At 58.0% G+C, this 115343-nt stretch carries 105 protein-coding genes and 1 tRNA gene (1 of these 106 cut by a window edge); 59 read left to right on the top strand and 47 right to left on the bottom strand.

Annotation, left to right across the window (positions count from 1 at the left end; genetic code table 11):
* Positions 1–76, top strand: the 3' portion of a protein-coding gene (locus C7436_RS13995; protein WP_022993338.1) for a LutC/YkgG family protein. Its footprint begins 596 nt before the window's first position; 76 of the gene's 672 nt are visible here — the last part of the coding sequence; its start codon lies off the left edge, out of view; its stop codon occupies positions 74–76.
* On the opposite strand, the gene C7436_RS14000 is transcribed toward C7436_RS13995, so the two are convergent.
* The 6 genes from C7436_RS14000 to C7436_RS14025 form a co-directional block, all read right to left on the bottom strand.
* Positions 77–1474, bottom strand: coding sequence for an NAD(P)(+) transhydrogenase (Re/Si-specific) subunit beta (locus C7436_RS14000; protein WP_023010720.1), 1398 nt, complete (start codon positions 1472–1474; stop codon positions 77–79).
* A 2-nt stretch (positions 1475–1476) separates the two neighbouring features.
* Positions 1477–1764 (bottom strand): NAD(P) transhydrogenase subunit alpha part 2, encoded by a 288-nt coding sequence (locus C7436_RS14005; RefSeq protein ID WP_011783921.1) that lies wholly within the window; start codon positions 1762–1764, stop codon positions 1477–1479.
* Positions 1764–2921 carry a Re/Si-specific NAD(P)(+) transhydrogenase subunit alpha gene (locus C7436_RS14010; RefSeq protein WP_121208198.1) on the bottom strand — a complete coding sequence of 386 codons (1158 nt, stop codon included), beginning with the start codon at positions 2919–2921 and terminating at the stop codon, positions 1764–1766. The genes C7436_RS14005 and C7436_RS14010 overlap by 1 nt, the downstream gene beginning before the upstream one ends.
* A complete protein-coding gene (gene mqo / locus C7436_RS14015) occupies positions 2918–4435 on the bottom strand; it encodes a malate dehydrogenase (quinone) (RefSeq protein ID WP_121208199.1) in 1518 nt (505 codons plus the stop codon). Before mqo ends, C7436_RS14010 begins: the two co-directional genes overlap by 4 nt.
* A gap of 106 nt (positions 4436–4541) precedes the next feature.
* On the bottom strand, positions 4542–5279 hold the full coding sequence (gene nfsA / locus C7436_RS14020; RefSeq protein WP_121208200.1) for an oxygen-insensitive NADPH nitroreductase: 738 nt from the start codon (positions 5277–5279) through the stop codon (positions 4542–4544).
* A 163-nt stretch (positions 5280–5442) separates the two neighbouring features.
* Positions 5443–6492 (bottom strand): cytochrome-c peroxidase, encoded by a 1050-nt coding sequence (locus C7436_RS14025; RefSeq protein WP_121208201.1) that lies wholly within the window; start codon positions 6490–6492, stop codon positions 5443–5445.
* 252 nt (positions 6493–6744) lie between these two features.
* On the opposite strand from C7436_RS14025, the gene C7436_RS14030 reads away from it, so the two are divergent.
* On the top strand, positions 6745–7290 hold the full coding sequence (locus C7436_RS14030; protein WP_121208202.1) for a rhodanese-like domain-containing protein: 546 nt from the start codon (positions 6745–6747) through the stop codon (positions 7288–7290).
* A gap of 45 nt (positions 7291–7335) precedes the next feature.
* Here the strand turns inward: C7436_RS14030 and C7436_RS14035 are convergent, their stop codons facing one another.
* Both C7436_RS14035 and C7436_RS14040 read right to left on the bottom strand, forming a co-directional pair.
* Positions 7336–8301, bottom strand: coding sequence for an SLAC1 anion channel family protein (locus C7436_RS14035; protein WP_121208203.1), 966 nt, complete (start codon positions 8299–8301; stop codon positions 7336–7338).
* An 84-nt stretch (positions 8302–8385) separates the two neighbouring features.
* Positions 8386–8847, bottom strand: coding sequence for a DsrE family protein (locus tag C7436_RS14040; protein WP_011783928.1), 462 nt, complete (start codon positions 8845–8847; stop codon positions 8386–8388).
* Positions 8848–9044: 197 nt separating this feature from the next.
* On the opposite strand from C7436_RS14040, the gene C7436_RS14045 reads away from it, so the two are divergent.
* From C7436_RS14045 to C7436_RS14070, 6 genes are all read left to right on the top strand, one after another.
* Positions 9045–10664 carry a tetrathionate reductase family octaheme c-type cytochrome gene (locus C7436_RS14045; protein WP_121208204.1) on the top strand — a complete coding sequence of 540 codons (1620 nt, stop codon included), beginning with the start codon at positions 9045–9047 and terminating at the stop codon, positions 10662–10664.
* Positions 10661–11260, top strand: a complete 600-nt coding sequence (locus C7436_RS14050) for a cytochrome b/b6 domain-containing protein (RefSeq protein WP_121208205.1) — start codon at positions 10661–10663, stop codon at positions 11258–11260. Before C7436_RS14045 ends, C7436_RS14050 begins: the two co-directional genes overlap by 4 nt.
* A gap of 235 nt (positions 11261–11495) precedes the next feature.
* Positions 11496–12761 (top strand): NAD(P)/FAD-dependent oxidoreductase, encoded by a 1266-nt coding sequence (locus C7436_RS14055; RefSeq protein ID WP_121208206.1) that lies wholly within the window; start codon positions 11496–11498, stop codon positions 12759–12761.
* A gap of 222 nt (positions 12762–12983) precedes the next feature.
* On the top strand, positions 12984–13850 hold the full coding sequence (locus C7436_RS14060) for an MBL fold metallo-hydrolase (RefSeq protein ID WP_023008767.1): 867 nt from the start codon (positions 12984–12986) through the stop codon (positions 13848–13850).
* Positions 13851–13864: 14 nt separating this feature from the next.
* Positions 13865–14317, top strand: a complete 453-nt coding sequence (locus C7436_RS14065; protein ID WP_121208207.1) for a protein tyrosine phosphatase family protein — start codon at positions 13865–13867, stop codon at positions 14315–14317.
* Positions 14314–14940 (top strand): peroxiredoxin, encoded by a 627-nt coding sequence (locus tag C7436_RS14070; protein WP_011783934.1) that lies wholly within the window; start codon positions 14314–14316, stop codon positions 14938–14940. The genes C7436_RS14065 and C7436_RS14070 overlap by 4 nt, the downstream gene beginning before the upstream one ends.
* 39 nt (positions 14941–14979) lie before the next feature.
* On the opposite strand, the gene C7436_RS14075 is transcribed toward C7436_RS14070, so the two are convergent.
* A complete protein-coding gene (locus C7436_RS14075; RefSeq protein ID WP_121208208.1) occupies positions 14980–15975 on the bottom strand; it encodes a lipid A deacylase LpxR family protein in 996 nt (331 codons plus the stop codon).
* A 103-nt stretch (positions 15976–16078) separates the two neighbouring features.
* On the opposite strand from C7436_RS14075, the gene C7436_RS14080 reads away from it, so the two are divergent.
* Positions 16079–16837, top strand: coding sequence for a fructosamine kinase family protein (locus tag C7436_RS14080; protein WP_121208209.1), 759 nt, complete (start codon positions 16079–16081; stop codon positions 16835–16837).
* 28 nt (positions 16838–16865) lie between these two features.
* On the opposite strand, the gene ovoA is transcribed toward C7436_RS14080, so the two are convergent.
* Both ovoA and C7436_RS14090 read right to left on the bottom strand, forming a co-directional pair.
* Positions 16866–19016, bottom strand: coding sequence for a 5-histidylcysteine sulfoxide synthase (ovoA, locus tag C7436_RS14085; RefSeq protein WP_121208210.1), 2151 nt, complete (start codon positions 19014–19016; stop codon positions 16866–16868).
* A gap of 105 nt (positions 19017–19121) precedes the next feature.
* Entirely contained in the window at positions 19122–19850 is a 729-nt protein-coding gene (locus C7436_RS14090) for a TrmH family RNA methyltransferase (protein WP_022993322.1), read from the bottom strand.
* Positions 19851–20030: 180 nt separating this feature from the next.
* Here C7436_RS14090 and rlmE point away from each other — a divergent pair, with 180 nt between their 5' ends.
* The 4 genes from rlmE to C7436_RS14110 all read left to right on the top strand — a co-directional run bounded on the left by rlmE (position 20031) and on the right by C7436_RS14110 (position 26062).
* Positions 20031–20654, top strand: coding sequence for a 23S rRNA (uridine(2552)-2'-O)-methyltransferase RlmE (gene rlmE, locus C7436_RS14095; RefSeq protein ID WP_121208211.1), 624 nt, complete (start codon positions 20031–20033; stop codon positions 20652–20654).
* 332 nt (positions 20655–20986) lie between these two features.
* Positions 20987–22570, top strand: a complete 1584-nt coding sequence (locus C7436_RS14100) for a methyl-accepting chemotaxis protein (protein WP_121208212.1) — start codon at positions 20987–20989, stop codon at positions 22568–22570.
* A 423-nt stretch (positions 22571–22993) separates the two neighbouring features.
* Entirely contained in the window at positions 22994–24394 is a 1401-nt protein-coding gene (locus C7436_RS14105) for a hypothetical protein (RefSeq protein ID WP_206855717.1), read from the top strand.
* Positions 24395–24436: 42 nt separating this feature from the next.
* Positions 24437–26062 (top strand): AMP-binding protein, encoded by a 1626-nt coding sequence (locus C7436_RS14110; protein WP_121208213.1) that lies wholly within the window; start codon positions 24437–24439, stop codon positions 26060–26062.
* Positions 26063–26197: 135 nt separating this feature from the next.
* On the opposite strand, the gene C7436_RS14115 is transcribed toward C7436_RS14110, so the two are convergent.
* The 4 genes from C7436_RS14115 to C7436_RS14130 form a co-directional block, all read right to left on the bottom strand.
* Positions 26198–27619 carry an NAD-dependent succinate-semialdehyde dehydrogenase gene (locus tag C7436_RS14115; RefSeq protein WP_121208214.1) on the bottom strand — a complete coding sequence of 474 codons (1422 nt, stop codon included), beginning with the start codon at positions 27617–27619 and terminating at the stop codon, positions 26198–26200.
* 24 nt (positions 27620–27643) lie between these two features.
* On the bottom strand, positions 27644–29353 hold the full coding sequence (locus tag C7436_RS14120) for an acyl-CoA dehydrogenase (protein ID WP_228198147.1): 1710 nt from the start codon (positions 29351–29353) through the stop codon (positions 27644–27646).
* A gap of 80 nt (positions 29354–29433) precedes the next feature.
* Entirely contained in the window at positions 29434–30183 is a 750-nt protein-coding gene (phbB, locus tag C7436_RS14125; RefSeq protein WP_121208216.1) for an acetoacetyl-CoA reductase, read from the bottom strand.
* Positions 30184–30210: 27 nt separating this feature from the next.
* Positions 30211–31578, bottom strand: coding sequence for a malonyl-CoA decarboxylase (locus tag C7436_RS14130; protein WP_121208217.1), 1368 nt, complete (start codon positions 31576–31578; stop codon positions 30211–30213).
* A 151-nt stretch (positions 31579–31729) separates the two neighbouring features.
* Between C7436_RS14130 and C7436_RS14135 the strand changes: the two genes are divergently transcribed.
* The 5 genes from C7436_RS14135 (at position 31730) to C7436_RS14155 (ending at position 37382) form a co-directional block, all read left to right on the top strand.
* Positions 31730–32161, top strand: coding sequence for a MaoC family dehydratase (locus tag C7436_RS14135; RefSeq protein WP_121208218.1), 432 nt, complete (start codon positions 31730–31732; stop codon positions 32159–32161).
* A 13-nt stretch (positions 32162–32174) separates the two neighbouring features.
* A complete protein-coding gene (locus tag C7436_RS14140; RefSeq protein ID WP_121208219.1) occupies positions 32175–32720 on the top strand; it encodes a hydrolase in 546 nt (181 codons plus the stop codon).
* Positions 32721–32816: 96 nt separating this feature from the next.
* Entirely contained in the window at positions 32817–34340 is a 1524-nt protein-coding gene (locus C7436_RS14145; protein WP_121208220.1) for a PAS domain-containing sensor histidine kinase, read from the top strand.
* A 7-nt stretch (positions 34341–34347) separates the two neighbouring features.
* Positions 34348–34986, top strand: a complete 639-nt coding sequence (locus C7436_RS14150; protein ID WP_121208221.1) for a response regulator transcription factor — start codon at positions 34348–34350, stop codon at positions 34984–34986.
* A gap of 71 nt (positions 34987–35057) precedes the next feature.
* The gene (locus tag C7436_RS14155) at positions 35058–37382 is read left to right on the top strand and encodes a molybdopterin guanine dinucleotide-containing S/N-oxide reductase (RefSeq protein ID WP_121208222.1); all 2325 of its coding nucleotides are present in this window, start codon (positions 35058–35060) and stop codon (positions 37380–37382) included.
* A 74-nt stretch (positions 37383–37456) separates the two neighbouring features.
* Here C7436_RS14155 and C7436_RS14160 read toward each other — a convergent pair whose 3' ends face one another.
* From C7436_RS14160 to C7436_RS14190, 8 genes are all read right to left on the bottom strand, one after another.
* Positions 37457–38215: a methyltransferase domain-containing protein gene (locus C7436_RS14160; RefSeq protein ID WP_121208223.1), complete on the bottom strand. Its 759-nt coding sequence runs from the start codon at positions 38213–38215 to the stop codon at positions 37457–37459.
* Between the two features lie 80 nt (positions 38216–38295).
* Complete coding sequence (locus tag C7436_RS14165; RefSeq protein ID WP_121208224.1) at positions 38296–38760, bottom strand: GNAT family N-acetyltransferase; 465 nt, start codon at positions 38758–38760, stop codon at positions 38296–38298.
* Positions 38760–38888, bottom strand: coding sequence for a hypothetical protein (locus C7436_RS19025; protein ID WP_265936671.1), 129 nt, complete (start codon positions 38886–38888; stop codon positions 38760–38762). Before C7436_RS19025 ends, C7436_RS14165 begins: the two co-directional genes overlap by 1 nt.
* A gap of 14 nt (positions 38889–38902) precedes the next feature.
* A complete protein-coding gene (locus C7436_RS14170) occupies positions 38903–39316 on the bottom strand; it encodes a hypothetical protein (RefSeq protein ID WP_121208225.1) in 414 nt (137 codons plus the stop codon).
* A 57-nt stretch (positions 39317–39373) separates the two neighbouring features.
* Positions 39374–40294, bottom strand: coding sequence for a DMT family transporter (locus C7436_RS14175; RefSeq protein ID WP_121208226.1), 921 nt, complete (start codon positions 40292–40294; stop codon positions 39374–39376).
* 566 nt (positions 40295–40860) lie between these two features.
* Positions 40861–42480 (bottom strand): ABC-F family ATP-binding cassette domain-containing protein, encoded by a 1620-nt coding sequence (locus tag C7436_RS14180; protein ID WP_121208227.1) that lies wholly within the window; start codon positions 42478–42480, stop codon positions 40861–40863.
* 460 nt (positions 42481–42940) lie between these two features.
* A tRNA-Arg gene (locus C7436_RS14185) sits at positions 42941–43017 on the bottom strand.
* A gap of 90 nt (positions 43018–43107) precedes the next feature.
* Positions 43108–43653, bottom strand: a complete 546-nt coding sequence (locus tag C7436_RS14190; protein WP_011783991.1) for a YaeQ family protein — start codon at positions 43651–43653, stop codon at positions 43108–43110.
* A 78-nt stretch (positions 43654–43731) separates the two neighbouring features.
* Between C7436_RS14190 and C7436_RS14195 the strand changes: the two genes are divergently transcribed.
* From C7436_RS14195 to C7436_RS14250, 12 genes are all read left to right on the top strand, one after another.
* Complete coding sequence (locus C7436_RS14195) at positions 43732–44097, top strand: CidA/LrgA family protein (RefSeq protein WP_011783992.1); 366 nt, start codon at positions 43732–43734, stop codon at positions 44095–44097.
* Positions 44090–44812, top strand: coding sequence for an LrgB family protein (locus C7436_RS14200; RefSeq protein ID WP_121208228.1), 723 nt, complete (start codon positions 44090–44092; stop codon positions 44810–44812). Before C7436_RS14195 ends, C7436_RS14200 begins: the two co-directional genes overlap by 8 nt.
* A 156-nt stretch (positions 44813–44968) precedes the next feature.
* Positions 44969–46531: an ABC transporter substrate-binding protein gene (locus tag C7436_RS14205; RefSeq protein ID WP_011783994.1), complete on the top strand. Its 1563-nt coding sequence runs from the start codon at positions 44969–44971 to the stop codon at positions 46529–46531.
* A gap of 81 nt (positions 46532–46612) precedes the next feature.
* Positions 46613–47662 carry an ABC transporter permease gene (locus C7436_RS14210; protein WP_011783995.1) on the top strand — a complete coding sequence of 350 codons (1050 nt, stop codon included), beginning with the start codon at positions 46613–46615 and terminating at the stop codon, positions 47660–47662.
* Positions 47659–48591, top strand: coding sequence for an ABC transporter permease (locus tag C7436_RS14215; RefSeq protein ID WP_121208229.1), 933 nt, complete (start codon positions 47659–47661; stop codon positions 48589–48591). The genes C7436_RS14210 and C7436_RS14215 overlap by 4 nt, the downstream gene beginning before the upstream one ends.
* 4 nt (positions 48592–48595) lie before the next feature.
* Entirely contained in the window at positions 48596–49594 is a 999-nt protein-coding gene (locus C7436_RS14220) for an ABC transporter ATP-binding protein (RefSeq protein WP_121208230.1), read from the top strand.
* On the top strand, positions 49591–50601 hold the full coding sequence (locus C7436_RS14225) for an ABC transporter ATP-binding protein (protein ID WP_014420321.1): 1011 nt from the start codon (positions 49591–49593) through the stop codon (positions 50599–50601). The genes C7436_RS14220 and C7436_RS14225 overlap by 4 nt, the downstream gene beginning before the upstream one ends.
* Before the next feature lie 75 nt (positions 50602–50676).
* On the top strand, positions 50677–51582 hold the full coding sequence (locus C7436_RS14230; RefSeq protein WP_014420322.1) for a LysR family transcriptional regulator: 906 nt from the start codon (positions 50677–50679) through the stop codon (positions 51580–51582).
* Position 51583: 1 nt separating this feature from the next.
* Positions 51584–52873 carry a Xaa-Pro dipeptidase gene (pepQ, locus tag C7436_RS14235; RefSeq protein WP_121208231.1) on the top strand — a complete coding sequence of 430 codons (1290 nt, stop codon included), beginning with the start codon at positions 51584–51586 and terminating at the stop codon, positions 52871–52873.
* Between the two features lie 99 nt (positions 52874–52972).
* Positions 52973–53179: a bacterioferritin-associated ferredoxin gene (locus tag C7436_RS14240; RefSeq protein ID WP_011784001.1), complete on the top strand. Its 207-nt coding sequence runs from the start codon at positions 52973–52975 to the stop codon at positions 53177–53179.
* Positions 53180–53295: 116 nt separating this feature from the next.
* The gene (gene bfr, locus C7436_RS14245; protein ID WP_014420324.1) at positions 53296–53772 is read left to right on the top strand and encodes a bacterioferritin; all 477 of its coding nucleotides are present in this window, start codon (positions 53296–53298) and stop codon (positions 53770–53772) included.
* Between the two features lie 181 nt (positions 53773–53953).
* Positions 53954–55306 (top strand): phosphohexomutase domain-containing protein, encoded by a 1353-nt coding sequence (locus C7436_RS14250; protein ID WP_121208232.1) that lies wholly within the window; start codon positions 53954–53956, stop codon positions 55304–55306.
* A 166-nt stretch (positions 55307–55472) separates the two neighbouring features.
* Here the strand turns inward: C7436_RS14250 and C7436_RS14255 are convergent, their stop codons facing one another.
* Positions 55473–56570, bottom strand: a complete 1098-nt coding sequence (locus C7436_RS14255) for a phospholipase A (RefSeq protein WP_121208233.1) — start codon at positions 56568–56570, stop codon at positions 55473–55475.
* Between the two features lie 9 nt (positions 56571–56579).
* On the bottom strand, positions 56580–56921 hold the full coding sequence (locus C7436_RS14260; protein ID WP_011784005.1) for a hypothetical protein: 342 nt from the start codon (positions 56919–56921) through the stop codon (positions 56580–56582).
* Between the two features lie 197 nt (positions 56922–57118).
* Between C7436_RS14260 and C7436_RS14265 the strand changes: the two genes are divergently transcribed.
* On the top strand, positions 57119–57532 hold the full coding sequence (locus tag C7436_RS14265) for a c-type cytochrome (protein WP_041654495.1): 414 nt from the start codon (positions 57119–57121) through the stop codon (positions 57530–57532).
* Positions 57533–57582: 50 nt separating this feature from the next.
* Here C7436_RS14265 and rep read toward each other — a convergent pair whose 3' ends face one another.
* Complete coding sequence (gene rep / locus C7436_RS14270; protein ID WP_121208234.1) at positions 57583–59601, bottom strand: DNA helicase Rep; 2019 nt, start codon at positions 59599–59601, stop codon at positions 57583–57585.
* Between the two features lie 146 nt (positions 59602–59747).
* On the opposite strand from rep, the gene C7436_RS14275 reads away from it, so the two are divergent.
* The 4 genes from C7436_RS14275 to rmf all read left to right on the top strand — a co-directional run bounded on the left by C7436_RS14275 (position 59748) and on the right by rmf (position 65807).
* A complete protein-coding gene (locus tag C7436_RS14275; protein ID WP_113879515.1) occupies positions 59748–61481 on the top strand; it encodes a GGDEF/EAL domain-containing response regulator in 1734 nt (577 codons plus the stop codon).
* A gap of 52 nt (positions 61482–61533) precedes the next feature.
* Positions 61534–63858 (top strand): Tex family protein, encoded by a 2325-nt coding sequence (locus C7436_RS14280; protein ID WP_022992109.1) that lies wholly within the window; start codon positions 61534–61536, stop codon positions 63856–63858.
* Positions 63859–63923: 65 nt separating this feature from the next.
* Positions 63924–65480, top strand: a complete 1557-nt coding sequence (gshA, locus tag C7436_RS14285) for a glutamate--cysteine ligase (RefSeq protein WP_011784010.1) — start codon at positions 63924–63926, stop codon at positions 65478–65480.
* Positions 65481–65591: 111 nt separating this feature from the next.
* Positions 65592–65807 carry a ribosome modulation factor gene (gene rmf, locus C7436_RS14290; protein WP_011784011.1) on the top strand — a complete coding sequence of 72 codons (216 nt, stop codon included), beginning with the start codon at positions 65592–65594 and terminating at the stop codon, positions 65805–65807.
* A 30-nt stretch (positions 65808–65837) separates the two neighbouring features.
* Here rmf and C7436_RS14295 read toward each other — a convergent pair whose 3' ends face one another.
* Entirely contained in the window at positions 65838–66293 is a 456-nt protein-coding gene (locus C7436_RS14295) for a flagellar basal body-associated FliL family protein (RefSeq protein ID WP_011784012.1), read from the bottom strand.
* Between the two features lie 102 nt (positions 66294–66395).
* Here C7436_RS14295 and C7436_RS14300 point away from each other — a divergent pair, with 102 nt between their 5' ends.
* Both C7436_RS14300 and C7436_RS14305 read left to right on the top strand, forming a co-directional pair.
* Positions 66396–66902 carry a disulfide bond formation protein B gene (locus C7436_RS14300; RefSeq protein WP_011784013.1) on the top strand — a complete coding sequence of 169 codons (507 nt, stop codon included), beginning with the start codon at positions 66396–66398 and terminating at the stop codon, positions 66900–66902.
* Positions 66903–67007: 105 nt separating this feature from the next.
* Complete coding sequence (locus C7436_RS14305; RefSeq protein WP_014420335.1) at positions 67008–67487, top strand: Rsd/AlgQ family anti-sigma factor; 480 nt, start codon at positions 67008–67010, stop codon at positions 67485–67487.
* A gap of 93 nt (positions 67488–67580) precedes the next feature.
* On the opposite strand, the gene C7436_RS14310 is transcribed toward C7436_RS14305, so the two are convergent.
* The 3 genes from C7436_RS14310 to C7436_RS14320 all read right to left on the bottom strand — a co-directional run bounded on the left by C7436_RS14310 (position 67581) and on the right by C7436_RS14320 (position 69362).
* A complete protein-coding gene (locus tag C7436_RS14310; RefSeq protein ID WP_022992112.1) occupies positions 67581–68312 on the bottom strand; it encodes an FKBP-type peptidyl-prolyl cis-trans isomerase in 732 nt (243 codons plus the stop codon).
* Between the two features lie 136 nt (positions 68313–68448).
* Positions 68449–68829: a DUF4124 domain-containing protein gene (locus tag C7436_RS14315; protein ID WP_023011771.1), complete on the bottom strand. Its 381-nt coding sequence runs from the start codon at positions 68827–68829 to the stop codon at positions 68449–68451.
* Positions 68820–69362: a DUF2390 domain-containing protein gene (locus C7436_RS14320; RefSeq protein WP_011784017.1), complete on the bottom strand. Its 543-nt coding sequence runs from the start codon at positions 69360–69362 to the stop codon at positions 68820–68822. Before C7436_RS14320 ends, C7436_RS14315 begins: the two co-directional genes overlap by 10 nt.
* Before the next feature lie 42 nt (positions 69363–69404).
* On the opposite strand from C7436_RS14320, the gene C7436_RS14325 reads away from it, so the two are divergent.
* On the top strand, positions 69405–71351 hold the full coding sequence (locus tag C7436_RS14325; protein WP_031211634.1) for an ATP-binding cassette domain-containing protein: 1947 nt from the start codon (positions 69405–69407) through the stop codon (positions 71349–71351).
* A gap of 12 nt (positions 71352–71363) precedes the next feature.
* On the opposite strand, the gene ppx is transcribed toward C7436_RS14325, so the two are convergent.
* Positions 71364–72845 (bottom strand): exopolyphosphatase, encoded by a 1482-nt coding sequence (ppx, locus tag C7436_RS14330; protein ID WP_113879603.1) that lies wholly within the window; start codon positions 72843–72845, stop codon positions 71364–71366.
* A gap of 318 nt (positions 72846–73163) precedes the next feature.
* Here ppx and trxA point away from each other — a divergent pair, with 318 nt between their 5' ends.
* The gene (gene trxA, locus C7436_RS14335; RefSeq protein ID WP_014420340.1) at positions 73164–73490 is read left to right on the top strand and encodes a thioredoxin TrxA; all 327 of its coding nucleotides are present in this window, start codon (positions 73164–73166) and stop codon (positions 73488–73490) included.
* 57 nt (positions 73491–73547) lie between these two features.
* Positions 73548–74138, top strand: a complete 591-nt coding sequence (gene mobA / locus C7436_RS14340) for a molybdenum cofactor guanylyltransferase MobA (protein WP_121208235.1) — start codon at positions 73548–73550, stop codon at positions 74136–74138.
* A gap of 171 nt (positions 74139–74309) precedes the next feature.
* Here the strand turns inward: mobA and C7436_RS14345 are convergent, their stop codons facing one another.
* Genes C7436_RS14345 through moaB form a run of 4 tightly spaced genes read right to left on the bottom strand, consistent with a single transcriptional unit; the run spans position 74310 to position 76820 of the window.
* The gene (locus C7436_RS14345; protein WP_121208236.1) at positions 74310–74756 is read right to left on the bottom strand and encodes a molybdenum cofactor biosynthesis protein MoaE; all 447 of its coding nucleotides are present in this window, start codon (positions 74754–74756) and stop codon (positions 74310–74312) included.
* Between the two features lies 1 nt (position 74757).
* Positions 74758–75018 (bottom strand): molybdopterin converting factor subunit 1, encoded by a 261-nt coding sequence (moaD, locus tag C7436_RS14350; protein ID WP_022992119.1) that lies wholly within the window; start codon positions 75016–75018, stop codon positions 74758–74760.
* Between the two features lie 2 nt (positions 75019–75020).
* Complete coding sequence (locus tag C7436_RS14355) at positions 75021–76235, bottom strand: molybdopterin molybdotransferase MoeA (RefSeq protein ID WP_121208237.1); 1215 nt, start codon at positions 76233–76235, stop codon at positions 75021–75023.
* Positions 76236–76247: 12 nt separating this feature from the next.
* A complete protein-coding gene (gene moaB / locus C7436_RS14360) occupies positions 76248–76820 on the bottom strand; it encodes a molybdenum cofactor biosynthesis protein B (protein WP_011784025.1) in 573 nt (190 codons plus the stop codon).
* A 355-nt stretch (positions 76821–77175) separates the two neighbouring features.
* Between moaB and rho the strand changes: the two genes are divergently transcribed.
* From rho to C7436_RS14375, 3 genes are all read left to right on the top strand, one after another.
* Entirely contained in the window at positions 77176–78438 is a 1263-nt protein-coding gene (rho, locus tag C7436_RS14365) for a transcription termination factor Rho (RefSeq protein WP_023011768.1), read from the top strand.
* A gap of 165 nt (positions 78439–78603) precedes the next feature.
* Positions 78604–80091: a 4-hydroxy-3-polyprenylbenzoate decarboxylase gene (ubiD, locus tag C7436_RS14370; RefSeq protein WP_121208238.1), complete on the top strand. Its 1488-nt coding sequence runs from the start codon at positions 78604–78606 to the stop codon at positions 80089–80091.
* Positions 80092–80104: 13 nt separating this feature from the next.
* A complete protein-coding gene (locus tag C7436_RS14375; protein ID WP_121208239.1) occupies positions 80105–81097 on the top strand; it encodes a CDP-6-deoxy-delta-3,4-glucoseen reductase in 993 nt (330 codons plus the stop codon).
* 79 nt (positions 81098–81176) lie between these two features.
* Here the strand turns inward: C7436_RS14375 and C7436_RS14380 are convergent, their stop codons facing one another.
* From C7436_RS14380 to C7436_RS14405, 6 genes are all read right to left on the bottom strand, one after another.
* On the bottom strand, positions 81177–82418 hold the full coding sequence (locus tag C7436_RS14380; RefSeq protein ID WP_022992123.1) for a heme biosynthesis HemY N-terminal domain-containing protein: 1242 nt from the start codon (positions 82416–82418) through the stop codon (positions 81177–81179).
* On the bottom strand, positions 82415–83530 hold the full coding sequence (locus C7436_RS14385; protein WP_228198148.1) for a uroporphyrinogen-III C-methyltransferase: 1116 nt from the start codon (positions 83528–83530) through the stop codon (positions 82415–82417). Before C7436_RS14385 ends, C7436_RS14380 begins: the two co-directional genes overlap by 4 nt.
* A 10-nt stretch (positions 83531–83540) precedes the next feature.
* Complete coding sequence (locus C7436_RS14390) at positions 83541–84353, bottom strand: uroporphyrinogen-III synthase (RefSeq protein ID WP_011784031.1); 813 nt, start codon at positions 84351–84353, stop codon at positions 83541–83543.
* Positions 84334–85275, bottom strand: a complete 942-nt coding sequence (gene hemC / locus C7436_RS14395; protein ID WP_011784032.1) for a hydroxymethylbilane synthase — start codon at positions 85273–85275, stop codon at positions 84334–84336. Before hemC ends, C7436_RS14390 begins: the two co-directional genes overlap by 20 nt.
* Positions 85276–85361: 86 nt before the next feature.
* Positions 85362–86120, bottom strand: coding sequence for a LytR/AlgR family response regulator transcription factor (locus tag C7436_RS14400; protein WP_211329876.1), 759 nt, complete (start codon positions 86118–86120; stop codon positions 85362–85364).
* Positions 86117–87175 (bottom strand): sensor histidine kinase, encoded by a 1059-nt coding sequence (locus tag C7436_RS14405; protein ID WP_121208331.1) that lies wholly within the window; start codon positions 87173–87175, stop codon positions 86117–86119. The genes C7436_RS14400 and C7436_RS14405 overlap by 4 nt, the downstream gene beginning before the upstream one ends.
* A 119-nt stretch (positions 87176–87294) precedes the next feature.
* On the opposite strand from C7436_RS14405, the gene argH reads away from it, so the two are divergent.
* The 3 genes from argH (at position 87295) to C7436_RS14420 (ending at position 91552) form a co-directional block, all read left to right on the top strand.
* Positions 87295–88704, top strand: coding sequence for an argininosuccinate lyase (gene argH, locus C7436_RS14410; RefSeq protein WP_121208240.1), 1410 nt, complete (start codon positions 87295–87297; stop codon positions 88702–88704).
* Between the two features lie 143 nt (positions 88705–88847).
* Positions 88848–90950, top strand: a complete 2103-nt coding sequence (locus C7436_RS14415) for a T6SS phospholipase effector Tle1-like catalytic domain-containing protein (protein ID WP_228198149.1) — start codon at positions 88848–88850, stop codon at positions 90948–90950.
* Complete coding sequence (locus C7436_RS14420) at positions 90950–91552, top strand: DUF2931 family protein (RefSeq protein WP_121208241.1); 603 nt, start codon at positions 90950–90952, stop codon at positions 91550–91552. Before C7436_RS14415 ends, C7436_RS14420 begins: the two co-directional genes overlap by 1 nt.
* A gap of 72 nt (positions 91553–91624) precedes the next feature.
* Here C7436_RS14420 and C7436_RS14425 read toward each other — a convergent pair whose 3' ends face one another.
* Positions 91625–94069, bottom strand: coding sequence for an EAL domain-containing protein (locus tag C7436_RS14425; protein ID WP_121208242.1), 2445 nt, complete (start codon positions 94067–94069; stop codon positions 91625–91627).
* Between the two features lie 127 nt (positions 94070–94196).
* Between C7436_RS14425 and C7436_RS14430 the strand changes: the two genes are divergently transcribed.
* The 7 genes from C7436_RS14430 (at position 94197) to C7436_RS14460 (ending at position 102675) form a co-directional block, all read left to right on the top strand.
* Positions 94197–97046 carry a class I adenylate cyclase gene (locus C7436_RS14430; RefSeq protein ID WP_121208243.1) on the top strand — a complete coding sequence of 950 codons (2850 nt, stop codon included), beginning with the start codon at positions 94197–94199 and terminating at the stop codon, positions 97044–97046.
* A gap of 71 nt (positions 97047–97117) precedes the next feature.
* A complete protein-coding gene (gene lptM / locus C7436_RS14435) occupies positions 97118–97312 on the top strand; it encodes an LPS translocon maturation chaperone LptM (protein ID WP_022992130.1) in 195 nt (64 codons plus the stop codon).
* A 35-nt stretch (positions 97313–97347) separates the two neighbouring features.
* Complete coding sequence (lysA, locus tag C7436_RS14440) at positions 97348–98598, top strand: diaminopimelate decarboxylase (RefSeq protein ID WP_011784039.1); 1251 nt, start codon at positions 97348–97350, stop codon at positions 98596–98598.
* Positions 98599–98612: 14 nt separating this feature from the next.
* Positions 98613–99539, top strand: a complete 927-nt coding sequence (dapF, locus tag C7436_RS14445) for a diaminopimelate epimerase (RefSeq protein WP_031209911.1) — start codon at positions 98613–98615, stop codon at positions 99537–99539.
* Between the two features lie 18 nt (positions 99540–99557).
* On the top strand, positions 99558–100307 hold the full coding sequence (locus C7436_RS14450; protein WP_011784041.1) for a DUF484 family protein: 750 nt from the start codon (positions 99558–99560) through the stop codon (positions 100305–100307).
* Positions 100304–101278, top strand: a complete 975-nt coding sequence (gene xerC, locus C7436_RS14455) for a tyrosine recombinase XerC (RefSeq protein ID WP_011784042.1) — start codon at positions 100304–100306, stop codon at positions 101276–101278. The genes C7436_RS14450 and xerC overlap by 4 nt, the downstream gene beginning before the upstream one ends.
* 11 nt (positions 101279–101289) lie before the next feature.
* A complete protein-coding gene (locus tag C7436_RS14460; RefSeq protein WP_121208244.1) occupies positions 101290–102675 on the top strand; it encodes a GGDEF domain-containing protein in 1386 nt (461 codons plus the stop codon).
* A 9-nt stretch (positions 102676–102684) separates the two neighbouring features.
* Here C7436_RS14460 and C7436_RS14465 read toward each other — a convergent pair whose 3' ends face one another.
* Entirely contained in the window at positions 102685–102918 is a 234-nt protein-coding gene (locus C7436_RS14465; RefSeq protein ID WP_011784044.1) for a DUF2789 domain-containing protein, read from the bottom strand.
* A gap of 117 nt (positions 102919–103035) precedes the next feature.
* Between C7436_RS14465 and C7436_RS14470 the strand changes: the two genes are divergently transcribed.
* The gene (locus C7436_RS14470; RefSeq protein WP_410110933.1) at positions 103036–105783 is read left to right on the top strand and encodes an ATP-binding protein; all 2748 of its coding nucleotides are present in this window, start codon (positions 103036–103038) and stop codon (positions 105781–105783) included.
* Between the two features lie 13 nt (positions 105784–105796).
* Here the strand turns inward: C7436_RS14470 and C7436_RS14475 are convergent, their stop codons facing one another.
* Positions 105797–106162 (bottom strand): hypothetical protein, encoded by a 366-nt coding sequence (locus tag C7436_RS14475; RefSeq protein ID WP_121208246.1) that lies wholly within the window; start codon positions 106160–106162, stop codon positions 105797–105799.
* Positions 106163–106401: 239 nt separating this feature from the next.
* Here C7436_RS14475 and C7436_RS14480 point away from each other — a divergent pair, with 239 nt between their 5' ends.
* Positions 106402–107010, top strand: coding sequence for a hypothetical protein (locus C7436_RS14480; RefSeq protein ID WP_023011753.1), 609 nt, complete (start codon positions 106402–106404; stop codon positions 107008–107010).
* Positions 107011–107155: 145 nt separating this feature from the next.
* Positions 107156–109234, top strand: coding sequence for a patatin-like phospholipase family protein (locus C7436_RS14485; protein WP_410110934.1), 2079 nt, complete (start codon positions 107156–107158; stop codon positions 109232–109234).
* Between the two features lie 12 nt (positions 109235–109246).
* On the opposite strand, the gene C7436_RS14490 is transcribed toward C7436_RS14485, so the two are convergent.
* The 3 genes from C7436_RS14490 to C7436_RS14500 form a co-directional block, all read right to left on the bottom strand.
* On the bottom strand, positions 109247–109906 hold the full coding sequence (locus tag C7436_RS14490) for a GntR family transcriptional regulator (protein WP_121208248.1): 660 nt from the start codon (positions 109904–109906) through the stop codon (positions 109247–109249).
* A gap of 64 nt (positions 109907–109970) precedes the next feature.
* Positions 109971–111407, bottom strand: a complete 1437-nt coding sequence (gene cls, locus C7436_RS14495) for a cardiolipin synthase (protein ID WP_121208249.1) — start codon at positions 111405–111407, stop codon at positions 109971–109973.
* On the bottom strand, positions 111404–112444 hold the full coding sequence (locus tag C7436_RS14500) for an AraC family transcriptional regulator (protein ID WP_121208250.1): 1041 nt from the start codon (positions 112442–112444) through the stop codon (positions 111404–111406). Before C7436_RS14500 ends, cls begins: the two co-directional genes overlap by 4 nt.
* Before the next feature lie 384 nt (positions 112445–112828).
* On the opposite strand from C7436_RS14500, the gene C7436_RS14505 reads away from it, so the two are divergent.
* From C7436_RS14505 to C7436_RS14515, 3 genes are all read left to right on the top strand, one after another.
* Entirely contained in the window at positions 112829–113623 is a 795-nt protein-coding gene (locus C7436_RS14505; RefSeq protein WP_121208251.1) for an alpha/beta fold hydrolase, read from the top strand.
* A gap of 98 nt (positions 113624–113721) precedes the next feature.
* Entirely contained in the window at positions 113722–114813 is a 1092-nt protein-coding gene (locus C7436_RS14510) for an SMP-30/gluconolactonase/LRE family protein (protein WP_228198151.1), read from the top strand.
* Positions 114810–115280: an acyl-CoA thioesterase gene (locus C7436_RS14515; protein WP_041654511.1), complete on the top strand. Its 471-nt coding sequence runs from the start codon at positions 114810–114812 to the stop codon at positions 115278–115280. Before C7436_RS14510 ends, C7436_RS14515 begins: the two co-directional genes overlap by 4 nt.
* The last annotated feature ends 63 nt before the right edge of the window (positions 115281–115343 follow it).

Raw genomic sequence — 115343 nt, forward strand, 5'->3', positions numbered from 1 at the left:
GGACATCGAGCAGGTGCTTGCCTATGGGGCCCATGGCCCCAAGGAGCTAGTGGTCCTCATCCTTGAGGACGGCTGATCAGAGTTCCTTGATCGCGCTGGTGGTGGCTTGCAGGACTTCCTTGGCGTCGCCCTTCACCATCAGGCTGTTGTCGCGAATGAACAGACCGTTGGGAATGCCGGCGAAGCCAGCGGACAGGCTGCGCTTGACCACCACCACCGTTTTCGCCTTGTGCACGTCCAGTATGGGCATGCCGAAGATGGGCGAGTTGGGGTCTTCGGCGGCGGCCGGGTTCACCACGTCATTGGCGCCGAGCACGATGGCCACATCCGCCTGCGGCAGTTCCGGGTTGATGGCGTCCATGTCTTTCAACTGGTCATAAGGGATTTCAGCTTCGGCCAGCAGCACGTTCATGTGCCCTGGCATCCGGCCTGCCACCGGGTGAATCGCGTAACTGACCTTGGCACCACGGCCCTCAAGCTGGTTGGCGAGTTCTTTCACCGCATGCTGTGCCTGAGCCACCGCTAGGCCGTATCCGGGCACCATGACCACTTTACGGGCACCATCGAGCAGCAGAGCCAGGTCGTCAGGGGTGGCGTATTTCACCTTGCCATCGTAGAACTCCCCTTCATCCTGCTGGCTCGCCGTGCTGTCTGATCCGCCCAGTACACCGCCGAACAGAACGTTGGGCAGGGACCGGTTCATGGCCTTGCACATGATGGCGGTCAGAATCAGCCCGGAAGCACCCACCAGGGAACCGGTAATGATCAACCCCTGGTTGCCCAGCACGAATCCGGTGGCCGCGCCCGCCAGGCCGGAATAGGCGTTAAGCAGGGCGACGACGACCGGCATGTCGGCACCACCGATAGGCTGGACCAGACCAATGCCAAGCAGCAGGCAGAGCCCTACGAGGGCCGCGAGGGCCAGCGGGCTGGTGCTGCCGCTGGTGGCAAACAGCACCGCTCCGGCGACGGCGGCAATCAGCGTAACCAGCGTGACACTGTGCCACAGGCGATTGTTCCGGCTGTCGCCAATATTCCCCTTGAGTTTCAGAACGGCTACCACCGACCCGGTCAGAGTGACCGAGCCGATGACGATGGAGGCCAGAATCGCGGCGGTCCAGCCGCCACTGCCGGCACCGGTGGCATTAACCGCGTGCATCCAGGTGCTGGCGGCCACTGCAACGGAGGCGCCCCCGCCGATACCGTTCAGGCTCGCCACCAGTTCCGGCATTTCCGTCGTTGCGGTCCGTTTTGCGAGCCAGACGCCGATCGCGCCGCCCAGCAGCATGCCAGCGATGATGGCCGCGTAGCTGATGATTTCCTGGTGCAACAGGGCGGCGACGACCGCAATCAGCATCCCGATGGCGGCCAGCTGGTTACCACGTACGGCCGTTTTCGGGCGGGTCATGCCCTTGATGCCGAGAATGAAGCAGACAGCAGCTGCAAGGTAAGACAGGTTGATCAATGCAAACATGGTTATCCCTTCCGCTTGAACATATTCAGCATGCGATCCGTCACCAGAAAACCGGCCACGATATTGATGCTGGCCAGGGTGACAGCGATAAAGCCCAGCACGCCGGCGACATTAGGCGACAGCTCTGTGCTACCCGCGCTGATGATGGCGCCGACAATCACGATGCCGGAGATGGCATTGGTGCCGCTCATCAACGGGGTATGAAGCGTGGGCGGAACCTTGTTGATCAGTTCTACCCCGACGAACAATGCCAGAATGAAAATGGTAAAGCTGAGTGCAAACAGTTCCATCAGTCCGTGTCCTTTTGGGTTGAAGTTTGCGGAGTGTCTCGAGTCTCGGCGTTGTGGCGGACGCTGCCGTGCTGGACCACCAGTGTGGACGCAACAATCTCGTCCTCCAGCTTGGGCACCACACGACCGTCTTCGGTCATGTTGAGCAGAAAGGCGGTAATATTGCGGGTGAGCAGCTGGGAGGCATGCACCGGTACGCGGGAGGGGTGGTTGGCATGGCCCACCAGGGTAACGCCGTCTACATCCACCTTCTGGTTCAGAACGGTGCCGTCCACGTTGCCACCTTTGTCGGCCGCCAGATCCACGATCACCGAGCCGCTCTTCATGCGGTGGATCATTTCCTGGTCAATCAGTTTGGGAGCCGGTTTTCCGGGCACCGCCGCCGTGGTGATCACCAGGTCGGCGCGGGCGACGCAGTCTGCCAGTTGCTGTCGTTGGGCGGTGTAGAACGCCTCGCTCTGCGCCTTGGCATAACCGCTGTCTCCGGTGGTATCGGATTCAGGCACTTCGATTTCAATGAAATCGGCGCCCAGGCTCTCCACCTGCTCTTTCACCTCAGGGCGAAGATCGTAGGCCTCGACCACTGCGCCCAGACGGCGGGCGGTGGCAATGGCCATCAGACCTGCAACACCGGCGCCAATGACCAGTACCCGGGCCGGATGAATGGTGCCGGCGGCGGTCATCAGCATGGGGAAGTAACGGGGCAGGGCCATAGCGCCACTGAGGACGGCGCGGTAGCCGCTGATGCCCGCCATGGCACTCAACACGTCCATGGACTGGGCGCGGGTGGTTCTGGGCACCAGGTCCAGGGCAAATGCCTGTACGTTTTGCCCGGCGAGCTGTTCCAGCAGCGGTTGGTTGAACCAGGGATCGAGCAGGCAGATCAGGGTGGCGTCTTGCTGAATCAGTCGCGCTTCCTCTGAGGAGGGCGCCCGAACCTTGAGGATGACTGTGGCCTGACGATATAAGGCGTCGGCATCGTCGGCGATGATGGCCCCGGCGTGGCGATAGTCGTCATCGGTGAAATGGGCGGCACTGCCAGCGCCACTCTCGACCACCACCTCGTAGCCGGCCTCCAGCAGGGTGGAAACTCCGGATGGGATAATGGCCACACGGTTTTCACCGTCTTGTCGTTCTCTGGGAATCCCTATCATCATGCGTACAGGCTCCGTTCAGTTTGAGTTTGTTCTGCCCCGGTGTTCAGTCCCAGGGTGTTAAGGGTGTAGCGGCGGACATCGGCCAGCAGTTGGCGGTTGGCCTGAAGCGATTGACCGTAGCTCGGAATCAGCGATTGCAGGGTTTGCAGCGGTTGGCCCTGAATCAGCTCCGGGAAACAACGTTCTATAACCTCCAGCATTGCGGAGACGCAGGTGGAGGCGCCCGGTGAAGCGCCCAGCAGGGCTGCCAGGGATCGGTCCTCAGTGCTCAAAACCTCGGTGCCGAATTCCAGACTGCCCCGGCCCGAGGCCGTTGGTTTGATAACCTGCACACGCTGCCCGGCCCGCACCAGTTGCCACTGAGCCGGGTCCGGGTCCTCAATAAAGCGCGCCAGTTCGCCGAGGCGGGCTGATTTGGGGCTGAGGGCTTCTTTGATCAGGTATCGGGTCAGCGGCCAGTTGTGCACGCCAACGTCGATCAGCGGCCGCAGGTTGTGGCTGCGAATTGAGCGGATCAGGTCCGAGCGATCGCCGCTTTTGAGGAAGCGGGTGGTAAAGCCAGCGAAGGGGCCGAAGAGCAGGGCCGCCTTGCCATTGATAAAGCGGGTGTCCAGGTGGGGCACTGACATGGGTGGGGCGCCCACCGGTGCCTGGCTATAGACCTTGGCGTTGTGTGACAGGGCCATGTCTTCGTTATTGCAGGCCAGCCACAGGCCGGACACCGGGAACCCCCCGTAGCCGCGAATTTCCGGAACTCCGGTCTTCTGCAGCAGTGACAGGGCGGCTCCGCCCGCGCCAATGAACACAAAGCGGCTGGTGATGCTGCGTTTCTCGCCGCTGTTCAGATGATGCAGGTGCACGCGCCAGCCGCCGGGTTCGCGCTTGATATCGTTTACCTGGCACTGGAGCTGGATATCACAGGCGTTGTGCTGCGCCAGGGAGCGCCCGAGCAGTCGGGTCAGTGCACCAAAATTGACGTCACTGCCGTGGGCGACGCGGGTAGCTGCGACCGGTTCAAAGGCTTGCCGGGTACCGTGGATCAGCGGGAGCCAGCGAGCGAGGGTGTCTGGTTGATCGCTGAACTCAATCTCCTGAAACAGCGGTTGGCCCTCGAGGGCTCTGTGGCGGGTTTTCAGAAAATCACAGGCCTTGGCGCCCTGAACCCAGCTCAGATGTGGCACCCGGCGAATGAAGTTGGCCGGTGCGGGCAAGAGCCCCTTCTCAACCAGGCTGCTCCAGTACTGAAGTGAGAGCTCGAAGCGCTCGTTGATGGCGAGCGCCCGCTCTACGGAAACGCTGCCATCGGGGTTGGTGGGGGTGTAGTTGAGTTCGCAATAACCGGCGTGACCCGTGCCGGCGTTGTTCCAGGCGTCCGAGCTTTCGCCGGCCAACTGTTGTCCCTGTTCGACCAGGGTGATCGACCGGGAGCTGTCCAGTTGCTGAATCAGAGAGGCCAGCGTGACGCTCATAACGCCGCCGCCAATCAGAAGAATATCGGTATCAAAGCCCGCCATGGGTATGCCCCTTTCAGTAGCAAACGAACAAAGGGGGCATACTTTAGTCTAAGGCGGTTGCCGCAAGAATCGTATTTACTGAGGCAAATACATCGAAAAAATCGATCTATTTAGTGCCGAAGCCGCGACCATTCAGGAATGCTTTTATGTGCGGGCGCAGTTTTGAGGTAAACAGTGGCTTCAGCTGTTCGGACCAGGTGGTGTCCTTGTTGCTGCTGCTTCTGGCCTGGTAATACTGATTCATGGTCTGGTCGAAACGGGTCATCAGAGTGGTGTCATCGGCATCAGTGTAGGCGTCTTCTTTCAGAATCGCGGAAAGTGGCAGCCGGGGCTTAACTTCCGGGTTCTGATCGGGGTAGCCGAGGCACATGCCAAATACCGGGTAGACATGTTCCGGCAGTTTCAGAATCTCGCTCACGTCCTGCGGGTTGTTACGAATACCTCCGATGTAACACAGTCCCAGCCCCTCGGATTCCGCAGCAATGGCGACATTCTGTGCCATCAGGGCGGTGTCGATGGTGGCAACCAGCAGTTGCTCGGTCATACCTCGTATCACCTCGGCACCGGCCCGCTCAGCGGCTTCGGTCGCTCGTTTCATATCGGCACAGAACACCAGGAAGTCGGAACTGTTGGCGACATAGGGTTGGCCGCCGGCCAGTTCGGCGATCTTACGGCGGTTCTCCGGGTTGACCACATGGATGATGGAGTAGGCCTGAACGTGATTGGAGGTGGCGGCACTCTGGCCGGCACGAATCAGCTCTTCGAACAACTCCCGTGGGACCTGCTGGTCCTTGAACTTGCGGATAGAGCGGTGGGATTTCAGAAGTTCAATGGTCGGATTCATAGCCTCTAGCCTGTCTCTAAGAAAGAAAACAGACGATAGCTTGCTCATCAGCAACCGCACAAGCGGACAAAGGTGGGTAGTTGTCCGGATGGTATGACTTTCGCCAGACAAAAAAGGCGCGCCGGGAAGGCGCGCCTTTGAGGGTGAATGCAGAGCCCGTGCTTTACGGGATCATGTCCACCGGTTTGGGGGTATTGGCCGTGCTTGGCGGCAGTACCGGATAAGTTACTTCCGGAACATTGCCGGTCAGGGTCTTGAGGAAGGCGACGATGGATTTCACTTCGTCGTCGTTCAACTCGGTACCCAGCTGGGCAGTACCCATCACCGCAACGGCTTCTTCCAGGCTCCAGACGGCGCCAGAGTGGAAATAGGGCGCGGTCAGCTCGATGTTACGCAGCGGAGAGGCGCGGAACACATACTCGTCAGACGCGGTTTCGGTGACAGAGAAGCGGCCTTTGTCGCCCTCTGGCAGGATCTCGGCACCAGGCTTGGCAACCAGTCCGAACGGATAGTAGTTCTGGCCGCCGAGGTTCACACCACTGTGGCAGGCGGTACAACCGCGGTCCATGAACAGGGCCAGGCCTTCTTTTTCACTCTCGTTCAGAGCGGAACCGTCGCCGCGCAGGTACTTATCGAAAGGTGCTTCCGGGGTGATCAGTGTCGCTTCATAGGCTTCAATGGCCACAGCCATATTGTCGAAGGTAACCGGATTTTCCTGGCCCGGGAAGGCGTCCTCAAAGCGCTCGATATACTCCGGCATACTCTTCAGGGTAGCCACCACCCGGTCTGGCGTGCTGCTCATCTCGACACCCGCCTGTACCGGCCCTTTGGCCTGCTCGGCCAGGTCGGCGGCACGGCCATCCCAGAACTGGGCCGCGTTAAACACGGCATTGAACACGGTCGGCGAGTTCCGGGGGCCTTTCTGCCAGCCATGGCCGATCGAGGTGGGCAGCTCGTCATCACCCCCCAGTCCCACGTTGTGGCAGGTGTTGCAGCTGATCAGGTGGCTGGAAGACAGGCGCGGTTCAAAGAACAGCATCTTGCCCAGTTCAACCTTGGCCTGGGTGAGTTCATTGCCATCAATCACCGGTGGGTATTTTGGAATGGGCTCGAACATGCTGTTGGCCCGTTCCATCAGGTTGTCCGCCATGGCGGAGCCCGCCACCACACCCAGACTGAGGGCGAGTGCTTTAACCAATGGACGCTTGATCATATCGCTTTCTCCTTATGAGAACGGCTTGGTCTCTCTCTGATTCAAACTTAACAAAACGTTCAGAATTCGCACGGGGAATCGGAAAGAGTCGGGCTGATAATTGATGTCTATCAATTTTGGGTTTGCGACGACGGCCAGCACTGCCGCTGCGGCAATTGGCCGCGTGAACTCGACGGGCAAGTTCCTGTCAATTGACTGGTTATATCGTTATTCTAAAATGACATTCTAGTCAGAAAAGCAGGAGTGCAAGGCATGAAATCGATACTTGTGTCTGTGTTGTTGGTGTTGGGCCTTGCGGCTACAGCACAAGCGGAGGAGGCTCTGTCCGTTACCCCGGAAGAGACCTGGGAAATGGTTCAGGAGCAAGGTGACAATCTGCTGTTCATTGATGTCCGGGATCCGGTGGAAATCATGTTCATCGGCTTTACCGATGCGGTAGACCGAAACATTCCGTTTCAGCTGGTGGATCGTACGCGCTGGAACGATGAGAAAGGCGTATTCGCCATGGACATCAACGAGGATTTTGTTGCCCAGGTTGATGCCGCGCTGAAGGAAAAGGGACTGACCCGGGATTCCCTGATCATCACCATGTGCCGCTCTGGTTCCGCCCGCGGCAAGCCCAGTGCTGATTATCTGCTGGAGCGGGGCTTTACCAACGTGAAGTATATCGACAACGGCTTCCAGGGCAGTACCGTGAAGGAAGGCGAAAAGAAGGGATTCCGTGTGCAGAACGGCTGGCAGAACTCCGGCCTGCCCTGGTCGACCAAGGCCAACCCCGAGAAAATCTATCGTCCGTGATAGCGACGACGCCCGCCTGCATTGGGCGGGCGTCACTGCCCGGTTTCACTCCTCCACGCAGATTTCCCGCCGCCGCACCGCAACTGCGGTTCTGATCACCAGCCCGGTAATCAGCAGGCAAAGCACGACCAGCAAGAGCAGCCCCAACCATTTCAGGAAGACAAGCCCCAGGCTTTGATGCATCAACAGCGTGGCAATGGTGATTGCCGCCATGGGGAATGAATAGGCCCACCAAGACAGGGCGAACGGGACTTTGATGAATCGGGACGCCTGGGTAAACAGCATCAGGGTAAGGAACAGTGCGCTGTAGTAGAGAATTCGAGCAAAAGCGTCCACCTCTCCTCCGTTCAGCTGTAACCAGGACACCATTCCGACGCCGGGTGGTGCTATCAGGATAAACAGCGTAGGCAGCAGTTTTCCGGGTAGCGGTTGATGGAAGAACATGCGGTTAAAAATAATGGTCAGCAGCACCAGCCAGAACACCAGCCCGATACTGAAAAAGAACCAGGAAATTTCCACCGACGCGTGATGCACTCCGGCGACGGGTACCAGGATGTTGCCCACAATCGGGATGAACCAGGCCGGGTTCATATGGTTAATCTCGAAATGGGTGTGATGGATCCAGATCGACAGCACATACAGCGTGAAGCCGAAATGCAGCACAGTGCCGGCGGTCCAGACAATCTGTGACAAGCCCGGATAATGAGGCAGAAGGGCAATGCTGATCAGTATCAGGCCAATCGAAATGGTCGGAAAAAAGTTGAGTTTGACCGGATGGCTCAGTTCAGCTTTGACACTGGCGGGGTGTCTGGCCAGTTTTAACAGGTAGAGGCCGGCCAGCGTGGCGAACACGGCCACGGTCAATGCCAGAAGTGCAGGGCTTGGGTGAATGCTCCACCCGAGTATCGCCTCTGCCCTGTGCAGGGCAATGGTCAAACCGGCAAGCCCCATGACTGTGGCAAACCAGGAAACCGGGAAGTTCTGTAGCCGTGAAACGTCGCTATGCGCCATCGGATACCTCGTTGTTTGCTTGTAACCAAAAGCGCCAGCCCGATAGAGGCTGGCGCATGAAAAACACCGGAACTATGTCCGGCCTCAGAAAGTGAAGGTGCGCATCTTGCGATCCAGCATCTGGCCGGCCATGGCCGGCGGGGTCGCAACGCCGACACCGTCAAGCAGATCGTCTTTGCTGTACTCGCTGTTGGGTAGATACAGCGCACAAACATTCACCGCACCACCGGCTTTCATAAGCCCGCGCAACATCTGCCCCGGAGTGACGTTTTTCGGCGCCAGGGGCTCGGCTTTATAGGCTTTCAGAGCCAGGTCGCCGGCTTCGTCGCAAAGCAGCACATTCACCTTGGCACCCTTCTGGGCCATAGTGTTGGACAGCACCATCGCCATACCCTGGGTTTGCAGGGAGTCGCTGGAGAGAATCACCAGAACCTCTTCCACGGTGTTTCCTCTATTGCCGTCTTTCGCTTTTTGATTCTCCGCCGTTGCAGTCAGTGGGGCCGCGAACAACAGCGCCAGTGCAAAGGTCTTGATGGCATTCGTCATGGGGTAACTCCTGAGTTTTGATGGTTTACATACCAATCCTAGAACCAGAGCTATTGAGGCTTCAGTGACAATGTCACTGTTCTGCACGCCACAGAGCGATAGATTGGTTTTGCTCAATGCTTTTACACGTCGCCGGGAAATCCCGCTCTGTGTAACTAGACTCAATTCAGATGCTCATCTGAGTGGATGGTGCCGATATGAACAACAAGAGAGCCCTGCGAATGCTTTTTTCGCTCAAATGGTTGGTGCTCGTTGCCAGCCTGGTATTTGCCGCGAATGGGTCCGCCTCGATAGCGCCTGTAAACGGGAAATCGACCACCACGGCAGATCACAGCAAGTTCAAGGCATTGCAGGGCCCCTTTGACCGCGCGGAAGACGTGACGGCGGCCTGCCTGACCTGCCATACCGAGGCCGGTGAACAGATTCGCCAGACTACTCACTGGACCTGGCTCTACGAGCATGACGAAACCGGGCAGACCCTGGGCAAAACCAAGGTCATCAACAGCTTTTGCGGGATGACCATTACCAACGAGCCCCGGTGTACGTCGTGCCATGTGGGTTACGGCTGGAACGATATGCGTGAGCCACCGCCGCAGGCCGAGAATGCGGTGGATTGCCTGGTGTGCCACGACACCACAGGCGAGTATTGGAAATTCCCGACGCTGGCGGGCCACCCCACCTATATTCCCCGGGAATGGCCCAAGGGCAGCGGCAAAATGGTCCAGCCGCCGGACCTGGAGCGCATTGCCCGGAATGTGGGCGCCAGTGGCCGGGCCAATTGCGGTAGCTGCCACTTCCATGGAGGCGGCGCCGACGGCGTGAAGCACGGTGATCTGGATACGTCTCTGATTAATCCACCAAAATCACTGGATGTGCACATGTCGCCGGAGGGCCTGAATTTCGGCTGTTCTGACTGCCACACCACCATGGGGCATGCGGTATCCGGCAGCCGGTACCAGGCCAATGCCCGGGATACCCTGGGCATTGATGTGCCGGGCCATACGGATTTCTCCCGGGCCAGTTGCGAGTCCTGCCATGGCCTTGCGCCCCACGACAAGCCAAAACTGAACGACCACGTAGACAAACTCGCCTGCCAGACCTGCCACATCCCGGCTTTTGCCCGGGGCGGGGTGCCCACCAAGACCTGGTGGGACTGGTCCACCGCCGGTCGGCTGGATGAAAACGGACAGCCAATAAAACAGCTGGACGACCATGGCCACCCGAGCTACCTCAGTGAAAAAGGGGATTTCCGCCATGGCGAGAATGTGGTGCCGGAGTACGCCTGGTTTGATGGCACAGTGAAATATACCCTGGCCGGGGATCCGCTGGATATCGAGAATCCGCCGGTGGCCATTAACCGGTTGGAAGGCAGCCCTGATAATGGTGAATCCCGCATCTGGCCGTTCAAGGTGATGCGTGGAAAGCAGCCGTTTGATACCGAGGGACAGACCTTGCTGGCCACCCATGTGTTCGGTGCCGATGATACCTCTTTGTGGAGCAATTTCAGTTGGGAGAAAGCCCTGCAAGCCGCCAGTGATCTGTCTGGCATGCCCTACAGTGGTGAGTTCAGCTTTATCGAAACCACCATGCACTGGCCGATCACCCACATGGTGGCACCCGCTGAACAGGCGGTGAAGTGCGGCAGTTGCCACAAGGCTGAAAGCCGTCTGGCGGGGCTGGGTGGTATTTATATGCCAGGCCACAACGGTAGTGTCTGGCTGGACCGGATTGGCTGGTTGCTGGTGGCAGCCACCCTGTTTGGTGTTCTGGTGCACGCCATGGCAAGGGTCGTGTTCAGTGGGAGGAAAGACCAATGAGCCGGGTACTGATGTTCAAACGTTTTGAGCGCTTCTGGCACTGGACTCAGGCGCTGCTGATTTTTGTCTTGCTGTTCACCGGCTTTGCCATTCATGGCAGCTACGACGTCATGCGCTTCAGTACCGCCGTGCAGGTGCATACGATGGCCGCCTGGGCACTGATTGTGCTGTGGATATTTGCCATTTTCTGGCATTTCACCACCGGCGAGTGGCGCCAGTATATTCCTACCCGGGATGGCCTGTTTGCGGTTATGCATTATTATCTGGTGGGTACTTTTACCGGCGCCGCCCATCCCTACAAAAAGACCTCAAGGGCCAAGCACAACCCGCTGCAGCGGCTGGCCTACCTGTTCTTCAAACTGATAATTTCACCGATTATCTGGGCTTCTGGTCTGTTGTATCTGTTCTATAACGACTGGCCCGCAACGCTGGCCGGCGCGCTGCAGCTGGAAACGGTCGCGCTGGTTCACACCGGTGCCGCGTTCGCCATGCTGGTGTTTGTGATTGCCCACGTTTATATGGCCACCATGGGTAAAACCCTGACCAGTTATATCAAACCGATGATTACCGGTTATGAGGATCTGGACAGTCACTGAGCCGCAGTCAGGTAAACGCCTCTCGTTTGCCTGACCGCCCCCGGCCCGACAGCCATCCCGGCCGTGTAAAGGCCACTCCCACCGCTCTATATTCCCGCCTTGTGCGCTATGAACCGCGAAGGGCCTTGTGCATCGATATATTTCATAACGATATAACGATATATCTTAAATGGTGTTAGGATTTGATATACGTCAAGATGAAATGCCGTGCGAACAAACACAAGAGGGTAGAGGCATGAACAGCAGAACAGAACCGGCGGGGGCAGACAGGCACCACACCATTGTTATCGTTGGTGGCGGCGCTGCCGGTATCTCGGTGGCGTCCAGCCTGCACAAACGGGACCGCCGTCTGGATATCGCGATCCTGGAACCATCCGCGACCCATCACTATCAACCAGGCTGGACCATGGTCGGTGGCGGCGTTTTTCAGCCGGAGGTTACCTCCCGGCCCATGTCACAGGTGATGCCGGGTTTTGTCTCCTGGTATCAGCAGGCGGTTTCGGGCGTAATGCCGGAGCAGAATCAGGTAAGGCTGGCGGACGGTTCGAGCATCTCCTATCAGGCACTGGTGCTGGCGCCGGGGCTGGAGCTGAACTGGTCTGCCATTGATGGCCTGGAATCGGCGCTCGGATGCAATGGTGTGACCTCCAACTACCGTCAGGGCATGGCGCAATACACCTGGCAAACGGTACAGGCCCTGAAAAAGGGAAGGGCCCTGTTCAGCCAGCCACCCATGCCTATCAAATGTGCCGGGGCGCCGCAGAAAGCGATGTATCTGTCTTCCGACCATTGGCGCAGAAACGGAGTTCTTGGCCAACTCGATATTCAGTTTCATAATGCCGGAGCGGTTCTGTTCGGTGTGCCGGCTTATGTCCCGGCACTTCAGGAATACATTGATAAATACGGTATTCAGGTCAATTTTCAGAGCAATCTGGTAGCTGTTAACGGCCCCGCCCGGAAAGCCACGTTCCGGCTTACGGACGCTGAAGGTAACAGTCAGGATCGGGAACTGGATTTCGATATGTTGCACGCGGTGCCGCCCCAGCGGGCGCCCGGTTTCATCCGCGAGTCCGTTCTGGCCAATGACGGTGGCTGGTTGAATCTGGCGGACGATACGCTCCAACACAAAACCTGTGCCAATGTATTCGGACTTGGCGACGTGAGCGGCACCGGTAATGCCAAAACCGCCGCAGCCGTTCGAAAGCAGGCGCCGGTCGTGGCGGAAAACCTCATTGCAAGTTTACGGAATCAGCCCCTGCCTGCGGCTTACCTCGGGTACGGTTCCTGCCCGTTGACGGTAGAGAACGGCCGCATCGTGCTGGCCGAATTTGGCTATAACGGTGTGCTTCAGCCCAGTTTCCCGCAGTGGGTAAACGATGGCACCAAAGCCACCCGCGCTGCCTGGTGGCTCAAGGCCAAGCAACTGCCCACCTTATACTGGCACGGTATGCTCAAAGGCCGGGAGTGGCTGGCCAGCCCTGCCGTCCGCGAGCATCACTGAAACCACGTTCAGAAAAGCGGCGCCCGGACAGGGCGCTCCCTCCTGTGATTCAGTCCTCCGCCCTTCATCCATAGCGAATTAATTAAAGCTTTTAATATGTCATTTACCGGAGCTATCGCCTATATCAAATTTTATATGCGTTAATGGTATATGGTTATATCTAAAAGTATGGTCTACTGAGGGTGTGAGTTAACGATACCCATGCCCGAGGAGGACACGACGATGCAAACGCCATCAGTTACTCACTTCTTCGACGAAGCGACCAACACCTTCAGCTACGTCGTTCAGGATCCTGACAGCCAGGCCTGTGCCATCATCGACTCGGTACTGGATTTTGATTACGCCGCCGGCAGGATCGACGTGCGTTCCGCCGATCAGATCATCTCGTTTATTCGGGACAACAATCTTCAGGTGGAGTGGATTCTCGAAACCCACGTACATGCCGACCACCTCTCCGCTGCGCCCTACTTGCACGAACACCTGGGTGGCAAGACCGGCATAGGCGCGAAGATTGTGGATGTTCAGGAAATCTTCGGAAAAGCCTTCAACGCCGGCACCGAATTTGCCCGGGACGGTAGCCAGTTTGACCAGTTGTTTGAGGAGGGCGACACCTTCCGGGTTGGCAACCTGGAGGGGGAGGTCCTTCACACGCCTGGTCACACGCCGGCATGCCTGACCTACGTTATCGGTGATGCGGCCTTTGTTGGCGACACTCTGTTCGCGCCGGATTCCGGTACCGCCCGCTGCGATTTCCCCGGCGGTGACGCCCAGACCCTGTACCAGTCTGTGCAGAAGGTACTGGCTCTGCCCGGCGAGACGCGGATCTTCCTGTGCCATGACTACAAGGCGCCGGGGCGGGATGAATACCAGCATGAAACCACGGTAGCCGAACAGCGCGAACGTAACATCCATGTTCGCGAGGGCATGAACGAATCCGAATTTGTGCGGATGCGAACCGAGCGCGATGCCACGCTCGCCATGCCGAGGCTGATCGTACCGTCGGTGCAGGTGAACATGCGTGCCGGGGCCATGCCGCCGGCGGAAGACAACGGACAGGTTTACCTGAAAGTCCCGGTAAACGGCTTCTGAGCTGGAGATTAACGATGAAGATTCATTTTCTGGAACCAGGATTCGCCGTGGCAGATGCGGTCGCTCCTGAGGACTTTGAGGACATTCGCCGCCAGGGCTTCCGAACCGTGATCTGTAATCGCCGCGCGGGCGAGGACGGCTACGAGGGTGAAGAAGCCTTCCGGGAAGCAGCCGCCAGCCAGGGCCTGCAGTGGTTCTGCGTGCCGGTCGCCTCCGGCGAATACACCGAACAGGATGTGGATGCCTTTGCACGGGCACTTGATGCGGCCCCTGCGCCCATTCTCGGATTCTGCCGGACAGGCCGGCGGGCGGTGCACATGTGGGCCCAGTCCCGGGCCCGGAACCCGCAATGCAATATCCCGATGTTGCTCAAAGCGGCCCATGACGCAGGCCATGAAACCCAACCCATTGAAGCTTTGTTAACCAATGCCACAAACGTGGAAACCCCGACAGGAGAAATGAAATGACGATTCGTCTTGGACAAATTGCCCCTGATTTCAACGTAGACACCACCAAAGGCCCCATGAGCTTTCACGAGTGGGCCGGCGATTCCTGGGTGTTCTTCTTCAGCCACCCGGCTGACTTCACCCCGGTATGCACCACAGAAATGGGCCGGACGGCACAGCTGGCTCAGGAGTTTGCTGCCCGCAATGTGAAGCCGCTCGGTTTGTCGACTGACTCGGTCGAAGAACATCTGAAGTGGATTGATGATGTAAACGACACTCAGAGCTGTGATCTGCAGTTCCCGATCGTTGCCGATGAGGACCACAAGATCGCTGAGCTGTATGAAATGATCCACCCGGGTGAGAGCGAAACCGCCGCTGTGCGCAGTGTGTTCATTATCGATCCGGACAAGAAAGTACGTCTGACCATGACCTACCCGATGGCGGTGGGCCGTAATTTCGACGAGATCCTGCGTGCCATCGATGCGCTGCAGACGGCCGATGCCAATAGCTGTGCATTGCCGGCGGACTGGAAGAAAGGTGGCGAGGTGATCATTCCACCGTCCATCTCCAACGAGAAGGCGAAGGACATGTTCCCGCAGGGCTGGAACGAATTGCGTCCTTACCTGCGCCTGACCAGAATCTGATTTCTGGTACTGAGGAAGCGCCCCGACCGGGGCGCCTCCTCATAAGGCCCAGCTAAAAGACAGCGTGCCAAAGCTGAAGTTATCCTGGTTACGCTGTTCCTCCCCCGTCGTGGCCCGCAAAATCAGCGCGGCTTGCAGGTTGTCCCACTGCCAGGTGCCGCCCAGGCCTATCTGGCCGAGCAAGGGGCCTTCACTGAACCGGTAGGGCCCGGAATTGTCCTCCAGATAGGAATAGGCAATGTATTCCGCCCCCAGGCCTATGAATACTGACCAGGCGCTTTTCGCGTCACTGAAAGATCCGGGTAGCGCGATGGCCGAGGAGCTGCCGGCGTAATCCGGTATAAAATTGGCCGGAAGGTTTCTGCCCATCCGCCAGATCACGCCAAGGGTCGCGGAGGTTCGAAAACTGGACAGCAGGCCGGAGCCCACCGCTGAAAACTGTTGTTCAAGGTCGCCGCGTTGCCCCGCTTGCAACAGTTTGCGCCCGTGGGCCGCCTGAAATCCGCCAACCACGTCGGTCCCTAGCTGGTTGTCCCATCCTTTGGGGCGTTCGCTCCCGGTGATTTTGTGTACCCATTTCTGGCTGGCTTCGGCGCCGCTTTCAGGACCAACCACGCCAATGTGAGCACCGTACCCCGTAATACTGTCGGCGCTCCAGCTCCAGAGGGTGCTGCTCAGGGAGAGATGACCGGCGTAGGGGATATCATTGAATTGAGGCTCTTCCTGGCTAATATCTGCCGGTGTCACCATGAGTTGACGCAGACTGACAGTCATTGCATGGTTGTTGGCGGCGTCGCCGACGCCGGGCAGAAATGACAGACTATCTCTGCCCGCCCTTGCAAGTCGGGCTGAGCCTCCGCCGGAGTCTTCGGCTGTATTGGTAAGGTAAGACAGGCGCACGCCATTGGTGTAGCCCCGGTCGCTGCCAGTGAATAGATCGTTGTCCCAGGCAAGGTTGAACTGTTCCGCATTGGCGGAAGCGGGTGCTAGCACGAGTAAGAGGCTAATGCGGGCAAAAAGAGCTCGGATGGGCATTGGGAATGGACTCCGTGAGGGTAGGATGCAAAGTATCTTAGCAGAACCCTGCTACGGTTTTATGGCGCAAACAGATCCATACCCGCGCTAATCAGGAGTCAATATGCACGTTAAAACCAATACCACGGGCTATGCCGATGCGCTGATTTGCGAAGCTGAGGGTCTGGAATCTCTTCGGGACGGGTTGCAGCAGGCAGGAGTTGAGGCACTCCGTATTCCGGAAGTTATGGAGGTGAACCAGCACCGACTTACCCTCAGGCGGATTGACTCAGCACCGCCCGACGACAAGTGCCTCACTGCGTTGGGGGAGGGGCTGGCGCAGTTGCACCTGCTGGCTCGGGATCAATATGGCTGGCGCCGCGACAACTTCATTGGTCTGGCACCTCAACCCAATACGCTGACAGATTCCTGGGGCCGGTTTTTCCTGGAGCAGCGGCTGAAGTATCAGGTCAGCCGGATCTCAGATGCCGGGGTGCGAGCCAGGTTCGAGCGCACCCTGGAAGCCTGTGGTGCCAGCCTGGCCAACTGGCTGGATCGGCATTGCGAACATCCGAGCCTGTTGCATGGCGACCTGTGGAACGGTAACGTGATGTTTGACCGTAATGGCCCCTGTCTGATTGACCCGGCGGTGTATCAGGGCGACCGGGAGGCGGACCTTGCCATGACCGAGATGTTTGGCGGTTTCGGCGCGGCGTTCTATCGTGCCTACGATCGCGTATACCCGCGCACTGAGATCTACGCCACCAAGCGAGAAATCTATAACCTGTACCACTACCTCAACCACTACAACCTGTTCGGTGGTGGCTATCTGGGTGGTTGCGAGCGTGGCCTGTCGGCCTTGGCGGCGCTACCAGCCTCGTAAGCAGAAGCTGGTAACGCCGGCATCACACTCAGCTCCTGGCGGGTTTGCGTTCCCACACGGTCACTTCAGACAGCGTGTGCTGGAACTTGTGCTCGGTCTCGCGGATCACGAAGGGCACTTTCCGGGGCTCGCCCACCATCCTGAAGTGCTCTCCCAGGCACTCTCGAATGCCGTCTAGCGTTCGGTGATTTTCGCCATCCTTCTTGAAACCGCCAAGCCATTCCTCTTTCGGGGTGTGTTCTTCAAGCCAGGTATACGGGGAGGCAATAATCAGCAGCCCGCCTTCGTTAATGCGATCGTGGATGCACTCCAGGAAACGACGTGGCCGGTACAGGCGGTCGATCAGATTGGCGGCCAATACCAGGTCATAACCGGAATACTGGGGCTTCAGGTTGCAGGCATCGCCCTGATAGAACGCCACCTTGGCGGCGGTATCTTCGAGATCCAGTTCTTTCAGGGTGCGGGTGTGGTAGCTGACCAGTTCGCCTTCTTCGGTCAGTGAATAACGGATGGCGCCCTGCTCGGCCATCTCCACCCCCAGACGTATGAAGTTGGCAGAGAAATCGACACCTTCAACCTCGTCAAACTGGCGCGCCAGCTCAAAACTTGCCCGGCCACAGGCACAGCCCAGATCCAGCGCTTTCCCGGTCTTTTTGCCGGCCATAGCGTCCAGGGCCAGTGCCGCCATGGTTTTCGGGAAATTGGCGACGCCAAACCAACGGTCGCCGTAATGGAACTCGGCGTATTCAGTGAGTAGCCGGTCGCTCTCGTAATAGACGTTGGGTTGAACAGCCTCGGCCTCGGAGGTGATGTAGCGGAAGCCTGCATGCTGGAAGAAATGCCGACGGAAGGCATAACGGGAGGCCAGCCTTGCTTCGTTGCCGCAGGAAATCCAGGAGCCGCCTTTGATCAGATTGTGCTGGCCGTCGAACGTGGGTGTGGTGAAGTCGTCGTACAGTGGATGCACCTTGAAGTTGTCGAACGGATAGGTGGGGGTTTCGGTCCACTGCCAGACGTTGCCAACCACATCGAACCACTGGCCGTGGCGAAAGCGCGTTACCGGACACGACGAGGCACCATGGTCCAGGTGGAGGTTGGCGTTGGCCGGGGATTCTCCCACTTCTCGGACGCCGGATTCGTCACAGAGGCGATACCACTCGTCTTCCGTGGGCAGGCGGATGGGTTTGCCGGTTTGCTCACGTTTCCACTCACAGAACGCCTTGGCCTCGTGATAGTTGACCTCGACCGGCCAGTCCCAGGGCATCTCCACCTCTTCAGTCATCAGGCGCAGCTGCCAGCCATTTTGCCAGCGCCAGAACGTGGGGTGTTTGGCTTCGGCAAAGGTTCGCCAGGCCAGGCCCTCCTCGCTCCAGTATTCGTCCTGCTGATAGCCGCCGGCCTCGACAAATTCCAGGAACTCCTGATTGCTTACCAGGTACTGGCTGGCCTTGAACTCGGCGACGTCGGCCTGGTGCTCGCCGTACTCATTGTCCCAGCCGTAAAAGGCATCGTCGTAGGGCTTACCGATGTGTACTTTGCCAGCGGGAACGGTGAGCAACTCGTTTTCCGGTGCCTCGCCGGTTTCCCGGATGGGCGCCCATTCCGGTTGCGGTTGAACGCGTTCCAACGCGTGCTGGCGGATGAGCACCGAGGACGTCTCAAGGTGAATTCGCTCATGTTCGATGCCCATCACGATGGGCCACCAGTCACTGTCCCAGTCAATCGGCAGCGACAGCGGCATGGTTTCGATCAACTCCAGCACGGTCTGGCGCACCTGTGCCCGGTAGTCCAGTACTTCCTGGACAGCGGGCCAGTCGTAGTGATCGTCGTTCAGGTCGTCCCAGCTCATTTCATCCACACCCACCGCGAAGATGGATTCCATGTTGGGGTTGATGCGTTCTTTCAGGATTTTGGCCAGTACCAGTTTGTTCACAAAGAAGGTGGCGGTGTGGCCAAGGTAGAAAATGAGCGGATGCCGGAGCGGGATAGATTTCTGGTAATAGCCGGAGTCATCAGCCAGGCAATCGAACAGGCGCGTGTAGGTGTCGAAGGTGTCTGTGAAATAGCGCGCGATTTCCTGGCGCTTGGTGTCCGGGGTTCCCACGGCCAGATTGGGCGTGCGGGTTAAACCGATGGCATGTTGGCGTTCGAGAATTGCAGTCGGGTTGGAGAACTCCATGGCTGAACCGATCCTTCCAGTGAATGATGTCCTACAGGATTACGTTCAACCATAGGTAACCGGTTCAGCGACTGGCAAGTAAAGGCCGGAATTAATCCGGGGGACTCAGGCGCGGTTCAGCTCATAAACCGCCATATTGACCGCGGAGGCCAGGTTCAGCGACTCGATAGCGGCCGCACCGGGGATGGTGTAGGCGTGGGCACTAAGTTCAGTCAGGGCTTGCTTTGGCACGCCGCGGGCCTCATTGCCAAACAGGTAGCAGTCCTGGGCCTGGAATTCGGGCTTGGTGATAGAATCGCCGCCGATGTCCAGGCAGGCGATGCGGGCGTATCGCTGCCCCAGCGTGTCCAGGGCAACCTCGGTCTCCAGCGGTACATGGAATATGGCGCCCATGCTGGCGCGCACCACTTTCGGATTGAACGGATCCACGCTGCCGGGGCTAAGGAGGCACCGGAAGCCACCGAACCAGGCCAGCGTGCGCAGGATGGTGCCCAGATTGCCGGGATCCTGCACCTCGTGAAGGTAAAGCGCTTTTTCCCGGGAGGCGTTTTCTCCGCGGGCAGCCGGTGGCAGTGGCACCAACGCCAGGATGCCCTGAGGCGTTCTGGTATCGGAAAGCTGGGCCATCTGCCGGTCACTGATGACGTGCTTGGGCCAGAGGCTGGGCCAGTGCTCGTAGGCGCCGGTCACATACAGTTGGGCGTTGCGCCAGTGGGGCACCTGCTTCGCCGCTTTTTCCAGCTCCAGTACCAGATGCTCGCCTTCCACCAGAAACTGTCCGAACGACTGGCGGTATTTCTTTTGATGCAGCTTTTTGATGTCGTCCAGTTTCACGGTCTGCTTTCCATGGTGCCTGGCACGGCCGGGGCCGGGCGATGATGGTTTTAATGAGGCATGTGATCAGGCGCTATTGTACGGGGGCTTGGCTGGCTTGTCAGGAAGTGGCTGGTTTTTGCGGCGTCACTGACGCCGGCGTACAATGCCGGTTTTCCCGCAGTGAACAGAAGGCAGGCGATGGCACGCTCGAAAAGCAGTAACCGGTGGCTCGAAGAGCACGTAAACGACCCCTTTGTAAAACAGGCGCAACAGGATGGCTATCGTTCCCGTGCCAGTTACAAACTGCTGGAAATCAACAACAAGGATCGGCTGATTAAACCCACGGACCTGGTCGTCGATCTGGGTTCGGCCCCGGGCGGCTGGTCCCAGGTGGCGGCGAAACTGGTGGGCCACAAGGGCCGTGTGGTGGCGTCTGACATTTTGCCGATGGATCCGATTGCCGGCGTCGAATTCATCCAGGGCGACTTCACCGAACAGGAGGTCTTCGACCAGATCATGGCGGTACTGGACGGGGCCCGTGCTGACGTCGTGATCTCGGATATGGCCCCCAACATCAGTGGCGTAAACGCCGCAGACCAGGCAGCCTCCATGTATCTGGTGGAACTGGCCCTGGATATGGCCTGCCAGGTGCTCAAACCCAAAGGCAGTTTTGTTGCCAAGGTGTTCCATGGTGAAGGCTATGATGAGTATGTGAAAACCGTGCGCGAGTCCTTCGATAAGGTGGTGATTCGCAAGCCGGATTCGTCCCGGGCCAGATCCCGGGAGGTGTATCTGGTGGCCAAGGGTTTCCGCGTAGCCTGATTTTAAGGTCGAACTGCGACGCTCTGCGGCCAAACTGCTTTTTTGGTGCGAGTGGCTACATATTTTTTGCTGCTGTCGCGCAGAAATTCCGAAATCGTCTATTCTTTAACCTGTGAGGAAAGGGATTGTTCTCGCAGGCTGCCTGATATTGCCACCTCCCTGAATAACCTTTTCATTGAAACCACACCCCGATTAAAAAGGTATGGAGCGCCTGAGAGAGGCCTATGGGACTTGTGGCTGTTCGTTACAAAACAAACTGGAACTGGGCAACGGGACAGCGATAATCGCCGCCCCACCGACAACAACCGGCCAGGCTGAAAAGGACGAACCTCGTGCGACAGAATCTACCCATAACCGGGAACGAAAGAACGTTTCCGGAATCGCAAAAACTGATTTCCTCAACGGATCTGCGGGGAAAGATCTTGCACTGTAACGACGCTTTCGTGGCGGTCAGCGGTTTTTCCCGGGATGAGTTGATCGGGCAACCGCACAATATCGTTCGTCATCCGGATATGCCTCCGAAAGCCTATGAGAACATGTGGTCTCACCTTAAGGCCGGCCGACCGTGGATGGGCCTGGTGAAAAACCGCTGCAAGAACGGCGACTTCTATTGGGTCAGCGCTTACGTCACACCGGTGACCGCAAATGGCGAGGTTGTCGGTTATGAATCCGTTCGCTCTTGTCCGGGCCGGGAGGATGTGGCTAGGGCTGAGAGGCTCTACAAGTCGATTCGGGAAGGGAAAACCGGGATCCCGTTCTGGCATCGGGTGGCCCCAAGCACCTGGTGCCTTTTGGGATTGTTGATGGCAGCCGGGGGATTATTCCTCTCGGGCCAACAAGTGTTGTCAGAGCTTTTGCTGTCGGTGGGTGTGCTCGTCTATGCGATCTGGATGAATATAGCGAGGCACCGGTTGATTCAGTCGGTTACCGATATGATGGGTAATACCTTTACAGACAACCTGGCAGCGCGAAGCTACACCGATGATGACCTGCAGTTAGGGCGCATCAAGGTGGCGGTCAGAGCGCAACAAGCCCACCTTGACGCCGTATTGACCCGAATTGAAGATTCTGCCGCCGGTGTAAAGACTGCCGCAGTCAGAGGTCTGGAATACTCCTCTCAGGCCCAGGACACCATGAGGAAACAGCAGGCCGAGACCGAGCAGGTGGCCGCGGCAGTTCATGAAATGTCGCAGACCATCGGCGAAGTCTCCGAAAACGTGCAGCGAACCGCCGACAAAGCCGATGGGGCCAGGGTATTGGCGGAACAGGGCAGCCAGGTTGTCGCCTCAACCAGGCAGTCTATTGAAGAACTGAAAACCACCGTTCATGGCATCAGTCGCTCCGTCGGTGAGTTGGCGACGGAGAGTGAAAAGATTGCAGATGTGGCGAAGATCATTGAAGACATCGCCGAGCAGACCAATCTGCTGGCTCTGAACGCGGCGATTGAAGCTGCCAGAGCCGGGGAACACGGGCGTGGCTTCGCGGTGGTGGCGGATGAGGTCCGGAACCTGGCCCAACGGACCCAGAATTCCACCCGTGAGATTCACGGGATCATCGACAAGCTTCTCTCAAGGTCGTCCGAATCGGTGAAGGTCGCCGAACAGGGTAATCTGGCTTCAGACAGTGGGCTGGACCGTATGCTGGATGCGGAAAAGACCCTGAACCAGATTGCAGACTCAGTGAATACCATTGCAGAAATGGCGATTCAGATGGCCACCGCTGTGGAGGAACAGGCGCAGGTTTCCGACCAGATTAACGAGCAGGTCGAGAGCATTTCCTCGCTCGCATCGGTGAACTTTGAGAAAGGCGAACAGTCCGCAGCCAGTGTTCAAAAGATGGAGAAGATCGCGGCCGAATTACACGAGTTGGTAGTGAGGTTTAAGTTCTCCGGAGAAACAGATCGTGGACAGCGTTAGTTAACCGACCTAACCATAATCTACTGTATTTGATTTATGTTGAGGTGAGTCGATACTACCTCGGACTCTCAAGCCCACATTGAGGCGATTCCCCGCGCCGGAGATTCTGACTGCATCGCATGGTTAGAACGGGCGTTGGAACACTTACAGTGTTTCTGTGCCCGGCTCCAGATCCTGTCTGTCACTATATCAGCCCTTCCCAAGAGCCCCGAAAGAGTTTCGGGGCCCTGTCGACGTCTTCTGCTAACTCATACATGTAACGCAATCAGGCGTTTATGCCTCCCGCTTGGAATGCTGGCAATGGATTCAATTAAAAATACTCGAAAAACCAAGTAAAAACCATTGAATGTGCACGTGATAATGCCTAGTATTTCGATCGAGGTATATCCTTTCATGAATTCAATTGGATGGAGAACAAAAACAATGTCCTTACACAAAAGACCGACCGGTGGTGAGCAACCATCGATGTTGGGTGCACTGAAATTGCGTGTTCCTTTTGTGCACTACAAAGTGGAAATTCCGGATGTGCTGCAGGGGGCTATCCTGTGCGTGGTTCCACTCAGTATCACCGCCTTGATGACGTCGGTTCTCGGTATACCCTTTGAAATCGCTGTCGCTTTTGTTTTGTTAAACAATATTCTTTATCTGGTGCATTCACATTTTGGCGACCCGGCGGTAGCAGGGTGGATTACCGCCGGCATTCCCCTTTACATCGCCTTTCTGACTGGCTATCCAGAGGGGGACGAGCGTTTGCTCGCACTCATTGCGCTGCAGCTAACGGTCGCGGTGATTTTTCTTGGGCTGGGGGTGTTTAAAGGTGCCGATGCATTGGTGCGCAAGATGCCCATGTCGCTCAAGTCCGGCATCCTGATTGGGGCCGGAGTGTCCGCCGTGATGGGCGAATTTGCGGCGGACGGTCGCGTATGGAGCATGCCTATCACGATTCTGACTGGTGCCGTTCTTGGCTTTTTCATGCTGTTTTCCGAAACAGCCGGGCCTCTGCGTGCGCGCTACGGTTTTTTCCGGTTTGTTGCGCAGTACGGTATCGCCGTGCCGTTTCTGATTGCCTACGTATTCGGCATCATCATTGGCGAGGTTAATGCGCCGGTCATCGAGTGGGGGTTCACCACTATTCCCTTTTCCACGATCTTCCGGGATTACAGTCTATTCGGTCTGGGATTTCCTCCTCTTGAATACTTTATCGATGCAATTCCCCTGGCATTGGCAGCTTACATCATCGCGTTTGGCGACATTCTGGTAATGGATTCGCTCTTCAAGAATGCCGACGGTGTACGCAAGGATGAAAAACTTGTGTTCAGCCCACGCCGAAACAGCATCATTGTGGGTATTCGCAATATGCTGCACGCCTTGTTTGCACCTTTTATAAGCCTGTCCGGGCCGGGCTGGACCGGTGGTCAGGCTTTGGTGATTAACCGGTATATGAACAATCCCCGCTCCGTTATGGACAGTTACTGGGGTGGGGCAACCAGCCTGTACTGGGGCATGACCATTGCGATTGTGCTGGTGCCCGTGGTGACGCTCTTCAAGCCTGGACTGAACATCGGTATGGCGCTGACTCTGCTGATTCAGGGCTATCTGTGTGGCTATCTGGCGATCGAAATGCTGGATCGCCAAACCAATCTCGAGCGGGGCGTGGCCGTGATCGTGGGCTCGGTGCTGGCGGTGAAAGGTGCCGCCTGGGGGCTTGGGGTCGGGCTGGTGCTTTGGTTCTTCCTCGAGAAAAACTGGTTTGCTGATGCATATGAGGCTACTCATCACCACGATGATGGCGTTGGAGAGGATGCGGTCGCTGATCGGAGTTGATGCAAAAGAAGGTTGTTGTACAAAAACAAGAGGCTAGATGAAATGGAAAATATGTTTGAGCTCGGGCTGGATAGGTTGGAGGCTAATTACACACCTCTGACACCGATCACGTTCATCCAAAGAACAGCGTTGGCTCACCCCTCCCGAACCGCCGTCATCCACGGCGATATTCGCCGATCGTGGGCAGAAACCTATCAGCGCTGTCTGAAAATGGCTTCAGCGCTTCGCAAGCTGGGTGTTCGAAAAGGCGATACGGTTGCCGCTTTGCTTCCCAATATTCCGGAGATGTTGGAGTTGCATTTTGCCGTGCCAATGATCGGTGCCGTTCTGAACGCCCAGAACACACGCCTCGACTCCAAGACCATGACATTCATGCTGAATCATGGTCGTGCCAAGGTGTTCTTTACCGACAAAGAGTACAGCGATCGGTCCCGCGAAGCGCTCTCGGGGTGTGACGCAAAGCCCATTGTCGTGGACGTTGATGATCCATGCTTTGAGGGAGGCGAGTTGATTGGTCGTATGACCTACGATGAATTGCTCTCGACCGGCGAGGACAATTTCGAGTGGGAAATGCCGAGCGATGAATGGCAAGCCATTGCACTGAACTACACATCAGGAACGACCGGAAATCCCAAAGGTGTTGTTTATCATCATCGCGGAGCTCACTTGAATGCATTGAGCAACGTCATCGGGTTCGGATTGCCGGCAGGTGCCGTGTATCTCTGGACACTGCCAATGTTTCATTGCAATGGCTGGTGTTATCCCTGGGCGGTCACGGCAGCGGCTGGCACCCACGTGTGCCTCAGGTCACCACACCCGAAGCCGGTGTTTGAAGCTTTTGAGAAGCACGGTGTTACCCATTTCTGTGCCGCTCCCGTCGTTTTGAACATGCTCATCAACGCGCCGGAAGATCAGAAGCGGCCTTTCAATCAGTCCATTACGGCTGCAACGGGCGGCGCAGCCCCCCCTGCAGCGACTATTGAATCGATGGAATCCATGGGAATCAAAGTGGTTCATCTCTATGGCCTGACGGAAACCTACGGGCCAAGCCTCATTTGTGAGTTCCAGGACGACTGGCATACGCTGGGTTTGAAACAGAAGGCTGTCAAAATGGCTCGGCAAGGAATTCTTTCTCTGTCAATGGCCGACATGATGGTCGCCGATCCCAATACGATGGAGCCGGTTGCTCAGGATGGTATCTCCATCGGGGAACTCTTCGTTCGTGGCAATGCAGTGATGAAGGGATATTTAAACAACCCCGAGGAAACGAATAAGTCTCTCAAGGGTGGATGGTTTCATACTGGTGACCTGGGCGTTTGGCACCCAGACGGCTACGTTGAGATTAAGGACAGATCCAAAGATATCATCATATCTGGCGGCGAGAACATTTCTACCCTTGAGGTTGAAAGCACTTTGTATGATCACCCCGCTGTGATGGAAGCCGCGGTGGTGGCAGCGCCCGATGATCACTGGGGCGAAATCCCTTGCGCTTTTATTACGCTCAAGCCGAATAACGAGGGGCTGACAGCAGAAGATATCGTTGCCCATTGCCGTGCGAACCTTGCTGGTTTTAAAGTCCCGAAGAAGGTGGTTTTTGCGGAGGAATTGCCGAAAACGTCAACGGGAAAACTTCAGAAGCACCTGCTGAGAAGCCAACTGATGACATAGTAGAAGATGGTGTGAACCTGGTGTAGGTATTTCCCCGGCGCATGCCGGGGTTTTTTGTAAGTGAGCTTTCGAGTTCAGACGGTTCAGGAAGGTTAAAAAAGCCCGGCATGTAGCCGGGCAAAAGGAGGATGGTCTTTAGATGACGAGACCGCCAAGTTTGGTTTCCAAATACTCTTCAATGCCCTCCTGAGCACCCTCTCTTCCCAGACCGCTGTTTTTCATTCCGCCAAAGGGGGCGGCAGCGCTGGTCGGGTTTATGTCGTTAATGCCAATGATTCCGAAATCCAGAGCCTCGAATGCTCTAATGGCAGTGCTGATATTGTTGCTGTAGATATAGGCGGCCAGCCCATAATCGGTATCATTCGCCATAGCAATGACGTCATCTTCGGATTTGTACGCGATTATTGGCGCGACCGGCCCGAAAGTCTCCTCCTGGTATATCGCCATAGCCTCGGTTACGCCGGAGAGAACGGTTGGTGCGTAAAAGAACCCGGCACCCAACTCTCCTTCAGTCAGACGTTGGCCGCCAGTTTCGATCTTCGCGCCCCGGGCAACAGCATCTTTGACCTGCCGATCCACCTTCTGGAGTGCCAGTTCGTTTATTAATGGTCCAATCCCGACGCCTTCATTCATGCCATTGCCGGCCTTTAGCCGCTTTGTGCGGCTGGTAAGTTCTGAGATGAATGGTTCCAGATGGTCTTCGTGAACAAAGATGCGGTTGGGGCTTATGCAAGCCTGGCCTGTATTCAAGTACTTGACCAGGGAGAGACCTTTGGCTGCGTGCACTGGGTCTGCATCGGGAAAGACAATGGCAGGCGCATGACCACCTAGTTCCATCGAAACCCTTTTCATGTTGGCTGCAGCCAGTCCGTTAAGTTCTTTGCCAACCGGTGTTGAGCCTGTAAACGTTAGCTTTCGGATGCGTGGATCGGTGCAGAATGCTGTGCCAACCCGAGCGGGATTCTGAACAGTAATACAATTAATCACGCCTGCAGGAAAACCTGCCTCAGCAAAAATCTCCATCATGGCTTTAGCGCATAGAGGCGTGCTTTCAGCAGGCTTCAGAATTACCGTGCAGCCCGCCGCCAGAGCGGGGGCTAGCTTCCGAGTTATCATCGAAATTGGATAATTCCACGGCGTGATGGCGCCCACAACGCCAACAGGTGACTTGTGGACAATAAACCTCTGGTTCTCTCTGGATGATGGTATCGTTTGTCCGTAAGTTCGCTTTGCTTCCTCTGCGAACCATAAAAGAAAATCGGCACCATACTGGACCTCGTTGAGAGAGGCCTTAAGCGGTTTGCCTTGCTCTCGGGTCATCAGCACCGCGAGTTCTCGCTTGCGGCGTATCATTAACTCCCAGGCTCGGTATAACAGCTGAGATCGCTGGTAAGTTGTGGTCTTCTTCCAATCTCCAAACGCTGTATCAGCGGCCGTTATGGCCGATTCAATGTCTTCATCTGTGCAGTCGGGGACCTCTCCGATTGTTTCACCTGTTGCAGGATTTGTAACGGGAAACTGTTGTCGGTTGGTCACCCACTCGCCATTTATGAACATGGTTGGTCACCTAAGAACGCTGAATTATAAGTCTGTTTCTGACAATGCCATGACCGCCTCGTCTCCCGAGCGCAATGCCGTTAGGTATCCGGAGCAACGGGGCAGAATATGATCGAAAAAGAAATTTGTGGTAATCAGTTTTTGGGCAGCGAACTTGTCATCGTTCGATTTGGTACCGTTCGCCTTTGATGCGGACTCCAGCATGAGCCAGGCAGCTGTAACGGTTGAACTCAGCATCAGATAGTTGAACGCGACGGAGCCGGTAAAGGCCTCGTCTGCCCGGTGCTCAAGTACTATCTTGGTCGCATCCTCTACAAACGCTACCGCTTGATCAAATCTGGACTGTCGTTCCTGAGTGAGCAGAGACTGTTCGCGAGCTGTATCAGCAGATGCCTGCATATCCGCCAACAGTTCCCGAACCGCCATCCCGTTGTCACGAATGGTCTTTCTGCCAATGAGGTCTAGTGCCTGAATACCATTGGTTCCCTCATAGATGGGCAAAATACGAGCATCACGGTAATGCTGGGCTATACCCGTCTCTTCCACAAAACCCATTCCGCCGTGGCACTGGATCGCTAACGAAGTCACTTCTTGTGCGATCTCCGTGCACCAGCCTTTAACCAACGGTGTCAGAAGGTCCGCCCGGCGTTGCTGACGGGCCCTGAGATCATCAGGCAGGTGTTTGCCTTTGGCAAAATCGACGGCGACGCACCCTTTATATGCGAGAGCTCGCGCGGCTTCGGTCAGCGCTTTCATGGTCATCAGCATCCGACGCACGTCTGGGTGCCTGATGATTGCTGAGAGTCCGGTATCACCCGGGGCTGTTCCCTGAGTTCGTTCACGGGTGTAAGCGAGGGCCTGCTGGTAAGCCCGTTCTGATATCGAAACGCCCTGAAGGCCTACGGTAAGGCGGGCATTGTTCATCATCGTGAACATACACGCCAGGCCTCGGTTTTCTTCCCCTACCAGGTAGCCAACGGCGCCGTCATTGTCTCCATAGCTCATCACACACGTGGGGCTGGCATGGATGCCCAACTTGTGCTCGAGGGATACCGCACGACAGTCATTTCTGGTGCCGATGTTGCCATGATCGTCCGGGATAAATTTGGGCACGGCAAACAGTGAGATGCCTTTTACCCCGGCGGGTGCATCCGGTAGGCGGGCCAGCACCAGATGTACAATATTCTCTGCCAGATCGTGTTCACCCCAGGTGATGAATATCTTCTGGCCTTTAATCCGATAGATATCGCCGTCTCGAACAGCTTGGGTTCTAATACCGGAGAGGTCAGAGCCAGACTGAGGCTCGGTAAGGTTCATGGTTCCGGTCCAATGGCCGGAGACCATTTTAGGCAGTAGTTTTCGTTTGAGTTCGTCGCTCGCATTTTCTGAAAGTGCTTCGACGGCGCCTTGAGACAACAGAGGACAGAGCCCCCAGGCCATGTTGGCAGCATGCCACATTTCCTGTACCGGTATCGCCAGAGAAAACGGCAGGCCTTGACCCTCAAATTCAGGGTTGAATTGCAAACTGGCCCAACCACTATCGGCATACTGCTGATAGGCTTCACGAAAACCCTCGGGGGTTTTGACAACGCCGTTCTGGTCAAGCTTCACGCCTTGTCGATCACCGACGGCATTCGTCGGTGCAATCACTGAAGTTGAGAATCTTGCAGCTTCTTCCAGAATCGCCCTAACGACATCCTCGGAAGCTTCTTCATAGCCGCAGGCTTTGACCATTTCGGAGAATCCAGCTACGTGCTGGAGTGTGAAAACCATTTCCCGCGTCGGTGCTCTGTACTCTGTCATTGTCCGCTCCCTTAGCTCATGTACTGGCCGCCGTTGACTGACAGGTTCGTGCCCGTTACGAAACCGGCATCGTCTGCAGTCAAAAATACAACGGCTCTTGCGATATCGTCCGGCTTACCCAGCCGACCGACGGGGATGCCTTCAATAATGCTGTGGAGAACCTTTTCGGGTACTTTTCGAACCATTGGTGTATCGATGTAGCCGGGAGAAACGGAGTTGGCCGTGACCCCCTTTCGAGCGCCCTCAAGGGCAATGGACTTGGTGAATCCATAAATCCCGGCTTTTGTCGCGGCATAATTTGACTGCCCAAATTGCCCCTTCTCGCCGTTCAGGGATGAAATATTAACGATGCGACCGAAGCCACGCTCACACATTCCCTCAAATACTTGCCGGCACATGTTAAACATTGAGTTGAGGTTTACGTTGATTACCTGATTCCACTGCTCTGGCTGCATCTTCTTGAGCGGCGCATCATTGGTAATTCCCGCGTTGTTAACGAGAATATCAACCGGACCATGGTTATCTTCCACAAGAGAAATAAAAGACTGGCAGTCTTCGAAGCTCGTGACATCGAGTGGGTAGACGGCAACTTCGACACCGTCTTTGCGCATCATCTCTTGCCATGTCAGAGCTTCATCTGTCGACTTTTGATCCGGCAGATGTGAGGCGACGACGGATCGCCCCTGATTTGCCAGCGCCTTGCACATGCTTGTGCCTAGACCGCCTGTGGCTCCGGTTACAACAGCAATTCGATTAGTCATGGGACTCTCCTTTCACTTTTTTGGGGGTTACTTGAGTAGTTTCTTTACAGAGGACGACTTCGATATCACGCCTTCAGAAATGTACTGTTGGCTTCGGGATTCAATTCGCGGGAGTTCATAAACGTAATTCACCATCAGCCCGCCCGACTGTTCCAATCCCTTTCTCGACGTATCTGCCATCCAGTTGATCCGCGCAACCTGGGCACCGTTACTCAAGTGGAAGTGGGCAACCGGATCCATCGCACGCTTGGAGCTCTTTTGGCAGAGGCACAGATATGAAGCTGCCAGCTTGATAAGTGCATCTTGCTTCGTCTGGAGAGAATCGTTGGATTCTATAATTGAAGGCACCCTCGGTGGCGGCAGGCTCAGCCAATCTTCACCTCCCGGAAGGTTGCATAAAGTTGCCGGAGCGCAGCTCTCAAGCCACTTTGCAAACCCGGGGATAGGAGAGAGGGTTGCGAACTGTTTAAGCTGAGGGAATTCGTCACTGAGCTTTTTGACCACTTGCTTGATCAGGAAATTACCAAAACTGATGCCTGCCAGACCCTTTTGCGCATTGGAGATGGAGTAGAAAATCGCAGTATCGGCTGTTTCGATCTCCTGCGTTGGAGCATCTTCATCAAGCAGTTTCTGCACATTCCCTGCAAGCCCGTTTACCAGAGCGACCTCTACAAAGATCAATGGCTCTTCCGGCATATTGGGATGAATGAAGGCGAAACAGCGCCGGTCTGAGTCAAGTCGATTTTTCAAATCGCTCCAGCTTTTGATCGCATGGACGGCTTCGTAAGCGATCAGCTTTTCAAGGATTGCCGCACTTGAGTTCCAGCTGATTTCTTCCAACTGAAGAAGACCTACATCAAACCAGGTTGCCAGCAAGTCTCGAAGGTCGGTCTCGAGGGGTTTAAGCGATGGGTAGTCCTTGCAGAACGCGAGTAGTTCCTCTCGCATATCGACCAGGAACTTTACGCCGGATGGTACTCCGTTAAATTGCTTCAGAAGCGTTGTTCGGCTTGGCTCAAGCGCCTTGCGCAGTGTTTGCGCTTTTTCCGTTTTCTTTGAGGCTGGCGCGCTGTGCCATTCCGCAATAGAGGTCTCTACCACGCCTTCGTTGACACCATATTCTTCCGCGAGGAGACCGAGAAATCGAACCTTACCCGTCCGAGATAGTTTGAGATAGGCCCGACCGAGCAGCGCGGCCCGATTTCTTGCTTCTACCTGACCACCATTTTCGGAAAGGCAGTTATTGATCCATTCCTTCACCGTTGTGATGTCCGAATCATTGAGCTCCTCGGAAATACTCATCACGTCAGATTCGCGGCGAATGCCTGAGTCCAGCCCTCCCGGCACCAGCTTTTTGAAGGCTCTTTCAAAGATATTCACAGGTTGAGTTTGCATACCGCGTTTCCTCTTCTGCAAAGCGGTGTTGTCTTTGTTGTTGAGCAGAAGGCTATCAGAGGGATTCGAAAAAACCAAGTAAAAATACTTGGTTTATCGATTGCAAACCATTAGTGTAACAGGCTCATGGATTAATCTTAGGAGAGTTACAATGCAAGAGTTACATGGTTACTATCTGGAAGATCTCGAAATCGGCATGGAAGCGTGCTACGCCAAGACCATCACTGATGCTGATGTTGTGCTTTTTGCCGGTATCAGTGGTGACGATAACCCGGTCCACATTAATGACGAGTACGCCAAGACCACGCCATTCAAGGAACGCATCGTTCATGGCATGTTCAGTGCCGCACTGATCTCCGCGGTACTTGGTACCAGGTTGCCTGGACCGGGCGCGATCTATATCGATCAACAAATCCGCTTCAAGGCGCCAGTACACATTGGCGATACCGTTATCGCTTCTGCAAAAGTCATCGAAATCAATGAGGAGCGGCGTCGGGTCAAGCTTGAAACAGTCTGCAAGGTTGGCGATACCGTGGTGGCCGAAGGCGTTGCAACGAATATGGTCGACCGTCGTCCGGCATAAACAGGAGTGAACTATGTTGTTGAGCAAAAACAAATCGATCGTTACCGTCGTTGATGTTCAGGCCCGTTTATTGCCAGGTGTTCACGAACACGACCAACTGGTGGACAACTGTAGATGGCTGGTTCGGCTGGCGCATCTGATGGATGTGCCGGTTATTGGCTCAGAGCAATACCCGGATGGTTTGGGACACACCGAAGAGGCACTGCGCGACCTGGTTGGCGAAGCCAATCTGCATGGTAAAACACTGTTCTCCTGCATCGATGATTCAGGTTTTGAAGCGGCATTTAATGCCCACGACCGGCAGCAGGTTGTTCTATGTGGAATGGAGTCCCATGCCTGTGTTGTACAGTCTGTGTTGAGCATGCTTGATAAAGGGTTAGAGGTTTTTGTTGTGGCAGATGCTATCTCTGCCCGTAACCCTCTGGACACCGAGATTGCTCTGCGGCGCGTCGAGCGTGCGGGTGCTCAGTTGGTTACTCGGGAAATGGTGGGTTTTGAATGGCTTCGTGGTTCCGATGCCGCCGAGTTCAGAACTTTCAGCAAGGAATTCCTGAGGTAGTATGCTAGGGGGCTGTGACTTGCGCGGTCATGGCCCCGGATACCCACAGTGCACGAAGGCTGAAAAAAACTACCAGATCCCGGAGAGTTCCCGCACATGAAAACCCGCACCCCGGAAGAGGGTTTCTCTGCACTGACTGATGATGCAGAAAGGAACCGGTTGCTGGCGGAGATGGCGGAGCAATCGACCGACATGATTTCCCGCCACACCCCGGATGACTGGCGGTTCATCTATGCTTCACCCGCCGTTACCCATTTGCTGGGTTATAGCGTTGAAGAAATTGTCGGTATGTCAGCTTACGACCTTTACCATCCTGATGATGTCGAGGACTTCCGGCTTCGCGCACCAACGGTCACTTATGACCGGGGTCTATATACCCATACCTACCGATTCCGTTGCAAGGACGGGCACTACATATGGCTGGAAAGCACCAGCCGGACGATCAGGGATCCCGACACCAACGACATCCGGGAGATTCTGGTTGTTTCCCGGGATGCCACACACAGAATCAAGGCTGACAAGGCGAACCGAAGGTTAGCGAGGGTGCTCGAGAGTACTCAGGATCTTGTGGTGTTCGTGAACCTGGACCAGACCGTGTCCCACCTGAATGAGGCGGCTCGAAGGGCGTTGGGGTTGGAACAGATCGACTATACGTCGTTTGAGGTGACTCGGTTTTTGACAGATAAGGGTCAGCGCCTGATAGAAGGTGAAGGGTTTCCGGTAGCACGGAGCACGGGGCATTGGCGGGGTGAAGTGATGATGCGCAGTCTGAGGGGGGGCCGGATTCCCGTGCTTCTTGAACTGCTTGCGCACCGATCATTACATGGTGACATCGAATACTTCTCAATCGTTGCGCATGACCTAACCGATAAAAAAGCGGCCGAGGAACAGTTGAAGCAGTACCGCGCAGACATTGACCATGCCAGCCGTCTTGTGACCATGGGCGAGCTTGCCTCCAGCCTTGCCCATGAACTCAACCAGCCGCTATCTGCGATGGTGAACTACCTGCGGGGTATCGAGCGTCGTTTCGCAGGCAATGACAGTATTGCCTGGGGTGATGTTGAGCTACCTATCACTCGAAGTATACGAACCGCCTTGAGGGCAGGAGAGATCATTCATCGGATGATGGATTTTACCCGCAAACAGGAGCCTGTCATTACATCGCTGGCTCTACCCGAGCTAATCAACGATATGATTGAGTTCTGTGAGTCCATAGCGGACCGTAGTCATGTCCGCGTGGTAACCGATATCCCCGATCGATTGCCGCCGGTTCTTGGTGACAGAATTCAGCTGGAGCAGGTACTGTTGAACCTTATCGTGAACGCGATTGAGGCAAGTGAAAGCCCAGAAGCGGAAACCGAACCAAGAACGGTTCGGGTACGTGTCGCCGTGCAGGATGCTGATCAGATTCGGGTCAGTGTGTCAGATGAAGGGCCTGGTATATCAGATGACGATATGTCCCGACTGTTCGACCGTTTTTTCTCCACCAAACAGTCCGGACTGGGTATGGGGCTGGCCATCAGTCGCTCATTGGTAGAGAATCTGGGGGGCGAGCTGTGGGCGACAAACCTCTCAGAGGGTGGCGCGTGCTTTTCATTCACATTGAATACTGCCGATTGAACAACTCATGACCTCCAATAACGAAGCTCAAACGGTTTTCGTGATCGACGACGATGCTGATGTCCGTGATTCTCTGCAGTGGTTGCTGGAGTCCGTCGGGCTTAAGGTCCGAACTTTCGAGGATGCGCTGACGTTTTTTGACGCGTTCGATGAGCAGCAAAGTGGTTGTATCGTCATGGACGTGCGTATGCCCGGCCTGAGCGGTATCAATGCCCAGAAAAAACTGCCGGAACACAATATTGAGCTGCCTGTGATCATGATTTCCGCCCATGGGAATGTTGACATGGCCGTCAGGGCGCTGACCCAAGGCGCTCTCACCTTCATAGAGAAACCTTTCGACGATCAGGTTCTGATCGATCACGTTCACAATGCTCTCGAAAAAGACCGTGCAAGGTTTGCCCGCCGGAATTCACAGGCACGGATCCGGGAGCGTTACGACAGTCTCACCCGCCGGGAGCGCCAGGTTCTGGAATTGATCGTCAAGGGTTTCTCCAACCAGGAAGCCGCGGACGAACTTGGCATTAATCGCAAGACGGTTGAGGGCCATCGGGCCAATATGATGGCCAAAATGCAGGTGGACTCGTTCGCCGAGCTGGTTCAGGTCGCGATTGGTCTGGGTCAGGTAAAAACCCTCGATTTCGGTTAGCATATCCAGGTATTTGTCATTGGTCAACGTTTGTGCTTTCATGCCTGTACAACAAAAACAGGAGCATGAGCATGAACTCTGCACGTCCAGTCAAAGGTACACTCACCAGCAGCCATTGGGGCACCTACCGGGTTCACACCCACAACGGAGCCGTTACTGCGCTGGAAGGATTTGAGTTGGATCCTGATCCCTCCCCGATTGGTCAGGGTATCGTGGATGTTCTGGAAGGTCCGTTGCGAATTACCCGGCCGATGGTCCGCAAGGGGTGGCTTGAACGTGGCCCGGGTGGCGCCGAAGGATCGCGTGGGCAGGATGAATTTGTCGAGGTGTCCTGGCCCCGGGCGATTGAACTTGTGAGCGGTGAGCTTGACCGGGTTCGGAGTCAGTATGGCAATGAGGCCATCTACGGAGGCTCCTACGGTTGGTCCAGTGCCGGGCGGTTCCACCATGCACAAAGTCAGTTAAAGCGTTTCCTCAATACCATTGGCGGGTTCACATACTCGGTCAACACCTACAGTTATGCGGCGGCGGAAGTCACGTTGCCGTATGTTCTCGGCGACTTTTACTCCATGGTCAATGGTGCCACCAGTTGGGACGTTCTTAAGGAACACTGTGAGCTGTTTATGGCCTTTGGAGGGGTGCCGGTCCGAAATGGGCAGGTGACCAATGGCGGCGTCGGGCGCCATGTTCAGAAGCAAGGAATGCTGGCGGCCGCGGCGAATGGCCTGAAGTTTGTGAATGTCGGGCCGATACGCTCGGACGTTCTTGAAGAGGCTGGGGCTCAGTGGTGTCCGATTTATCCGGGCAGTGATGTCGCGTTGTTACTGGGTATTGCCCATACCTTGAACGAGGAAGGCTTGGCGGATCACTCGTTTCTGGCCCGGTATACAACCGGTTTTGACCGGTTCCTCCCGTATCTTCTGGGTGCGACAGATGGTCAGCCCAAGTCCGCAGACTGGGCTGCAGTGCGCACCGGCCTGTCGGCAGACGACATACGGGAGCTTGCGCGTGAGATGGCCCGCAAGCGGACCATGATTTCAGTGAGTTGGTCACTCACCCGGCAGGATAATGGGGAACAGCCCTACTGGGCAGCCATCGCGGTGGCGGCGATGCTCGGTCAGTTGGGCACACCCGGCGGAGGGATCGGTTTCGGATACAGTGCCATGAATGCCATCGGCGCCAATTACCAGGGCATTCCCGGAGCGTCGCTGCCCCAGGGGCGCAACCCGGTAAAAAGCTTTATACCGGTCGCCCGGATTGCAGACATGCTGCTGAAACCCGGAGAGACGTTTGAGTACAACGGCCTGAAGGGAACGTATCCGGAGATTCGGCTGGTGTATTGGGCCGGCGGCAACCCGTTCCACCATCATCAGGATTTGGACCGGTTGCGTCAGGCCTGGCAGAAACCCGACACGGTGATCGTTCATGAATGGTGCTGGAATGCTCAGGCCAAGCATGCGGACATTGTTCTGCCCGCGGCCACATCTCTTGAGCGCAACGATATTGCCTCGTCCAGCCGGGACCCTTTTCTGATTTTCATGGAAAAGGCCAGGGAACCGGTTGGCGAGAGTCTGACGGATTACGAAATTTTCGGGCGACTGGCCGGTGCCTTGGGGGTTCAGGATGCCTTTACCGAAAACCGGGATGAGTCGGGCTGGCTGCAGGCGCTTTATGATGAGACCCGCGAGAAAGCCAAAGCCAGCAATATCGATCTGCCAGCGTTTCCGGAGTTTGTGGCGCGCGGATGGTTTGAGAATTCGTTACCGGAGGAACCCCAGGTTTTGCTGAAACGGTTTCGGGACGATCCGGTTCGTTATCCGCTGAAGACGCCGAGCGGAAAAATCGAACTCTACTCAGAGCAGGTCGCCGCTTTTGGTTACGAGGAGTGTCCGGGATTTCCATTCTGGAGGGAGCCGGCCGAGTGGGCCGGTCAGACTGCCGGCAAATACCGGCTGCACCTGATTTCAAACCAACCAAAGAACAAACTGCATTCGCAACTGGACCACGGCTCCTATAGCCGGGCATCGAAGATCAACGGCCGTGAGCCGGTGGTGATTCACCCGCAGGATGCGGCGGAAAGAGGGATAAACGACGGAAGTCTGGTCCGTCTGTTTAGTCCTCGCGGTGCCTGCCTCTGCACCGCAGTGATCAGCGATGAGGTTCGCCCGGGTGTTCTGCAATTGAGTACCGGCGCCTGGTATGACCCACCCACTGAGGGAATGGCAGATCTCTCCTGTTTGCATGGCAATCCCAATGTCCTCACTCGGGATGAGGGAACCTCACGTTTGGCTCAGGGGCCCAGTGCGATGTCTTGCCTTGTTGATATCGAAGTGTATAGCGGGCCGGTGATGCCGGTGGGGGCTTTTGTGCCCCCGGTGGTGCGGAAAGGTGAGTAACAGGAAAGGCGGGTGATTGAAAACTAATTGCCTACGTCGCTGCCGGTTTGGTCGGGGGACACATAAGAGCTGGTTTATAACGGCCGCTGAGCCTCAAAGCTGAAGACCAGGTCCTCGTTGGTTAGTGGCTTGCCTGGGCGGTAATCGCCCGAAACCGAAACGTTATGGAAGCCCGCGTCCTTCAGTGCAAGAGTCAGCTCGTTAATGCCCCACCACCGCAGATGAAAAAGATCTATTTCGGTTGCCACTAGAGCGCCATCTTTCCAGTGCTCGTACCGCAGAATTGAGAGGGATGTTTGGTGCACATAATCGATCTCTGGCGGGCTCCCTGTCAGGGTCAGTAGTTCGCGTTCAGAGTGTTGCCAACGGCGCATGGTCCCTGACGTCTCCATGAGGCCTTTCATGTTGTCGATGTCCAGAATCAGTCTGCCCCCGGGAACAAGGTGGTCATAAAACCTGCGTAGTAGTTCTCGGGCAGCATCGACTTGAGTGACCAGTTGGAAGGACCCTGCGGGCATGATGATCGCGTCGAACACTGTCGTCGACCGGAACTCGCTGAATGTTTGACAGCTCAGCGTGGGAGAAAGATTGCGAGTCTCGGATTCACTTCGACAGTAATCTAGCATGTCGTCCGAAGCATCGAATCCCTCAATGTGAAATCCGGCTTCCAGAAGCGGTATATACACCCGCCCATTGCCGACCGCAGGTTCCAGTATGGGACCGGAACAACATTTGAGGCGATCCTGATAGAATTCGATATCACCAAAGGAGCGGCCTACAGGCTTGTCCAGGTGGTAGACCCGGGAGGCCAGCTTTCCGTAACGGTTTTCCATATTTGTATCCCTGATTTAGTCGTGAACCCGACCCCGGGCGTCTGCGTGGTGTGAGCCCTTCTCCGTGAAGTGCAAAGATGTTATCCATCGCTATCTGGGTCAATATTGATGTAGAGCTTCAGCATGTCTTTATGCTGTATGCCACGTTCGAATACAGGTTCTTCATAGTTTTCTATAAAAAAGTTTTTAACTACGGATTCCACGCGAAAGCCAAGTCTTTGATAGTAGGCGAGCTGGTACCCAAATGTACCTGTGCCTAATTCCACCCGCTGGATTCTCTTACCAATTAACTTCTTTAAAGCAAAACTCAGAAGATGGGTTCCAATACCTGCTTTTTGATGGTTAGGGTCCACGGCTATATTCAATATTTCAGCCGTTTCATTGCCCCTGCTTTTTACAATGCACACGCCAACAATTTCATCATTTGATTTAGCTGCATAGCACCACGAATTTGGTAAATATGATTTAATCAACCTCTCCGATGGGTCGGCCTCCAATAGAAGTGGCACCGGGGCGTCTTTCGGGTCGATTTCCAGGTACTCCATTATTCCCTCAAGCGGTTCTCAGGGCGGTGGCTAATAGTATTGGGCTTCACTCTCAGGTAATGCAGACGGATGGTTGCGGCTTCCGGGTAATCCACATTACGCAGATAGGCCGATAGCGTCTCTGTCATCACATCTTTCCGATCTATATCCGACAACGCAGAATCACCGTGGCAAGGATGTGGGTGGTTCCACCGACGAAACAGATCAACGCGAAGGTGCCGGTGGTTCCGTTCGCGAGCTCCCAGATAAAGCCAATCAGTGCGACAGCAGCAACTGCATAGTAAGCGACCGCCAGGGCTCGCTGCTGAATCAGCTTATGTCGTTCATCTTTCTCTGGGTATTGACTAAGTACTTGGACAGCCTCATAGCGCTGCCCAAATCGCAAAAGTGATGCGTAGGCAATCATTATTCCTAACATCGCTAGCCCTTGGCCCGGAGCATCTGCCGCTAACCATGAAACCAAAAATGCGATCACTCCCAGTGCCAAGCAGAAAACCGGCATTGCCACGGGTTGGTGCTGGGCAGTAATGGAAGAGTCGAATTTCGAGTCGGTCATCGAGAATCTCCTTTTCAACGTGTTCAAGGCACCGAGTATATTCCGGCGTAAAGCGCTCTAGTGTCTTTTGTTTTTGAAACGATGCCAAAGCCTGCCATCGATGACTGATAGGCCCGCAGCAATCATAGCCATTCCCAGATAATGAACAGTCCTCAGTTCCTCTTCTAAAAACAATGAACCCAGGAGGATTGCCGAAACAGGCACCAGCAGGGTAACCAACAGGAGATTGGTTGCTCCAGCCGATTCCAGAATCCTGAAATACAGCACATAAGCGATGGCTGTTGAAAACACTGCAAGCCCCATAACTGAACCTAGAACCGTCAACTTCAGATCGGCGAGATTAATCGGACCGTCAACGGTTAAAGCGACAGGCGCCAAAAACAGCGACGATGCGGTGACCTGGCCGGCTGCGCTTACGAGTGGGTTTACGCCCATTTTCTTAAATCTGCGCCCAAACACGCCAGCAAATGCGTAAGACAGAGTTGCGGCAATAACGGCGGAATGCGCCAGCACACCTGTACCGTTGATCGCTGGTAGTCCTATCATCAAAACAACGCCGAGGAATCCAACCGTTACGCCCAGCACCCTTCGCGGCGTGACGCGTTCGTCGGGCAGAAAGATACCGGCGACTACCACCGTAAATATCGGAGTTGCTGCATTGAGAATCGACGCAAGTCCAGATGCAATTTGTGTTTGGCCCCACACGATCAGGGAAAACGGGATAACGTTGTTCAGTAGCCCCATTCCCAAAAAAGCCGCCCATATTTTCAATCCTTTTGGCGGACGCAGTCCCCTTACTATTGCCGTCGTCCATAGCAAAATGGCAGCGAGAGAAACCCTGAGGGTTACTATCGTGAGTGGTGGTAAGTCCGCGACAGCCACACCTACAAAGAAAAACGAACCACCCCAGAGAACTGACAGCGAAACAAGCATTGTCCATTCACGGCCACCCATTGAGGTGTTTATCGAGTGTGTCATGGCTGCTGGCATTCCCCGGTCAAAGTATCGAGGCTTCACCCTAGAGGGTAATCCGAGCTCGAAACATCCGATTCTTGCTCTCGTGCTCTTTTTTAGGGCTCTAGACCTGTTGTATCCCGATCGCCTTGGACTCGGTGATGGGAAAAACCGCCATTGAATTGATGGCTGAACTCTTCACTATTCGAGACGTTAGAGAGAAGAAAGCAAAACGGGCCGGGCGCATGTCGCGTCATTGGGGGAGGGCGCCCGATCAAGCTGTTCGATGCAGGCCACAGGGGAGGGCAACTACAAACTAACTCCCACCGAACCCTACCTAAAGCACTTGATCGGGGTAGTTAAAAAGACACGCCTAAACACCATAGGCATTGTTTAGTTTGGCTGCTGATTTCAGTTGGTTAGTTAGTGACTTTGGTGGACAGTCAACCCAAGCGGTAGTTGCTTGCCAACTAACGGCAATTTTCTCTGGATATTGGGGTTAATTGGTTGATATGTGGGATGGCATTCAGAAGTAGATTCCAGTATGGCAACGGCAGCTATGGTTTATCATGGGAAACGCGACATTTCCGTCAAAGTGGCTCCAAACTCCAGCCGTTTTCAGTAGCAAGCAAGCGATCTGTTAGTTCGAGGTTTTCCAGAAAGGTGTCATCATGCGACACCACGATCAACGTGCCATGGTAACTACGCAACATGAGTTCCAATGCCTGTACTGAGGGCAAATCAAGGTGGTTATTCGGTTCATCGAGTAACAGCAGTTGCGGTGGTGAATCGGCGTAGAGTATGCAAGCGAGAGCTCCCTTTAGACGCTCACCGCCGCTCAGCGAGCCGCTGGGTATCACTACCTTCTGCGCGTCAAGTCCCAGTTGCGCCAAGCGCATGCGTAGGTCCCCGTCGTCAGCTGTGCGATTGGCTAATCGTAACTGTTCCAGAACCGTACTCTCTGGGTTCAGATTTTCTAATCTCTGATCGAGATACGCGCTCTCCGACGTTACCTTGGATACCCCAGCCAAAGGCGAAACCAGGCCCGAGATCACTTTAAGCAACGTGGATTTGCCACAACCGTTCGGGCCGACTACACCTATGCGCTGTGTTCCACCCAAGACCAGGTTGATGGTTTGGCTTGCTCCCGATACGTACGGTAGCACCACGTCATTCAGTTCGGCCACGCGCCGCTTTGCGGCCTGCTTGGTTGGTATCTCGTGCAGGGTTATTTGTGGCTCATCTTCAACTTGCTGTGAGGCTTCACGCACGCGTTGGTTGAGTTGTGCCCGGTTGGAGGCCTGTTTCTGGCGCAGCGCGCCTGACGATGTTTCGCTGCGCTCTTTCTGACGATCCAACAGAATCTTGGCTTGATTGGCCTCTTTGCCTCGCCGGTTACCGCGTGCTTGCCGTTGTTCCTGCCGTACACGCTGCTTCCGCATCGCCTGTTCCTGCCGCTGGCGTTCAAGTTTGCGGTCACTCAGGTTTTGCAGAGCGTTCTGTCGTTCGTGTGCCTTAGCCTCAGCGTAAAATGAGTAGTTGCCTCCATAGCTTTGCAGCCCAAGGGAAGACAATTCCACGATGCGCTCCATGGACTTCAGCAATTGTCTATCATGGCTGATCACGATCAGCCCACGCGGCCAGCGTTGTAATTGTTTGATCAGCGCCTTTCGGTTTGGTCGGTCGAGATGGTTGCTCGGCTCATCGAGAATCAGGAAGTCTGCATCCGAGAGCATGGCACCAATCAAGGAAATTCGCATTGCCTCTCCGCCGCTCAGGATGCTGGCAGGCGTATCTGTTTCAAGGTGGCTCAAGTTATTGCGCTCAAGTTCATAGCGGAGTCGCTGGTGTATGTCCCAGTGATCGCCCACGGCATCGAAATCCTCCGGTGCTGTGCTGCCTGACCCAATACGTGCTAGCGCATCCAGCGTGTGCTTTACCCCCGCCAACTCGGCCACTGTAGAACCATCAGGGTGCACCACTTGCTGGGCGAGATAATGCACGCTGCCGGAGCACTGGCACTGGCAGTGGCCGGTGGTTGGTTGTAACAGCCCAGCCAGGATTCGTGCCAGCAGAGTTTTACCGACACCATTGCGTCCGACCAGTCCTGTTGAGCGCATATCGAACTGCTCGTGAAGGCCGGAGAAAAGAGTTCTGCCGTCTGACAGAACGTGGGATACGTTTTTCAGTACGAGATGAGGATTCGTCATGCTCTATTCCAAAGATGCCAAGAACTCCCCTGCTACTGGGGACTGGTGGAGACTGGCCGTCACAACAACGGCGGCATCAATAGCGCATTGGACAAATACCTTATAAGGGAAAGAGTGCGCTGATTATCGTACAAGCATGTGGAGAAATGGGCCAAGCAGTAGTTTTAACTAGTTGAGCCAAAAATTCACGATCGAGATATCCGACAACGCCTGACCTGCCATATTCTCAAGCGAAGGCCATTCCATCTGCCTTGATCACCTTGCCCGAATGTCTTCATTGCGACCGATGGTTTCGAAAACGAAGAGTGGCTGTGTCAAAGAGGTGATGTGTTGAAATCCGTGAAAGGGTCTCTCTCTGCTAGGAGAGTAACGTGGGGCCTAAAGCCGCTGGGCACCGGTAATGCACCATTTGGCTACACACAAAAAAGGCCTGCGTTCTCACGCAAGCCTTTGAAAATAATGGCGCGCCCGATAGGATTCGAACCTATGACCTTTGCCTCCGGAGGGCAACGCTCTATCCAGCTGAGCTACGGGCGCATTCGAAATAACGAGTGCTCGTCAATTTCGAGTGCGCAATCTTACGTGTGCCGGCGGCTTCTGTCCAGCCCCGGCCATTAAGCGTTTCGTTCAGATTCGAGGTAGCCGCTGGTCTGGCGTCAGGTTGACCAGATTTTGCTCGTTGCTGATGGTCACTTCGCCATCCTGGATGCTTACCTGCAAGGTCATGGACCGTTCTGCCAGGGCCGCCAGTGCGGCTGTTCCTTCTGCCGGAAGGTCGACAATAGTAAGGTTGCTAAATCTTTCCAGCTTGTTATGGTGCTTGTCCCACCACACCGGCACCGCACGCCCGCCGTAGGTATAGAGAATGACCTGATTGGCCTTGTTGCAGGCCTTGCGCAGGCGGTCTTCCTCGGGCAGGCCCAGTTCCACCCAGAGTTCGATGTCTCCGGTCAGGGATTTTTGCCAGAGTTCCGGCTCGTCGTCTGTGCTCAGGCCTTTGGTAAATTCCAGGTTATCGTTGGCGTTGAGGGCGAAGGCCAGCAGCCGGATCATCATCCGCTCGTCGGTTTCAGAGGGATGGCGGGCAACGGTCAGATGGTGGTCGGCGTAGTAGTGCCGGTCCATATCGGCGATATGGAGGGTGGCTTTGAAGATGGTGGCTTTCAGTGCCATTGAATGAATAGTCCTGTGGTCTTTGGGCGGGTCAGGGCGTTAGTGTAGAGCATATTGAGCGTGGCGGGGCATAGCAGCATGGTGTTGTTGCGGGGTTTTCTGGTTCTGGTGGTGTTTTTTCTGCTGGGTGAGGCATTGCGGGTACTGGTCGGCCTGCCCATCAGTGGTGGCGTGCTGGGGATGGTGATGGTCACGGCCACTCTGATGTTGAGGGGGCGGGTCAGTGATCAGTTGGCGGAAGCCAGTCGCGGGCTGATCTCGGTGCTGGTGCTGCTGATTTCACCGGGTGTTGTCGGGGTTTTCTTTATTGCCGATCGCTTTGCGGGCCACTGGTTTTCCGTTGCAGTGGCTTTGGTTGCGGGTACCTTGCTGAGTTCCGTGACCACGCTGTGGCTGATGAAGAAAACAGCGGGAGATCGCACCCGGGGGCACAGTCATGACTGAGTTCAACGGACGAATGCAGGAATTGCTGTTGGTCTGGACCGCAGGCCCGATGCTTTCCATTGCCCTGACGCTGGCGGCGTTTATGGCGGCAAACTGGTTGTTCGCGAAGGTGGGACGCCCCCTGTGGATGCCGCCGGTATTGATGGCGGCGGTGATTCTGGCGGCGGCGGTGGCGGCCAGTGGTATTGGCTATGAAACCTATCAGCAGGGGGCGCGCTGGTTAACGGTATTGTTGGGCCCGGCGACGGTGGCCCTGGGTGTGCCTTTGTATCAGCAGATGCACCATATTCGCGCGCTCTGGCGGCCAATTCTGTGCACCTTGCCACTGGCGGCCAGTCTGGCGGCTGTCTATGCGGTGGGTATTGCCTGGCTAATGGACGCTCCGCTTTCCATACTGGCGTCGCTGGCGCCGAAGTCGGTTACCGCGCCCATTGCCATGGGCATTGCGGAACAGCTGGGTGGCTCGGTTGCACTCACCCTCGGCGGTCTGCTGATTACCGGCGTACTGGCCTCGGTATTTGTGGACTGGGGTGCCAAATGGATGAAGATTTCCGATGACCGGATGGTGGGTTTTGCCCTGGGGCTTAATGGTCATGCCATTGGCACTGCCCGGGCGTTTGAGATCAGCCCCACGGCGGGCGCTTTTGCCTCCCTGGGGATGGGATTGACGGGTGTGTTTACGGCGCTGTTTTTGCCTTTTGTCTTTCCGTTCTGAGGCTGCTGCTTTTTGGGTCATTCACCATACGAATAGGTCCATGTTGCAATTTCGATTGCCGTAAGGGTTTTCCGAGACTAGCTTGTTTGCCAGGCAATCGGTGCCGTCCTGCACCGATGTTCCGTGAAAATTCCTAAAACAGCGACGGAAAACGCGATGAAAAAAATACTGGCAGCTTTTGTTGGCTCCATGGCCCTGGCGTCTGCGCCTCTGGCCCTGGCAGCCGATGCGACCAAAGAACTGAAAATGGCGTACGACGCCGATCCAGTTACCCTCGATATTCATGAGCAGTTGTCTGGCGGCATTCTGCAGTTGTCTCACATGACCTTTGATCCGCTGTTGCGCTGGACCAAAGATCTGGGTTTCGAGCCGCGCCTGGCAGAAAGCTGGGAGCGTGTGGACGACAAAACCATGCGCTTCAAGCTGCGCGAGGGTGTGAAGTTCCATTCCGGTAACGAACTGACCACGGCCGACGTGAAGTTCACCTTTGAGCGACTGAAGGAAAGCCAGGACTTCAAGGCGATTTTCAAACCCTTCAGCGCCATCAATGTGATCGACGATTACACCTTCGAGCTGGTCACCAGCGAGCCTTACCCTCTGCTGCTGAACACCGCCACCTACATTTTCCCGCTGGACAGTGAGTTCTATTCCGGCCAGACCGAAGATGGCAAAGACAAGGACGCCATCCTCAAGCACGGCAACTCCTTCGCTTCCGAGAACCTGTCCGGCACCGGTCCTTACACGGTAACCGAGCGTAAACAGGGCGTGCGTGTCGAGTTCGAGCGTTTCGATGATTACTGGGATACTGAGTCTCCGGGCAACGTGGGCAAGATCGTGCTGACTCCCATCAAGGAAAACGCTACCCGGGTATCCGCCCTGCTGTCTGGCGGTGTCGACTTCATCGCTCCGGTTCCACCCAATGATCTGGACCGCATCAAGCGCGACCGCAACAGCGAACTGGTGACCATGAGCGGCACCCGTATCATCCTGTTCCATATGAATCAGGAGCGGGTTGAAGCCTTCAAGAACCCGAAAGTTCGCCAGGCCATCGCCTACGCCATCAACCAGGAAGGTATTGCTGCCAAGATCATGAAAGGCTTTGCCACGCCGGCAGCACAGATGTCGCCAGCGGGTTACCAGGGCCATAACGAAAACCTGAAGCCTCGCTTCGATGTTGAGAAAGCCAAGCAGCTGATGAAAGAAGCCGGCTATGAGGACGGCTTTACCATCACCATGATGGCCCCCAACAACCGCTACGTGAACGACGACAAGATCGCGCAGGCAGCGGCGGCCATGCTGGCGCGCATCAACATCAAGGTGGACCTGAAAACCCTGCCGAAAGCCCAGTACTGGCCGGAGTATGATAACCGTGCCGCCGATATGATGCTGATTGGCTGGCACGCAGACACCGAGGATTCGGCCAACTTCTATGAATTCCTCACCTTCTGCCCGGATGCTGACAGCGGTGATGGCCAGTACAACGCCGGCAACTACTGCAACCCGGAAATCGATGCCCTGGTGGAAAAAGCCAACGTGGAGACCGACCTGGACAAGCGTGCGGCCATGCTGCAGGAAGTGGAACAGCGTCTGTACGACGACGCAGCCTTCGTACCGCTGCACTGGCAGGACCTGGCCTGGGCCTCCCGCAAGGGCGTGAACATCGAGCCGGTGCTCAATGTCATGAACTTCCCCTACCTGGGCGATCTGGTTATCGAATAAGGGGAGCGTGCTCCCTGAGACCCAACCTCTCTCCCGGTGCGGGAGAGAGGCTTTCACGTATTCATCAACGGTAAATCCTTCATGCTAGCGTTTTTGGTTCAGCGGATATCCCAGGCGCTGCTGGTCATGTTTGTGATCAGCATCATCGCCTTTGCCATTCAGGATGGCCTCGGGGACCCGCTTCAGGAAATGGTGGGCATGTCCGTCTCTGCCGAAGAGCGGGAAGCCATTCGTGAGGAGCTGGGGCTGAACGACCCCTTCCTGGTCCAGTACCTGCGGTTTGCGGGTAATGCCATACAGGGCGACCTGGGCAATTCCTATTTTTACAGCAAGCCGGCGCTGGAAGTGATTGCCGAACATCTGCCAGCCACCCTGGAACTGGTGATCGGCGCCAGTCTGATCATCATCTTCCTGTCGGTCCCCATTGGCGTGTACGCCGCCATCCGGCCCCAGGCCTGGCTGTCCAAATTCTTCATGGGCGTGAGTACGGTCGGTATTTCCATACCGGTGTTTCTCACGGCCATTGTTCTGATTCAGTTGTTCTCCATTGGTGTGACGGTCAACTGGTTTCCGGCCGATACCGGTTGGGGCCAGTGGCTCAACGATTTCTTTACCACCGAAGGTGGGCTGCCGTCCTATGGCCGTGGTGATGACCTGGTGCACCTGTTCGGCACCTGGGAATCCGGCCTGTTTACCAGCGAAGGCCTGGCCCATCTGGTGCTGCCCTGCGTGTCGCTGGCGTCCATTATGCTGCCTCTGTTTATCCGCCTGATCCGGGCAGAGATGATGGAGGTTCTGCAAAGCGATTACATCCGCTATGCCCGGGCCAAGGGTTTGAGCGCGGGCCGTATCAATTTCCTGCATGCCCTGAAGAACACCATGCTGCCGGTGATTACCGTGGGTGGCGTACAGATCGGCATTATGGTGGCCTACACCATCCTGACCGAGACGGTGTTTCAGTGGCCGGGTCTGGGCCTGATGTTCCTGGAGGCCATCACCCGCAGCGATATTCCCCTGATTGTGGCTTACCTGATGGTAGTGGGCCTGATCTTTGTGGTGACCAACACACTGGTGGACCTGATCTACGGACTGGTCAATCCCACCGTCAAACTGACAGGTAAGAAAGCATGACAACGGCAACGGTTTCCCGCTGGGACCGCTTCCGCGAGTCCTTTTTCTGGTACAGCTTCAAACGCGACAAGGTAGCGATTGCCAGTTTTCTGGTGCTGCTGGCCATGGTGCTGGCAGCGGTGTTTGCGCCTCTGCTGGCGCCGGCCGATCCCTACGATCTGGCCCAGATCAACATTATGAATTCCGAGTTGCCACCGGTGGGCCTGGACGGCGCTGATCCTGCGTTCCCGTTGGGCACCGATGCCCAGGGGCGGGACCTGCTCTCCACCATTCTGTACGGCACCCGGGTGTCGCTGATGATTGGCTTTGGGGCTGTCGTGCTGCAGGCGGCGCTGGGTATCCTGTTTGGCCTGCTGGCCGGCTATCTGGGCGGTAAGGTTGATGCCATCCTGATGCGCATTGCCGACGTGCAGCTGTCGTTCTCTACCCTGATGGTGGCGATCATTGTCGGCGCGGTGTTCAAGGCCAGTTTTGGCAACCTGATGTTCGGTGAGATTGCCATCTACATGCTGATCTTCATCATCGGCGTGGCGGAATGGCCGCAGATTGCCCGTACCGTGCGGGCCTCGGTGCTGGCGGAGAAGAAAAAGGAGTATGTGGACGCGGCCAAGGTGATGGGGTTCGGTACGCCACGCATCATGTTCCGGCACATACTGCCCAATACCCTGTCGCCCATTTTTGTGATTGCCACGGTACAGATTGCCAATGCCATTATCTCCGAAGCGGCGCTGTCGTTCCTCGGCCTTGGCATGCCGGAAACCCAGCCGTCACTGGGTTCGTTGATCAAATCCGGTTTTGACTACATCCAGAGCGGTTCCTGGTGGATCACCCTGATCCCAGGCCTGGTGCTGGTGGTGCTCGTGCTGGTCATCAATCTGTTGGGTGACTGGTTGCGGGATGTGATGAACCCACGGCTGTATAAGGGGTAACACCATGGCACTGTTGGAAGTGAAAAACCTGGATGTACGTTTCGCGGTGCGCGGTGGCGATCTGACCGCCCTGCGTCGTATTAGTTTCAGCCTGGACAAGGGCGAGCGGCTGGGCCTGGTGGGTGAATCCGGTGCCGGCAAATCAGTGGCGGCCTTCTCTATCCTGAACCTGATTGCCAAGCCCGGTTATATCGCCGGTGGCCAGATTCTGTTTGAAGGCAAAGATCTGGCCGCCATGAGCGAGCGGGAGCTGCGCAAAATCCGTGGCAACCGCATCGCCATGATTTTCCAGGATCCGATGATGACCCTGAACCCGGTGCTCACCATCGGCACCCAGATGGTGGAGGCGATCCTGGCACACCGGAAGATCAGCAAGAAAGAGGCGAGGGCCATTGCTCTGGATCGCCTGCAGAAAGTGCAGATTCCCTCGCCGGAAAAGCGGCTGGACCAGTATCCCCATGAATTGTCGGGGGGCATGCGCCAGCGAGTGATCATTGCCATCGCCCTGCTGTTGGACCCGGAAATCATTATTGCCGATGAGCCCACGACCGCCCTGGATGTGACCATCCAGGCCGAGATCATGGACCTGCTGCTGAACCTGTGTGAGCAGGAAAACGTGGCGCTGATGCTGATCACCCACGATCTCGGGGTGGTCTCGCAGGTGACCCAGCGCATGCTGGTCATGTACTCCGGCCGGATCATCGAACAGGGCCCGACCCGGGAAATCATCAATGATGCCCGGCATCCCTACACCCAGGGGCTGATCAACGCGCTGCCCCAGATGGGTGAACCGGGTGCGCGGCTGTTCCAGATACCTGGCTCCATGCCATCCCTGAAGAATGTGCCTTCGGGTTGTCCGTTCCATCCCCGCTGTAACTTCGCCACCGACCAGTGCAAGCGCGCCATGCCGGAATATGTGCGTTCCGGCAACGTTGACGTCGCCTGTTACGAAGTTGCCAACCTGATTGAGCAGGAGAAACGCATGCAGGAGGCCGAATCATGACCTCCCCTCTGGTAAGTATCCGCGGTCTGGAAAAACGTTTTGATCTGTCCGGCAGCTTCCTTGAGCAGCTCCGGTTTGAAGGTGGGCGTTTGCGCCGTAAACAGGAAGCGGTGCACGCCATCAACGGTGTGAACCTGGAGGTGCAGAAGGGCGAGGCCCTGTGTGTGGTCGGTGAGTCCGGTTGTGGCAAATCCACCGTCGCCCGCACCGTGATGGGGTTGCTCTCGCCGAGCGCTGGAGAGATCCACTATGGCGGCCAGCGGATTGATAATCTGGAAGGTAAGGCTGCGCTGCCCTACCGCCGCAAGATGCAGATGATCTTCCAGAATCCCTATGCTTCCCTGAATCCGCGAATGACGATTCAGCAGACCCTGGAAGAGCCGATCCGTTTCCACCATCCGGACTGGTCCCCGGTTCAGGTGCGGGACAAGATTCACGAAGTGATGCATTCGGTGGGTATCGACCCGGACTGGGGCAGTCGCTTTGGCCACGAGTTTTCCGGTGGTCAGCGCCAGCGGATTGCCATTGCCCGCGCCCTGGCGGTGGACCCGGAATTTATCGTTGCCGATGAGCCCATCTCGGCCCTGGATGTGTCTATCCAGGCCCAGGTGCTGAATCTGTTGATGGATGCCCAGGAAAGCCGTGGTCTGACCTACCTGTTCATTACCCACGATCTCGCGGTGGTAGAACACTTCGGTACCCGGGTGGCCGTCATGTACCTGGGCCGGGTGTGTGAGCTGGCAGACACCAAAACCCTGTTCGCCATGCCCCGGCATCCCTATACCCAGGCGTTGCTGTCGGCCATCCCGAAACTCGAGGATGACCGGCCCAATCACATTCGCCTTCAGGGCGAGGTGCCCACGCCGGTGAATCTGCCCTCGGGGTGCGTGTTCCACGGCCGCTGCCCCTATGCCAATGAGCGTTGCCGGCAGGAAGTTCCACAGCTGATCGCCACCGACGGCGGGGCGCAGGTGGCCTGTCACGCCGTTGAGGAAGGGCGTTTGTAACGGCCGGGCGCGCATAGGCTATCATGCCTGCAGCAACGTACCGGTTGTGATCATTGCCAAACCTCAGGGGTTCCCATGGAAATACGCTGGCTGGAAGACTTTCTGGCGCTTGCCCGCACGCGCCACTTCTCACGGGCTGCCGAACAGCAGCACGTGAGCCAGCCTACGTTCAGCCGGCGCATCAAGCTGCTGGAGGAATCCATGGGCACCACCCTGATCAATCGGCAGACTCTGCCATTGTCCCTGACCCCGGCCGGAGAAGTGTTTCAGGAACTGTGTGAACGCATCACCCGGGAGGTCCGGGACACCCGGGACCGGATAGCCGCTCTGGATGCGGAAGCGTCTGCCCGCATCAGCGTTGGTTCTACTCAGGGGCTGTTTTCACATTTTTATCAGGGTTGGGCGACGGAGATGGGCATTGCCGAGCGCCTTCAGCTGAACCTGACCGCCACCAACTGGGTGGGGGAGCAGTTTCTGGATGCCCTGGAAAGCGGCGAATGTGACCTGGTGTTGTGTTACTGGCACCCGGATTTGCCCTGGGGAGATCGCCTGGCAAGTGACAAGTTTCAGTGGCAGACGATCGGCAGGGAAGCACTGGTGCCGGTCAGTATCGCCAATGAGCAGGGCGAGCCCCGTTACCGGTTGCCAGGCACCGATGAACAGCCTGTGCCCCTGATTGCCTACCACAGCCGTGGTTTTTTGCAGTCGGCTATCGACGGGCATCTGCAACGCGGCAAGCTGCCGGCGAATCTTTTGCCACTGAACGAGAATACCCAGTCCGCGAGCATCAAGGCCCTGGTCAAACAGGGCTTCGGCATGGGCTGGCTGCCCAAGCGGATGACGGAAAAAAGCGAACAGTTCGGTCGCCTGGTACGGGCTGGTGATGAGCGCTGGGACGTACCGCTGGAAATACGTTTGATCCGCCTGAGTGACGCCCGCTCAGACGACATACTGAATCTCTGGAAACAACTGGAAACCTGATATGCCAAATCACGACATCCTCGACCTGCAGCCTGCCCACATCCGTGAGCTGCGGAACCGGTACGAACGGGCCATGGCTGACCACGGTTATGACAGCCTGCTGATTGCCTCGGGCGCGGCGCCCTACCGGTATCGGGATGATCAGGCCTATGTATTCCAGGGCTTCGGCCCGTTTCTGCACTGGACCGGGCTGGCTGGCCAGGAGCACAGCTGGCTGTTGGTTCGGCCCGGCCAGAAACCGGTGCTCTGGCTATACCAGCCGGTGGACTTCTGGCACGCCAACCCGGTGATGGCTGAAGAGCCCTGGCTGGAGGTTGTAGACGTTCGCAGCCGGCAGCAGGCTGGCGCCCCGGAGCTAGATAGCCCGGGGAGGCTGGCGATAATCGGTGATCCGCTGGTGCTAGAAGGCGTGCCGGGAGATCATAACCCGGCGGCACTGGTGGCAGCCGTGGAAGAAACCCGCGTGCACAAAACTCCGTACGAAATTGAATGCCTGGCACACGCTAACCGGATTGCCCTGGCCGGTCACAGGGCGGCCAGAGAGGCGTTTCTGGCCGGCGACAGCGAATTTGGTATCAGTCTCGCCTACCAGCAGGCCACCGGCCAGCGGGAAGTGGAGGCACCCTATCACAGCATCATCGGTTTGAACGAACATGCCGGCACACTGCACTACCAGTACTACGACCTGCAGCCACCCCGCCGGCCCCGCAGTCTGCTGATTGATGCCGGGGTGCGCTACCGTGGCTACTGTTCAGATATAACCCGCACCACCGCCGGGCCGGATGAGCCGAGATTCACCGCGCTGGTTCACGGGCTGGAGAAACTGCAGCTGCGGCTATGCGAGATGGTGTCGCCCGGCGTGGACTACGTGGACATTCACCGCAAGGCTCACCTGGGCATTGCGGCCCTGCTATCAGCTTCGGGGCTGGTGTTCGGTTTAGCGGATGAAGCCATGGTGGAGCAGGGCATTACCCGGGCGTTCTTTCCCCATGGCATAGGGCATTTTCTGGGCATTCAGGTGCACGATGTCGCCGGCAAACCGACGCCGTCCCCGGAAGATGCGCCGTTCCTGCGCCTGACCCGCACCCTGGAAGCCGGCATGGTGGTCACCATCGAGCCGGGGCTCTATTTTATTCCATCGCTGCTGGAGCCTTTGCTGAACGGGCCTGAAGCCCAGTATCTGAACCGGGCGCTGATTGATGAACTGAAGAGCTGTGGTGGAATCCGGATTGAAGATAATGTGGTGGTCACAGCGGCCGGGGCCCGGAACTTAACGCGAGAATGCGAATAGTCACTTTTTACTACAAAAACTGACTGCAAAAGGGTTGCAATCCTGTTTGTTAATAACAATAATTATCACTAACTTTAGTGCTGTTAGTGAGAGCGCCCTATGTACGTTTGCCTGTGTTACGGGGTAACAGACAGAGAAATCCGCGAAGCCGCTGAAAGCGGTGTCAGTTCCATGCGCCAGCTCGGCAAGGAACTTGGCGTCGGCCGTCAGTGTGGTCGTTGCGCCTGCACTGCCCGGGAAATTCTGAAAGAGTCCCGGTCACCGGATTATATGGCGCTCGCCAACATGCTGGCGCAACCCGCCTGACCAGGCGGGCCTGTCCACATATTGCAATTGCACCTCTTTCACATCCGTGATTTTTTATTGCCGTTAAACCGACTATCCTTGTGAGTTAACGCTTTCGCGACACAAGGAATCCAGTTATGAAAGGCGACAAAAAAGTCATCCAGCATCTGAACAAGGTCCTCGCCAACGAGCTGACGGCCATTAACCAGTACTTCCTGCATTCGAGAATGTACAAAGACTGGGGTATCACCAAGCTCGCGGCGAAAGAATACGAAGAATCCATCGATGAAATGAAACACGCCGATCAGCTGATCGAGCGAATTCTCTTCCTTGAGGGCCTGCCAAATCTGCAGGATCTGAACAAATTGCTGATTGGCGAGAATGTTCAGGAAATGATCGAGTGCGATCTCAAGCTCGAGCACACCGCGCACACAGACCTGAAAGAAGCCATCATCTACTGTGAGCAGGTTCAGGATTTTACCAGCCGTGAACTGTTCCGGAGCATCCTCGACAGCGAGGAAGAACACATCGACTGGCTCGAAACCCAGCTGGAAATGATTTCCCAGATGGGCATCCAGAACTATATCCAGCTGCAGTCCGCGGCTGCTGAGTAAACTCCCCGGCTTTCCGGCCACCGGCGCACTCTGCGGGCCGGTGGCGCGCTCTCTCCGCTCTGTTCCCCCCTGCCTTTTTCCGGGTGCTTCCCCGATTGCCTGTCGAAACAGGTAGAATAGTCGCCCAGATCGGCCAGATATTCTGGCCCAACGCGGTTAATAAACCACTCCGGAGACTGAAATGGACCTGTCCTGCTTCAAAGCCTACGACCTGCGTGGCCGAGTACCTGACCAGCTAAACCCAATCCTGGCTGAGAAAATCGGCCGCGCCTACGTTGAAATCACCGGCGCCAAAAAAGTCATCGTCGGTTACGACATCCGGCTGTCCAGCCCCGAAATAGCAGAAGCGTTGAGCTCCGGCCTGATGGCGGCCGGCGCCGATGTGTTTGATATTGGCCTGTGCGGCACCGAACAGGTGTACTTTGCCACCAGTCACTACCAGATGGACGGCGGTATCATGGTGACGGCCAGCCACAACCCCAAAGACCACAACGGCATGAAAATGGTGGGCCCGGAATCCCGGCCGATCAGTTCGGACAACGGCCTGAACGACATCCGGGACCGGGTGCTGGAGCCGTTCTCTGACGCCGCAGAGCAGGGCAAATACGAAACCCTGGAAGTAATGAGCGCGTACGTTGACCATCTGCTGGGCTACATTGATGCAGGCTCACTGAAGCCCATGACCATCGTCTGTAATGCCGGCAACGGTGGTGCTGGCCTGGTGATCGACGAACTGGAACAGCATCTGCCGTTCGACTTCATCAAGGTTCATCACGAAGCCGATGGTCACTTCCCGAATGGTGTGCCCAACCCGATCCTGCCGGAAAACCGCTCCGCGACTGCCGATGCCGTACTCCAGAATGGCGCCGCCATGGGCATTGCCTGGGACGGCGACTACGACCGCTGCTTCTTCTTCGACGAAACCGGCCGCTTTATCGAAGGCTACTACATCGTCGGCCTGCTGGCGGACCAGTTCCTGCGCAAGACCGGTGGCGGCAAAGTTATTCACGATCCCCGCCTGACCTGGAACACGCTGGATCTGGTTGAAGCTGCTGGCGGCGAAGCCATCGAAAGCAAGACTGGCCACGCCTTCATCAAACAGAGAATGCGCGACGAAGACGCCGTCTATGGGGGCGAAATGAGCGCCCACCACTACTTCCGCGACTTCGCCTACTGCGACAGCGGCATGATCCCCTGGCTGCTCGTGGCCGAGCGCCTGTGCCAGAGCAGCCAGACCCTGTCATCCCTGATCGACGCCCGCATCGAAGCCTACCCGGCCAGCGGTGAAATCAACCGCACCATCAGCGATCCCCCGAAAGTCATCGCCGCCATCGAAGCCAAGTACGGCGTGGGCGCGAAATCCGTCAGCCATGTCGACGGCCTGAGTGTGGAATTCGACAACTGGCGCTTCAACCTGCGCATGTCCAACACCGAACCGGTGGTTCGCCTGAATGTTGAGGCCCGTGGCGATAAAGCGTTGATGGAAGCGAAAACTGAAGAACTGCTGGAAGAAATGAAAAGGCTGAACGTTTAAAAGGCTGGCAGTGTTAGAAGGCCCCTGAAGTTTGTGGGGCCAGGGTGGCGGTACCCCCTTCTGGAACTGTGCGGAGCCAGGGATGGCGGAGCTCAAGCGTCACAAGGATGTGCCGAAGGAGCGTGTTTCAGAAGGGGGTACCGCCATCCTGGTCTTGCACCAGTGCCTAGAGCCAGTCATTTAGCATAATGCCAAACCCGACCCGCTCAATTCGCTCGTTATAGTCAATCAGGCTCTCCCCATACCCGTTGTAATACTGGAAGAACCCTTTAAGCGTATCCCCCATCGGAAAACTGTACCCGAACTCCACCGACGTACGGTTATCTGACCGCAGATTATTCAACAGCTTCAACGAAAAGGTCCGGTCTTCCGTCAGCTTGTAAACAGCGTGATAACTGGCATGGCCCAGATAGCGTTCGATGTCTTCGTTGTCGTCGCTGCTGCTGTTTTCAGGCAAGCGGTACCAGGGCTGAACCATAAACAGCCAGCGGTCCACACTATAGGCAACGGAACCCATAATCCGGTTCCAGCTCCGGGATCGGGGGTCAGACTGCCCGTTTGACTGATGATTGAAGCCCACCGACACCGCACTCAGCGTTCCGGGGCCGAGATCCCAGTTCAGGGCGTGCCTGAAAAACAGCTCCGGCTCATAGTTGGTCTCCCGGAAAGGCGCCGATTCATCCTGATTGTAGACCTGCCAAAAAGATTTTTGGGTGTAGCCAAACCAGAAGGTTGTGCGGTCGTCGAAAATGCCCGTCAGCAACGGAACCTTGAAGCTGATCTGGTACTTGGCTTCCTCGTTTTCCAGGTTGTAGTCATAATCGATAGCTCCCAGTCGCGGGCTTGCGGGCAAGGCATTGGGGTCGTCCACCCAGGTGATCGGCAGAATGTAATTGGGCTGATGAGTCACGAAACTGCCGGTAAACGAGAAGATTGCCCGCTCGGCAGAAAGATAGTTGTCCACCAGCGCGGCCATCACCCCGTCATCAGGATCGTCTTCCAGGGCATTACCCACGATCTTCTCCCGGGTTTTCTTGTCGGCCACCAGTTCCTCTGCATCCGCCTCGGCTTCTTCCAGCTGTTCCTCGCTGGCCTGGTCACGCTCGGCCTGAGGGTTGTACTTGGCGTCATAGCAGGCCAGCCGTTGCACACCTTCCTTGATCAGCGCGCAGTTAACATCGGGTTCCTCTGGCCGATCCTGGGCAACAACCAGATTGGCCGTGCCCAACAGAATCAGGGGTAGCAGCTTGAGGCTGGGGGTCATGGGGGCTCCTTATTGGGCGGTACTCAGGCTTATCCAGGTGTTGGCAATGCCGTAAATCCAGACCCCAAGCAGGGTGAGGGTCAGCAGGGCGAAGATCGCGCGATGGCGGGGGCGGCGCTGGTCGTTCGCCGAGGCGACCCAGCGTAGATACATCAACCCGATAAAACTCAGAAAAACGCCCAGGCTGGCAAACGCCGGAATCAGCAGCCAGCCGGCAGAAAGCGGGGTGCCATCGCTTGACTGGTTGCTGAACCAGGCCATCGAGATCAGCAGTACCGCCAGGCTGGAAAACTCCAGGATCAGTAAGGTTTTTCGGCGCTTGTCCGGGGTCGTCTGTTGCTGTTGGTTCATGCGGCGACTCTGGGTTTGAGTGAATGAACGCTATGGTAACCGGAATCCATGGCAAAGGAGCTACAACCTACGAAACTGTCATTAAAATGGTTGAAATCAAATTCTGATTTTGCTCTCTGGTTTTTTTGCGGAGGCTCAATCGCTATAATGCGGCGACCGAAAGATTATAACGCTCAAATGCGAGGTGCATTGTGAAGATGAAGAGAGTCCTGGCTGTTGTTCTGCTTGGTTTTGGCCTGGCCGCCGGCGCCGCAGTGGCAAGTGTTGAAGACGAAATCCGCGAGCGCATCAAGCCGGTGGGCGAAGTGTGTCTGCAGGGTGAAGAGTGTGGCGAGGCTGCTGCACCTGCTGAGACAGCCAGCTCCGGCCCGCGTTCTGGCAGTGAAGTCTACGACGCCGTGTGCATGGCGTGTCATACCACCGGCGCAGCCGGCGCTCCGGTCATTGGCGATGCCGCTGCCTGGGCTCCGCGCATTGAGAAGGGTATCGATACCCTGATTGATCACGCCATCAATGGCTTCAATGCCATGCCGGCCAAAGGTGGCTGTGCCAACTGCCCGGATGAGGAAATCACCGCTGCCGTTGAGCATATGGTTGAGCAGAGCAAGTAAGCAATCTGTAACGACCTGACAAACCCCGCCCCGAGCGGGGTTTGTTGTTTCTACAGGCCCAGATCGCCAATCAGGGCGCTGAGAGTCGCCTTGCCCTTTTTCTGGTTCGCTTCTTTGTCCTGGTCGCCCAGTCCTTCCCATTTCACATCCTCTTCCGGCAACTCATCCAGAAAGCGGCTGGGAATGGTCTCCAGTTTTTCCCCGTATTGTTTTCGGGAAGCCGCGTAAGTCAGCGCCAGGGTTTCCCTGGCCCGGGTAATGCCCACGTACATCAGGCGGCGCTCTTCTTCAATGTTGCCTTCCTCGATGCTGCTGCGGTGCGGCAGAATCTCTTCCTCCAGGCCCATAATGAACACATGGGGAAACTCCAGCCCCTTGGAAGCGTGCAGAGTCAGCAACTGAACCTTGTCGCTGTCGTCTTCCTCTTCCCGCTGCTCCATCATGTCCCGCAGTACCAGCTTGGCGATGGCGTCCTCAATGCCGATTTCGTCGGCGGTGCCCTTGCCGTCGTCCAGCATGCGCTGGATCGACTCCACCAGGTACCAGATGTTCTCCATCCGGCGTTCGGCCTGTTTCGGGCTACCGGAATGCTGGTGCAGCCACTCTTCGTACTCGATGTCAGTGAACAACTGTTTGATGACCGGGATCGGGTCTTCCGAGAACAGGCGCTCGCAGGTTTTGTCGACCCAGTGGGCGAACCGTCTCAGTCGGTCCAGACCTTTCTCGGTGACGTGGGTTTCCGCCCCCATATCCCCCAGGGCCTTGAACAGACTGACATTGCGTGACCGGGCATAGTGACTTAACTGTTCCAGGGTGCGCGGGCCAATCTCCCGGCGCGGCACGTTCACCACCCGCAGGAAGGCCGCATCGTCGTCCGGGTTGATCATCAGCCGCAGGTACGACATCGCATCCTTGATCTCGTTCTTGGAGAAAAACGACTGACCGCCGGAGATGCGGTAGGGAATCTGGTAGGCCTGCAGTTTCATTTCCAGCAGCCGTGCCTGGTGGTTGCCCCGGTAAAGGACTGCGAAGTCCCTGAAGTCGAGGCCGTTTTTCAGCTTCTGATCGAGGATCTCGGTGGCCACCCGCTCGGTTTCGGCATCTTCGTTGCGGCAGCGGATGATGCGGATTTCCTCGCCAATGGTGTGGTCACTCCACAGCGCCTTCTCGAACACGTGGGGGTTGTTGGCGATCACCGTGTTGGCGCAGCGCAGGATCCGGCTGGTGGAGCGGTAGTTCTGCTCCAGTTTGACGATCTTCAGGCTCGGGAAGTCATCTTTCAACTGGGCCAGGTTCTCCGGCCGGGCGCCGCGCCAGGCGTAGATGGACTGGTCGTCATCGCCCACCACGGTAAACGCCGCCCGCTCGGCCACCAGCTGTTTTACGAGCTCGTACTGGCACACGTTGGTGTCCTGGTACTCATCCACCAGCATGTAGCGGATTTTCCGGCGCCACTTGGCAAGCACTTCCGGGTTGTCCCGGAACAGCTGCACCGGCAGCAGAATCAGGTCGTCGAAATCCACCGCGTTGTAGGCTTTCAGGTATTCGTTGTAGTGCTTGTAAACGATGGCAATGCGCTGCTCACGCTCGTCTGCCGCTTTGCTGTAGGCCTTCGCAGGGCTGCGCATGGCGTTTTTCCAGGACGAGATGGTCATCTGCACATCGTTCAGCTCGTCGCCGGCCTCGGCGCTGGCTTCGCGCATCATCAGATCCTGCAGCAGCGCCTTGGCATCTTCGGCGTCGAAAATGGAGAAGCCTGGGTGGTAGCCCAGGTGGGTGTGCTCCTCCCGGATCATGTTCAGGCCAAGATTGTGAAATGTTGATACGATAAGGCCCCGGGTTTTGCCCCGATCGACAATGCGGCCCACACGCTCTTTCATCTCCCGGGCGGCTTTGTTGGTAAAGGTGACGGCGGCAATGTGTCGCCCCGGGATGCCCAGTTCCTCAATCAGATAGGCAATCTTGCGGGTAATCACGCTGGTTTTGCCGCTGCCGGCACCGGCCAGCACCAGCAGGGGGCCGTCGGCGTAGCGTACCGCTTCATGTTGTCTGGGATTGAGCTTGTTCACAGTGTTGGTGCCAAAGGGGAACGGGGCATGGGTTTTTTGCGTCTGGCTATTCTACACCAGGCCGGCATGCTGTACCTTGCCGATCTATCAGCTATTCTTTATGTAATGGACTACGCTGTTCTGTACCGATATATGGATCTCGCCAGATGACACTGCCCACCGACACCAGGCCTGATTGTTTGCGCCTTCTGGTGCTGACACCGGAATACGCCGACTATCTCTGGTTCAGCGCCATGCTCGCGGATGATTCCGAAATCTGCAGTGACGCCACCTGGTGCCCGGATCTGGTGGACTGTGATGATCTTATTTCCAACGCCAGCTTCGATGTGATCGTGTGGGACTGCGTGTTCCATGGCGGCTCGGAAGCGTCGTTTCTGCAATATCTGTCGGTATCCAGTGAGGACAAACCCATTCTGGCCATGAGCGCCGAATCCTGCGGAGAAAAAGCCCGGTACCTGGTTGAAAATGGTGCATCGGACTACCTGAGCCGCCGCGAGTTAGATCCCTGGAATTTCCGACGCTCCATCAAATGCCTGTGGTACCGCTCCCAGCTCACGCAGTCGGCAAATGGCCAGCTTGGCCGTGAAGTGGCCACCGGCTTCATCAACCGGGACCTGTTCTTCGATCGGTTACAGCAGGCGGTGCTGAGGGCTGAGCGGGCGAATCATCGCCTGGCGTTGTTGCACCTGAATATCGATGATTTCCGTAATATCAACGAATCCTTTGGTTACCAGAAGAGTGATCAGCTCATGCTTCGGCTGGCGGAGCGGCTGCGGCAAACGTTGCGACGGGTGGACTCGTTGATGCGCATCGGTGGTGACGAACTGGCCATCATCGTCGAGAAAGTGGAAGACTCGCTGGATATCACCCAGATCATTCGCAAGGTGGTCTCGGCGCTGGATGAGCCGGTGATGGTGGATGGCCAGAATGTGGTGGTCAGCGCCAGCCTGGGCGTGGCCACCTATCCGGAGGCCGGTGACAGCCCGGAAGAACTGCTCCGGCGGGCTAACCGTGCGATGTTCGAAGCCAAACGCGATCCGGGTACCAGTTACCGGTTTTACGACCGGCAGCTGCACATTTCCGCAGGCTATCAGCTCCGGCTCGAAGCCGACCTTCGCAATGCCCTGCGGGGCAAGGAACTGGAGCTGTATTATCAGCCACGGATTGACCTCGCGACCGAGGAGGTGCGAGGGGTCGAGTGCCTGTTGCGCTGGAATCACCCGGAGCGCGGCCTGGTGGGTCCCGATGAGTTTATCCCGGTGGCCGAGCGCAGTGGTCTGATTGTGCCCATCGGCTACTGGGTTATCGAGCAGGCCTGCAAGCGCTTGCAGGAATCCACCGAGCTGGGCTTTCCCGGACTGGTGTTTGCGGTCAACCTGTCGTTCCGGCAGTTCCACGATCGCAAGATGACCGAAACCATCTTTCGTATCATCTTCAATGCCAACGTCGATACCAGCCTGCTGGAACTGGAGCTGACCGAAAGCGCCATGATGCACGACCCGGAATACGCCCAGCGCTGCCTGCGGGAGCTCAATCAGTTGGGCATCAGTTTTGCGCTGGACGATTTCGGTACTGGCTTTTCCTCCCTGAGCAATCTGCAGCACCTGCCAATCTCGCTGGTGAAGATCGACAAGTCCTTTGTCCAGGAACTGGGCCAGTCTGCCGATGCCGAGCATATTATCCGGGCCATTATCAGTCTGGCTCACAGCCTGCAGATCAGCGTGGTGGCCGAAGGGGTGGAAACCGAAGGCCAGCTGGAATTCCTGCGCCAGCAACACTGCGACGAAATCCAGGGCTACTATTACGCCCGCCCGATGCCCTGGAACGATCTGGTGCAATTCATGAACCGCCAGAACCAGTCCGCTTGCCTGCAGAAGTAAGCCGCTGTACCTTTGCGCATTAATTCCGAATGCGATACCAGATCGAGGCAGCATGAACAGTATTTCCCGGCGCATTGCCGAAGAGCTCGGCGTACGTGAACAGCAGGTTAATGCCACCGTTACCCTTCTTGATGAAGGCGCTACCGTTCCCTTTATTGCACGCTACCGAAAAGAAGTAACGGGTTCCCTGGACGACAGCCAGCTGCGGACTCTGGAAGAGCGGTTGCGCTATCTGCGTGAGCTGGAAGACCGCCGGGGCACCATCCTCAACAGCATTGAGGAACAGGGCAAGCTGACCGACGAGCTGCGGGCCTCCATCGAAGCTGCCGACACCAAGAACCGCCTGGAAGACCTTTACCTGCCCTACAAACCCAAGCGCCGCACCAAGGCGCAGATTGCCCGGGAAGCAGGCCTGGAGCCGCTGGCCGATACCCTCTACGACGATCCCACCCAGGATCCGGAAACCGTCGCTGCCGGTTACCTCAATCCGGAAGCCGGCGTTGAGGATGTCAAAGCCGCTCTGGACGGTGCCCGCTACATTCTGATGGAGCGTTTTGCCGAAGATGCCGAGCTGCTTGGCGCCCTGCGCGATTTCGTCTGGCAGGAAGGCCAGCTGAAAGTCACTGTGGTGGAAGGCAAGGAAAACGAAGGCGCCAAGTTCCGGGATTACTTCGACCACGTTGAACCGCTGAGAAAAGTTCCGTCGCACCGGGCGCTGGCCATTCTTCGGGGCCGCAATGAGGGCATTCTGGCCTATTCGATTGTTATGGGCGATGCTGAGGAGGATCGCCGTCAGCCCCATCCCGCCGAGCAGCGAATTGCCGCCCACTGGCGCATTCGGGATAACGGCCGGGCCGCCGACAAATGGTTGTCGGATGTGGTGCGCTGGACCTGGCGCGTGAAGTTGTCGACACAGATTGAAACCGATCTGATCGCCCAGGTGCGTGAAGCGGCTGAAACCGAAGCCATCAACGTTTTTGCTGCCAACCTGAAAGATCTGCTCCTGCTCGCTCCGGCAGGTCCGCGGCCAACGCTGGGGCTCGATCCCGGCCTGCGTACCGGGGTCAAGGTGGCGGTAATCGACGGCACCGGCCAGGTAGTGGATCACGGCGCCATTTTTCCCCATGCGCCCCAGAACAAATGGGATCAGTCCATTGCCCAGATGGCAGCCTGGTGTCAGAAGTACAAAATTGAACTGGTGGCTATCGGCAACGGTACCGCCTCCCGGGAAACCGAGAAACTGGTGGGCGACCTCTGCAAACGTTACCCCGAACTGAAGCTGGCCCGCATTGTGGTGAATGAGTCCGGGGCATCAATCTATTCCGCCTCGGAATTTGCCTCCCGGGAACTGCCGGATCTGGATGTCACCATCCGTGGTGCGGTGTCCATTGCCCGCCGTTTGCAGGATCCGCTGGCCGAGCTGGTGAAAATCGAGCCCAAGTCTATCGGCGTGGGGCAGTACCAGCACGATGTGTCCCAGGTACAGCTGTCCCGTAGCCTGGATGCGGTCGTTGAGGACTGTGTAAACGGCGTGGGCGTGGATCTGAATACCGCGTCGGTACCGCTGCTCACCCGGGTGTCTGGCCTGAATCCGAGCATTGCCCAGAACATCGTGGATTTCCGGAACCAGAACGGCAAGTTCACCAGTCGCAAACAGCTGCTGAAGGTGTCTCGATTGGGTGATCGCACCTTTGAACAGGCTGCGGGCTTCCTGCGTATCGCCGGGGGCGAAAACCCTCTGGACCGGTCATCCGTGCATCCGGAAGCCTACGGTGTGGTTGAGGCCATTGCTGAGCGAAATGGCAAGAGGGTGGAGGATATCCTTGGCGATTCCGCGTTCCTGCGCAGTCTTAACCCACAGGACTACGTAACCGAGCAGTTCGGCCTGCCGACCATCAAGGACATTATCTCCGAGCTGGAAAAACCGGGCCGGGACCCGCGACCGGAATTCCGCTTTGCCCATTTCGAGGAAGGGGTGGAAACCCTCAACGACCTCAAACCCGGTATGGTGCTGGAGGGCTCGGTAACCAACGTCACCAACTTCGGTGCCTTTGTGGATATCGGCGTTCACCAGGATGGCCTGGTGCACATCTCGGCCTTGTCCCATACTTTCGTGAAAGATCCGAGAGAAGTGGTCAAGGCCGGTGACATCGTCAAGGTCAAAGTGATGGAAGTGGACATTCCCCGTAAGCGGATTGGCCTGTCCATGCGTATGGATGACCAGCCGGGGGCGGACAACAAGCCAGCCCGGGGCGCAGACCGGAACTCTGGCCGCAGTGCAGGGCGCAAACCTCAGGCCGGCCAGGGCGCACCTCAAGGTGCCATGGCTGGCGCTCTGGCCCAGGCTATGGCCTCTGCCCGTAAGAACGGCCGTTAACCCCTTCCACTGATTCACAGCCGTTACGTCTCACAAGGGCGTAACGGCTGCAACAGGAGCTCAACATGGCACAATCCCGCCACTCCCTGTTCCAACAGTTTGCCGCCAGTGACTGGGACGGTTTCCTCAAAGGGGTCGAAAAGGAAGGCCTGCGCGTCGATGCCAATGGCTTCATTGCCCAGACACCACATCCGGAAGCCCTGGGCTCCGCACTGACCCACCCCCGTATCACGACCGACTACTCGGAAGCCCTGCTGGAACTGATCACGCCGGTCTTCGACAATACTGAAGCTATGCTGGCCTCGTTGCGGGATATACATCGGTTCGTCCAGCAGAACCTGGATAACGAAGTGTTCTGGGCCGCGAGCATGCCCTGCGAGATTGACGGCGATGCCAGCATTCCCATTGCCGAGTACGGCAGCTCCAACACTGGCCGGCTCAAGCATGTGTATCGTCAGGGTCTGGCGGTGCGTTATGGCCGGATTATGCAGAGTATTGCCGGCGCCCATTACAATCTTTCCCTGCCGGACAGTTTCTGGCGCAAATGGCAGGAACTGGTGGGCAACAAGGATAGCCTCCGGGATTTCAAATCAGACCAGTACTTCTGGCTGATCCGGAATTTCCGCCGCCGCAGCTGGTTGCTGATGCTGCTGTTTGGCGCTTCGCCGGCACTGGATGCCAGTTTTGTGGCCGGCGTCCGGCACGACCTGGCACGGTTCGATGATCGCACCTGGTTTGGCCAGCACGCCACGTCTTTGCGCATGGGGGATCTGGGTTACCACAACAATGCCCAGGCCTCGCTGAATATCTGCTTCAATGAGCTGAGCACTTATACCCGGACACTGGATCGCGCCATCCACACCAACTGGCCAGCGTATGAAGCCATTGGCACCCGGCGCAATGGCGAGTTTGTCCAGATCAATACCAATGTGCTTCAGATTGAGAACGAGTACTACAGCGCGGTACGTCCCAAGCGCACCACCGAGCGGGGTGAAAAGCCGATCCAGGCTCTGGATGCCCGGGGTGTGGAATACATTGAGGTGCGTTGTCTGGACCTGGATCCGTTCTCGCCGGTGGGCGTGAACCGCGAGCAGATCGATTTCCTCGACCTGTTCCTGCTGGATTGCCTGCTCACCGATTCTCCCCGTATTGAAGACGATGAGTGCGAACGGCTTGATGACAATTACAAGGACGTCGTCGCCAGCGGTCGCCTGCATTCACTCAGTCTGTGCCGGGGTGGACAGCGTGTGCCTGTGGGCGAGGCCGCCGTTGAATGGCTGGAGCGCTTGCAGCCCCTGGCAGAGCTGCTGGATGGCTGGAATCATAGTGATACCTACAGGTCGGCGCTGGCGGCTCAACGGTCGAAACTCGAGGGCAATGATTGGGCGGTGCCTTCCGCTCGAGTGCTTGAGGCCATGGGGCAGTCAGGCCTGGGCCATCGCGACTGGGTACAGGCGATATCCCGTGAACACCAGCAAACCCTGAATTCGGAGCCACTGGCACCGGAGGTGCTGGCGGACTTCCGTGCCATGAGTGCGCAGTCCCTGGTCGAGCAGAAAGAGCAGGAAGCTGCGGACAGTCAGCCATTTCCGGAGTTTCTGGAGGCCTACCTGAAATCCTGACGCCGCTTGCGTCACGTCCGGAAAGGGACGTGACGCACAGAACCGGCTGTCCGGTTTGCTGGATCTGTTACCTGCTGTTACTTTCTATTACATCAGGTAAGGAGGTGGCCCATGGCAACGGATATCAAGCTCGGCTGGGATGTAGAAGCATTGAACAAGGCCTACCGGCAGGGATACATGGCCGGAGAGATGGGCATGGACAAAACCCGCTGTCCATACCGTGGTGAGGTCATTATTGCCGCCTGGGAAGCCGGTTGGGATGATGCCGGTCAGGCCCGGAAACAGCGCCCGCAACAGGATGATGATCTGTTCTCACGCATCGCCTGATCCGGTGCCACCGCCCGGTGGATGCGGCAACTAGCGCTGAACCACAAACTCGGTAAACAGCACTCCGGTAATGGTCTCACCTGTTTGCTGCTCCTCCAGCACTCCGTTTATCCGTTTGGTTGCTTCTTCCCGCAGCGCTTGCTGGCCGTCCATGGAAGACAATTGGTCAAGATCCGTCTGCTCACCAAACAGCATCACCAGTTCGTGCCGTAACCTGGGCATGTGCGCTTCTACCGCCGGCCGGGTGGTTTCGCGGGAGGCCCGAATGGTTACGGAGGCTTTGAGATAGGCCACTTTCGCATCCGGTTTGCCGACATGGGTGACGAATGCCGGTTCCATGGCGATATAGTCGGTTACCCCCTTCACTTCGGTTTCTTCATCAGCTTCCTCGGCCATGGTGGGCAGGGAAGGCATCAGTGCGCACAGGGTCAGTAACAGGGCCGGCGTCAGTTTTCTGAGAATGGTCATAGGCTTGGCGTTAGTCATGGGTTAGGATTGGTTCAGTGTTTCATGGCACGCTGGTTTTTCTCTGAGAATATCAGGCCATGGAAGCTTGTGCAGTCCACATCATGATTCCGGGGTAGCGTTTTGACAAGCAGATGGATATTCGGGTTGGTATTTCTGGTGTGCGCCGGGTTGCTGGCGGTGGCCTTTTACATGGAGCACGTGATGGGTCTGGAGCCTTGCCCGTTGTGCTGGTTGCAGCGTTTCGGATTTATGGGTGCGGGGCTGGTCAGTCTGTTGGCGTTTCTGCACGGACCCCGCGGGTTCGGCAACCGGGTCTACGGGCTGTTACTGATTGTTGCCGCTGGCGCTGGTCTGGCGGTGGCGGGGCGTCAGCTATGGTTACAGAGTCTGCCGGCGGACCAGGTGCCTGCCTGTGGCCCTTCGGTTGATTACATGCTCGAGGTACTACCCTGGTTTGAAGTGCTGCAAACCGCATTGAAAGGCACTGGTGATTGCGCCGAAGTGGTCTGGCGTTTTCTCGGTCTGAGTATCCCCGGATGGACCGCGGTCTTTTTCAGCCTGCTGATTGTGCTGGGGCTGTTTGTGATGCTGCGACGCTATTCTCCCCGGGACTGGTTGCAGAGCTGAAACAGTTGCGGCTGACCATGACCATGGGGTAACTTGAATCCAACATAATAATTATCAAGACTAGATCCAGAGAGCTGGCGGATTGACCGAGGGGAGACAGGCGTCATGTTGGAGAATTGCCGGAATGCCAGGGAACGTTGGGGTGGTGTCAGCGAGCTGATTGATCGCTGGCTGAAAGAGCGCCAGGAGCTTCTGGTTCAGTATTGCGAGTTGTCTGGAGAAAGCGATTTTTCCCAGACTGATGCCCTCCGCGAAAAATTTGTCCGCCTGTGCGAAGTGCTGGTGGATTATGTTTCGGCCGGTCACTTTGAAGTCTACGAACAGCTGATTCAGGAGGCCCGTGAGTTCAACGACGGCGGCCTCGAACTGGCAGCAAAGCTCTATCCCCGGATCGAGCAAACCACGGAAGTGGCATTGAACTTTAATGATCGTCTGGATGGCCGGGAGCTGTCCGAGGTCGACGTCAGGGAATTGTTCAACGAGCTGTCACGGCTTGGAGAAGTGCTGGAGTCGCGCTTTGAGATGGAAGATTTCCTGATTGAGAATCTGCATAACGCCCATGCGGGCAAGGTGGCTTCGGCCTGATTGCCTCTACCCGGAACCGCATTACCCGCAATAAAAAACCGGCCCCAGAAATGGCGCCGGTTTTTTATTGCCTGCCGGAGTGCTGGCCAGAGCTTATTCGTCTGAACCAGCGTCGTCCTGCCCCGGATTCACGGCGATCAGCTCGACATCAAATACCAGGGTCTCGTTGGGGCCAATAGCCTGGTTGCCGCCCGGGCCGTAGGCCAGGTCAGACGGGATATAAAGCTTGTAACGAGCACCTTCGCTCATCAGCTGCAGGCCTTCTGTCCAGCCAGGAATCACCTGGTTCAGGCCAAAGGTCACGGTTTGCCCGCGCTCACGGGAGCTGTCGAATACCTCACCGTTGATCAGTTCGCCGGTGTAGTGGACTTCCACCTGATCTTCGGCGGTTGGGCGCTCACCGTTACCTTCTTCAATCACTTCGTACTGGAGACCGGATTCTGTGGTCTCAACGCCTTCACGTTCGGCGTTTTCTGCCAGGAAAGCCTCGCCGGCATCCTTGTTCTTCTGCGCGAGTTCTTCCAGTTGCTGCTCCTGCTTTTGCTGGAGCTCCTGCTGGTAGGCCATCAGCGCTTCCTGGATCTGCTCGCGGGTCAGTCGCTTGCTGTCTTCGTCACCGGCATGGCCATGCTGGATGCCCTGAAGGAACTGGTCCATCTGGAGATCCGGCAAGTCATTGCTCATGCGCTCACCCAGCACCAATCCCATGCCATAGCTGACTTTCTCAGGGGTGGTTTCAAGGGCCGGGTCGTTTGCCGGCTCCTGGGCTGTTGAGCAACCGGCAATCAGGCCGGTAACGGCGATAGCCAAAAGCGTTTTCTTCATCATTTCATCCTTTTCACGTGTTTCTGGGCTCTCTGGCCCTGGATTCTGAAAGTCAACAAGGTAACGGGTTCAGCAGCAGGATGCCACTGAACATGTGTTAATCAGAGACTCATTTCGCGGCAATGCCCAGCCCGTGTCAGGAACCGCTGGCGGGTGAGCCATTGAGCGAATAGGGGGCCTGGTAGGGGGACTGCCAGTCATCTTCCGGGCTGATGGTCTGCGGCTTCCGGGGCACCGGGTCTGGGCGCTCAATGGCCAGGGCATTCCAGGGGCCCTGGGCCGGCGGCTGATCGGCATAGTGCCAGTTGCCATCGGTGTCCTGCCACTTGAAAACGATATCCGGGCCTTCGGTGGGAATCGGCGATGGCAGCAATCCCTCAAAGGAGGGAATCGTCGTCGCCTGCTCGGTTTTCACCGGTTCAGAGACCTGGTCGGGATCGCCGAGGCCGAAGAAAATCAGCAGCAGCAGAAGGCCGAGCGCCGGAAACGAAAGCCGGATCAGCCATTTCATGAACATGATGGGCCGCCTCTGGTGGTCTGGCCTGCAAGCCGGCTGGCCAGAAGTTCAAGATGAGATTTTACCCGCGTGGGAATGTTGTCGGACGGCGCGGCAGCGACAAGATTCTGCTCGATGATGGTGCCTGATTTCTGCATGTTTCCGCGCTCCGCTTCGGATTCTTTCAACGTTTGCCAGATCAGAGCCAGCTCCAGCTGTTCGGCCAGCAGCTCTGCCTTGGCCAGAGTGTCCCGCAGCTCCACGCCATGATCATTGGCTCGGGGAACAGACTTGCGGGCGGAGCGAAGGCAACCGGTTACACGGCTTCGCCACTCTGTTACCTTAGCGTCCTCAACGCCAGAGAACGACTGACCCTGCGTGGCGAGCCAGCCGGCACAGAGGATGCGACTTACGCTCCATCCCTCGGATTGCAGCTCAAGACAGGCCTCAGCCACCTGCGGATCCTGCCATTGGGCTAGGGCATAACGCCATAACGGATTGTCTGGTTCCATGTGTTCTGGAAGTTCCAGCGGCTCCGCTTGTTGAACGGTCATGTTGGCGCTTCCCTGGCAGTAATCCATGGATAGATTAAATCTATGTTAACGATAACCGATCTCAGTTTACAACGGGGCGGCGTCTGGTTGCTAGAAAACGTGAACCTGACCGTGCAACCGGGGCAGCGCGTTGCCATTGTTGGTGCCAATGGTGCCGGCAAATCCAGTCTTTTCCAGCTCTTGCTGGGGCAGCTTGCACCCGAGCAAGGCAGCGTGGCGTTGCCCGGTGGCTGCCGGATTGCCCATATGGCTCAGGAAGTCGCGGCTTCGTCCAGATCCGCCCGGGATTTTGTGCTGGATGGCGACACCGAGTTGCGGCGAATGGAGCGGGCGCTGGCCGAGGCGGAAGCGGGTGGTGATGACCATGCCATTGCCCGTCTGCACGGGGAGCTGGATATTCACGAAGCCTGGTCCGCACCGCGCCGGGCAGAGACACTGCTCAGGGGCCTGGGCTTCGCCGACAGCGATGCCGGGCGCCCGGTTTCCGCATTTTCCGGTGGCTGGCGTATTCGACTGAACCTGGCCCAGGCACTGATGCGTCCATCCGATCTGCTGTTGCTGGATGAGCCCACCAACCACCTGGACCTGGATGCTTGTCTGTGGCTGGAGAACTGGCTCAGAAAGTATCCGGGTACCTTGCTGTTTATTTCTCACGACCGGGACTTCATGGACCGGGTGGCTACTCATCTGGTGCATTTCGATCAGAAGCAATTGGTGCTGTATACGGGAAATTACTCAGCCTTCGAGCGTCAGCGCGCCGAGCGACTGGCCCAGCAGCAGGCCAGTTTCGAACGCCAGCAAGCCAGAATTGCCGAAATCCAGCGCTTTATCGATCGCTTCAAGGCCAAAGCCACCAAAGCCCGGCAGGCCCAGAGCCGCGTCAAGGCACTGGAACGGATGGAAAAGATTGCGCCGGCGCACGTGGACTCACCCTTCAGTTTCGAGTTCCCGGTCGCGGACAAGGTCTCCAATCCATTGCTGTCCATTCGCCACGGGGTCGCGGGCCATGGGGATGTGCCCATTCTGAAGAACATCAATGTCACCCTGTTGCCCGGCACCCGGGTTGGTTTGCTGGGGCCGAACGGGGCCGGTAAGTCCACCTTTATGGATGCCCTTCGCGGCACCGGAACCCTGCTCAGTGGTGAGCGCACCTGTGGCGAACATCTGGCCATCGGCTATTTCGCCCAGCATCAGCTGGAGTCCCTGGATCTCGACGCCAGCCCGTTCCTGCATCTGCAGCGTCTGGCGCCAACCGCATCGGAGCAGAAAGTCCGGGACTTCCTGGGCGGTTTCGATTTTCACGGCGACGAAGCACTTGCGCCCATTCGCTCGTTTTCGGGCGGTGAGAAGGCCCGGGTTGCGCTTGCCGTTATCGCCTGGCAGAAACCCAATCTGCTGCTGCTGGATGAGCCCACGAACCATCTGGACCTGGAAATGCGACAGGCCCTGACCATGGCGCTCCAGAACTTCGATGGCGCCATCGTGGTGGTATCCCACGACCGCCACTTGCTGCGCAACACGGTGGATGAATTCTGGTTGGTATGCGACGGCGCTGTTGGCGAGTACGAGGGCGACCTGGAGGATTACGAACGCTGGCTGGCGGAACGTCGGAAAGATGAGGAATCGCCACCCCGGCGTGAAGTGGTCGGGGGGCAGGAAAAGTCGGTTAATACCGCCGGACCCGCGACCCTGACGGCGGACGAACGCAAGGCCCGCAAGCGCCAGGAAGCTGAACTGCGACAGAAACTCAGCCCGTGGCGAAAAAAACAGGGAACGCTTGAGATCCGTATGGAGCAGTTGCAGCAAAAGCTCGCCACGGTGGAGCAAAACCTGGCCGACCCAGGGCTTTACGATGACCAGCAAAAGGTTCGACTCAAGGAACTGCTGGCGGAGCAGACCGAACTGAAGCGAGAGCTGGAAGACGTTGAAGCTGAGTGGCTGGAGGTGAGCGAAACGGTGGAGAGCCTGGAGGCGGAACTGGCTGGCTGAGGCCAGCCAGTGTTACCGGCCCGAGATCTCCAGGGTAAAGTCCTGGCGTGCCAGGTAGTCCCGTTCGTTCTCCAGGTCTGCGAGGGTCAGCGGGCGGTTGTCCAGCCAGCCCTCGGGGAACTCGATTACCAGGCGGTTATCGTGGCCGTGAAGGGTGAAGGCGGGGGGTTCTTCCAGGTTGCGTGGGTGTTGGATCAGCACCGCCAGCCGCACCAGCACGCAAAGGTAGGTCAGGCGGGGTTTGTCCTCGGGCTCGATACCCTCGAAAACTGCCGCCGAGAACTTCCGGCGATGGCCCCGAACCAGAGTGGCCAGATCCTTCTGGAACGGTTGACTGAAGCCGGGTAAATCGGAATAGCGCAACAGGTAGGCGCCGTGCTTGTGGTACTGGCTGTGGGAAATAGTCAGGCCGATCTCGTGCAGCCGGCAGGCCCAGCGCAGCACGTCTTCATCGGCGGCGGTGCGCAGGCCCCATTGCCCTGCCACCTGTTCCCAAGCGGCAATCGCGGTTTTCTCGACCGCTGCGCCGTGAGCCTGGTCTACGTGGTAACGCTCCTGCAGCGCCGCAATCGTACGTTCACGAACGTCCTCGTGCTGGATGCGTCCGACAATGTCGTACAGCAGGCCTTCACGCAGGGCGCCGTCGGCAAAAGTCATGGTCTGGATGTCGAGTGAACGGAACGCCGCCATCAGAATGGCAAAGCCGGCCGGGAAAATGCTTTGGCGATCTTCCCTTACCCCCAGTTCGGCCAGTTTCTCCACCTTGCCCATGCTCACCAGGCGCTTGCGCAGCTCTTCCATGCCGTCGCGGTTAATGGAGCCGTCGGTAATCTTAAGGGTTGCCAGCACGTTGGCAATCGCCTTGATCGAGCCGGAAGAGCCCACCGCGCTCTGCCAGCCCACCGAGCGATAGTGCTGCCGGATATTCAACAGTTCCTGCTCGGCATGGGTAATGGCCTTGTCCATCTGGCGCCGGGTAATCTTGCCATCGGGAAAGTAGCGGTTGCGGAACGACACGCACCCCATGTGCAGGCTTTCCAGCTCCTGGGGTTCGAAACGCTGCCCGATGATGAATTCCGTGCTGCCGCCGCCAATATCAATCACCAGCCGCCGACCGGAATCGTCCGACAGGGTATGGGAGACACCGAGATAGATTAACCGCGCTTCCTCACGCCCGGCGATGATTTCTACCGGATAGCCCAGCACTTCCTCGGCACGGGCAATGAAATCGTGAGCATTGCGGGCGACCCGGAGGGCATTGGTGCCGACGATCTGGACTGCTTCCCGGGGCATGCCCTGAAGGCGCTGGGCAAATCGGCTCAGACATTCGAGGGCCCGCTGCTGGGTTTCTTCGGTCAGCCGATTATACTGATCCAGCCCCGCGCCAAGCTGGACTTTCTCGCCCATCTTCTCAACTGTGCGGATTTCGCCATGCACCAGACGGGCGACGACCATATGAAAACTGTTGGAGCCCATATCGATGGCTGCCAGCATGTCCGGGGAGGTTTCAGGCTTCTCGGCAGGGGATGCGGCCGTCACGTTGATAGGCGTCCTGTGTGATATGAACTTGGCCGTACTATAAGTGAAACTTCCCGGCCGTGTCAGTAATTGGCTGCGGACATTACTGACACGGATCAACCCGGGGGTGGATACAACCGGCTTCACATCAGGGCGGGCAATCGCGTAAAGTAATAGTCTGTCTTAATTCGGGTGGACGGCCGGTCCGTAAAGAGAACACCGTCCACTACAGTCAACAGCGACTCCCGAAGGGCCGGAATCCAAGCCCCGGAGCGCCTGAATCAGGAAAAGGTAATGAGCGGAAATATCGTTAATGTCACCGACGCTTCCTTCGAGCAGGATGTACTGAAGTCCGACGTTCCGGTACTGGTAGACTACTGGGCCGAGTGGTGTGGCCCGTGCAAAATGATTGCTCCGGTTCTGGAAGAAATCGCTGACGAATACGAAGGCAAGCTTAAGGTCTGCAAACTCAACATCGACGAAAACGAACAGACCCCGCCCAAGTTCAACATCCGTGGTATCCCGACCCTGATGCTGTTCAAGAACGGCAACGTGGATGCCACCAAAGTAGGCGCGCTGTCCAAATCGCAGCTGGCTGCCTTCCTCGACAGCAACCTCTGATCCGCTGTTGAAGGAAACCGCCCCTGAACAACGCTTCACGGGCGGTTTTTTTATGCCATGACCCGACCCGACAGAATCATCGGCCTGCTCCTGGCAGGCGGCAAAGGCACCCGCATGGGCGGCCAGGACAAAGGCCTCGTACCCTGGCAAGGCAAAGCCATGGCCGAATGGGTGCTGCAGGCCCTTAGGACCATCACCCCGGCCGCCTTCGTCAGCGCCAACCGCTCGCTGCCGGACTACGAAAGCCTGGCTCCCGGCCGTATCCTTGAGGATCCTCCTGAACTACGCGACCAGGGCCCTCTGGCGGGCCTGCTCACGGGCCTGAAAGCCGCGGAAACTCAGGGTGCCGAAGCTGTGCTGGTCTGCCCCTGTGATACCCCGGGAATCACCCCGGGAACCCTCAGCGCCCTGGTCACCGCCTGGCAAACCCAACCCGACCGCCCGGCTATTGCCGAACATAACGGCCGCCTGCACCCGTTGCACGGTGTGTATCCGGTAAATGTAATGGTGGAACTGGATCGCTGGCTGGCCTCGGACAACCGCCGGGTGATGGGATTTGCCGAATCGGTGGGGGCGGTGGCGGTAGATTGTCCGGAAGCTGACGAAGTGTTCAAGAATCGCAACAATTTTAGGGATTTGGAACGCTAATCCGATCGCTGCAGGATCAACTGACTGCATACGTAGGGCGCTGGTCTGGTGGGGCCTCCGAAAATGCTCGGAGCCATGGATGGCGGAGAGCAAGCGTACAGGGACGTATTCACAGCGGTTTTCGGAGGCCCCACCAGACCAGTGGCCGGGCGGCAAACTCCAATAAGCGCCTCACTCCCAGTTCCGACTCCGGGCAACATCAGACTCTTTCTGCTCCACCCAATGCTCACCCTCGCGGGTAATCTCCTTCTTCCAGAATGGCGCCGACGTTTTCAACGCGTCCATAATGAACTCACAGGCCGCAAACGCATCGCCCCGGTGGGCACTGCACACCCCTACAAACACAATCTGGTCCGCCAGCGCCAACTGCCCGACCCGGTGAATCACCCGGGCTCGCTGCACATCCCAGCGCCGGCCCGCCTCATCAATCAGCCCCTGAATCACCTGCTCGGTCATCCCCGGATAATGCTCGAGAAACAGCCCCGTCACCCCGGACAGATCCCCGGAATCCCTCACCAGACCCGAGAAGGTCACAATGGCCCCGGTGCCCGGTCCGGTCCCGCGAAGCGCCTCATATTCTGCACCCGCATCGAAATCGTCGGTCTGGATTGAAATCATCTCAACCTCCGGTGACCGGTGGGAAAAAGGCTACCTCATCCCCTGGCTGTACCGGGCTGGACGGCTTTGCCATGGACTGATTGATGGCCACCATCACCGGTTGGCCACCGGTCAGCTGGGCCCAGGCACCGCCCCGGCTGGCCAGGTGGGTAAGCAGGTCCGCGACCGTCTGGTGCTCTGATGCCGGCAGGGTCAGGCTTTCGGTACCCAGCTCTTCTCTTAGTCGGGCGAAAAAACGCACGGTCAGTGTTGGTTCTGTCATCGTTAACTCAGTAATTCGGTGAACGGATAGTATGTAATCAAATCGCCGGCGCGGATGGCCGTGTGTTCCGGCACCACAGCCAGGCCGTCGCCCCAGCAGGCGGAACTCAGGACGCCGGAGCTCTGGTTGGGGTAGGCGACAACCTCCAGACCCGCTGCTGAACCCTGCTTCCGGGCCCGTACAAACTCGCGGCGGACAGATGTGGAGGTTACGTCAAACCCAGCGGGCAGAGATTCGCCCACGGGAAGGAGGTCCTGCCGGCCCTGGCGTTTGCGAATGTAAGGCATCGCCACCACCAGAAAAGTGACCAGGACCGCTGCCGGATTACCCGGCAAACCGAGTACCGGTATGCCTGCCACTTCGCCAAACGCCAGTGGTTTGCCGGGCTTGATTGCCATGCGCCAAAGTGACAGCTTGCCGGATTTCTCCAGTACCGCGCGAACGTGGTCCTCCTCACCGACCGATACGCCGCCGCTGGTGATGATCAGGTCGGCCTTGGCAGCAGCAGACTCGAGCGTGCTGCGGGTGGCTTCCCGGGTATCTTCAAGGGTTTCGCACAGAACCAGCTCGCAGCCAGCCTCGGCCAACAGGCCCATGAGGGTAAATCGGTTGGTGTTGTATATCTGGCCAGAATCAAGTGGCTGGCCCGGCTCCACCAGTTCATCACCGGTGGTCAATACCGCGACTCTTAGCCGGCCCATGACCGGAACCTGGCTGATTCCCATGGAGGCCAACAAGCCCATTTCCTGGGGGCGAATGCGCTCGCCCTTCGCCAGCGCCAGATCGCCCCGGGCAAGATCCTGGCCCTGCCTGCGAATGTTCTGGCCCTCTGAAACCTCGGCCTGGATCAGAATCATGTCGTCGGTGCGTTCCACCCGTTCCTGCATCACGACCGCATCGGCCCCTTCGGGAATCTCGGAGCCGGTAAAAATCCGTGCCGCTGTGCCGGGTGCCAGTGTTCCGGGGGCAACGCCGGCCGGGATTCTGGCGGATACGGACATCGGTTTGCCGGCGGCGACATCGGCCAGACATACCGCATAGCCGTCCACGGCGCTGTTATCCGCTGGCGGCACATCCGCGGGAACATACTGGTTCTCCGCCAGAACCCGGCCGAGGCTGTCCGTTAAGGCAACGGCTTCGGTCCGGGTGATGGCCGGCGCCCGGTCAAGAATATGTTGCAGTGCATCGTCAACCGATGTCAGATCGTTAGCCACCATGTGTCCTCCTGTTTATCGCTCGGCACGCTGGCCAATCACTTCCTGAACCCGCTGGTAGGGGCGGTCCGGCTTGCGCAGGGCCAGAGCAGAGAAGTTACAGGGGCCATGGCGACTGTCCAGTTGGGTTGCCAGAATGCCGTTCCAGCCGGTTCGGCAAGCCCCGGTTGAGCCGGGCAGGCAGAAAATAACCGTATGGTTGGCCAGGCCGCCAAAGGCCCGGGACTGGATGGTGGAGGTGCCGATTTCAGACGCGGACAGTCGCCGGAACTCCTCACCAAATCCGTCGATGGTTTTATCCAGCAGGGGCGCTACCGCCTCCGGCGTACTGTCACGTTCGTGGAAGCCGGTGCCGCCGGTAATAATGGCGGCGTGAATCTCCGGATCAGCAATCCATTGTGACATCAGGGCCCGGACCAGGTAGATGTCATCCGGCAGGATGCGGCGGGCCACCAGCCGGTGACCGGCCTCGACAACACTGTCCTCAAGAAACTGGCCAGACGTGTCTTCATCCGGGCCTCGGGTGTCCGAGACGGTCAGAAGGGCGATGTTCAGGGGCTTCAGTTCGCTGGTGCGATCACTGCTCATGGGGTAGGCTCCGGAAGTCTGTCATCAATCATAGGCTCAGTATCCTGATCTGCTGCGTGGTTGGGAAGGGAGTAACCCATCAGAGGGAGCCCCAGAACGAGTGAACCCCATGCCAAAAACCGGCTTAATTTTGTTCAGGGGCTTGACATTCGCGCTAAAGGTGGCCGATGATGCCGTTGCCCGGCGAACAGTTGTTCCCACTCTCTGGCTTCGGCATTTAATATCCGGCTTCCATCTACACCGGTTGCTCCATCTGCCAGCACCTTTGTTTCATTTTTGATTCGATCAACACGTTCAGGGGCGCCCCTGTCATTCCAACAGTCGTTTACTTCCATTCCTGAAAATCCAACAAACTATGAATCTTACTGAACTCAAGCAGAAATCCGTGCCCGAATTGCTCGATATCGCGCAAGAAATGGGCCTCGACAACCTGGCTCGTTCGCGCAAACAGGATGTAATCTTCACCATCCTGAAAAAACACGCCAAAAGCGGCGAAGACATATACGGTGACGGTGTACTGGAGATTCTGCAGGATGGTTTCGGCTTCCTCCGCTCCGCCGATGCCTCATACCTGGCCGGGCCGGACGATATTTACGTTTCCCCCAGCCAGATCCGCCGGTTCAACCTGCGCACCGGTGACACCATCTCGGGCAAGATCCGGCCCCCGAAAGACGGTGAGCGTTACTTTGCCCTGCTGAAAGTCAACGAGATCAACTTTGACAAGCCGGATAACGCCCGCAACAAGATTCTGTTCGAGAACCTGACGCCGCTGTTCCCGGATGAGCGTCTGACGCTTGAAGCTGGTAACGGCAGCACTGAGGATCTCTCCTCACGGGTTCTGGACCTGGTGGCGCCCATTGGTAAGGGGCAGCGAGGCCTGATCGTATCCCCGCCCAAGGCCGGTAAGACGCTGCTGATGCAGAGCATTGCCCAGTCCATCACCCGTAACAATCCAGAGTGCCATGTAATGGTTCTGCTGATTGACGAGCGGCCAGAGGAAGTGACCGAGATGCAGCGCACTGTGCGCGGCGAAGTCATCGCCTCCACTTTTGACGAGCCGCCGGCCCGTCACGTGCAGGTGGCCGAGATGGTGATCGAAAAGGCCAAGCGCCTGGTCGAGCACAAGAAAGATGTGGTTATTCTGCTGGACTCCATAACCCGTCTGGCCCGTGCCTACAATACGGTCATTCCTTCCTCCGGTAAGGTGTTGACCGGTGGTGTTGATGCCCACGCCCTGGAAAAGCCCAAGCGTTTCTTCGGTGCTGCCCGTAATGTGGAAGAAGGTGGCAGCCTGACCATTCTTGCGACCGCGCTGGTGAATACCGGTTCCAAGATGGACGAGGTGATCTACGAGGAGTTCAAGGGCACCGGCAACATGGAGATCCATCTGGATCGCAAGATTGCCGAAAAACGGACATACCCGGCCATCAACATCCGCAGCTCCGGCACTCGCCGCGAAGACCTGTTGATGTCCGAAGCCGACATCCAGCGTGTGTGGATTCTGCGCAAACTACTGCACTCCATGGACGACGATACCGCCGCCATCGAGTTCCTGCTGGATAAACTCAGGGACACCAAGACCAACGACGAGTTCTTCCAGTCCATGAAGCGTCGGTGATACTGACTCCGATTTCCGACCGGCGGGCATTCTTATGGAATGTCCGGCTGGTCGGGGCGGATTCCCTCCCCAGCATTCAAGCTGCTCAGGCCAATACCTGAACTCAGGTCTGAATCCAGACCAGAAAAAACTCCGTAGTACCGTAGACCAGAAACGGAGCACACCATGAAATACAACGACCTTCGGGACTTTGTCAGCCAGCTGGAAAAGCTGGGTGAGCTCAAGCGCATTACTGCCGAAGTTGACCCCCACCTGGAAATGACCGAAATCTGTGACCGCACCCTGCGTGCCGGTGGTCCGGCGTTGTTGTTCGAGAATCCGAAAGGCTACGATATGCCGGTGTTGGCCAACCTGTTCGGAACACCGAAACGGGTGGCACTGGGCATGGGGCAGGACGATGTGGCAGCGTTGCGGGAGATTGGCAAGCTGCTGGCGTTTCTGAAAGAGCCGGATCCCCCCAAGGGCTTCAAGGACGCCATTGAAAAACTGCCATTATTCCGGCAGGTCATGCGCATGAGCCCCAAGGTGTTGCGCTCGGCACCCTGCCAAGATGTAGTGATTGAAAAAGACAAGGTGGATCTGTACCAGATACCGGTCCAGCACTGCTGGCCGGGTGACGCCGGTCCTCTGGTGACCTGGCCGCTGGTGATTACCCGTGGCCCCAACAAGGAACGTCAGAACCTGGGTATCTACCGGCAGCAGGTGATTGGTCGTAACCGTCTGATTATGCGCTGGCTCAGCCATCGGGGGGGCGCCCTGGATTACCAGGAGTTCCGTAAGGCCAACCCGGACAAGCCCTATCCGGTTGCGGTCGCACTGGGTGCTGATCCGGCCACCATTCTGGGTGCCGTTACCCCGGTGCCGGATACGCTGTCTGAATATGCTTTTGCAGGATTGCTGCGAGGGAGTCGAACGGAACTGGTGAATGCGGGCCTGAGCGATCTTCAGGTACCGGCCAGTGCCGAGATTGTACTGGAAGGCTTTATTTACCCGGACGATATGGCGCCGGAAGGGCCGTTTGGTGATCACACCGGGTATTACAACGAAGTGGATCAGTTCCCGGTGTTTACCGTGGAACGCATTACCCACCGCCGGGATCCGATCTATCACAGCACCTATACTGGCCGTCCACCGGACGAGCCGGCGATTCTCGGAGTGGCGCTGAACGAGGTGTTCATTCCAATCCTGCAGAAGCAGTTTCCGGAAATTGTCGATTTCTATCTGCCTCCGGAAGGCTGTTCCTACCGGCTTGCCGTAGTCACCATGAAGAAGCAGTATCCCGGCCATGCCAAGCGGGTGATGATGGGGGTATCGTCATTCCTGCGGCAATTCATGTACACCAAGTTTGTGATTGTCACCGATGACGACGTCAATGCCCGTAACTGGGAAGACGTGATCTGGGCCATTACTACGCGGATGGATCCGGCCCGGGACACCACCCTGGTGGAAAACACCCCGATTGATTATCTGGACTTTGCCTCGCCGGTGTCTGGGCTCGGCTCGAAGATGGGGATGGACGCCACCAACAAGTGGCCCGGAGAGACCGACCGGGAGTGGGGCACTGCCATCGCTATGACCGACGAGGTTAAACAGCGGGTGGATGACATCTGGGACAGCCTGGGGATTGAAATTCCCGGTGCCCGCCCCGACTGACAGGGGGCAGAGAGTGTTTCGGATACGCCTGCAGCCATCGGGGCTTGGTTACGGTGCGGATCAGGCTGAAGACCTGTTGTCTGCAGCGGCCGCAGCCGGAATACGGGTGCCGGCAGCCTGCCGAAACGGCGTTTGCGAAATCTGTGAGGCCCGGTTGCTGAAAGGTCGGGCGCTGAATACCCGAAATCAACATTCTATCGCGGTTGGCGAGCCACTGATGATGTGTCGGACACGGCCGCTCGCCGACCTTGAACTGGAGATACCCGCCGTTATGGCATCAGGAAATTACCAGCCCCGCCAGTACCAGGCGAAGGTAATCGACGTACGTTCCATCAGTCACGATGTGTACCGGGTGGCCTTGCAGCTTCCCCGGCGGAGGGATGTGGCTTTCCATGCCGGGCAGTATCTGTCGGTGATTCTGCCCGGAGCTGACCCCTGCTATTTCTCGATTGCCAGCAGCCCCTCAGCAGAGCAGATCGAACTGCACATCCAGGCGTCGCCCGACTGGATCTCGGCCCAGAAAGTCATCGATGCGCTGACTTCCGGCCAGGATGTGACGGTGGAACTGCCCCATGGCAAGGCCTGCCTGGCCAGTATGCCGGACAAACCCCTGCTGCTGGTGGCGGCAGGTACCGGTTTTGCCCAGATGAAAAGCCTGGTGGATTACCTGCGGGAAACCCGTTACCAGAAGCCAGTCAAACTGTTCTGGGGCGTGCGCAAGCACGAGGACATGTACCTGCGTTCTCTCGCGCAGCAGTGGCAGGAGGAGTGGGCGCCGTTCAGCTTTTTGCCGGTGGTGGGAGACGATGAAGACAATGACTGGGGCGGTCACCACGACCAACTGGTCAGGGCTGTGCTGGCTTCAGGGTTCGATTGGCAGGACGTGGAAGTTCATGCCAGTGGCTCGCCCACCATGGTGTATACCCTGATGGATGCGCTGGTGGAGGCTGGCCTTCCGGAGCAGGCCTTTTTCTCGGATGTTCTGGAGTATGCTCCCCGCAGCTGACAGTTTCAGTGGGCGCTATCAACAAGGGCCGGCAATTTGCCGGCCCTTGTTGATTGTCTGAATCAAAGACTGCGAAGTCTCAGGCCCGGGGCATGGGCAGGTCGGGCAGGCCATGGTCGGTTTCCAGCCCCTGCATCAGCAGCTTGATGCTGGCTTCTTCCTCGCCCATATGGGCATTCAGCCGGCTCAGCTCCGCGAGGGTTTCACGATTACGGCGTAATTTCAGACTGGTTTCAAAGTACTCCCGTGCTTTTCCCCACAGCTCATTACGCAGGCTGAGCCGGCCCAGTGCCAGCAACAGCTCGGGGTTGTTGGTGCGATGTTTCAGCCACTGTTCGGCAATCAATAGCTGTTCCTCCGGATCCTGACCCTGAATCCGGCCATACAGGTTGATCAGCTCGTCGCTCCAGTGATTACGCAGTACCTTTCTCAGCAGCGTTTCTGCCTGGGCCTCATCACCCAGTCCCGCCAGCAGTCGGGCGTAGTCGCGGATGGTGTACTCATCCCGGCGCACAAAGCCCGGCAGTTCGTCCCACAGGCGAGTCAGCGGTTCCAGGCTGGCTTCGGGGTTTTCCTTGCGGCTGCGTTGGCATTCCTCGGCGGCCTGTTCCAGCAGGTTTTGCCAGACCTGACGTTCCAGTTCGTTCAGTTCGCTCTCTGGCACCACACTGCGCTTGCGCAGTTCCGGAATAAGACGGGACAGCTCGCGCCAGTCCTCCAGACGCAGATAGGCGTTCTTCAGCAGCTTGAGGACAAACGGGTGATGTGGAGATTCCTTGCGTAGGCGCAGCAGGGTCGCCAAAGCCTGCTCGGGCCGGTTGCCGGCCAGTTGCAGCTGGGCCTGGGTCAACCCCACCGCCATGCTGGAGCCAGGTGTGCTTTCAAAGGCCTTGCGCAGCAGTTCATCGACCGCTTCATGGTCGCCGGACTCGAACGCGGCCTGGGCCGCCGCGAGATAGTTGATCAGGGGGGTGTCGGCATGGCTGGCAGAGCTGGACAGTAGCTTACGGGCGCGGGGCCAGTTGCCTTCGGCCAGAGCCAGGAGGCCTCGTGTGGTCCGGCGCCGGGCCCGGCGCTCATTACCGCGGGCAATCCAACCCGCCATCACACCGGTGCCCTGGCGGAAGCGGCGCACCGTGTTGATGAGGGTGACGGTCAGCAGGATGATCACCAGAATCAGCCCCAACCCGACCCAGAAATTGGTTTCAATCAGGTAGTTGCCCAGGCTGATGCGGATATAGCCCAGGTCGTAGGTCAACCCCAGGGAAAGCCCGGTGCCCACCAGAAGGGCAAGCAGCAGGATCAGCAATACGCGGATCATGACTCATCGCCCCCGTTGGCCGCCTTGCTGTCGGCATCGTTGTCGCCTGTGGCCAGGCGCCCCGCCAACCGCTCCTTCAGCAGGCTCAGGGACTGGCTGATATCCGGCAGTTCGGGGTCTACGTTGCGCTCGGCCAGTTCGTTCAGGGTCTCGTTGAGCCCGCGAATGGCCGGGTTGGTGCCGTCATACCAGTCGTTGATGGTGGTGATGGCCTTGTTCAGAGCGCGTTCATACAGTGGCTGATTGCCCCGCAAGACCGCCATTTCAGCTTCTTCCAGCATCAGTTGCAGGTTGAGACGGGCCCAGGCGCTCTGGTCCGGAGACAACAGGGGTTTTACCGGTTCGTCCATCCGGCGGATCACAACGACTTCCTTGAGGGTGCCCAGGAACCGGTTCCAGCCTCTGGTGAACATGTTGCTGCCGTCAGACGGCGCATTCTGGTCTTCGACCATGTCGAATCCCGGCGCCTGATCACTGATCAGGGCCTGGTCGGTGAGATCGTTGACGCTGGCGATGGCAGCCTCCAGTCTCAGGTATAGTCCGGTGCGGTCGACACCCTGAATGCCTCTCAAGGACTGGATTTCCCGTGCCAGTTGCTGGCGTACCGGATAAACCCCGATATCGTCGGATTCCCGCAACACCTCATCGGCCGATTCCAAGGCGGACAGTGAACCGCGGATGTCTTTTTCAATCAGCAGGCGCTGGTTGGCAATACGCAGCAGATATTCGGCTTCCGCCAGCAGCCAGTCGGTGCGGGTGCGGTTGCCGGCTTCCAGCAATTCGCGGGCGGTGTGATCGATCTGGCGTTGCTGGGTGGCAATCAGCTCCCGCTGTTCCGCCACGCGGTTTTCCAGTGCCTGAAGCCGCTCGCTCTGTTCGCTGTCGCGGTTGCCGTAAAGGCTTTCCAGCTGGTTTGTATCCTGCCGGAGGTCCTGAACCACCTGCAGGGTGGCCTGGTGCTTCTGCCACTGTTGCCAGTTCCAGAGCCCAAGGGCAATCGCCAGAATCAGCGCGAGAACCGCCACAATCCACACTGGCCACAAGCGTGGGCGTTCTGGCCTGGCGGGTTGTACGGGAGCGGGGAGTTGTTTTGTTGTTTCAGTCACGGGCATCCTTACTTGGTTATCCGTTGTCACCGGCCTCCTGCGACAGGCAGGAAGCAACACTGATGACCAGGTCGTCATCGTTCAGGCTACCGGGCACCAGTGGCTTGCGGAAGCCCAGCGCGCGCGCCTGTTCCGCTACACGCTCCGCAGGTACTACGATTATGTCGGGCGTCAGAGCCAATTGGTATCTGTGGCCCAGCTCCACCAGATTGTTCAGGGTTTCGCCGGAAAGCGCAATCACCACCTCGGGGTGGAAGTCGGCAACCAGAGCCTTCACCTGTTTTGCAGAATAGTACGGCAGCACGCGCCGGTACAGGGGCAGGGTGGTAATCCGTGCGCCCCGTTGCGCCAGGGTCTCACGAATCAGTTCCCGGCCATGCTCGCCCCGAGCCAGCAGAACTTTCTCTCCGTCAACGCGCTGCAGTGATGGCAGCGCCAGCAACGCTTCGCTGGTCCAGCCTTCGGCGGGCATTCTCGGTTTCAGGCCATGTTCGCGAAAGACCGCGGCGGTGCCGGCGCCCACTCCGTACCATTGCAGGCCGGCGGGAAGTTGAGGCCACCAGTGGTCGATTTCCTCCATCAGCCGGCGGGCGGCATAGGGGCTGACCGCGATGATGTGGGAAAAGTTGTCCAGCTGCTGCAGGATGCCGCGCTGCTCCGGGGTTTCCGGTAAAGGCTCGCGCGCCATCATCGGCATCACCCGGGCATCGGCACCGGCCTTACGAAAGGCCTCGGCGAGGCGGCTGGCTTCGGGCTCGGGCCGGCAGATCAATACACGCCGGCCCTGGAGTTCAGACGGTTGCTGAAACTCAGCGTGGGGTGTGGCCATAGATTTCAGCCAGCACCTTGTCGGCCCCCATGGACAGCAGCTGTTCTGCCAGTTCACGGCCCAGACGTTCACCTTCGGCGCGCGGGGCACGGCCTTCCACCCGGAAAATCTGGGTACCATCGACTGCGCCAACCAGGCCCCGCAGCCACAGGGTGTTATCGTCTTCCAGCAGGGCATAGGCGGCAATGGGCACCTGGCAACCGCCTTCAAGGCGACGGTTCAGCGCCCGCTCAGCGCTGACGCGGTCCCAAGTGTCGGTGTGATTGAGCGGGTCAATCAGCTCCAGAAGTTCCGTGTCACCGACCCGGCATTCGATGCCCAAAGCACCCTGGCCAACGGCTGGCAGGGAAAACGTGTCTGGCAGACAGTAACGGATACGGTCGTGGAAGCCGAGACGCTTCAGGCCGGAGCTGGCCAGTACAATGGCGTCGTATTCACCGGCATCGAGTTTCGCCAACCGGGTATTCACGTTGCCACGCAGTACCTTGATCTGAAGATCCGGGCGGTTGGCCCGCAGCTGGGCTTCCCGACGCAGGCTGGCGGTGCCTACTACCGCGCCCTCAGGCAGCTGGTCGATGTGTTCATACTGATTGCTGACGAAGGCATCGGTGGGGTCTTCACGCTCGCAAATGGCGACCAGCCCCAAGCCCTCGGGGAATTCCATGGGCACGTCTTTCATGGAATGCACGGCCAGATCGGCACGGCCGTCCAGCATGGCTTCTTCGAGCTCCTTCACGAACAGGCCCTTGCCGCCGATCTTGGCCAGGGGGACGTCCAGGATCTTGTCGCCCTGGGTCTTGATCTTGATCAGTTCAACGTCAACGTTGTCATGCAGCCTTTCCAGCTCGGCCTTGATGAATTCCGCCTGCCACAGCGCCAGTGCGCTGCTGCGGGTTGCAATGCGAAGGGTACGTTTGGACATGTCACTCACTGTCGTTCGGGAAAATGTGCCCACAAGGTTACCTTGTGGCAGAAAAAAAGTCCCGCGGTGAACCCCCGCCTACCCCCTCAGGGGGAGGGTTGGTGTTCGTGTAACCATTGGCGGACCGTACTGGCATGGCGGCGGCTGACCGGCAGTAGGGTGGCATTGCCTTTCAGTGCCAGCTGATTCTGTCCATCGGACGACCGCCGCAGCCCCTGGATAAAGCGCACGCCAACCAGTGTGTGTCGGTGGACGCGCAGAAGGTGATCCGGGTAAGCCTGCTCCAGTTCTTTCAGGGTGTAGTCGCACACCGTCTCGCCGTGGCGGTGGTGCAGAGTCACGTACTTCTGGTCGGCCTCACAGTAGTACAGATCTGACAGGTCGATCAGTTCGGTACCTCGGTGCGTGCGCACCGCCAGTTGGTCGTTACCGGCATCGGTACTTTGCGCCAGGGCTTGCCTCTGTACCCGGTTCAGCTTGCCGGCCCGGGCCAGAGCATCGGCCAGCGCCTCACGCCGGACCGGTTTGAGCAGATAGGCGACGGCGCGAACCTCGAACGCCTGGATGGCATAGTGGTCATAGGCGGTACAAAAAATCACTGCGGGCGGATTGTGGAGCTTGCTGAGCTGGTCGGCTGCTTCCATGCCATCCATGCCGGGCATACGGATGTCCAGCAGCAGGATGTCCGGTTCCAGTTCGGCCACTTTGCACAAGGTGTCGTTGCCATCCACCGCTTCGCCACAAACCCGGTAATCCGGCAGGGCTTCCAGCAGGCGCTGAATGCGCTGGCGGGCGAGAGGTTCGTCATCGGCAATCAGTACGCGTTTGCTGTCTTCGATATTCATGGCCTGTTTCGTGACTGACGGTTGCTGGTATTGATGCTGCGCCGGGGCAGGCGAAGAGTGACGGTGTAGGTATTGCCCTGGCGGCTGTGTTTGAGCACGGCCGGTTCGCCAAACAGTGCCTGTAGTCTGGCCTGGGTGTTACTCAGGGCAACGCGGTTGCCCTGGTGCTGGCGTTCCGTAGATTCCGGCGCGGGATTCTGCACCAGAAGGTAGACAAAGTGATCCTTGGCCGATACTTCGACCCGGACGACACCGCCTTTCGGCCGCGGCTGGATGCCGTGATAGATGGCATTTTCCACCAGCGGCTGCAGTGTCAGGGGTGGTATTACCTGTTGCCCAAGCCCGGGTTGAATATCCCACTCCAGCTGCAGGCGTTCCCCCAGTCTCAGAGACTCAATCGCCAGGTAACGCTGGCACAGTTCCAGCTCACGGTTCAGGGGAATGAGCTGGTCGTCGGTGCGCAGGCTGGCCCGGAACAGTTCCGACAGATCCAGCACCGCTTCTTCCGCCTGCTCCGGATTGGAGGCAATCAGGCTGGCAATGGTGTTCATGCTGTTAAACAGAAAGTGTGGCTGGATCCGGGCCTGCAAGGAGGTCAGCCGGGCCTGCATTTCCGCCTCTCGCTGTTGCTGCCACTGGTGCTGAAGGTAAAAATAACGCAGCACCATCAGGACGATCAGCAATGCCAGTAACAGCTTTTTGGCAATGCCGTGCCAGAGTGCCACGCCTGGCTGCGGGTGCAATACGCTGTCGGCAAACAGGCTGAATGCCAGTACGTCCAGCAAGACAATGGTGACGATGGTCAGTGTGGCGCGGCTGTTGCTCAAACGAGCCAGGCGGGGGCGCAACAGACAGATCAGTGCGGCGCTGGTGAGGGTGGTCCATTGCACGAACAGGGACAGCAGACCGAAGTAGTTCCAGTCGATCCAGCTGTTCTGTGCCTGCACGATGGCCAGCACCAGAACCAGAAGTTCGCTGGTAATCAGTAGCATGAACACAGCCCGCACGCGACACAGATCGGGCACGTAGAAGCTGTCGGTGTCCTTGTGGTTCATGCCTTTGTCGGGTTTCAGGGGAGTCTCCTTAACCGGGGCCGGAATGCTATACTGCCGCAACTTTTCACTTATCCATTGCCGGCATGATGATGCCGGGCTGTCAGCAGGAAAGATAGACCATGACGGATCAGAAAAAGTCTGACCAGACCACATCCTCCGAAAAACCCTGGGGTGGCCGCTTCAGCGAGCCTACCGATGCCTTTGTTGAACGCTTTACCGCCTCGGTGGGCTTCGACCAGCGCCTGTATCATCATGATATTACCGGCTCCATCGCCCATGCCACCATGTTGGCGAAGGTGGGTGTGCTGACGGAGGCCGAGCGCGACCAGATCATCGACGGCCTGAAAGGCGTGAAGGAAGACATCGAAGCCGGCCGCTTCGAATGGTCCGTCAGCCTGGAAGATGTGCACATGAACATCGAAGCCCGGCTCACCGATCGCATCGGCATCACCGGCAAGAAACTGCATACCGGCCGCAGCCGGAATGATCAGGTCGCCACCGATATCCGCCTCTACCTGCGCGATGAAATCGACGTGATTGCCGAGGAACTGGCCCGTCTGCAGGCTGGCTTGCTGGACCTGGCCGAGCGCGAGGCAGACACCATTATGCCCGGCTTTACCCACCTGCAGACCGCCCAGCCGGTTACCTTTGGCCACCATTTGCTGGCCTGGTACGAAATGTTGGTGCGTGATGCCGATCGTCTGCAGGATTGCCGCAAGCGGGTGAACGTGATGCCTCTGGGTGCTGCTGCCCTGGCCGGCACCACTTACCCGATTGACCGCAATCTGACCGCCGAACTGCTGGGCTTTGACCGGCCCACTGAAAACAGCCTGGATTCGGTCTCCGACCGGGATTTCGCCATTGAATTCTGCAGTTTCGCCGCGCTGCTGATGACCCACCTGTCCCGGTTCAGCGAAGAGTTGGTGCTCTGGACCTCCGCCCAGTTCGATTTCATCGACCTGCCGGACCGGTTCTGCACCGGTTCCTCGATCATGCCCCAGAAGAAAAACCCGGATGTACCCGAGCTGGTGCGTGGCAAGACCGGCCGGGTCAATGGCCATCTGATCAGCCTGCTGACCCTGATGAAGAGCCAGCCGCTGGCCTACAACAAGGACAACCAGGAAGACAAAGAGCCGCTGTTCGACACGGTCGATACCATCAAGGGCTGCCTGAAGGCTTACGCCGACATGATCCCGGCCATCAGGGCCAAGGCCGACAACATGCGGGTAGCCGCCAAGCGGGGCTTCTCCACCGCCACGGATCTGGCCGATTACCTGGTCAAGAAAGGCGTGCCGTTCCGTGATGCCCATGAGATTGTCGGCAAGTCAGTTGCTTTCGGTGTCGCCGAAGGTCGTGACCTGTCAGACATGACGCTGGAGGAACTTCGACAGTTCTCCGATGTGATCGGCGAGGATGTGTTCGACGTGCTGACCCTGGAAGGTTCCGTGCAGGCCCGTGATCATCTGGGTGGCACTGCGCCAAACCAGGTACGTGCAGCGGTGGCCCGCGCTCGGAAAACTCTGGCATAGTCCATTGGCTGTCATGGGCGTGTCAGTTTAGAAAAAAAATTATGACAAAACCGTAAAGCGCGGTTTTGTCATAAATACACAATATCGGCTAGGATTGTCCGACTATCTCTACCTGTTTGCTGCCGTCAACAAGGACGCTGACGATGAGCTTTATGAAACTGGTCAGGCCTTCAGAGTTGAAGGCCCTCGACATTCCCTTTGTTGAAACTCCCTTTTTTGCTGCTGACAGGGCCCGTCTCCTGGTTGAGCAGGACAACCATCTTCGTTCAAGCATGCTATCGCTGTTCAGGCATGGCCCCGGTGACTGGCGGAACCTAGCGGAAACTGTTCACCGTGCGGTGAGAGACGGCGAGCTGATGCTGGTCTGTTCGGAGTGGAATAAGCCTTTCTCGCCGATGGTGACCTGGCGGCCAGACAACAGTCTGCCTGCCGGAGGCCAGTGGCGGTTAGACCGCAGTTGGCTGAACGTTCCATCTGAGATTGAGTGTGCAGTAGCAGAGCTGAACAACTGTGGCATCACCTGCGAGCAGTTGCGCCAATCCGAATCCTGGGGTGTCGGGTCGCTGGAAGTGAACATGTTCTCAATGAACTACCGACAGAGTCAGCGCCGGGAGCGGGCGGCTCAAGGTAGCGTGGATGACCGCCGGCTGAGCCTGCCCTTAGGGGCTTCCGCACTGGTGGCTCCCGTGTTGATGTCTGCAGCATCCGCAACCGAAGACGCTAAGGCAGACTCCTCTCAGGCACCCGCCCCAAAGATACACCTGGAAGTGGGCCTGTTTACCGATGGCACCATGAACAACGCCGCCAATACCCGGGCCTTCGTTGAGCAGCTGGAGCAGGAGTGCCTGATTCCCTACGAAAATAACACCATCGGCCGGGAAGAGTGTGAGCGGCGGATGGGTCTGATGTTGGGCGACAGTTACGCCAATGCGGCCAGCAATGTGGCGAAGCTTTGGGATTTGTACGTCGAAGACGAAAAAGAGGAGGAGGGTACCAGCACCTACCGGCGTAAAATTTATGCTCCTGGGGCTGGCACCAAGACTGGCGAGGATGATGTGATGTATAGCGCAGCCACCGGCATGGGGGAGGCCGGCGTTATCGCACAGGTGGACTATGCTTTCTCGCAACTGGCCTTGCGGGTGAAAGAAGTCTTGCAGAACCTGCCCGCCGACCGTCTGGACAAACCCATCGACAAACTTACGTTGGACCTGTTCGGCTTCAGCCGGGGCGCGGCGGCTGGCCGCCATACTGCACACGAGATAAATCAGGGGGAGAATGGTCTGCTGGCCCAGATGCTGGCTGACAGCGGTATCCTCTGGCCGAAGACGGTAGAAATTCGCTTCGTGGGGCTGTTCGACTCCGTGGCCGCCATCGTTAACCTCGCTGCTGGTGATGCGTTGGCCCATAACAACCGCAACCACCCGGTGGAGTTGTACCTGGATCCAGGCAAGGTGGGCCAGGCGGTGCACCTGACCGCGGCCCATGAGCACCGCAGGAACTTTGCCCTGAACAGTCTGCGAAGCCGCGACGGCAGCTTGCCGGCCAACTTCCGGGAAATTTCCCTGCCGGGCGTTCATTCCGATATTGGCGGTGGCTACGGCGACAGCCAGCGAGAGGACGTGCTGTTAAGCCTCAGGTTACAGGTGCCTCGCGACCGGCTGAGCAGGCCGGACCAAACCCTCCAATGGGATAACCTGGAGGCCAAGCGGCAACAGATAGAGGCGGCAGGCTGGATTGGCCCATATAATCTGCCGGTACGGCAATCCGAGCAATTGCAGGCATGGCCGAAAGACCAGGGCCCGGAAGGGCCAGCCCGGCTGGATATTGTCACCCTGCGCCACGAGCACCCGGCCCAGGATGGCCGGGTAGAACTGGTGTTGCGGATGCTGCGCCAGGTGCGGGGGGAGTATTCGCAGGTGGCCGTGAGGTTGATGCATCGGTTGGCCACCGATAGCGGTGTGCCGCTGCAAGATATCGATACCAAAAAAACCGACAATACCCTGCCAGAGGAACTGATCCCCATCCTGCAACAAATTCTAGAGCAAGTTGAACAAGGGAGCGATGCCCCCTCACTGGCTACTGAATATGAGCATCTGTTGCTCCAGCGCTATATCCATTACTCGGCGCACTACAACGCTATTGAGACCATGGTGGCGGGCTTGCCTGCGAAGTTGCAGGGGGTTCATCCCAATGCACCAGCACCTTCAGGCGAGCGCCTGGTGTATCCACAGACAGAGGGCGACTAATGATTCAGAAAATTCTGGCCATGGGAGTCATGGCCATCGCCCTGTTGGGCAGCGGCTGTTCGGCGTGGTCGAAGGCGGACGACACTCTTTGGATGATCAGGATAGCGGCGCCACAGCACTATGAAGTGTGGGTGACTGATATGTTCCTGGAGAAGTCGGGGGAGCGGAGCTGGCGCCAGCCGATAGGCACGGTGGGGTGCTGCTGGAAGGGTGCCCGTGGCCCAACCGGGCCTGGGGGCAGAGCTGACCCCTTTCCGGAACTGATTCTGGTCAAGTGGTTTTCCTACGCGGAGCAGAAATATTACACCAAGATCATTCAGGTGCCGGAAGACCTGCTGGACCGAATGCGGGAGCCCGCAACCTATGTTACGCAGGTTGATGTGCGCTCAGGCCCCCGGAACCTCCTGACCATTGGCCTGGCGCCCGGCGGTACCGTGGTGGTCTGGATTTCGAACCAGATTGGCAATGAGATCGAGGTGATGCGGATGCAGGCGACGGAAGTGCCGGGTGACCCGGATGATTTTGAGGTAGGCACCAGAAATTATCTCGAAAAACACGGTGACTACCTCAGGGAACACGGCGTCCCTATGGAGGGCTGGTAAGCGGCCGCGGAAGCGGTTCTAAAGTGACCCAGTGTGAGGTCGGGGTAGAACGAAGCCTGCCCTCAACATAACTTAGCCGCCGATCCAGCCCGTACTCAGCTCAACCCCCACCGGCTTCAGCTCCGCCAGCGGTCGGGGTCTTGATAACCGGTAACCCTGGCCAAAATGGATGCCCAGGGTACGGACCTTTCTCAGGGTCTCGTCGCTCTCGATAAAGGTGGCAACGGTCTCCTTGCCTGCGGCTTCTGCAATACGATGCAGGGCATCCACCATTACTTGCTGAACCGGGTCATCTTCCAGATGATCCATCACCCGTCTGTCCAGTTTGATGATATCCACCGGCAGGTGGGCGGCCAGACTGTAGCTTTCCACCGAGGCGCCAGCGCCCTCCAACGCCACTCGGCAACCGATTCGATGCAGGGCATCGCAGAGCACGGCCACTTCGTCCGGATACTGGGTGGCATGGGCTTCCCGGATCTCCAGGCAGAAGCACTCCGCCCGGAACGGTGAGGGTGCCAGTAGCTGTTCCATGAAGTCGGCAAAGGTGTCATCCAGTACCGAGGCCAGAGACAGGTTGAAGCCGCAGTATTTCAGCCTTGGTTCCAGCAGTCGGTGCTGCCCCAGCCAGTCCAGGGTCTGACGAATGACCTGACGGTCCAGCCGTTTGGCCAGGTCAAAGCGCTCGGCCAGGGGCAGGAACTGTCCGGGCAGGAGTGTGGTGTCGTCCGGTTCCTGGCCGGGAATGCGGCACAGTATTTCAATATGGTCGCCCCAGGTCACACTCGCCACCGGCTTCAGGGCCTGGAACTCAAGGATCAGTCGATGCTGGTCCAGAGCCTGGCGCAGCTGTTCCATCTGCTTGTCTGTGCCGGTATCGCCGGCGGCATCCGGTAGCGCATGGGCAGTGTGGATCCGGTTCCGGCCTGAGGTCTTGGCGGTATGGCACAGGTCTGCAGCCTGTGTGAGCAGCGTGTCGGCCCGCTCTGGCAACTCACTGTCCAGAATCAGCAGACCACCGCTGGTGCTGGTCTGCAGCGTTTGCCCCTGCCATTCAAACTTGAACTGGGCAATCTGTTCGCGGATTTCCTCGGCGATCTTTCTCGCTCTGGGTTCCGGGCAATTCTCGATGAACAGCGCAAAGGTATCGCCGGCCAGTCGTGCCAGGGCATCACGCTGTCGTACGCGCAGCCCGAGCATGGCGGCCAGTTCCCGCAGGTAGCGGTCGCAGGTGCCGCTGCCAGCGTCCTCGTTGAACTGTTCGAAGTTGTCCAGGTCCAGAAACAGCAGGCCGTCGGTGCTCTGGCGTTTGTGGCGATGGCCCATGGCCCGTTCCAGGTGTTCGATGAAGGAACGGCGATTCATCAGCCCGGTGACCGGATCGTGTCGCATGCGGTAATCGCTGTTGCTGGTGTGCTGGATCCGGTTGCTGATATCCCGTGCAACATGAACGGCCCCGGTGACCTCACCCCGGTCTCCGCGGATGCTCTGGAAGTGAAACTCGTAAATCGGCAGTCCCTCTCCCTGGCGGTTCAGGGGCATTTCTGCCACAAAATGCTCACGGTCGAAGGCCCGTTGCCATAGCCGTTCGATCAGTCTCCGCTCATTGGGGAAGTCCTTCAGAAGGCTGCGCAGGTTGTCTCCGGTCTTTGGCGTCAGGTCAAAGGCGTGTTGAAACTGCTGGCACCAGGGGGTGTTGAAATGCAACAGTCTGAACTCGGTGTCGATGGCTACCACCAGATCAGAGGATGCGGCGGTCGTGGCTTGAAGAATCTGCTGAGCCTGTTGTTTTTCCAGATCGTGGACCATGGCCTCGCTGTGGTTGACCATCACGCCGCCGAGTTTTTGCACCCGGCCGCCGTTCTTCAGAGCACGACCGGCCAGAGTAACCCGTTGTGGCCGTTGCCGGCTGGTGAGAATGGTCAGGTCCATGCTGAACGGCTGGCCGGTGCGCATACAGCGCCTGAACATCGCTCGTACCCGGTTCTGGCCTGTCTGGCAATAAAACAGCGCCTGTTCCGGTGTCAGCTCGCTGCCGGCTTTGAGTTCCAGCAGGCGGTACATACCTTCGGACCAGCTGATCTCGTTGCTGGGCATGTCCAGTTCCCAGAGACCAAAGCCGGCACTCTGTTCCGCCAGTCGTTGAATCCGGCTATCCATGGCATCGCTGTCCCTGAGGGTAATCGAGGCGGTAGCGGCCTGGTCTGAATCCCGGATCTCCATTCGCAGCCCGAGCAGGGCAGTAAAGAAAAAGCCATCCTTGTGGCGGAACGTCACCAGCACTGTCTGGCCATTGTCCAGCCGGTGTCGGTGGGCGGGGGCGAAGGGATCGTCCTGGCGGGAAGCCAGAATATGCTGGACTTTCTGCCCGGTCAGATCGCTGATGTCGTAGCCAAACATGGTTTCTGCATGGCGATCAGCCTGGATGATCCGGCCATCGTCATCCACCCGAAGCAGGGTGGGCCGGATAACGGGGCCCGTCGGATCGGGCCGGTAGCGTTGAATCAGAAACTCTTTCACAGCTCGGGTGCCTCGCTCGGGCTGGCAGCGTGTTCACTGCCTGTGCTTTTATTTTTTTACAGGTTTTGCCACGATTCATTCATCATACTGACTATCTTGCCGAAAATAACCTCTTGCCGGAGCTCTCTTGACCGTTCACGCCGCGCCCATAGTTCTCGATTTCGAGGATGGAATCGACCGCAAGACGCTCAGGCGCCTGCGGGACCGGTTTCTGCTGGTTAACGAGCAGCGCTGGCGGCGGGCGTGCTCGGCTCTGACCTACCGGCAGCAGATGGTGCTGGAGTTGTTGCCGCTGGTTTTTCACCGCAACCATCCGGCCTTGCCTGGCTATCTGGATGGTAACTGCCCGGACGGCTTCAATGGTTACACGCCCGGCCCGGAAGTGCTGGATGCGGCCCGCCGTTACGCCCGTAGCTTTCACTATCGTGACAAGGGCACTCGAAAGCCTGATCTGGACAGTCTGTTCCTGATGGGAAGCCCTGGCACCCTCGGCCACTCGGTGGCCAGTGATCTGGATGTCTGGCTCTGCCACCGTCAGGATTTGCCGGCGTCGGGCATTCGGTGCCTGGAGCGAAAAGCCGAAAAACTGTCGGAATGGGCCGGTGGCCTGGGGGTGGAGCTGCACGTGTTTGTGTTCTCTGCCGCCGATTGGCGGGCCGGGCGACAGCGCGTGGAAGTCACCGGGGAAAACTGCGGCAGCGCCCAGCATTTTCTGTTGCTGGATGAGTTCTACCGCACCAGCATTCACCTCGCCGGCCAATATCCGTTGTGGTGGCTGATCCCGGTAGACCGGGAGGCCGATTACGACCACTGCCGGCGACAGCTGGTGGAGTGTCGGTTTATCCAGGCCAGGGATTACATCGACTTTGGCGCGGTGCCGGACATTCCTCCCGCAGAACTGCCTGGCGCTGGCATCTGGCAGCTCTACAAAGGAATCGATGCGCCCTGGAAAGCCATCCTCAAGCTGCTGTTGATTGAATGTTACGCCACCGACCGGGAGCGACCACTGCTCTCGGCCAGCTTCAAGCAGGCGGTTCACAATGGTGTGATTAGCGCCGATGCCCTGGACCCCTACGTGCTTTTGTACCAGAGACTGGAGCAGTGGTTGCTGGCCCGTGACGGCGCAGATCGGCTGGAGCTGGTGCGCCGAAGCCTGTACCTGAAATCCGGCTTGCCGCTCAGCCGGGCGGGTATGGTAGGTGACCCCTGGCGGGTCGAGTTGTTGCGCAGCCTGGTTGAAGGCTGGGGCTGGTCATCGGAGGATCTGGGCAGGCTGGACGATCGTCAGCGCTGGTGTGCCGAGGAAGTGATGGGGTTACGCCGGCGGGTGGTTGCCGAGCTTACCCACAGTTACCGCTTGCTGGCCAGATTGGCCCGGGAACAGGATGCACAGGCGTCGATCAGCGCCAATGACATCAACCTGCTGGGCCGCAAGCTCTATGCCGCCTTCCAGCGCAAGGCCGGTAAGGTCGAGCTGATCAATCCTGGGCTGGTGCCCTCGCTGGCAGAAGAGAATCTGTCGTTTCACCATCGCAGTGAACAGGGGGCAGCCGGAGACGGCTGGTTGTTGTACCGGGATCTTGAAGATCCGTCCGACGCCTTCTGGCAGCCGGTTATTCGCCGCGCCGGCAACCTGGCTGAGTTGCTTGTCTGGTGTTACTGCAACGGGCTGCTCAGTCGCAGTACACGGTTGAATGTGCGAGCGGGCCAGAGCGTGGCGTCGGTCAGCGAGTTGAAGGAAATACTGGATGTGCTGGCTGGTTTCCTGCCGGTGCCTATGCCCCCGGCACCCCGGCAGGCCCTGTCCCGTGCAGTACGGCCGTTACGCAACCTGTTGCTGCTGAATGTGGCGGTGGACCCACAGGCTCATCTGACCGAGCGGGGGCTGCATAAACTCAGCGCCCGCAACGACTCGCTCGGGTTCAGTGGGGCCCGGGACAACCTGGTGGTGACCATCGACCAGATTACCCTGAACAGCTGGCACGAAGTCAGTCTGCAGCATTACGCGGCTGGGGATACCCTGATCCAGTGTTTGAAGAATGTGCTCGCTCAGGTGGCGATCAACCCTGCGGAATTGCCGGATATCCGAGTGATGGCGCCCAGCCGGGGGCACGGACAGGCCATTGCCCGGCGTGTGAGTGAGTTGTTTGCCGATGTGCTCCGACAGTTTTTTGCAGGCGGCACCGGCCCCCATCCCTTGCGTTATATCATCGAGATGGATCAGCGTTATTTTCTGCTCCAGTTCAATGGCCAGGAGCCGGGGTTTGTTGCCCTGGATAGCCGCGCGGCATTGATGGATGCCTTGTTCCAGCCCCAGGACAGTTTTCTGCCGGTGGTGCCGGATCGCTATGCTTTGCAGGATGCTCCCCTTTTGAAAGCGGTATGTGAAGCCTCCGAAGCCGGTAACATCCAGGTATTCTGGCAGCTGCAGGGAGACCAGGGCCAGCTCTGGGTGGTGGATGAGTATGGCAGTCTGTGGCATCGCCAGCTGAAGGCCCAGCAACGCCGTCATCTACTGGCACCGTTATTGCGATTTCTGGACAGTGTTATTGAGCGCCGGCAGTTGCGCCAGGCAGATAATCTGGAGCCGGTCGCCGGTATCCGGTGTTACGAACTGGTACGCAGGGATGGCCGATGGCTGGCCGATCCGCGGCCAGAACTGGTCGCCGGAATGCCCTTGTCCGGCCTCGAAGTGCAGGCGGTGGGCGTGCAACAGGGTGACAGCATTCTGCGCTTTGATCTGTATTGCAACGATCAGGAGTTTACCGTGCAGGAATATGGCGACCGGTTGATTCCGGCGGTGGCCCATTACATCCGCTCCCTGCGGCAGAGTCCGGACCCCTATCCGGTGTATCTGACTGACCTGCATCTGCCCCACGATCTCGATCCACAGCTGTATCAGCGCGATATCCAGACCAGCCAGTACCTGTTCTACCGGGCGCAGTTGGAAGATGCCCTAAACCAGCACCTGTCCTGAACATGTGAATCCTCGCGGTGCGGCCCGGGTGTCGGGTATACTTCGGCCATTATTCACTCAGGGGATTGGGTATGCAGCTTGGGCTTGTGCGCCGCCTGGCCGTCGCGCTCTCGGTGTTTGTGGTTTTGATGGTATCCGGTTGTGGCCAGAAAGGGCCGCTGTACCGGAACGCGCCGGTGCCCGACGCCGTACCATCGCAGACTGGTGACACCGAGGCAGCTGCGGAGGCGGGCGAAAATGCCGATGAGGACAATGAACAGCCCTGAGCCAGACCACCCGACCTTAAGCTTTCAGGAACAGCATGGATCACTTCAATTACCGTAACGGCGAACTCTACGCCGAAGACGTTGCCGTTGCCGATATCGCCGAGCGCTTTGGTACGCCAGCCTACATCTATTCCCGGGCGACGCTGGAGCGCCATTACCGTGCTTACGATGAGGCCCTGAAGAATCGCCCTCATCTGGTGTGTTATGCGGTCAAGGCGAACAGCAATCTGGCCGTGCTCAATGTGCTGGCTCGTCTGGGGGCCGGTTTTGACATAGTCTCGGCCGGAGAGCTTGAACGTGTGCTTCGTGCCGGCGGGGATGCCGGTAAAGTGGTTTTTTCCGGCGTTGGCAAGCAGGAATGGGAAATGAAGCGGGCCCTGGAGGCCGGCGTTCGCTGTTTCAATGTCGAATCCGACACCGAGCTTGATCGCCTGAACAAGGTGGCTGGCGAACTGGGAGTGAAAGCGCCCATTTCCCTGCGAGTGAATCCGGACGTGGATGCGGGCACTCATCCTTATATCTCGACCGGCCTGAAGGAAAACAAGTTCGGCATCGATATCGCCGAGGCGCCGGCAGTCTATGCCCGGGCGGCCAGCCTGCCCAACCTGGATATCCACGGGGTGGACTGCCACATCGGCTCACAGCTGACGTCGGTTTCGCCGTTCCTGGATGCCCTGGGCCGGGTGCTTTCTCTGATCGACACCCTGGCAGAGCAGGGCATCCGTATCCGCCATCTGGATATGGGGGGCGGTCTGGGTGTGACCTACAACCAGGAAACCCCGCCGCAACCGGCAGATTATGTGAAAGCCCTTAATGAACGCATGGGTGATCGGGAGCTGGAACTGGTGCTCGAGCCGGGCCGCTCCATTGCCGCGAATGCGGGCATTCTGGTGACCCGGGTGGAATTCCTGAAGTGCACCGAACACCGGAATTTCGCCATCATCGATGCGGCCATGAATGATCTGATCCGGCCGGCACTCTACAGTGCCTGGCAGGCCATTATTCCGGTTCAGCCCCATCAGGACAGTGAGGAAAGGCCCTGGGACCTGGTGGGCCCGGTGTGCGAAACCGGCGATTTCCTCGGCAAGGATCGCGCTCTGCGCCTGAAAGCCGGCGATTTGCTGGCGGTGCGCTCGGCCGGGGCCTACGGATTTGTTATGGCCTCTAACTACAACACCCGCAACCGGCCCCCGGAGTTGATGGTGGACGGAGATCAGGTGCATGTGGTTCGGCGCCGGGAGACTCTGGACGACCAGCTGGCGCCGGAAAGTTGCCTGCCGGAATGAGCGGGGGGAACGAGATGTCTCAGCAACGACGTGGCCAGGGTCCGGTCCTGCGCTTTACCAAGATGCACGGGCTGGGTAACGACTTCATGGTGGTCGACGCCATCAGCCAGCCATTCCGGCTGGCCCCGGACACCATCCGGGAACTGGCGGATCGCAATTTCGGGATCGGTTTTGATCAGCTGCTGGTGGTGGAGCCGCCGGGGCTGCCGGATGTGGATTTTCGCTACCGTATTTTCAATGCCGATGGCTCGGAGGTGGAACAGTGCGGCAACGGCGCCCGCTGCTTCGCCCGCTTTGTGCGCGATCAGCGCCTGACCAACAAGCGTGTTATCCGGGTCCAGACTGCCAAGGGTGTGATTGAGCTCAAAGTGGGTCGGGATGGCCTGGTAGCGGTCAACATGGGGGTGCCGGAGCTCAACCCCCCCGCGATCCCCTTTGCGGCAGATCAGCGCAAGGATGTGTATACCGTCGACGTGAATGGTCAGACGGTCGAGCTGTCAGCCATCTCCATGGGTAATCCCCACGGAGTGCTGGTGGTGGACAATGTCGATACGGCGCCGGTGGAAAGCCTTGGCCCGCAGTTGGAAAAGCATCCCCGGTTTCCGGCCAAGGCCAACATTGGTTTTCTGCAGGTGATTGATCGCCGCCATGCCCGGTTGCGGGTGTTTGAACGGGGCTCCGGCGAAACACTCGCCTGCGGCAGCGGTGCCTGTGCAGCGGTGGTGGCCGGTTGTCTCCGCGGCTTGCTGGACAGCCGGGTCGAAGTCGAGTTGCGTGGCGGCAGGCTGGTCATTGAATGGCAGGGGGAAGGTACCCCTGTTATGATGGAAGGTCCTGCAACCACGGTATTTGAAGGCCAGTTGCGGCTGCCTGGCGAACCCCAGCCCCGGCGCCGCAGGAGTGCCCGCCCGAACACCCGACCTCATAAAAACGGGGCCTGAACCGATCAGGAGAACACGATGACAGAACAAACGGCCCGCCAGAAGGCCGGCGAACTCACCAGGGAACAGGTCGCAGAATATCTGAGGGCCAATCCGGACTTTTTTATCGGCCAGGACGAGCTGCTGCGCAGTTTGACTCTGCCCCATGACAGCGGCCGGGCGATTTCCCTGGTGGAGCGTCAGGTGCACCTGTTCCGGGAACAGCGGGACACGTTACGCCGGGAGCTGGTGGAACTGGTGTCCATCGCCCGCCACAACGACCGGTTGTTCGAGAAAAGCAAACGCCTGCTGATGCAGGTGATTGAAGCCCGTAACCTGCAGGATATGGCGGCTGCCATTGATGACAGTATCCGGGGTGATTTTGGTCTGGATGCCGCGTCGGTACTTCTGTTCAGTGAAACCGGTCAGCTTCAGTCACAGGGTGCCCTGCATATGGTGGATGCGGCCGCGGCACGCGAACGGTTGGGAAGCCTGCTGGAAGGGGAGCGGGCCGTTTGTGGCCAGTTCCGCGAGAATGAGCGTGAATTCCTGTTCCCGGACCGTGACGAGCCCATCGCCTCCGTTGCCCTTGTGCCCCTGCGCCACGAAGGTCTGGTGGGTGTGTTTGCTGTCGGCAGTTGTGAACCCGGTTACTTTGATCAGAGCATGGGCTCGCTGTTCCTGAGCTACATCAGTGACACCCTGAGCCGGCTTTTGCCGCCCATGCTCAAGCGCCATGGTACCGGCGCTCCGGTGACGGATCTGACCGCGGAGACCGGCCAGGGGTGAGCGTGGCGGCGAGTGACCACAAAGGATCAGCGAGCCAATTGGCGGCGCTGACCGGCTTCATTCGTCATCTGCAATCCGAGAAACGGCATTCACCCCGTACCTGCGAACACTATCAGCGCGACCTTCAGCGGCTGGTCGCCTGGCTTGCAGATAACGGCCTCAACGACTGGTCAGAGCTGTCTGCCCACGATGTTCGGCGCTACGTAGCCCGGCTCAGCCGGGATGGGCTGAGCGGACGCAGCATTGCCCGGCACCTGTCGTCGATTCGGCGTTTCTACCAGTATCTGCTTCGCGAAGGGCTTGCCATCGATAATCCGGCTCTGGACATCAGGGCGCCGAAAAGTGGTCGGCGTTTGCCCCGCGTTGCGGATGTTGATCAGATTGGCCAGTTACTGGATGCCACCCCCGAAGACCCCCTCGAAATCCGTGATCTGGCCATGTTCGAGCTTATGTATTCCTCCGGCCTTCGGCTGGCGGAGCTGGCCGGGGCCGATCTGTCGGCTCTGGATCTGAAGGGCCCAGAAATCCGCGTTCTCGGTAAAGGTAACAAGGAGCGCGTGCTGCCGGTCGGCCGTAAGGCCGTGGCGGCGTTGCAACAGTGGTTGTCCTGCCGGCGGGCACTGGTCACCGAGGGTGAGAAGGCACTGTTTGTCAGCCAGCGAGGTACCCGTCTGAGCCGGCGCAGTATCCAGAGTCGCCTGTCTCGCTGGGGTATTCTGCACGGCGCGGACCAGCGTTTGCACCCCCACCTGCTCAGGCATTCCTTTGCCAGTCACATGCTGGAATCCAGTGGCGACCTGCGCGCGGTTCAGGAATTGCTGGGTCATGCGGACATTGCCACAACCCAGGTCTATACTCATCTTGACTTTCAACATCTTGCCCGGGTTTATGATCAGAGCCATCCCCGGGCGCGCCGCCGAACGACCGATCGCACAGGGTGTGAAGAGGAAGAGCATCGTGCCGGCCAGTAAGGGAGTAGTTCATGGCATCTGAAGATTCCTGGAAAGAGAAATATCTCAGGGAACTGGAAGAAGCAGAGCATCGGGAAAAACAGTGGGAATCCGAACGTAATCTGCTGGAAAGAATGCTGGTACGAACCAGTCTGGCCTCTGAAGGACAGCGACCGGAGCTGGACGAATTGTTGGGTCGGTTGCGGGAGGATATCCGTAAGAAGCAGATCAACCTGCAGCATTGGCGGGAGCTGCAGGACCAGATTGACCGGCAGATTACCCTGCTGGACGAGCAGGCCGGGCCTCAGGCTGTGTCGCCCACACCGGAACCGCAAGCCCCGGCAGAAGGTGTGGATCTGGCGGATACCACACAGCGACTGAGAATTGCACGCCGCATCGGCCAGTTACTGGGGCAACTGTTGCAACAGGCTTCCCTGGAGCCGGCCGCAGAAGCAGAAGCCCGGGAATTACAGCAGACCTTGCTGACCAGCAACGACTGGGAAGTGCTCCGGGAGGGGCTGAACCGGGTCGCCGACCTGGTGATCGCCGCCATCACCCGCAGCCAGCGCGAATTCGAGGCCTTCCTGAAACGCTTGGATGAGCGCTTGCAGGCGTTACGGGAGCATTTTGCCCAGCAGAGCGATGTCCAGACTGGCCGGCAGGACGCCACAGCAACGCTGGACCGGGAAATCCGTGCCGAGCTGGACAAGGTGGGGGATGACATCCGCGCCAGCGAGGATATTCAAGCTTTGAAGCAGTCGGTCAGTCAACGCCTGGAATTTATTGGCAGTGCGCTGGAGCGGTTCCGGACGTCGGAAAGCGAGCGTGAAAAACTGCTGGCGAACCAACTGGAAGCCATGCAGGAGAAAGTCGCGGCCATGGAGGCCCATTCGGAACAGATGCAGGCCCAGGTGCGTGAAGAGCGTCAGCGAGCCCTGACCGATCTGCTCACCCAGCTGCCCAACCGTGAAGCCTGGCAGGAGCGGCTGTCGTTTGAATACAATCGCTGGTTGCGCTACCGGCACCCGCTCACGGTGGCTGTGCTGGACGTGGATCTGTTCAAGCGCATCAACGATTCCTATGGCCACAAGGCAGGGGATCGCGTGCTGCAGTTGGTGGCCCGGGAGATGAGCACTCGCCTGCGGTCGACGGATTTTATCGCCCGGTTCGGTGGCGAGGAGTTTGTGGTGCTTCTGCCGGAAACGACCACAGATGAAGCCCGCAAGGTATTGGATTCCCTGCGCGAACATGTATCTGGCCTGCCGTTCCATTTCAGCGGCGAGCCGGTAAGCATTACCTTTTCAGCGGGGCTGACCGGTTTTCAGGACGACGACACCGAAGAGTCGGTGTTTGACCGGGCTGATCGGGCCCTCTATCAGGCCAAGGATGAGGGCCGAAATCGGGTGTCGGTGCTCTGACGCAGCCAATCAGTGCCTTAGCAGGGCATCCAGTTCATCAATCACCTCCGCCCAGTCGCTGTCGTCTTCCAGCCCTTCCTCCAGAAAATGGGACTGGCTCTCTGACCAGAAGGGCGCATCCTGGATAGCGACTTCACTGGGTAATGGTGAATGTCGGGCGATGAAATGCTCGACTTCCGATTGACCGGAGGGCAGACCCAGTTGTTCGAACAGGGTGCTCAGGCTGTGTTTGCTGGTGTCCATGGTTACGTACCTCCATCAGCTCATTGGCAAAATGCAATCCTGCCCGTTTGCAGGTATGGTTTTCCTGAAATGTAGTGGACCCGCCGAGGATATCCAGTGAAGTCTCGTTCACAGTTCATGTTTTGCCTCCTGTTGCTGCTTTTTCAAGGGGCCGTGTTGGCGGATCCACCCCAGAATTCGCCGGCGCCCGTACTGGGCGTTGAAGATCTGCGTTGGCTGGCAGAACAGGATGGCTTCAATGTGGGGGTCAGGCATACCCAGGTGCCGCTGGTGTTCGATACCGGGGAGGGGCGCATGGCGGGCATCTGGGTGGACTACCTCAACCGCCTGTCCTCCAAGCTGGGATTGCCCATTGAGCCCTTTCTGATGAACCAGATGCTGGGCACTGAGCGGCCAGAGCCGGACCTGATCCTGACCACCCGACTGCCCGGCGCCCCGGTTATTCCCGGCGTGCGACACACAGCGCCCTTGATGTCACTCACCTACGGCGTGTTTGTGAATGCCGGCGACCCGGCAATCCGGACTCTGTCTGATCTGGAGGCAGCGAAGGTTGTCATTGTCGGCGACGACCCCAATCAGTTTCCGCTGCTGGACCCGGTGGAAAGCTTTACGCCGGTACCGGTTTCCAGCCTGGGTGAGGCCGTCAGCCGGGTTATGTCGGGCGAGGCAGATGCTTTTCTCGGGCCGGTTCCGGTGGTGTCTGACTACCTCGAATCGGCGATGATCAACGGTGTCGGGCTGGCGGTGTTGCTGGATCGGCGACCTGTGGATGTGGTGCTGCAGGTTCCCATTGAACAGGAGCGCATGTTTCGGGTGTTTGATCGCACGGTATCGTCACTGACCCATCAGGAACATCGCAATATTCGCCAGTCCTGGTTGGCGGGGGAGCTGCCCGAAGTCGAGACCCGAAACGTGGCCCTGACCGCCGGTGAACTGGAATGGCTGGCCAGTAACTCGGAGATTACCGTCGGACTGAGGCCGGACTGGCCGCCGTTCGAGTTTGAACAGGATGGCCGGCCCACGGGGCTGGTCGCCGACTTGCTCAGCCGGCTGGAGAAGGATCTGGGGATTCGCTTCCAGCGAGTGACGGTAGACAGTCGGGCCGGTGCCGAGGAAAAACTGAAATCCGGTGAGCTGGACGTGCTTCCCGGCATGTCCCGCACGCCTCGTACCGAGCAGGAATTCCTGTTCACCCGGGCCTATGTCAACGTGCCCATTGCGCTGGCGATCCGCGACACCGGTCGCTTTATCGGAGACCTGCGTGAACTTCGGGATGAACGGGTCGGCGTGGTAAACCGCCAGGCCAGTCATGACTATCTGCTGATCAATCATCCGAATCTCGACCTCTATCCCCAGCAGACCGTGGAAGACGGGCTGCTTGCGCTTTCCAACGGCGATCTGGATGTGATGGTGACGCATATCCCGGCGGTAAGCTACACGGTGGCACGGCTCGGTCTGTCGAACCTGAGGATCACCAGTATTACCCCTTACCAGTACGATCTGAGACTGGCGGTCAGCCCGGCCCAGCCTGAGCTCCACCGCATTCTGAACAAGGCGCTGGGCAGTCTGCCGACGTCCGAAACCGAAGCCATCTATAATCGCTGGATTCACCTGGATATCGAACAGGAAGCCGATTACACCGTGGTTCGGCGGATCATTCTGATAGCCATAGTGGTGGTGCTGATCTTCCTGTACTGGAACCGCAAACTTTCACTGGAAGTGGATGGGCGAATCCGGTCCGAGAACGCGCTGCGCCGGAGTGAGGATGAACTCCGTGCTGCCAAGCTTGAGGCGGAGCGGCTGGCTCGGGAAGCGGAGGCTGCGAGCCGTGCCAAGAGCGAATTCCTGGCCAACATGTCCCATGAAATCCGAACGCCTATGAACGCGGTGATTGGCTACAGCGATCTGCTCTACAATTCAGTCACAGATCCTCAGCAGCGCAATTACCTCAATGCCATCCGGGCGGGCAGTCGAAGCCTCCTGATGCTGATCAATGACATTCTGGACCTGTCGCGGATCGAGGCCGGCAAGATGCGCCTGGATTTCGGCCCTGTGTCCGTGCGCCGGCTGCTCAGTGATGTCCGCCACATCTTTGACCTGCGGGCGACGGAGCAGGGCATTACCCTGGAAGTGAGCGTGGGGTCGGGTATGCCCTCGGCGATGATGCTGGACGAAACCCGCTTGCGACAGGTGCTGTTTAATCTGGTGGGCAATGCCATCAAATTCACCCACGAGGGCGGGGTTACCGTGCGAGCGGTGGCCAAGCCGCTGGGCGAGCCGGCGGATGCCGATTCCGAGGTTTGTTACTACCGGCTGGTGGTGACCGTAGCTGACACCGGTATCGGCATAGCCCCGGACCAGCAGGAGCGCATTTTTGAAGCCTTCGAGCAGCAGGAAGGCCAGAGTTCCCGGCGTTATGGCGGTACCGGGCTGGGGCTTGCGATCAGCCGTAAACTGGTGGAAATGATGGGCGGCAGACTGACCGTGAAAAGTGAGGCCAATGTGGGCTCGACGTTCAAGGTGGTACTGCCCAGGGTAGAAGCGACGGTGGAGCAGGCTGATGACGATGGCGCGCCGGAGGAATCCGAGCGCCTGCTGGCCCAGACCATGAGCATGCATGAGCGGGGCTGGCTGCGGGAAAAACTGGCTGAAGACTTCGGTAATGAATGGCAGGAAGTGCGCGAGAGCGGCGACCCGGAACAGATGAAGGATTTCGCCGTGCGCATTATCGAATGGGGGCAGCGGCACCGCTCATCGTCGGTCACGCGCTACGGTGAGAAGCTGCTGGCGGATGTGGAAGCCTTTAATCTGGACGCGGTGAATACCGCCCTGGATGCATTCCCCCGCCTACTGGGACAGGAATAGCCCGGGCTACAGGCTAGAGGCAGTCAAACTGGGACTGGCGGTCAAAGGCCACGGCCACCATGTCGTAGCCGGAATCCGACAGCGAGCGGATCAGTTCACGATCTTTCAGCAGGGTCATGCACACTTTGTGTACGCTGGCCTGGAGTTGTTCGGCGGCCGGCTGTCGGTTCGGAAAGCGGAAATCCACAATCAGGTATTTCCGGTCTACGCTGGCCCGGGCGGGAATGTCCTCGCGCTCGATGCTTTCATAGCCGATGTAGGTGGCTTCATTGGCCTGAAAAACCTGGCTCATCAATACATCCAGGTTTTCGGCGGATACCTGCGCCGATGACAAGCCGAGCACCAGACCAGAGAGAAGGGCGGTAATATTGGTGCGCATGTGAGGCTCCCGGAACGTAATCTGCGATTCTTGTTAGTGTAACCAAGTGTAAAGTTTGGTTACAGTTGATTGTTGCAGAGTGTGGCTTACTTTTCCTCCTGTGGAAGCTGGATTTTTCAATTGTTTGCAATGCTGAAATGATTTCCGGATGGTAAGGCCCGGCGTTGGTTAATGCCTGTTGTGGCCTGTGATTTCAGCTATCATTGACCAACAGTTGTTGTAAAAGCAGAGGGATAGCCATGTACCAGCTCGTGTTCAAAGGAGAGTGCACACCAGGCACCGATCTGGAAACCGCTCGCAACAATGCCCGGGCCCTGTTCAAGGCCAGCGTCGAGCAGCTGGACCGCATGTTCAGTGGGCAACCGGTCGTCATTCGTAACAAGCTTGAGCAGGTTCAGGCCGAGAAGTATCTGGCGGTGCTGAAAAAACACGGAATGGTGGCGTATGCACAGCCGATGCCCGGAGCCGAGCCGGCCAGACCAGCACCGGCGCCCTCTGCTCAGACTCCGGCCTCACAGCCGGTCCCGCCACAGTCTCCGGCACCAAAGCCGGCGCAACCGGAAGCGAAATCCGGTAACACTCCAGCCGTTGAACCGGGCGATCGCCTGCCAGTGGCCGGCGAAAAGGTGGATGATATTCTGGCCGGTTCCGGCCTGAGCCTGGACCCGGTCGGGGTGACTCTGGTTGAGCATCAGGAGGCTGAGGCACCGATGTTTGAGCATCTTGATGACTGGACACTGGCTCCGGCCGGCAGTGATCTGGGTATAAAACGGGATCTCCCCCCACCGGTTGTGCCGGATACCTCCCATCTGTCACTGGCCGACGATGACAAAAAACAGACCTCTTGACGGGATCGTGAGTACTCGCTCGCCGTACTGGTTGCTGTGCATTCTGCTTGTCCTGCCTGGGTTCCCTCATGCTTTGGCCGATGCTGATGCGAGTAATGCTCGACCAACCATAGGTCTGGTGCTCAGTGGCGGTGGTGCCAAAGGCATGGCCCATGTCGGGGTACTGCGGGTACTGGAAGAAATGCAGGTGCCGGTTGATGTGGTGGTCGGTACCAGTGCCGGATCGGCCGTTGCCGCCCTGTACGCCACCGGGATGCCGGTGGAAGAAATCGAACAGCGATTTATCGGGCTGGACTGGCTGTCCAGTTTTCGCGATGACCCAGGCCGGGCCTACAAGCCGGTGCGCCGAAAGCAGGACGATTGGCGCCTGCCTCTGGTGCCGGGTATTGGCGTCGGTTCCGAGGGCGTTCGGTTTGGTGGCGGACTGGTTACGGGCCAGAATCTCGGCTTTATTCTCAATGAGCTGACCCGTAACGCCGCCCTGGTGGATGACTTTGATCAGCTACCCATCCCGTTTCGGGCTGTGGCGACCGATCTGGAAACCGGCGTTGAAGTGGTGATTGGCGACGGTAACCTGGCTGATGCGATTCGTGCCAGCATGAGCATTCCCGGCGTATACGCGCCGGTGGAAAGGAGCGGACGATTACTGGTGGATGGTGGTGTGGCCAACAATCTACCGGTCAGCGTGGCCCGGGACATGGGCGCTGATGTGGTCATTGCCGTGGATATCACCGATCCGCTTATGACCACTGAAGACATGCGTGAAGCTTTTTCAGTGGTCGGGCAGCTCACCACGCTGATGACCCGGCGCAACACCGAATTCCAGCTGGGCCTGTTAATCGAACGCGACATCCTGATTCAGCCAGATCTGCAAGGCCACACCTCTGCCGATTTCTACGACGCGCCGGTGCTGTTTGAGCTGGGGGCCAGCGGAGCCAGGGATCATGCTGTGGCCCTGAACCGGCTGGCAGTGCCTGACTCGGAGTGGCGGGATTACCGCAACCGGCTTCGAGCCGAGGAACTGGCGCCGGGGCCGGTCGCCCGGATCGAATTCCGTAAAGGCGACCGCCTGGCCAGTGATTTTCTGCGCGAGCGCATCCGGCAGAAAGAGGGTGAACCGCTTGATGTCGAGCAACTGGAAGCCGACCTCAAGCGCATCTATGGCCTGGGCTACTATGAGACGGTGTCCTGGTCCATGCGGCCTTCCGAGGCCGGCCCGGTGCTGATCATTCAAGCCAGGGAGAAGAGCTGGGGGCCCAACTATCTGTCGTTTGGCCTGAATTATGAGGACAACTTCGACGGCGATACACGATTCAATCTGGCCACCGGGTTACGGATGACCGAACTCAATCGCCTTGGCGCGGAATGGCAGACCGGGCTCCAATTAGGCACCCAGCCCTGGGTGCGTAGCCAATGGTACCAGCCTCTGGATTACGGTTATGACCGGTTTGCGGTGGTTGGGGTGGAATATCGCCGTGATGATTACAGTGTCTACGACAACGGCGACCGTATTTCCGAGATTGATGTGACCTTTCGGGAAGTGGATCTGGCCCTTGGCATGGAACTGGGTGGCGATGGCGAGATCCGATTGGGTTATGTCCGTGGCTATGCCACCGTGGATGACGAAGTGGGCGTTCCGGTTGCACCTTCCGGTAAGGTGCATCAGGGCTACGGCAGCCTGCAACTGGTGCATGATTCCCTGAGTGATGCCTTCTATCCGAAATCCGGTGCTTTTGCCGGTATCCGGGCCAGAGTAGAGCGGGAAGAGCTCGGCAGTGACCGGGAGTTCGATGCCCTCACCGGCATGTTGCTGGGAACCGGCACCTGGCAACGTCTCAATCTCACCGGCTTGCTGTATACCCGGCAGGTCATCAGCGGTGAACCGGGCGTTGAGAACGCAGCGCGTCTTGGCGGTTTTCGGCAGTTGTCAGCCTACGCCCCGGGCGAGATCACAGGAAACGATGCCGTTTTAATGGCGGCCTGGGCCAGGCGCGAATTCGGCGGGCCGGTGCTGCCCTGGTTCACCGGCCTGGGATTTGAGACCGGCAATGCCTGGGAGCAGATGGATGATGCCACCTGGTCCGGGCTGGTGCGATCCTGGAGTGTTTTCGCCGGGGTGGATACCTTCCTGGGGCCGGTACAGCTCTCGGCCGCCTATAACAACGAAGACGAATGGACCGCATACCTCAATATCGGCTTCTCATTCACCCAGCTGTTCTACTGAGTTTTCGCGGTATCAGTTGTTCAGAGCGGATAGCACCTGCTCGCACTGCTGCACGGCATAGCGGTGCAGGATATCGGCCAGGGCCTGTTCGTCCCGTTCCCGTATTATCCGGATGGATTCTTCCATGTGCACCAGGTTGTCTTCCAGAACCTGTTTGCCGCCATGGCGCAGGGCGACAAAGGCGCAACGCTTGGCAGAGGGCCAGAGATCCTCGATGGCCGAGACAATAAAGTAATTGTCGGCGTACACCAGTGAGGCTTTGGTGTATTCAATACCCAGCTCCAGAAACGCCATCAGATCGTTGTTCTGAAAACGGTCACGCATCTGCTCGTACAGGGATTCCAGCCGCTGCATGTCATTCGGTTGCCACTGACGCACCAGCTTCCGTCCGGTGTGAGTCAGGTACAGTTCCAGAGTCTCATAGAGACTGCGGACAAAGTGTTCATCCAGCGGCGTGACGAACGCGCCTTTGCGGGGTACGTTACGCACCAGATGGCGCTTCTCCAGCAGCAGCAGGCCTTCCCGGATGGAGCCGTGGCTGACATCCATCTGCTTGGCCATGGCACTTTCATAGATGCGCTCGCCGGAACGGAGTTGCTCGAAGGCAATCAGGTTTTCAATGTGACGAGCGACCTGTTCGGTCAGGGTTTCTCTGGGTTTGAATGCGTTCATGAAATGGTCGTTTACAGCATCAGTCGAGCGCTCATGTTCGCACAAGCGCCCGCCCGGGGCCAGATCAAAGCAGGGGCGCCAATAGTCGTACCGCCCGGCAGCCCAACCGGAACAGGATGGAGCGCTGGCGATAGTCTTTTTCGGTCATGGGCCGGCTGGCGCCCAGATCTTCCTCCAGCATGGTTTCCACCTGCTGGATGAACGTTGGGCTGGTGTTGACGGCGGTAATCTCGAAGTTCAGGCGCATGGACCGGTTGTCGAGGTTGGCGGTGCCGATGGCGGCGTAGCGGCTGTCCACCAGAACCACTTTCTGGTGCATGAAGCCGGGCTGGTAACGATAGATACCGATACCGGCCTGACTGGCCTGTACCAGATAGGAATAGGCGGCCAGCCGGACCAATGGGCTGTCGGTTTTCTCCGGTATCAGGATGCGAACATCCACCCCCCTGAGCGCCGCCAACTGCAGGGCATTCATGATCTGGAAATCCGGCACAAAATAGGGCGAGGCAATCCAGATCCTGGTGCGCGCGTTGTTGATGCAGTTCAGGAAGAACAGGGTGCAGGTTTCCCAGGTGTCTGCCGGGCCGGTGGGCAATATCAGTACTTCCTGGTCTCCGGGAGGCTGAAACACGGACGCCCAGTTCAGTTCCGGCCGGGTATTGCTGGCCCAGTTCCAGTCCTCCAGCCAGGCCAGCTGGAGGCCGGTGACAGCGGGCCCTTCAATCCGGCAATGGGTGTCGCGCCAAGGTTCCTGGTCCATGGCGGTGCCCAGGTATTCGTCGCCCAGGTTGATACCACCGACGAATCCCACCTTGCCATCGCAGACCAGGAGCTTGCGATGATTACGGAAGTTGATCTGGAAGCGCCGACGCCGGATGTTGCCGTCACCAAACGAGGCAATGCGGGCGCCGGCAGCAGACAGTTCATTCAGCCATTTGCGGGACAGAAACGCGCTGCCAATGTCGTCATACAGGAACCAGACCTCGACGCCCTGGGCCAGCTTGCGTTCAAGGATGGCCTTGATGCGCTGGCCGACACGGTCTGAGCGGACAATGTAGAACTCCAGCAGCAGATAATGGCGGGCGTCTTCCATGGCATCGAACAGGGCTTCAAAGGTGGCTTCGCCGTCTCGCAGCAGCGTGCAGTGGTTGCCAGCGGTGAACGGTTGCCGGCCGAGTTTGCACAACACCTGCAACTCGTCGCTGAAATGCTCCTGGCCCGGATTGGTGATGGAGGTGGTCTGGTTTTCAAAATTATCGAGCAGGCTGGTCAGAGACTTGTTACCCATGCGGCGAGCCTTGACGTAACCACCAAAGCGATAACGACCAAACAGCAGGAACATGGGCACGGCAATGTAGGGCAGGCCCACCAGTGCGAGAATCCAGGCTATGGCTCCCTGGGCCGTTCGATAGGTGAGCAGGATGCGGTAAATACAGGCCAGCGCCGCCAGGTACAGCGCTGCCAGCGGAATGGCCAGTAGCGAAAGGTTCTCTGTAATCATGACTCTTGTCCCTGATGACTGGCCCGGAACTGGGCCGGGGCGACACCGGTCCAGCGCTTGAACGCACGGCTGAAGGCGCTCAGCTCGGAGAACCCCAGGAGAAAGGCGATTTCGCCAAGTGCGTACTGGTCGTCGGCGACATAGCGCAGGGCCTTGTCCTTGCGGACCTGCTCCACCAGGTCGTGGAAACTCATGCCTTCTTTCTTGAGTTTTCGGTACAGGGTCTGGCGGCTCATATGACACTGCCGGGCCAGGGTGTCGGCGTCAATCCGGTCGGTGGCCATCTGCCGGGAAATCAGGCGACGCACCTTTCGGCTGAACGAGCGGCGGGTCTGTAGCCGGGCCATGACCGCATTGACCTGTTTCAGCACCGCTGAGTAAACATAGGGATTCCGGTGCGGGATGGGGTGGCCCAGGTGCTTGCTGTCAAACGCCATGCGGGTAACGCCACAGCCGAAATGGACGGTGCCACCGAACAGTTTGCGGTATTCAGCGGCATATGCTGGCTCCGGATGGGCAATTTCCAGCCAGTCAGCCTCGATACTGCGATGGATAAAATGCCGGGTCCGGCACAGGGCGGCGGCCAGGGTGCGGTCCATGTCCTGGCGACAGTAATGATCCGGACGATCCGGCTGCCAGGTCAGGATGGCCTGGTCCGGGGTTTGCTCAAAACTCAGGGTGACTGATTCGTTGATCAGTCGGTGCAGCCGGACATACTGCACCACGGCTTCGCCCAGAGTGTCGCAGTTGAAGAACACATGGCCGACCAGTCCCATGCGCTCGGGGTCGATGACCTGGCCGGCATGCAGGCCGACGCCCGGATCGGCGGTCAACTGCTCGGCCAGTTCCCACAAACGGTAATGGGCAGAAGCGGGTACCCGTAGGTCCGGATCTTTCAGAGTCGCCAGGGTCAGCCCGGTAGCCTGTTCCACCCGGACACGATCCAGAAGACCCCGTGTTTCCAGATAGTGCACCAGCGCCAGTGTGCTGGATGCCGCCACCTGGGGCGATTCCGGATATTCGATCTGGGGCTGCATGCCTGGGTTCTGCTCCCGTTTGTTATCTGGTGGACTGATACAAAATGTCAAATGATTGGGACAACAAGTCAATGGGTTGCCACTGCTTCAACGATAGCATGTTGGTTATCAGGTTGAAGTAATGCGTTGCAAAGTGGAGGTGTTGTATGGAACAGGAAATCTTTGTACCCCATAGCGAAATGGAGCGCAAAAACGTTCTGGCACTCGCTGAATACCTGGACAGCATTTTCTATTGCTGATCTTTCAGGCGTATGTCTGTGACCTTCCAGCCGGGCTATGCCCGGCTTTTTTGTGCCTGTCGGGTTGGCACCAAATTCCCCTTGCCCCTTAAACTGGCAGTGGTAGTGTATCCGGTTTGATCCGACAACCGGAGGCTGCCAGACCATGAGTGTTGCACTGAATCACCGTATTTCCGGTCAGGGAGATCCCTTGATCCTGCTGCACGGACTATTTGGTTCCCTGGAAAACCTGGGTGGTATTGCCCGCCGGCTTGAGGACGGCTGGCAGATCCATGCTCTGGATGAACGCAATCACGGCAGCTCTCCCCATACTGAAGACATGGACTATCCGGCTATGGCCGAGGATGTCATTGCCTATCTGGATGCCCGGGGTATTGAAAAAGCCAGTCTGCTGGGCCACTCCATGGGTGGCAAGGTCGCCATGCAGGTTGCTTTGAGGCATCCGGAGCGGGTGCGGTCATTGATTGTGGCGGATATCTCGCCGGTTACCTACAAGGCCCACCACGACGCCATTCTTGAAGGCATGCAGCAGATGGACCTTCGTGGAGTGAAATCCCGCAGCGAGGCAGATGCCCGCCTGGCCCGGTTTGTCGAAGTGGCGGGTGTGCGCCAGTTCCTGCTGAAAAACCTGGAGCGTATTCCGGCCCAGGAACAGGCCGACGACGAGGTGGCCTTCCGCTGGCGGCTGAACCTGTCTGTCATTGATGCCTGTTATGACAAGCTGGCGGCAGCGCCGGAAGGGCGGGGACCGTTTGAGGGACCGGTGCTTTTTATCAAGGGTGCGGATTCCGCCTACATCCAGGAGAAACACCGGGATACCATTCGTACCCTGTTTCCAGACGCCGACTTGAAAATCATTGAAGGCACCGGGCACTGGCTGCACGCGGAAAAGCCGGACGCTTTTGCCATGCTGTGCCGGCGTTTTCTGGAACAGGCCTGATCTTGTCAGAAACCCTGTGATGTCTGCTAAGGTTAGCCACACGGAGTTTTCCGCCGGGTCGCCTGCGGACAAAGAATCATAAAAGGGAACGGGCGCGCATGATGAAATGGTTGCTGGTTGGCTTGCTGGTTGTCTTTTTGTTGCTTGGCAGCTTTCTGCTGACCCCGTCTCCGATCGACAGTAAAGCCTGGGAAGCGCCCTCTCCACCGGCCATGACCGGTGTGCTGGCGCCCAATGAACGGTTGCGGCTGGCGGATCTGCTTGCTCGTGGCGAGGTGTACGGCCCGGAAGACACCACCATAGGCCCCGATGGTGTGCTCTACACCGGCACCCAGGACGGCTGGATCGTTCGTGTTCACCCCGATGATACGGTGGAACACTGGCTGGAAACTGGCGGCAGGCCCCTTGGATTGGTGTTCGATCGCAACGGCAATCTGATTGTGGCCGACGCTTGGAAAGGGCTGTTATCCATTACCGCCCAGGGTGATATCACGGTGCTTACCCGAGAGGCCGAGGGCACCCCCTTCCGGTTCACGGATGATGTGGTGATCGCCCCCGATGGCCGGATCTATTTCACCGACGCCAGTTCCCGCTTCCAGCAGCCTGATTACGTACTCGACTTGCTGGAGATGCGTCCTCACGGCCGGCTGCTGAGATACAATCCGAAGACCCGGAAAACCGAGGTGCTGCTGGGCAACCTGCACTTTGCCAACGGTGTGGCGGTAGCCCCTCAGGGCGATTATGTGCTGGTGAACGAGACCTGGAAATACCGCATTCTCCGGTACTGGATCAGTGGCCCCAAGGCTGGCAGGGCTGAGGTATTTGCCGACAACCTGCCTGGTTTTCCGGATAACCTGGCGGTGGATGGTGAGGGCCGTTACTGGGTCGCCTTCCCGACCCTGCGTAATCCCCGGGTCGATGCCATGCACAAGTCCCCCTGGCTGAAGGATCTGGTTGCCAAGTTGCCGGACAGCCTGAAGCCCAAGCCCCAGAACTACGGTCTGGTAGTCGCCTTCGATAGCAAGGGCCAGATGCTGACCAGCCTGCACGACACTCGCGGTACTCATCTGCAGGAGATTACCTCAGTTAACCCCCACGACGGTGTTCTATACTTTGGTTCACTTCACAACGACCGTATTGGCCGGCTACCGTTGCAGGCCATCCCCGGCCTTGGAGAAGCCACCCCATGACTGATGCCCCCGCCCTGAACTGGGATTTGCCCGGCCCGTTCACTCTGGAAATCTCGGTTCAGGCCGAAGATACCGATCGACTTGGCCATGCCAATAACGTGGTGTACATCCGTTGGCTGGAGGAAGTGAGCTGGGCCCACATCGAGAGCCTGGGCATGACCTGGGCCCTGCACGAGGAAACCGGCAAGGCCATGGCCATTACCCACACCGACGTTGACTACCTGATGTCGGCTAATGCCGGCGACCAGCTGGTGCTGGGCACCTGGCTGACGGACTGGGATGGTCGTTTTCGCTCGGCCCGACAATTCCAGTTGATTCGCAGGGCCGATGGCAAAACCCTGTTGCGGGGCCTGTCTACTCACGCCTGCGTTGATATGAAATCTCAGCGCCCGGCTCGGGCGCCGAAAGCATTTGTCGATATTCTGTCCGGCGCTCTGGTGCCCGGCGGCCGGGGCCTGCCGCGCTAGGGCCGTCGACGGAAATATCTGCTAGTCTCATCCTTGATGCCCTTCGAGGGACATCTGACCCCA

It is taken from the genome of Marinobacter nauticus (genome assembly GCF_003634635.1).
Lineage (GTDB): Bacteria > Pseudomonadota > Gammaproteobacteria > Pseudomonadales > Oleiphilaceae > Marinobacter > Marinobacter nauticus.

Coding starts and splice junctions, on each gene's coding strand:
- C7436_RS14005 (WP_011783921.1), bottom strand. CDS start 1,764: ATGGAACTGTTTGCACTCAGCTTTACCATTTTCATTCTGGCATTGTTC.
- gshA (WP_011784010.1), top strand. CDS start 63,924: ATGGCACAATCCCGCCACTCCCTGTTCCAACAGTTTGCCGCCAGTGAC.
- bfr (WP_014420324.1), top strand. CDS start 53,296: ATGAAAGGCGACAAAAAAGTCATCCAGCATCTGAACAAGGTCCTCGCC.
- C7436_RS14150 (WP_121208221.1), top strand. CDS start 34,348: ATGACCTCCAATAACGAAGCTCAAACGGTTTTCGTGATCGACGACGAT.
- cls (WP_121208249.1), bottom strand. CDS start 111,407: ATGATTACAGAGAACCTTTCGCTACTGGCCATTCCGCTGGCAGCGCTG.
- C7436_RS14465 (WP_011784044.1), bottom strand. CDS start 102,918: ATGGACACCAGCAAACACAGCCTGAGCACCCTGTTCGAACAACTGGGT.
- nfsA (WP_121208200.1), bottom strand. CDS start 5,279: ATGAATCCGACCATTGAACTTCTGAAATCCCACCGCTCTATCCGCAAG.
- pepQ (WP_121208231.1), top strand. CDS start 51,584: ATGCCAAATCACGACATCCTCGACCTGCAGCCTGCCCACATCCGTGAG.
- rho (WP_023011768.1), top strand. CDS start 77,176: ATGAATCTTACTGAACTCAAGCAGAAATCCGTGCCCGAATTGCTCGAT.
- C7436_RS14070 (WP_011783934.1), top strand. CDS start 14,314: ATGACGATTCGTCTTGGACAAATTGCCCCTGATTTCAACGTAGACACC.
- rmf (WP_011784011.1), top strand. CDS start 65,592: ATGGCAACGGATATCAAGCTCGGCTGGGATGTAGAAGCATTGAACAAG.
- C7436_RS14200 (WP_121208228.1), top strand. CDS start 44,090: ATGACTGAGTTCAACGGACGAATGCAGGAATTGCTGTTGGTCTGGACC.
- C7436_RS14260 (WP_011784005.1), bottom strand. CDS start 56,921: ATGAACCAACAGCAACAGACGACCCCGGACAAGCGCCGAAAAACCTTA.
- C7436_RS14215 (WP_121208229.1), top strand. CDS start 47,659: ATGACAACGGCAACGGTTTCCCGCTGGGACCGCTTCCGCGAGTCCTTT.
- C7436_RS14000 (WP_023010720.1), bottom strand. CDS start 1,474: ATGTTTGCATTGATCAACCTGTCTTACCTTGCAGCTGCTGTCTGCTTC.
- C7436_RS14265 (WP_041654495.1), top strand. CDS start 57,119: ATGAAGAGAGTCCTGGCTGTTGTTCTGCTTGGTTTTGGCCTGGCCGCC.
- C7436_RS14225 (WP_014420321.1), top strand. CDS start 49,591: ATGACCTCCCCTCTGGTAAGTATCCGCGGTCTGGAAAAACGTTTTGAT.
- C7436_RS14470 (WP_410110933.1), top strand. CDS start 103,036: ATGTTTTGCCTCCTGTTGCTGCTTTTTCAAGGGGCCGTGTTGGCGGAT.
- mobA (WP_121208235.1), top strand. CDS start 73,548: ATGACCCGACCCGACAGAATCATCGGCCTGCTCCTGGCAGGCGGCAAA.
- C7436_RS14400 (WP_211329876.1), bottom strand. CDS start 86,120: ATGAATATCGAAGACAGCAAACGCGTACTGATTGCCGATGACGAACCT.
- C7436_RS14065 (WP_121208207.1), top strand. CDS start 13,865: ATGAAGATTCATTTTCTGGAACCAGGATTCGCCGTGGCAGATGCGGTC.
- C7436_RS14165 (WP_121208224.1), bottom strand. CDS start 38,760: ATGGAGTACCTGGAAATCGACCCGAAAGACGCCCCGGTGCCACTTCTA.
- C7436_RS14490 (WP_121208248.1), bottom strand. CDS start 109,906: ATGAACGCATTCAAACCCAGAGAAACCCTGACCGAACAGGTCGCTCGT.
- mqo (WP_121208199.1), bottom strand. CDS start 4,435: ATGGCGGGCTTTGATACCGATATTCTTCTGATTGGCGGCGGCGTTATG.
- C7436_RS14405 (WP_121208331.1), bottom strand. CDS start 87,175: ATGAACCACAAGGACACCGACAGCTTCTACGTGCCCGATCTGTGTCGC.
- C7436_RS14210 (WP_011783995.1), top strand. CDS start 46,613: ATGCTAGCGTTTTTGGTTCAGCGGATATCCCAGGCGCTGCTGGTCATG.
- C7436_RS14130 (WP_121208217.1), bottom strand. CDS start 31,578: ATGCAAACTCAACCTGTGAATATCTTTGAAAGAGCCTTCAAAAAGCTG.
- ppx (WP_113879603.1), bottom strand. CDS start 72,845: ATGCTGGCAGCCATCGATATGGGCTCCAACAGTTTTCATATGGTCGTC.
- C7436_RS14010 (WP_121208198.1), bottom strand. CDS start 2,921: ATGATGATAGGGATTCCCAGAGAACGACAAGACGGTGAAAACCGTGTG.
- C7436_RS14115 (WP_121208214.1), bottom strand. CDS start 27,619: ATGTTCATAAATGGCGAGTGGGTGACCAACCGACAACAGTTTCCCGTT.
- C7436_RS14345 (WP_121208236.1), bottom strand. CDS start 74,756: ATGATTTCAATCCAGACCGACGATTTCGATGCGGGTGCAGAATATGAG.
- C7436_RS14310 (WP_022992112.1), bottom strand. CDS start 68,312: ATGAAGAAAACGCTTTTGGCTATCGCCGTTACCGGCCTGATTGCCGGT.
- C7436_RS14140 (WP_121208219.1), top strand. CDS start 32,175: ATGTTGTTGAGCAAAAACAAATCGATCGTTACCGTCGTTGATGTTCAG.
- C7436_RS14195 (WP_011783992.1), top strand. CDS start 43,732: ATGGTGTTGTTGCGGGGTTTTCTGGTTCTGGTGGTGTTTTTTCTGCTG.
- C7436_RS14230 (WP_014420322.1), top strand. CDS start 50,677: ATGGAAATACGCTGGCTGGAAGACTTTCTGGCGCTTGCCCGCACGCGC.
- C7436_RS14415 (WP_228198149.1), top strand. CDS start 88,848: ATGAGCTTTATGAAACTGGTCAGGCCTTCAGAGTTGAAGGCCCTCGAC.
- C7436_RS14390 (WP_011784031.1), bottom strand. CDS start 84,353: ATGGCCACACCCCACGCTGAGTTTCAGCAACCGTCTGAACTCCAGGGC.
- C7436_RS14295 (WP_011784012.1), bottom strand. CDS start 66,293: ATGACTAACGCCAAGCCTATGACCATTCTCAGAAAACTGACGCCGGCC.
- C7436_RS14385 (WP_228198148.1), bottom strand. CDS start 83,530: ATGCCCGTGACTGAAACAACAAAACAACTCCCCGCTCCCGTACAACCC.
- C7436_RS14040 (WP_011783928.1), bottom strand. CDS start 8,847: ATGACGAATGCCATCAAGACCTTTGCACTGGCGCTGTTGTTCGCGGCC.
- C7436_RS14120 (WP_228198147.1), bottom strand. CDS start 29,353: ATGGTCAAAGCCTGCGGCTATGAAGAAGCTTCCGAGGATGTCGTTAGG.
- C7436_RS14275 (WP_113879515.1), top strand. CDS start 59,748: ATGACACTGCCCACCGACACCAGGCCTGATTGTTTGCGCCTTCTGGTG.
- C7436_RS14155 (WP_121208222.1), top strand. CDS start 35,058: ATGAACTCTGCACGTCCAGTCAAAGGTACACTCACCAGCAGCCATTGG.
- C7436_RS14485 (WP_410110934.1), top strand. CDS start 107,156: ATGGCCCATGTCGGGGTACTGCGGGTACTGGAAGAAATGCAGGTGCCG.
- C7436_RS14030 (WP_121208202.1), top strand. CDS start 6,745: ATGAAATCGATACTTGTGTCTGTGTTGTTGGTGTTGGGCCTTGCGGCT.
- C7436_RS14190 (WP_011783991.1), bottom strand. CDS start 43,653: ATGGCACTGAAAGCCACCATCTTCAAAGCCACCCTCCATATCGCCGAT.
- lptM (WP_022992130.1), top strand. CDS start 97,118: ATGCAGCTTGGGCTTGTGCGCCGCCTGGCCGTCGCGCTCTCGGTGTTT.
- C7436_RS14505 (WP_121208251.1), top strand. CDS start 112,829: ATGAGTGTTGCACTGAATCACCGTATTTCCGGTCAGGGAGATCCCTTG.
- C7436_RS14315 (WP_023011771.1), bottom strand. CDS start 68,829: ATGTTCATGAAATGGCTGATCCGGCTTTCGTTTCCGGCGCTCGGCCTT.
- C7436_RS14135 (WP_121208218.1), top strand. CDS start 31,730: ATGCAAGAGTTACATGGTTACTATCTGGAAGATCTCGAAATCGGCATG.
- C7436_RS14510 (WP_228198151.1), top strand. CDS start 113,722: ATGATGAAATGGTTGCTGGTTGGCTTGCTGGTTGTCTTTTTGTTGCTT.
- C7436_RS14220 (WP_121208230.1), top strand. CDS start 48,596: ATGGCACTGTTGGAAGTGAAAAACCTGGATGTACGTTTCGCGGTGCGC.
- C7436_RS14045 (WP_121208204.1), top strand. CDS start 9,045: ATGAACAACAAGAGAGCCCTGCGAATGCTTTTTTCGCTCAAATGGTTG.
- ubiD (WP_121208238.1), top strand. CDS start 78,604: ATGAAATACAACGACCTTCGGGACTTTGTCAGCCAGCTGGAAAAGCTG.
- C7436_RS14035 (WP_121208203.1), bottom strand. CDS start 8,301: ATGGCGCATAGCGACGTTTCACGGCTACAGAACTTCCCGGTTTCCTGG.
- trxA (WP_014420340.1), top strand. CDS start 73,164: ATGAGCGGAAATATCGTTAATGTCACCGACGCTTCCTTCGAGCAGGAT.
- C7436_RS14080 (WP_121208209.1), top strand. CDS start 16,079: ATGCACGTTAAAACCAATACCACGGGCTATGCCGATGCGCTGATTTGC.
- hemC (WP_011784032.1), bottom strand. CDS start 85,275: ATGTCCAAACGTACCCTTCGCATTGCAACCCGCAGCAGCGCACTGGCG.
- C7436_RS14475 (WP_121208246.1), bottom strand. CDS start 106,162: ATGCGCACCAATATTACCGCCCTTCTCTCTGGTCTGGTGCTCGGCTTG.
- C7436_RS14055 (WP_121208206.1), top strand. CDS start 11,496: ATGAACAGCAGAACAGAACCGGCGGGGGCAGACAGGCACCACACCATT.
- phbB (WP_121208216.1), bottom strand. CDS start 30,183: ATGACTAATCGAATTGCTGTTGTAACCGGAGCCACAGGCGGTCTAGGC.
- argH (WP_121208240.1), top strand. CDS start 87,295: ATGACGGATCAGAAAAAGTCTGACCAGACCACATCCTCCGAAAAACCC.
- C7436_RS14050 (WP_121208205.1), top strand. CDS start 10,661: ATGAGCCGGGTACTGATGTTCAAACGTTTTGAGCGCTTCTGGCACTGG.
- C7436_RS14325 (WP_031211634.1), top strand. CDS start 69,405: ATGTTAACGATAACCGATCTCAGTTTACAACGGGGCGGCGTCTGGTTG.
- C7436_RS14105 (WP_206855717.1), top strand. CDS start 22,994: ATGTCCTTACACAAAAGACCGACCGGTGGTGAGCAACCATCGATGTTG.
- C7436_RS14180 (WP_121208227.1), bottom strand. CDS start 42,480: ATGACGAATCCTCATCTCGTACTGAAAAACGTATCCCACGTTCTGTCA.
- C7436_RS14175 (WP_121208226.1), bottom strand. CDS start 40,294: ATGACACACTCGATAAACACCTCAATGGGTGGCCGTGAATGGACAATG.
- C7436_RS14170 (WP_121208225.1), bottom strand. CDS start 39,316: ATGACCGACTCGAAATTCGACTCTTCCATTACTGCCCAGCACCAACCC.
- C7436_RS14380 (WP_022992123.1), bottom strand. CDS start 82,418: ATGATCCGCGTATTGCTGATCCTGCTGCTTGCCCTTCTGGTGGGCACC.
- C7436_RS14450 (WP_011784041.1), top strand. CDS start 99,558: ATGACAGAACAAACGGCCCGCCAGAAGGCCGGCGAACTCACCAGGGAA.
- C7436_RS14250 (WP_121208232.1), top strand. CDS start 53,954: ATGGACCTGTCCTGCTTCAAAGCCTACGACCTGCGTGGCCGAGTACCT.
- moaB (WP_011784025.1), bottom strand. CDS start 76,820: ATGAGCAGTGATCGCACCAGCGAACTGAAGCCCCTGAACATCGCCCTT.
- C7436_RS14060 (WP_023008767.1), top strand. CDS start 12,984: ATGCAAACGCCATCAGTTACTCACTTCTTCGACGAAGCGACCAACACC.
- C7436_RS14240 (WP_011784001.1), top strand. CDS start 52,973: ATGTACGTTTGCCTGTGTTACGGGGTAACAGACAGAGAAATCCGCGAA.
- C7436_RS14160 (WP_121208223.1), bottom strand. CDS start 38,215: ATGGAAAACCGTTACGGAAAGCTGGCCTCCCGGGTCTACCACCTGGAC.
- C7436_RS14500 (WP_121208250.1), bottom strand. CDS start 112,444: ATGCAGCCCCAGATCGAATATCCGGAATCGCCCCAGGTGGCGGCATCC.
- C7436_RS14420 (WP_121208241.1), top strand. CDS start 90,950: ATGATTCAGAAAATTCTGGCCATGGGAGTCATGGCCATCGCCCTGTTG.
- moaD (WP_022992119.1), bottom strand. CDS start 75,018: ATGACAGAACCAACACTGACCGTGCGTTTTTTCGCCCGACTAAGAGAA.
- C7436_RS14025 (WP_121208201.1), bottom strand. CDS start 6,492: ATGATCAAGCGTCCATTGGTTAAAGCACTCGCCCTCAGTCTGGGTGTG.
- C7436_RS19025 (WP_265936671.1), bottom strand. CDS start 38,888: ATGACAGAGACGCTATCGGCCTATCTGCGTAATGTGGATTACCCGGAA.
- lysA (WP_011784039.1), top strand. CDS start 97,348: ATGGATCACTTCAATTACCGTAACGGCGAACTCTACGCCGAAGACGTT.
- C7436_RS14075 (WP_121208208.1), bottom strand. CDS start 15,975: ATGCCCATCCGAGCTCTTTTTGCCCGCATTAGCCTCTTACTCGTGCTA.
- C7436_RS14110 (WP_121208213.1), top strand. CDS start 24,437: ATGGAAAATATGTTTGAGCTCGGGCTGGATAGGTTGGAGGCTAATTAC.
- C7436_RS14460 (WP_121208244.1), top strand. CDS start 101,290: ATGGCATCTGAAGATTCCTGGAAAGAGAAATATCTCAGGGAACTGGAA.
- dapF (WP_031209911.1), top strand. CDS start 98,613: ATGTCTCAGCAACGACGTGGCCAGGGTCCGGTCCTGCGCTTTACCAAG.
- C7436_RS14515 (WP_041654511.1), top strand. CDS start 114,810: ATGACTGATGCCCCCGCCCTGAACTGGGATTTGCCCGGCCCGTTCACT.
- C7436_RS14305 (WP_014420335.1), top strand. CDS start 67,008: ATGTTGGAGAATTGCCGGAATGCCAGGGAACGTTGGGGTGGTGTCAGC.
- C7436_RS14255 (WP_121208233.1), bottom strand. CDS start 56,570: ATGACCCCCAGCCTCAAGCTGCTACCCCTGATTCTGTTGGGCACGGCC.
- C7436_RS14480 (WP_023011753.1), top strand. CDS start 106,402: ATGTACCAGCTCGTGTTCAAAGGAGAGTGCACACCAGGCACCGATCTG.
- C7436_RS14280 (WP_022992109.1), top strand. CDS start 61,534: ATGAACAGTATTTCCCGGCGCATTGCCGAAGAGCTCGGCGTACGTGAA.
- ovoA (WP_121208210.1), bottom strand. CDS start 19,016: ATGGAGTTCTCCAACCCGACTGCAATTCTCGAACGCCAACATGCCATC.
- rlmE (WP_121208211.1), top strand. CDS start 20,031: ATGGCACGCTCGAAAAGCAGTAACCGGTGGCTCGAAGAGCACGTAAAC.
- C7436_RS14355 (WP_121208237.1), bottom strand. CDS start 76,235: ATGGTGGCTAACGATCTGACATCGGTTGACGATGCACTGCAACATATT.
- C7436_RS14145 (WP_121208220.1), top strand. CDS start 32,817: ATGAAAACCCGCACCCCGGAAGAGGGTTTCTCTGCACTGACTGATGAT.
- C7436_RS14320 (WP_011784017.1), bottom strand. CDS start 69,362: ATGACCGTTCAACAAGCGGAGCCGCTGGAACTTCCAGAACACATGGAA.
- C7436_RS14205 (WP_011783994.1), top strand. CDS start 44,969: ATGAAAAAAATACTGGCAGCTTTTGTTGGCTCCATGGCCCTGGCGTCT.